Raw genomic sequence first — 85955 nt, forward strand, 5'->3', positions numbered from 1 at the left:
CGCCCGGTTACATTCCGAACCCGGAAGCTAAGCCTCACAGCGCCGATGGTACTGCAGGGGGGACCCTGTGGGAGAGTAGGACGCCGCCGAACAATCATTCCAAAAAGACCCCCTCCGGTTCAGGAGGGGGTCTTTTTGCGTTAACGTCTCCCCACTACGTCCGAGCTCGGTGGAGAGGCACGAACCGTTGCAGAACCTGACGCTTACCTGGCAGTCCGCCGGGGGTACCGCGGCCGTGCTCTACGGGGGCTCGTACGTGGCGGCCCGGGTGCGGCGGCCCGGTGTCTCGACGGTCCTGCGGGAGGCCGGCACCCTGCTCGCGCTGTTCGCGCTCTGGCAGCTGGTCGGACGCCTCTCGCTGATGAGCACCGAACACGCCCTGGACCGGGCCCGCTGGATCCACCGGACGGAACTGGCGGTCGGACTGCCCGACGAAGCCTCCTGGCAGGCCGCGGTGACGCCGTACCCGGTACTGGTGAAGCTGGCGAACTACTACTACGCGTCGATGCACTTCACCGTGATGATCGCGGTGCTGGTCTGGGTCTTCCTCAGACACCGGGAGCGGTACGCCTGGGTGCGGAACACGGTGGTGATCACGACGGCGGTCTGTCTGGCCGTCCAGTTCATCCCGGTGGCGCCGCCCCGGATGCTGCCGGAGAAGGGGTTCGTCGACGTCGCGGCGGAGTACGGGCAGTCGGTGTACGGCGGTGGGGTCGGCGGGCTGGTGCAGGCCGCGCAGCTGTCGGCGATGCCGTCCGTCCATGTGGCGTGGTGCGTGCTGGTGGCGGTCGCGGTGGTGCGGGTCTCGCGGAGTCCGCTGCGGTGGTTGATGGTGCTGCACCCGGTGCTGACCGTCGCGGTCGTGGTGGTGACGGCCAACCACTTCTGGGCGGACGGCCTGGTCGCGGTGGCGATCCTGCTGCTGGCGTACGCGGCGCAGAGCGGCTTCGTGCGGTGGCGGGCCCGGAACACGGCGGACGTCCGGTCGGAGGCCGGACGGGACCGGGTGGGTGCCCGCGGCTGAGCGGGCACGCGGCATGCCGGTGGGCCGGGCCCCGTGGGGGGAGGGTCCGGTCCACCGGTGCACCCGCCGTTACTTGACCGGCAGGGCGTCACGGCCCCACGCGCTGTTGGTCAGCGACGCGGTGGCCCAGTACCAGGCCGCCAGCCCGGAGGCCGCAGCGATCCAGCCGGCCGCCTTGGCGAGGCCGCCGGAGGTGTTGAAGGTGGCGATCGCGGAGAGGAACAGCGAGACCGTCAGCAGGCCGTAGATCGCGCGGCTGAACAGACCCGCGTTCCAGCTGGCCGCGGTCAGGGTGAGTGCGAGCAGGGCCCACAGCAGCAGGAACAGGCCGGCCGCGTTCTTGCCGGCGCCGGAGGCGGTGGACCAGGTGGCCCAGAAGGCACCGAGGCTGGTGAAGGCCGTCCCGGTGAAGCCCTCGCCGCCGCGGAGCTGCCAGAGGCCGGCGACGAACAGGGTGATGCCGCCGAGGATGTGGGCGAGATGGGCCGAGTTCGCCGCGGCTGTGCCGCTGAACAGGCCGGTCGAGAGAACGCCATAGGCGAGGAGGGTCAGGCCGAGTGCGAGGTAACCGAGGTTACCCGCGTCGGCACCGGTGGAGCGGGCGTTCAGTGCCCCGGTAGCTTCATTGCTCACCGGAGGCTCCTTTCACTCATGGGCGCGCGCAAGGGCGCAGTGAACGCGGGTGAGTTTCGATGAGATGAAGGCGCGTGACCGCGCCGGGCGCGCACGGCTGGAGCGTGCGACGGCTGCGGTCAGAAAGCTGGCCAGCGAAAGAGCCGCTGGTCACGTCCCCTCCGGGGGATTCCCCGGTGAGATCGGTGTACCCACAGTGAGCGGGCTTGTACCCTTGTGAATCGCACATTTTGTGTCGACGGCCCGTCGCGGATCGTTCAGGCTGCGACAGTCCCGTGCGGGGTCGGGCTCAGGTGGTCCGCTGGGTGGGCACCCGCAGGGTGAGGATGGCCATGTCGTCGGACGGCGGCTCGGGCGCGAAGCGTTCGACCGCCCGCTGCACGCGCAGTGCGACCGCCCCGGCGGTGAGGCCGGTGCAGCCGGTGAGCACCTCGGCGAGGCCGTCGTCGCCGAGCATCCGCCGGCCCTCGCGGCGCTCGGTGACGCCGTCGGTGACGCAGAGCAGGACCTCGCCGGGCTGGAGCACCAGGTGCTCGGCGGTGAGGTCCAGGTCGTCCATGACGCCGAGCAGCGGCTGCGGGGTGGCAGCCCGGTCGACCCGGCCGTCGGTGCGCAGCCGCAGGGGCAGCGGATGGCCGGCGCAGACCATGGAGAGTTCGGTGCTGCCGTCGGGGCGGGGGGTCAGCTCGCCGTAGAGCAGGGTGAGGAAGCGGCTGCGCGAACCCTCGTCCAGGATCGCGGTGTTGAGCCGGCTGAGGACCTGCGGGGCGTCCAGGCCCTCGCGGGCGAGCAGCCGCAGCGAGTGCCGGGCGAGGCCGGTCACCGAGGCGGCCTCGGGGCCGGTGCCGCAGACGTCGCCGATGGCGAAGCCGTAGGTGCCCTCGCGGATCGGGAAGAGGTCGTAGAAGTCGCCGCCGACCTCGTTGCCCTCGCCGGCGGCCTGGTAGTAGACGTCCACCTCGACGCCCGGGATGTCGGGCAGGTCCGGCGGCAGCAGGCTGCGCTGCAGGGCCTGGCTGGTGGCCGTGCGCTCGGAGTAGAGCCGGGAGTTGTCCAGGGCGAGGGCGGCCCGGCGGGAGAGGTCCTCGGCGAGTTCCAGGACCTCCTGGCGGAACCGGACGCCGGCCGGGGTGCCGAGGGCGAGCAGGCCGATCACCCGGTTGCGGGCGGTCAGCGGCAGGACGACGGTCTCGCCGAGGAGGCCGCCGAGGCCGGGTTCGTCGGCGAAGCCGCTGCCGTCGGCGGTCTCGGTGGGGCCGGCCCAGAAGCGGGCGCCGTGGGTGGGGCCGGTGTCCGGGGCGGTGGTCTTGTCGAGCAGGGCGCGCAGCGGGTCGATCCGGTCCTCGTCCTCGTGCAGGACGAAGGCCAGCGAGGCGGGGGCGCCGTGGTCGCCGTTGGTGTAGACGGCGCACCAGGAGGCGAGGGTGGGGACGGCCATCTGCGCCATCAGGGCCAGGGTCTGCTCGTGTTCGAGGGTGCCGGCCAGCAGGTCGGAGGCCTCGACCAGGAAGGACAGCGAGCCGCGGCGCAGCCGTTCGAGCTCGGTGAGCCGGGTGGACTCGACGGCGAGGGCGAGCCGGTCGGCGGCGGACTGCAGCCGCAGCGCGTCCTCGTTGTCGTAGCGGCCGGGGGCGGCGGTGGCGATGCCGAGCGAGCCGATCAGCCGGCCCTCGACCTTGAGCGGGACGGTGAGCAGGGAGCGCAGTGCGCTGTCGTCCAGGACGGTCGGGCCGGTGGGCCGGGCGGCGAGGTCCTCGTGCACCGAGGGGAGGCGGGGTGAGTCGTAGCGGTTGCCGGTGTCGACCGGGAAGCGGGTGTGCGGCCGGATCGAGGAGGGCAGTCCGGTGGTGGCGCGGAGCTCGAACTCGGTCTCGTCCTCGGTGGTGAGCAGCAGGTAGGCGGCGTCGGCGTCGAGCAGGTCGCGGGCGCGTTCGACGGTGTGCTGCAGCAGGGTGTCGAGGTCCTCGCCGCTGCCGAGGCCGGCCAGCAGGTCGAGCCGGGGCGCGGGTTCGGCGCGGTCGCCGGGCAGGGCGCGGGCGGGGGAGCGCAGGACGGCGCGCTCGTCGTCGAGGACCAGCAGGCAGAGCGTGGACGGGGTGCCGTCGGTGTCGCGGAGGCGGACCTGGACGCCGTAGACGTCGGCGGTGGTGCCGTCGGCGCGGCGCAGTGCGTAGCCGCCCTCCCAGCGGGCGAGCCGGAGGGTGGCGGCGAGGCCGAGGCCGGCCTCGGCGGGCTGCGGCCAGACGGCGAGGTCGGCCCAGGGGCGGCCGAGCACGGTGTCGGCGGGGTGCTGGAAGAGTGCCTCGGCGTCGGGGTTCCAGGCGAGCACCCGGCCGTCGTCGTCGAGCTGGACGACGGCGACGTGCACCGGGCCGCTGCTGCGGGGCAGTTCGCTGCCGGGGGTGGCGGGCAGTGCGTAGCGGGTGCCGGCGGTGTGCGCGGGCAGCGCGAGCCGGAACCAGACGGTCTTGCGGCCGGAGCCGTACTCGACGCCCCAGCGTTCGGCCAGGGCGGCGCACATCAGCAGGCCCCGGCCGCCCTCGCCGTCGGCGTCGGCGTAGTGGTCGGAGGCGGTGGTGGGGACGTCGGCGAAGGTGGGCAGGCCGCGTTCGGGGTGGTGGTCGGTGACCTCGATCCTGACCGTGCCGTCCTCGCGCAGGCAGCAGACCTCGGCGGCGGTGCCGGCGTGCACGACGGCGTTGGTGACGAGTTCGCTGACCAGGACCACCGCGTCGTCGACGACCTCGGGCAGGCCCCAGCCCAGCAGCGCGTCCCGCACGAAGGCGCGGGCGGCGGAGGCCGACCGGCCCACGGGTTCGAAGGTGGCGGCTGCGCGCGCGGTGACCACGTTGCCACGTCTCCTCTGCTCTGGCCCTGGCTGCCCGGGGGTTCGGCCACGACTCCCGGTGCGTGCCGACGGGTGGCGGCGACGCTGGGGCGGGTCGGTGGCCCGGTGCAGCGCTCCACCCTACTTTCCGCTTGGTTCCCCGTGGGGGCGGGGAGTCGAAACAGGCACCGGAGGGTGATTCTGCCCACCCGTTTCGGACCGGGCCGGTACCAACCGAGCGCAACCGGTCTTGTACCGGGCGCGAGTGCTGCCAGACTGGGGGGTCCGCGATGTCCGTTCGGAGCAGTACGGTCGTTGCGGGTTCCGGTGGACCCGAGTGGCCCGCCGGGACGTACACCGGGACGGTTCCCGGCGGCGGGCCCCGGTGGGGCGCGGCCGCGGGGGCCCGGACAGTTCACGATCTGGGAGGGGCCCGTTGAGTTCGGCCACCAAGGACGCAACCGGTACGACGCCGCCCGCTCAGCGTGGCGGGCGGTCCGGGGCCGCGCCGCGGAGCGCGGCCGGCCGGCGTGCCAACCACAACCGCGGCGCCGAGCCGGCCGAGCTGCGCAAGCTGCTGGCCGCGCTGACGGCGATGCGGGACGGAAACTTCCGGCGCCGGCTGACGGTGCCCGGGGACGGACCGCTGGCGGAGATCGCCGCGGTGTTCAACGAGGTGGCGGAGCGCAACCAGCACCTGACGGGCGAGCTGGCCCGGGTGCGCCGCGCGGTGGGCCGCGAGGGCCGGCTGAACGAGCGGCTGGAGACCGGGGCCGGCGAGGGCGCCTGGATGGCGGCGGTCGACAACTGCAACGCGCTGATCGACGACCTGGCGCGGCCGATGGCCGAGGTGGGCCGGGTGCTCAGCTCGATCGCCGAGGGCGACCTGGACCAGAAGATGGAGCTGCGCTCGCTGCACAGCAACGGGGTGAGCCACCCGCTGCGCGGCGAGTACCTGAAGATCGGCCGCACGGTCAACGGCCTGGTGGACCAGCTGTCGGAGTTCACCGACGAGGTGACCCGGGTGGCCCGTGAGGTCGGCACCGAGGGCAAGCTGGGCGGCCAGGCGAAGGTGCGCAGCGTCTCCGGCAGTTGGAAGGACCTCGCGGACTCGGTCAACACCATGGCCGGCCGGCTGACCGCGCAGGTGCGCAACATCGCGCAGGTGACCACCGCGGTGGCCAAGGGCGACCTGTCCCGCAAGGTGACGGTCGAGGTGGCCGGCGAGATGCTGGAGCTGAAGAACACCGTCAACACGATGGTGGACCAGCTGAACGGCTTCGCGGCCCAGGTGACCAGGGTGGCCCGGGACGTGGGGACCGAGGGCCGGCTGGGCGGGCAGGCGCAGGTGCCGGGTGTCGCCGGGGTCTGGCGGGACCTCACCGATTCGGTGAACTTCATGGCGGACAACCTGACGGGTCAGGTCCGGAGCATCGCCCAGGTGACCACGGCGGTGGCGCGCGGCGACCTCTCGCAGAAGATCGAGGTGGACGCGCGCGGGGAGATCCTGGAGCTGAAGAACACCATCAACACGATGGTGGACCAGCTCTCGGGCTTCGCCGAGCAGGTGACCCGGGTGGCCCGCCAGGTGGGTACCGAGGGGCGGCTGGGCGGCCAGGCGCAGGTGCCGTGGGCGGCCGGGGTCTGGCGGGACCTCACCGACAACGTCAACTTCATGGCGAACAACCTCACCGACCAGGTGCGGAACATCGCCCAGGTGACCACGGCCGTCGCCCGGGGCGACCTCTCGCAGAAGATCCAGGTGGATGCCCGCGGGGAGATCCTGGAGCTGAAGAACACCATCAACACCATGGTCGACCAGTTGTCCGCCTTCGCGGACGAGGTGACCAGGGTGGCCCGGGACGTCGGCACCGAGGGCATCCTCGGCGGTCAGGCGAGCGTGCCGGGGGTGTCCGGCACCTGGAAGGACCTCACCAACAGCGTCAACCTGATGGCCAACAACCTGACCAGCCAGGTCCGCAACATCGCCGAGGTGACCACCGCGGTGGCCCGCGGGGACGTCTCGAAGAAGATCACCGTCGATGCCCGGGGCGAGATCCTGGAGCTGGTCACCACCGTGAACACCATGGTGGACCAGCTGTCGGCGTTCGCCGACGAGGTCACCCGGGTGGCGCGCGAGGTGGGTACCGAGGGCAACCTCGGCGGCCAGGCCCGGGTGCGCGGGGTGTCGGGCATCTGGAAGGACCTGACCGACAACGTCAACTTCATGGCCTCGAACCTCACCAGCCAGGTGCGGAACATCGCCGAGGTGGCGACGGCGGTGGCCTCGGGGGACCTCTCCAAGAAGATCACCATCGAGGCGCAGGGCGAGGTCGCGGCGCTGGCCGGGACGCTCAACACCATGGTGGACCAGCTGTCCGCGTTCGCGGTGGAGGTCACCCGGGTGGCCCGCGAGGTGGGTACCGACGGCATCCTGGGCGGTCAGGCGGGGGTGCCGGGCGTGGCCGGCATCTGGAAGGACCTGACCGACAACGTCAACCTGATGGCCAACAACCTGACCGGTCAGGTGCGGAACATCGCGCTGGTGATCACGGCGGTGGCGCGCGGCGACCTCTCGCAGAAGATCGACGTCGACGCGCGCGGCGAGATCCTGGAGCTCAAGACCAGCATCAACACCATGGTGGACCAGCTGTCGGCGTTCGCCGACGAGGTCACCCGGGTCGCCCGCGAGGTGGGTACCGACGGGCGGCTCGGCGGCCAGGCCCGGGTGCCGGGGGTGGACGGCACCTGGCAGGACCTCACCGAGTCCGTCAACGAGCTGGCGAACAACCTCACCCGGCAGGTGCGCGCGATCGCGCAGGTCGCCACCGCGGTGACCCGGGGCGACCTGTCGCTGCGGATCGACGTGGACGCCGCCGGCGAGCTCGACGAGCTCAAGGACAACATCAACCAGATGATCGCCAACCTGCGCGAGACCACCCGCACCAACCAGGAGCAGGACTGGCTGAAGACCAACCTGGCCCGGATCTCCGGTCTGCTGCAGGGCCGGCGCGATCTGGAGGCGGTGGCCTCGCTGATCATGACCGAGCTCACCCCGGTGGTCTCGGCCCAGCACGGCGCCTTCTTCCTCGCCCAGCCGGCCGGCCGCACCGCCGAGCTGATCACGGAGGACGACGACGAGAACGACACCGTGCTGCGGCTGATCGGCAGCTACGGGTACCAGCGCCGGGCGATGCCGACCACCTTCCACCCCGGTGAGTCGCTGATCGGCCAGGCCGCGGTGGAGAAGCGGGCGATCATCCTCAAGGAGGCGCCGCCCGGGTACCTGAAGATCGCCTCCGGTCTGGGCGAGGCCTCGCCGGCCCACATCGTGGTGCTGCCGGTGCTGTTCGAGGGCCGGCTGCTCGGGGTGATCGAGCTGGCGACCTTCAGCTCCTTCACCACCGTCGCGCTGGACTTCCTGAACCAGATCGCCGACCTCATCGGCGTCACCGTCAACACCATCAGCGTCAACACCAAGACCGAGGGCCTGCTGCTGGAGTCCCAGCGGCTGACCGCCGAACTCTCGATGCGGTCGGCGGAGTTGGAGGCGCGCCAGGAGGAACTGGAGCGCACCAACGAGGAGTTGCAGGAGAAGGCCGAGCAACTCGCGCAGCAGAACCGCGACATCGAGATCAAGAACAGCGAGATCGAGGAGGCGCGGCAGGTTCTGGAGGAGCGCGCCGAACAGCTCGCGCTGGCCTCCCGGTACAAGAGCGAGTTCCTCGCCAACATGTCGCACGAGCTGCGCACCCCGCTGAACTCGCTGCTGATCCTGGCCAAGCTGCTCTCCGACAACAACGAGGGCAACCTCTCGCCCAAGCAGGTCGAGTTCGCCGACACCATCCACGGCGCCGGGTCCGACCTGCTCCAGCTGATCAACGACATCCTCGACCTGTCCAAGGTGGAGGCGGGCAAGATGGACGTCCGGCCGGCCCGGATCGCCCTGGTCCAGCTGGTCGACTACGTCGAGGCGACGTTCCAGCCGGTCGCGCTGGACAAGAACCTGGAGTTCGAGGTGCGGGTCTCGCCGGCCCTGCCGGTCACCCTGCACACCGACGAGCAGCGGCTCCAGCAGGTGCTGCGCAACCTCATCTCCAACGCGGTGAAGTTCACCGACACCGGGGCCGTGGACTTCTCGATCAGCCCGGCGGGCGGGGGCGTGCCGCAGCACGTGCGCGAGCAGCTGCTGGAGGCGGGCGCGATCGAGGGGCCGGACGATCCGCTGATCGCCTTCACCGTGTCGGACACCGGGATCGGCATCCCGGGCGACAAGCTGCGGGAGATCTTCGAGCCGTTCCGGCAGGCCGACGGCACCACCAGCCGCAAGTACGGCGGCACCGGTCTCGGGCTGTCGATCAGCCGGGAGATCGCCCGGCTGCTCGGCGGCGAGATCCACGCCGAGAGCGAGTTGGGCAAGGGCTCGACCTTCACCCTCTACCTGCCGCTGCGCACCGAGGCCCCGGGTTCCGGTGGCCAGGCTCCGAGCGCGCCCGCGCTGCGCGCCTCGGTCGGGGTGACCCCGGTCGGGACGCCGGTGCCGGTGGGGGAGAACCCGGCCGAGCACTGGGCGCAGGAGGTGCGCGAGCTGGTCGAGGTCCGCCGCCGGGGCGCGGTCGAGCGCCGCCGCGGCGCGGCCCTGGACGTGCCGTCCGCCGGGGGCCGGTCCACCCCGGCCCGGCCCGCCGGCCTCCGCCCGGCCGAGGGGCGGGCGGGCGAGGGGCGCACCCTGGAGACCGCTCCTGCGGTCCGGCCCGCCGGGCGCGGCGACATCCGGTTCGACGGCGAGCAGGTGCTGATCGTCGACGACGACGTGCGCAATGTGTTCGCCCTCACCAGCGTGCTGGAGCAGCACGGCCTGACCGTGCTGTACGCGGAGAACGGCCGTGAGGGCATCGAGATGCTGGAGCAGCACGAGAACGTGGCGCTGGTCCTGATGGACATCATGATGCCGGAGATGGACGGCTACGCGACCACCGAGGCGATCCGGCGGATGCCGCAGTTCGCGGGTCTGCCGATCATCGCGCTGACCGCCAAGGCGATGAAGGGCGACAAGGAGAAGTCCTTGGCGGCCGGTGCCACCGACCACATCACCAAGCCGGTGGAGACCGACCACCTGCTGTCGGTGATGCACGACTGGCTCACCCTCCGGAAGCCGTGACCGCCGGAAGTCCCGACCGCCGGAAGTCCTGAGTGGCGGAAGTCCCGACCGCGGGGTCTCCGGGGCCCACCGGGCCCCGGAGAAGGCCGAGTTCGGCCCGTTCGAATGGCGGGGGCGTGAATCCCGGAGTACGCTCCGGGGTTCACGCCGGTGGGTGGGCGGTTTGCTGGCGGGGAGGGTCGGGAACCGGGTAGGGTCACCGATCGTTGCGAACAGTGACCGAGTGACGACTCGCTGGTGAGCGTACGCCGGTGCACTGGCTGCGCACGCTCCGGATCCGGACGCGACGGAGCGGTGTGCCGGGCGAGGGGGTGCGGCTAGCATGACCGGGGTAGTGGTGGGCAGTACGCGGGTGCCTTCCCCAGGTAGGCAGGCGACAGGAGGGCGCGTCGTAATGCAGAAGGCGAAGATCCTCCTGGTCGACGACCGGCCGGAGAATCTCCTGGCACTGGAGGCGATCCTCTCGGCGCTGGACCAGACGCTGGTGCGGGCGGCCTCCGGCGAGGAGGCGCTCAAGGCGCTGCTCACCGACGATTTCGCGGTGATCCTGCTGGACGTCCAGATGCCGGGGATGGACGGTTTCGAGACCGCCGCCCACATCAAGCGCCGCGAGCGCACCCGGGACATCCCGATCATCTTCCTGACCGCGATCAACCACGGGCCGCACCACACCTTCCGCGGCTACGCGGCCGGCGCGGTCGACTACATCTCGAAGCCCTTCGACCCCTGGGTGCTGCGCGCCAAGGTCTCGGTCTTCGTCGATCTCTACATGAAGAACTGCCAGCTGAAGGAGCAGGCCGCGCTGCTGCGGCTGCAGCTGGAGGCGACCGGTGCCGAGCCCGCCATCGGCGGCGCGCTGCTCGGCGAGCTGTCGGCCCGGCTGGCCGCCGTCGAGGAGCAGGCCGAGTCGCTGACCAAGCAGCTGGACGGCACCGAGGACGGCGGGGTGGCGGCCACCGCGGCGCACCTGGAGCGCAAGCTGACCGGACTCCGGCGGGCGCTGGACGCCCTGCGCCCCGGTACCGACTGAGGCACGGCCGGCCCGGGCCCGAAGGTGGCCGGCCGGCCCCTCGGCGCTCGCCCGTCCGGGTGAACCGGACCGGTGTGACGGTGTGTCTGCGACACGTCCGGGCACCCCGGACGGACGACGTGGGCACAGCTCGCATGCCCCGGTAGGCTGCTGACCCATGGCCACACGCACGCCCGGAAGCGCGGCACGCAACCCGAGTCCGGGACCGTCCAAGAAGGCCGCGGCGAAGGCTCCGGCCAAGCCGCCAGCGAAGAAGGCGGCCGCCAAGAAGGCAGCCCCGGCGAAGAAGACGGCGGCCAAGCAGGCCCCGCCGCCGCCCCCGCCCCGGCCGATACTCTTCCGGGCCGTGCGCGCCGTCTGGCTCGGCGCGGCGCACAGCATCGGAGCGGTCTTCCGCGGCTTCGGCGACGGCGCGAAGAACCTCGACCCGGCGCACCGCAAGGACGGCATCGGCCTGCTGCTGTTCGCGCTGGCCCTGGTGACCGCCGCCGGCACCTGGTTCAGCCCGCAGGGCTGGCTGGGCGAGGCGGCCACCAACGTGGTCTCCGGCCTGTTCGGCCGGCTCGATGCGCTGGTGCCCTTCCTGCTGGCCGCGGTGGCGGTCCGGCTGCTGCGCCACCCCGAGCTGCCGGAGGCCAACGGGCGGATCATGATCGGCCTGAGCACCCTGCTGGTCGGGGTGCTCGGCCTGGTCCACATCGGCTGCGGCGCGCCCGTGATGGGCAGTGGCGCGACCCGGATAAGGACCGCCGGCGGGATCATCGGCTGGGCCGCGTCCACCCCGATGATGGCCGCCGCCGGGCCGGCCCTCGCGGTGCCGCTGCTCCTGCTGCTCGCCTTCTTCGGCCTGCTGGTCACCACCGCCACCCCGGTCAACCGGATCCCGGAGCGGATCCGCGCGGCCGGCGTCCGGCTCGGGGTGGTCGAGGCCGGTCCTCAGGACACCGGGGCCGAGGGGCGCACGCCGGAGCGCGAGCTCTCCCACGAGCCGCCGGAGGACGCCGATCCCTCGGCGCTGCCCTTCACCGTGGACACCGACGGTGACGACCCGACGGACGAGGTGGCCGCCCGCCGGCGCCGCCGCAGGCGCAGGCCGGAGCCGGCCGAGGTGCCCGCCGACGAGCCGGACATGTTCTCCAAGGAGGCCCTGGACCCGTACGCCACCCGGGACATCGCGGCAGGCGCCGCCGCCGACCTGGACGGCGCGCTGGTCTACGGCGTGCCCGCCTCCTCGGCGGTGGCGGACATGATGCACCAGGTGCAGGACCGCACCGCCCCGCCGGAGGAGCCCGCCGTCCCGGCCGCCAGGACCGGCGGCGCCGGCCCCGGCGCCCCCGAGGAGCACGGCCCGGCACCGGCCCGGATGGAGCAGCTCCAACTCTCCGAGAGCCTCGGCTACGCGCTGCCCTCGCTCGACCTGCTGGAGCGCGGCGGCCCGGCCAAGGCCCGCAGCGCCCTCAACGACGAGGTGGTGGCCCAGCTCACCGGGACCTTCGGCGAGTTCAAGGTGGACGCCAGGGTGACCGGCTTCACCCGCGGCCCGACGGTCACCCGCTACGAGGTCGAGCTCGGCCCGGCCGTCAAGGTCGAGCGGATCACCGCGCTGGCCAAGAACATCGCCTACGCGGTGGCCAGTCCGGACGTGCGGATCATCAGCCCGATCCCGGGCAAGTCCGCGGTCGGCATCGAGATCCCGAACCGGGACCGGGAGATGGTCAACCTCGGCGACCTGCTGCGCTCGCGCACCGCCGCCGAGGACACCCACCCGATGGTGGTCGGCATGGGCAAGGACGTCGAGGGCCACACCGTGATGGCCAACCTCGCCAAGATGCCGCACATCCTGGTGGCCGGCGCGACCGGCGCGGGCAAGTCGTCCTGCATCAACTGCCTGATCACCTCGATCCTCGCCCGGGCCACCCCGGACGAGGTGCGGATGGTGCTGGTCGACCCCAAGCGGGTCGAGCTGACCGCCTACGAGGGCATCCCGCACCTCATCACGCCGATCATCACCAATCCGAAGAAGGCCGCCGAGGCCCTCCAGTGGGTGGTCCGCGAGATGGACCTGCGCTACGACGACCTCGCCGCGTTCGGTTTCCGCCACGTGGACGACTTCAACGCGGCGGTCCGGGCCGGCACCGTCACCCCGCCGCTCGGCAGCGAGCGCGAGCTGACCCCGTACCCGTACCTGCTGGTGATCGTCGACGAGCTGGCCGACCTGATGATGGTCGCGCCGCGCGACGTCGAGGACTCGGTGGTCCGGATCACCCAGCTCGCCCGCGCGGCCGGCATCCACCTGGTGCTGGCCACCCAGCGGCCCTCGGTGGACGTGGTCACCGGCCTGATCAAGGCCAATGTGCCGTCCCGACTGGCCTTCGCCACCTCGGCGATGGCCGACTCCCGGGTCATCCTGGACCAGCCCGGCGCGGAGAAGCTGATCGGCAAGGGCGACGCGCTGTTCCTGCCGATGGGGGCGAGCAAGCCGATCCGGATGCAGGGCGCCTTCGTCACCGAGGCCGAGATCGCCGCGGTGGTGAAGCACTGCAAGGAGCAGTCCTCGGTCGCCTACCGCGCGGACGTGACGGTCGGCGGCGGGCCGAAGAAGGAGATCGACGAGGAGATCGGCGACGACCTGGAGCTGCTGATCCAGGCGGCCGAGCTGGTCGTCTCCACCCAGTTCGGCTCCACCTCGATGCTGCAGCGCAAGCTGCGGGTCGGTTTCGCCAAGGCCGGCCGGCTGATGGACCTGATGGAGTCGCGCGGCATCGTCGGGCCGAGCGAGGGCTCCAAGGCGCGCGACGTACTGGTGAAGCCGGACGAGCTGGACGGGGTGATCGTCTCCATCCGCGGCTGACGGCGCCGCGGCGGCCCGGGGGTGCGCCAGGGGATGCGCCCGGGGGTGTGATCGGGCCAGGGGGTGTGTTCACCCGTTCGGACCGGGGTAGGCGGCGGGTGCGGAACCGATCGGGTGCGGACGGCGTCCCACGGGCAACGGACGATGCGCCACCCCGGCACGGGGGTCCCGGAGACGGCGGCCCCCGTACCGACGGACAGTCAGTGCACGCCCGGCCCCCGGCGGGGGCGGGCGAGCGCATTCGGGCCTGTTCCGCTTGAGAAACGATCCGCTCGCGCCCCTAGACTGTTCCCCAGCAGGTGGCCAACCGCTCGAAAGGCGTGCACCGTGACCATCGGCAAGTCCCCCGACCGCGAGAACGCCCCGTCGTCCGCGCTGCCCTCCGGCACCGCGGAACAGGCGGCCGATGCGCCGAGCATCGGCCGGGTGCTGTCCGCCGCCCGGATCGACGCCGGGCTCACGGTGGATCAGGTGAGCAGTGCGACCCGCGTGCGGGTGCCGATCGTGCACGCCATCGAGGAGGACGACTTCGGTCGCTGCGGTGGTGACTTCTACGCCCGCGGCCACATCCGCGCGATCGCCCAGCTGGTCCGCGTCGACGGCGAGGCCCTGGTGGCCCGCTACGACGCCGCGCACGGCGGCTCCCCGGCCTCCAAGCGGCCCACCGAGCTGATCGAGAGCGGCCCGATCAAGGTCCCCGGCCGGGGCCGCCCGAACTGGACGGCGGCGATGGTCGCCGCGATCGTCGCGGTCGTCGGAGTGATCGGCTTCAACCTGGTGAGCGGCAAGTCCGGCACCGGCACCACCGGCTCCGCCAGCGCCCCGCTGCCCTCGGGCTCCGGCACCGGCTCGGTCGCCGCGGTGACCCCGGCGCCCACCCCGACGGTCCAGCCGCCCGCGCCGGCGCCCAGCGCCGCCGCGATCGCCGCCGCCCCGGCCGACAAGGTCACCGTGAAGCTGGTCGCCGAGAAGGACACCAGCTGGGTCTCGGCGGTGGACGGCACCGGGAAGTCGCTGTTCCAGAACAACATCGGTGAAGGTCAGGACCAGACCTTCACCGACCCCAAGCAGATCAAGCTGGTGATCGGCAACGCCGGCGCCGTGCACGTGTACGTCAACGGCAAGGACCTCGGTCCGGCGGGCAAGAACGGCCAGGTGGTGCACGTCACGTACACCCCCGGCGACCCGCAGGCGGGCTGATGGCGAGGGGCGTCCGACCGGTCGGGAACCCGGCCGGAGGTAACGCGTGGCCTCCGGGGCGAACGGCTTCGGCGGCCGCGCGTTAATCTTGGCCCTATGCCTGATCGCCGTACTGTCGCCCTTGTCACGCTCGGATGCGCCCGCAACGAGGTGGACTCCGAGGAACTCGCCGGGCGACTGGAGGCCGACGGCTGGTTGCTCGTGGACGACGCAGCCGAAGCCGACGTCGCCGTCGTCAACACCTGTGGCTTCGTCGAGGCCGCCAAGAAGGACTCCGTCGACGCCCTCCTGGAGGCCAACGACCTCAAGGGTCACGGCCGCACCCAGGCCGTCGTCGCGGTCGGCTGCATGGCCGAGCGCTACGGCAAGGAGCTGGCCGACGCGCTGCCCGAGGCCGACGGTGTGCTCGGCTTCGACGACTACTCGGACATCTCCGACCGTCTGCAGACCATCCTGTCCGGCGGCCACCACGCCCCGCACCTGCCGCGCGACCGCCGCAAGCTGCTCCCGCTGAGCCCCGTCGAGCGCCAGGCCGCCGCCGCCGAGGTGGCCGTGCCCGGTCACGGTGCCCCCGAGGACCTGCCGGACGGCCTCGCACCCGCCTCCGGTCCGCGCACCCTGCGCAAGCGCCTGGACGACAACCCGGTCGCCTCCGTCAAGCTCGCCTCCGGCTGCGACCGGCGCTGCTCGTTCTGCGCCATCCCGGCCTTCCGGGGCTCGTTCATCTCCCGCCGTCCCTCGGACGTGCTGCACGAGGCCCAGTGGCTCGCCGGGGAGGGCGTCCGCGAGGTCGTCCTGGTCAGCGAGAACAACACCTCGTACGGCAAGGACCTCGGCGACATCCGACTGCTGGAGACCCTGCTCGGCGAGGTCGCCTCGGTCGAGGGCGTGGAGCGGGTCCGGGTGTCCTACCTCCAGCCCGCCGAGATGCGTCCCGGGCTGATCGACGCCATGACCGGCACCGCGGACGTGGTGCCCTACTTCGACCTGTCGTTCCAGCACTCCGCGCCGGCCGTGCTGCGGCGGATGCGGCGCTTCGGCTCCACCGACCAGTTCCTGGAGCTGCTCGGCTCGATCCGCGGCAAGGCCCCGCAGGCCGGCGCCCGGTCCAACTTCATCGTCGGCTTCCCCGGCGAGACCGAGGCGGACTTCGCCGAGCTGGAGCGCTTCGTGACCCACGCCGGGCTGGACGCGATCGGCGTCTTCGGCTACTCGGACGAGGACGGCACCGAGGCGGCCGGCTACGACGGCAAGCTGCCGGAGGACGTGGTCGCCGACCGCCTGGCCCGGCTCACCCGGCTCGCCGAGGAGATGACCGCCCAGCGCGCCGAGCAGCGGATCGGCACCGAGGTCGAGGTGCTGGTCGAGTCGGTCGACGGGGACGTGGTCGAGGGCCGTGCCGCCCACCAGGCCCCCGAGACGGACGGCCTCACCACCCTGCTCGGGGTCGAGGACCCCGAGGTCGGGCAGTTCTACCGGGCCCGGGTCGTCGCCAGCGAGGGCGTCGACCTGGTCGCCGAGGCGCTGGAGCAGGTGCGGGTCCGCCGGGCGCCCGGAGTCGGGGCATGACCCAGGGGCCCGGCGCCCCGGCCGCGGCCCACCCGGGCAGACCGGCGGCCGTGGCGCCGCCGGCGCCGGGGATCTGGAACATCGCGAACGTGCTGACCATGGTCCGGCTGCTGCTGGTCCCGGTCTTCGTCACCCTGCTGTTCGCCGACGGCGGGCACGACCCCAAGTGGCGCTCGGTGGCCTGGGCCTCCTTCGCGGTCGCGATGATCACCGATCTGTTCGACGGCGAGCTGGCCCGGCGCAAGGGCCTGGTCACCGACTTCGGCAAGATCGCCGATCCGATCGCGGACAAGACGATCATGGGCGCGGCGCTGATCGGGCTCTCGGTGCTGGGGGACCTCCCCTGGTGGATCACCGTGGTGATCCTGGCCCGCGAGCTCGGCATCACGCTGATGCGGTTCTGGGTGATCCGCTTCGGCGTGATCCCGGCCAGCCGGGGCGGCAAGATCAAGACGCTCACCCAGGGCATCGCGGTCGGCATGTACGTGCTGGAGCTGGACGGCTGGCTGGCCACCGCCAGGGCCCTGCTGATGGGGGTCGCGGTACTGCTGACCGTCGGCACCGCACTGGACTACGTGGGGCAGGCACTGCGCCTGCGCCGGGAGGGTCTGGCCGCGCGGCGCACGACCGGGTGAACCCGGTCGCGAAGCGGCCCCCCGACGGTCCTCCGGGCCCACAATGGCGGGTACTCCGGGGTGGGCCCGGGGGAGTGCGAGGGAGGGACGTCGGGATGAGCGGCGGAGCCGGGGCGGCTGATTCCGGGCCGGGGGACTTCGGGCCGGCGGACTTCGGGCTGGCCGAGCGGGTGCATGCCGGGCTGCGGGCGGAGGGCGGCACGGTGGCCGTCGCGGAGTCGCTGACCGGCGGACTGCTGGCGGCCGCGCTGGTGGACGTCCCGGGGGCCTCCGCGACCTTCCGGGGCTCGGTGACCGCGTACGCGACCGAGCTGAAGGCCTCGGTGCTCGGGGTCGACGAGGGACTGCTGGCGGTCCACGGCCCGGTCCACCCGGTGGTGGCCCGACAGATGGCCGAAGGCGTGCGGAAGCTGCTCGGCGCCACCTACGGGCTCGCGACCACCGGAGTGGCCGGCCCGGAGCCCCAGGACGGGCAGCCGGTCGGCACGGTACACCTCGCGGTGGCCGGCCCGGGGGGAAGTCTGGTCAGTTCGCCACGGTTGTCGGGGGAGCGTGCCACAATCCGTCACAGGGCGGTGACCGCCGCTCTGGAGCTGCTCGTCGGGCGGCTCCCGTCCGGTACGTCCACGCACTGAGCGTCGTCCGCACTGTCGTCACCGTGCCTCCGACCGTCCACGCACCACCTCCGACCCGGCTCCCGCCGACGGCCGCTCGCAGGATCTCCACCGAACCGAGATCCGCCGAACTGGCGTGCGGGCATCGGACAACTGCAGGATCGTGTTACATCGGAGGCCCTGGTTGGGCAGAAACCAGGTGGCGAACGAGTGGCGCGGCGGTGACCCGGTGCCGCCCGGAGGGCACGACGGGGTGCCCATCGGCCCGGGCGCGACACCGAAACAGGGGAGGGGACAGCCTTGCAGCCCAGAGTGAACACGACCATGGTCCCCGCACGCGAAGCGGGCAAGGCGGTACGGTGGGGGCGTGACATCTCGATCCGCAGTCCGAGGAGGGAGGCACCGATGATCCTGCTCCGTCGCCTACTGGGCGATGTACTGCGTCGGCAGCGCCAGCGCCAGGGCCGCACACTCCGCGAGGTGTCGGCGGCAGCCAGGGTTTCGCTCGGATACCTCTCCGAGGTCGAGCGGGGACAGAAGGAGGCCTCCTCGGAGCTGCTCTCCGCCATCTGCGACGCACTCGACGTCCGGATGTCCGAGGTCATGCGCGAGGTCAGCGACGAACTGTCGCTCGCCGAACTTGCGGCGATGGCCACCCTCTCCGAAGGTGAACTGCTGAGGCCGGTGCTCGAACCGGTACCGCTGCCGGCCCCCGGTGCCGACCGGGCGAACATGTCGCCCAAGGCCGCCGCGATGGACGTGGTCGCCGCCTGACCCGGCCTCGGAGCGGGCCGTCTGCGGCCCGGGTCGAGCGAAGGAGGCGGTCGTGCGGAATGCGGCGGCGATGCGTGCCGGGGCCCGAATACGGCTCCGGTGGGTGCGGTCCAGGTGGGTCCCGGTGGTGCTGGCTCTCCTGACGGTCCTGGCCGTCGGGTCCGGCTGGTGGCTGTCGAGGGGCGCCGGACGGCTGCCCGACGGGGCGATGCTGGGACTGCTGGCGGCCGGAGGCTGGGGCCTCGGGCTGATCCCGGTCCATGCCGACCGGTGGTCCACCGGCCCCTCGCGGCGCCGGACGGCCGAGCCGATCGGACCAGTGGAGGCCGAGTCTCCGACCGGGTGAACAGAACGCGGACGAGGGCCGCGGGACTTCGAGTCCCGCGGCCCTCGTCGTATGTCCGTGAGTGTCCGTTGACCGGAGTCGGGCGTTCCCCGGCCTCGGGCCGGGTGCTTTTCGGCCGCTTCCGGATGTTTTCCGGCCCCCTTGCGCCGGTGCCGCAGGTACTCCGCTCAGGGGCGCAGCCGGAGACCGCGCGGGGTGGGGTGGAAGCCCGCCTCCTCCAGGGCGCCGCCGAGCGCGGAGCCGAGGGCGGGCTCGCCGTTGGCCCGCTCGACGGTCACGCTGCCCAGTGCCCCGGACCGGGCCGCCCCGGCCAGCGCGGCCGCCGCGGCGGCGAGTGTCGCTTCGTCCTCCGGCCAGGCCAGCAGGGACTTGCCGCCGCGCTCGACGTACAGGCACAGCTCGCCGTCGACCAGGACCACCAGGGCGCCGGCCTTACGGCCGGGCCGGTGCGCCTTGCCCGAGGTCTCGGCGGCCCCGGCGGGCGGCTCGGGCCAGGGCAGTGCGGCCCCGTAGGCGTTGGCCGGATCCGCGGCGGCCAGCACCAGCGCCTGCGGGGGCTCGGCGGCCGGGGCGGCCGGCCACTCCACGCCCCGGGCCCGCTCCAGCCGGCCGTTGACCGAGCGCAGCCGGTCGGCGGCGCCCTCCATGGCGAACTGGGCGCCGCCCAGCCCCTCGACGAAGTAGCCCCGGCGGGCCCGGCCGCGCTCCTCCATGGCGGAGAGCACCCGGTAGACCCCGGCGAAGCCGCCCGGGACCCGCTCGGCGACGACCGTGCCCCGGGTGAGCAGGCCGTGCCGGTCCAGCAGGCCCTGGGCCTGGGCGGTGGCCCGCAGGGTGGGGTCGGCGGTGAACGGGGGCAGCAGCGACCAGCGCCCGCCCACCGTCGGCGGGCCGCTGCGCAGGGCTCCGCCGAGTCTGCCCTGGGACCGGCCGGCGCCGCCGTAACGGCCGCGCGGGGTGGCCCGGGGCGCCCGGTGCGCGGTGGCGCCGGCCGTCCGCCCGGAGCCGAGCAGGGCCCGCAGCGGGGCCAGGGTGTCGTTGCTGACGTAGCCGGCCCAGACGAGGTCCCACAGGGCCTCGACGATCTCGGGCTCGGGCGTCTCCGGGAGGTGCGCGACCAGTTGGCGGAAGAACAGGCCGTAGCCGCCGGCCAGCGCCTCCAGCAGGGCGGTGTGCACCGGGGTGACGGTGGGCGGGACGGGCTCGGGCCGCAGCAGATGGGCGTTCTCGGCCAGGTGCAGGCTGATCCAGCCGTCCTTGCCGGGGAGCGCGCCCGCGCCGGCCCAGCCGATCTCGCCGGCCGCCGTCAGCTCGTCGAGCAGGCCGGGGGAGTAGTCGCTCAGCCGGGCCGGGAGGATCAGCTTCTCCAGCGCGGAGGCGGGCAGGGCGGCGCCCTGGAGCTGCTCGACCACCCGGAGCAGGCCGTCCGGTCCGCGCAGCCGGTGGCCGGCCAGGTGCTGCCACTGCGGCAGGAAGGCGGCCAGGGCGCGGGGCGGGACGGGCTCGACCTCCTGGCGCAGGGCCGCCAGCGAACGGCGGCGCAGTCGGCGCAGCACCTCGGCGTCGCACCACTCGACCGCGCCGGTGTGCCCGTCGGCAGGGGCGGCCCGCAGTGCTTCCGGAGCGGGGTGGTGGGCGACGGTCGGGCGGAACTCGCCCTGGACCAGGCGGCCGGCGGCGGTGAGCCGGTGCAGGGTGCCGGTGACCACGGCGCTGCCGAGGCCGAAGCGGGCGGCGGCCTCGGCGGCGGTGAACGGGCCGTGGGTGCGGGCGTGCCGGGCGAGCAGGTCGCCGAGCGGGTCCTTGACCGGTTCGGTGAAGGCCTCCGGCACACCGACCGGGAGCGGGGTGCCGACGGCGTCGCGCAGCCGGCCGGCGTCCTCGACGGCGGACCAGCGCAGCTCGCCGGCGATCCGGACCTGGATCACCCGGCGGGCGGCCTCGAGTTCGAGGGCCAGCAGGGGTTCGGCGCCGCGGGCGGTCAGCTCGGCCTCGCTCAGCGGGCCGAGCAGGCGCAGCGCGTCGGCGACCCCCTCGGCGTCCTTGATCCGGCGCTCGGGGGTGAGCCGCTGGAGTTCGGCCTCCAGCTCGGCGAGGACCTCCGGGTCGAGCAGCTCCCGCAGCTCGGCCTGGCCGAGGAGTTCGGACAGCAGCCGGGAGTCGAGCGAGAGGGCGGCGGCGCGGCGCTCGGCGAGCGGGGAGTCGCCCTCGTAGAGGAACTGCGCGACATAGCCGAAGAGCAGTGAGCGGGCGAACGGGGAGGGCTCGGGGGTGGTGACCTCGACCAGGCGGACGGCCCGGGATTCGAGGTCGCCCATCAGCTCGACCAGGCCGGGGACGTCGAAGACGTCCTGGAGGCACTCGCGGACGGCCTCCAGGACGATCGGGAAGGAGCCGTACTCGGCGGCGACCTCCAGCAGCTGGGCGGCGCGCCGGCGCTGCTGCCAGAGCGGGGTGCGCTTGCCGGGGCTGCGGCGGGGGAGCAGCAGGGCGCGGCCGGCGCACTCGCGGAAGCGGGAGGCGAACAGGGCGGAGCCGCCGACCTGGTCGGTGACCAGCTGCTCGATCTCCTGCGGGTCGAACAGGGTGGCGTCGGCGCCGACCGGGGCGTCGTCGGTGACCGGTCCGGCGGCGGAGCCCGGTGCGGCGGTGGGGCCGCCGAAGTCGAAGTCGGGCGAGAGCAGGTCGGCGTCGGGCAGCCGGAGCACGATGCCGTCGTCCGCGTGCATGACCTGCGGGTCGAGGCCGTGCTTCTCGCGCAGCCGGGCGGCCAGGGCGAGCGCCCAGGGGGCGTGCACCTGGGCGCCGAACGGGGAGTGGACGACGATCCGCCAGTCCCCCAGCTCGTCGCGGAAGCGCTCGACCACGATGGTGCGGTCGTCGGGGAGGTGGCCGCAGGCGGCGCGCTGCTCGGCGAGGTAGTCGAGCAGATTGGCGGCGGCCCAGTCGTCCAGACCGGCCCGCTTCAGCCGCTCGGTGGCGGCCGCCGGGTCGAGTGCGCCGAGCTCGCGGGTGAAGGCGCCGAGGGCGCGGCCGAGTTCGAGCGGGCGGCCGAGGGTGTCGCCCTTCCAGAACGGCAGCCGGCCGGGGATCCCGGGAGCGGGGGTGACCAGCACCTTGTCGTGGGTGATGTCCTCGATCCGCCAGGAGGTGGTGCCGAGGGTGAAGACGTCGCCGACCCGGGACTCGTAGACCATCTCCTCGTCGAGCTCGCCCACCCGGCGCCCGCCGGCGCCCTTCTTGTCGTCGGTGCCGGCGATGAAGACGCCGAACAGGCCCCGGTCGGGGATGGTGCCGCCGGAGGTGACGGCGAGCCGCTGGGCGCCGGGGCGGCCGGTGACGGTGCCGGCCACCCGGTCCCAGACCAGGCGGGGGCGCAGCTCGGCGAAGGCGTCGGAGGGGTAGCGGCCGGCCAGCATGTCGAGCACCGCGTCGAAGGCGGACTGCGGCAGGGTCGCGAACGGCGCGGCCCGGCGGACCAGGGCGAGCAGCTCGTCGACCTGCCAGGTGTCCATCCCGGTCATCGCGACCAGCTGCTGCGCGAGGACGTCGAGCGGGTTGCGCGGGATGCGCAGCGCCTCGATCCGGCCGGCCCGCATCCGCTCGGTGACCACGGCGGACTGGACGAGGTCGCCCCGGTACTTGGGGAAGACGACGCCGGTGGAGACGGCGCCGACCTGGTGGCCGGCCCGCCCGACCCGCTGGAGGCCGGAGGCGACCGAGGGCGGGGACTCGACCTGGACCACCAGCTCGACGGCGCCCATGTCGATGCCCAGCTCCAGGCTGGAGGTGGCGACCACGGCGGGCAGCCGCCCGGCCTTGAGCTCCTCCTCGACCAGGGCGCGCTGCTCCTTGGAGACCGAGCCGTGGTGGGCCCGGGCGATCACGGGCGGGGCGCCGCGGGCGGCGCCGGAGCCGCCCATCAGCAGGGCGGGGGAGTGCGCCTCCGGCGGCGGGGTGCCGCCGGCCCGCTCCAGGGCGATCTCGTTCAGCCGGTTGCAGAGCCGCTCGGCGAGGCGACGGGAGTTGGCGAAGACGATGGTCGAGCGGTGGGCCTGGACGAGGTCGACGATGCGCTCCTCGACGTGCGGCCAGATGGACGCCTTCCGCTGCGGGTCCTCGCCACCGGCGGCGCCGGTCGCGGGGGCGGCGGGCAGGTCGTCGAGATCGGGAACGGGGACCACCACGGAGAGGTCGAACTCCTTGGTGGCGGGCGGCTGGACCACCTCGGCGCCGCGCCCGGGGCTGAGGAAGCGGGCCACCTCCTCGACCGGGCGGACGGTGGCGGACAGGCCGATCCGCCGGGCCGGGCGGTCGAGCAGTTCGTCCAGCCGCTCCAGGGAGAGGGCGAGGTGGGCGCCGCGCTTGGTGCCGGCGACGGCGTGCACCTCGTCCAGGATCACCGTGTCCACGCCGCGCAGGGCCTCCCGGGCGGCGGAGGTGAGCAGCAGGAAGAGCGACTCGGGGGTGGTGATGAGGATGTCCGGCGGGTGGGTGGCGAAGCGCCGGCGGTCGGCGGCCGGGGTGTCGCCGGAGCGGATGCCGACCTGGACCTCCGGCTCGGGCAGGCCGAGCCGGACGGCGGCCTGGCGCAGGCCGGCCAGCGGGGCGCGGAGGTTGCGCTCGACGTCCACCGCGAGGGCCTTGAGCGGGGAGATGTAGAGGACCCGGCAGCGGCGGCCGGGCTCGGCCGGGGGCGGGGTGCTGCTGAGCCGGTCCAGCGCGGAGAGGAAGGCCGCGAGGGTCTTGCCGGAGCCGGTGGGGGCGACCACGAGCACGTCGGTGTCCCGGCCGATGGCGCGCCAGGCCTCGGCCTGGGCGGCGGTCGGCGCGGAGAAGGCGCCCGTGAACCAGGCCCGGGTGGCCGGGGCGAAGCCGGCCAGCGGGTCGGCCGGGGGCGGGGTCGGGTGCTCGGTCGCCATGCCCCCATGGTGCCGGGTGGCACTGACAACGCGGGCCGGGCGGTGGGCGGGCCGGTGGCCGTTCGGGGCAATCGGGAAGGCGAGTCGGACAAACGGACCATATGGTGATGATTCATACCACCGTGATGCTCCTGTGATGATCAGCCCTCCGGTGGCCGGCCGGCTCCGGCGCGGCCGCCGGGACCGACGAGCGGAGACCGTGCCATGGCGCAGGCGGACCCGTCCGGCCGCGGCGGTCCTCTCCCGGTCCCCGGTCCCCTCCCGGCCCCCGGCACCGGCCAGGCCTCCGGCGTCGGCCCGGTCCCCGTGCCCGTCCGGGCGGCCGGTTCCGGCGGGCCGGTCCGGCGCCGCTCCCGCGGGCCGCTCCGGGTCCTGCTCGCGATGCTGCTGACCGCGCTGGTCGTCGGCGGCGCCGTGCCCTACGTCGCCGGGCCGGGCCGTTCCTACCTCGGCTACCTGGTGCTCGCCGAGCGGGCCGATGCCGACGGGGCCGCGCACGCGGCCGCCGAGGCCAGGGCGGCCGGGGGGCAGGTGGTCCAGGAGTACCCGCAGATCGGGGTGGTGCTCGCGTACGCCGGCGGGGGCTTCGCGGAGAAGGTGCGGGGCCGGCCCGGGGTGGCCGCGGTCGGCGCCAGCCGCACCTCGCCGGTGCCCGGGCCGCCCCGCCCGCTGGACGGCGCCGGCGACTTCCGGGCCGGGACGGACCCGGCGGCCGGTGACCGGGCCGGCGGCGACCGGGTGCTGTCCGGACGCGCTGCCGACGGGAGCGGCCGCCGCGGCGTCCGCGGCGGCGGTGGGGACGGTGAGGACGGCGGGGACGATGCCACCGCCACCGTCCCGGACCCGGCCGAGCAGGACGCCTGGAACCTCGCGCTGCTCGGCGCCGCCCCCGCCGCCGCCACCGACGCCACCCCCAACCTGCTGCGCGGCACCGGCGCCCCGGCTGCCGACGCCCTGCGCAAGGTGCTGGTCGCCGTCCTCGACTCCGGCGTCGACGACACCCACCCCGATCTGCGCGCCGCCGTCGACCCGAGGAGCTCCGCCTCCTGCGCCGACGGCCGCCCCGATGCCAGGACCGGTTCCTGGCGCCCGGACGCCGGGGTCGGTGAGAGCGGCCACGGCACCCATGTCGCCGGGATCGTCGGCGCGGCCAGGGACGGCCGCGGCGTCAGCGGGGTCGCGCCCGGCGTGCGGATCGCCGCCGTCCGGCTGCTCGGTCCGCTCGGCCAGTACTACGCCGAGAACATCGTCTGCGGCATGCTCTGGGCCGCCGACCACGGTGCCAGGGCGATCAACAACAGCTACTTCGCCGACCCGTGGAAGTACAACTGCCCCGAGGACGCCGACCAGGCCGCGCTGACCGCCGCCGTCGGCCGGGCCGTCGAGTACGCCCGGGGGAAGGGCGCGGTGGTGGTCGCCTCGGCGGGCAACGACGCGCAGGACCTCGGCGCGCCCCGCACCGACGAGCGCAGCCCCAACGACCGCACGACCGGCCCGCCGCAGTCCCGCCACGTCGGCCCCGAGTGCGTCCGGCTGCCCGGTGAACTGCCCGGCGTGGTCACGGTGACCGCCGTCGACCGGGACGGCCGCCCGTCCGCGTACACCAACCACGGGCGCGGTCACGTCTCGCTGGCCGCCCCCGGCGGGGACCCGGACGGCGGCGCCCGGGGGGCGGTGGTCTCCGACTGGCCCGGCGGCCGGTACGCCGCCCTGGCCGGCACCTCGATGGCCGCCGCGCACGTCACCGGCGCGGTCGCGGTGGCCGCGGCGCTGCACCCGGACTGGGGCTCCGACCGGCTGGCCGCCCTGCTCGCCGTGGACGCGGCGGCCGCCTGCCCGCCCGGGCCGCACGTCTGCGGCGACCACGAGTACTACGGCGCCGGGGCCCTGGTGCTGCCGCACTGAGCCGCGGCCGAGCCACGGTGGTGCGGGGACGGAGGGCCGCGGAAAACCGGGTGACGGGGCGGGGGCGGCGGGTCGAGGATCGGGGGATGGACACCTTCCTCACCACCGAGCGGCTGGTGCTGCGCCGCTTCACCGCCGCCGACGCGGACGCCTTGGTGGAGCTGGACGCCGACCCGGAGGTGACCCGCTACCTCAGCGGCGGCCGGCCCACCCCGCGCGCGGTGGTCGAGGACACCCTGCTGCCGCTCTACTTCGACCACTACCGGCGTTTCGGGGACCTCGGCTGGTGGGCCGCCGAGGAGCGGGAGGGCGGGGCCTTCCTCGGCTGGTTCGAGTTCCGGCCGCCCGACGGCGACCGCGCCGAGGTCGAGCTGGGCTACCGGCTGCGCCGCGCGGCCTGGGGGCACGGCTACGCCACCGAGGGCTCCCGGGCGCTGATCCGCCGGGGCTTCACCGGGCTGGGCGTCGAGCGGGTGGTGGCTTGCACGATGGCGGTCAACAGCGGATCCCGGCGGGTGATGGAGAAGGCCGGGCTGTCGTACGTGCGCACCTTCCACGAGGACTATCCGGAGCCGATCGCGGGCAGTGAGCACGGCGAGGTCGAGTACGCCCTGACGGCCGCCGACTGGCGGCCCTGAGTGCCAGGACCGGTCCGTGGGCGGTCCGGGATACTGGGGGCATGAGGCTGACGGAGTTCTGGCGGCGAATGTACGAGCACTTCGGCGAGGCGTACGCGGAGTCCTTCGCGAGCGACCATGTGATGAGCGAGCTGGGCGGGCGGACCGTCCGGCAGGCGCTGGACGCGGGCCGTGAGGCCAAGGACGTCTGGCGGGTCGTCTGCGAGACCCAGGGCGTCTCCGGCGTGCTCCGCTGACCCCGGCCGCCGGGCCGGACCGGCCCCGACCCCGCTCCGCCGAACCCTTCGCCGATGCTCGAACGTTCGTCGGGCATGGGTCAAACTGTGCGGGTGGCAAGCAGTGCAGAACAGCAGAATTCGGACAGGTCGGCGCAGGTCGCCGACGAGGCCGCGGGCCCTCCGCCCGCCTCCCCGCCCGCCTCTCCGTCCGGCCCGCCGGACGGGCCGGCCGGGGCCCGGACCGCGGGTGACGGTCTCTGGGGTTCCGGGATGCCGCGCTGGCTGCCGCGGGCGATGGTGCTCGCCCTGGTCCTGGTCGGGCTGTTCCAGCTCGCCGACTGGGCCTTCCACCAGCTGATCGACCTCTTCGTGATGCTGCTGGTCTCGTTCTTCCTCTCGCTGGCGCTGGAGCCGGCGGTGGACCGGATGGCGGCCCGCGGCGTGCGCCGGGGCATCGGCACCTTCCTGGTCTTCGTCGCGGTGGCGATCGCCGTGGCGGGGTTCCTGACCGCGCTCGGCACCCTGCTGGTCGACCAGGTCGCGAAGATCGCCGGCGACCTGCCCCACCTGCTGGACAACCTGATCGACTGGGTCAACCGCACCTTCCAGCAGGACCTCTCGCTGGACGAGCTGCAGAAGAAGCTGCTCAAGGACTCCGGCGCGATCGAGACCTACGCCCAGCAGGCCGCGGACAACGTCTGGGGCGTCTCCTCGACCCTGATCGGCGGGCTCTTCCAGGCCTTCACCGTCGGCCTCTTCACCTTCTACTTCACCGCCGACGGGCCCCGGGTGCGGCGGACCGTCTGCTCGATGCTGCCGCCCGCCAAGCAGGCGGAGGTGCTGCGGGCCTGGGAGATCGCGCTCGCCAAGACCGGCGGTTACCTCTACTCGAGGGCCCTGCTCGCGGTGGTGTCGGCGCTCGCGCACTGGGTGATGTTCGCGCTGCTGGACCTGCCGTACGCGGCCGCGCTCGCGGTCTGGGTCGGCGTCATGTCGCAGTTCGTGCCGACCATCGGCACCTATATCGCCGGGGCGCTGCCGGTGCTGGTGGCGCTCACCACCTCGCAGCCGGTGGACGCGCTCTGGGTGCTGGCCTTCGTGGTGGTCTACCAGCAGATCGAGAACTACCTGCTGCACCCGCGGATCACCGCGCGGACGGTCGACGTGCACCCGGCGGTGGCGTTCGGCGCGGTGATCGCGGGTGCGGCGCTGCTGGGTGCGGTCGGCGCGCTGATCGCGATCCCGGCGGCGGCCACCCTGCAGGGCTTCGTCGGGACGTACGTGCGCCGCTACGAGGTGGCCACGGACCCGCGGATCGACCGCGGTGAGCAGCGCCGGCACCGCCGGGAGCTGCGGCGGGAGGCGGCCCGGCGGCTGCGGCGGATGGTCGGCGGGGACTCCGGGAAGAAGTAGTCCGAACGGCCCCGGCTTGATTCGAACACTTGTTCTTTGTACTCTCCGGCGCAGAGTTTTCCCCAGGCAGAGCCCGGTCGGGGCCGATTGTCAGTGGGAGGCGCTAGCGTCGAGGACGATGAAGCGCACAGCACAGAACCCGAGGGTGGAAGCCATGGCAGGTACGGACCGCGAGAAGGCCCTTGAGACGGCGCTCGCCCAGATCGAGCGACAGTTCGGCAAGGGCTCGGTGATGCGCCTCGGCGAGAAGGCGAACGAGCCGATCGAGGTGATCTCCACCGGTTCCACCGCCCTGGACGTCGCGCTCGGCGTCGGCGGCATTCCGCGCGGCCGGGTGGTCGAGATCTACGGTCCCGAGTCCTCCGGCAAGACCACGCTGACCCTGCACCTGGCGGCCAACGCCCAGCGGGCCGGCGGCACGGTCGCCTTCGTCGACGCGGAGCACGCGCTCGACCCGGAGTACGCCAAGAAGCTCGGCGTGGACACCGACGCCCTGCTGGTCAGCCAGCCGGACACCGGTGAGCAGGCGCTGGAGATCACGGACATGCTGATCCGCTCCGGCGCGGTCGACCTGGTGATCATCGACTCGGTGGCGGCGCTCGTGCCGCGCGCCGAGATCGAGGGCGAGATGGGCGACTCCCACGTCGGTCTGCAGGCCCGGCTGATGAGCCAGGCGCTGCGGAAGATCGCCGGCGCGCTGAACCAGTCGAACACCACCGCGGTCTTCATCAACCAGCTGCGCGAGAAGATCGGCGTCATGTTCGGCTCGCCGGAGACCACGACCGGTGGCCGGGCGCTGAAGTTCTACGCCTCGGTCCGGCTGGACATCCGCCGGATCGAGACCCTGAAGGACGGCACCGAGGCGGTCGGCAACCGCACCCGGGTCAAGGTCGTCAAGAACAAGGTCGCCGCGCCGTTCAAGCAGGCCGAGTTCGACATCCTCTACGGCGTGGGCATCAGCCGCGAGGGCGGCCTGATCGACATGGGCGTGGAGCACGGCTTCATCCGCAAGTCGGGCGCCTGGTACACCTACGAGGGCGACCAGCTCGGCCAGGGCAAGGAGAACGCCCGCAACTTCCTGCGGGACAACCCGCAGCTGGCCGACGAGATCGAGCGGAAGATCAAGAGCAAGCTGGGCATCGGCCCGAAGGTGGAGGAGCCGGCCGAGGGTGAGGCGGCGGGCGGCGCCGAGGGCGCGGCCAAGCCGGTCACCGCGACCGCCGCCAAGACGGCCGCGGCGAAGAAGACGACGGCGGCCGCCGCCAAGGCCTGAGCCGTTGACGCAGCACAGCGGGGCGGTCGGCCCCGAGGAGGACGACGACTACGGGCCGCCGGACTGGTTCGCGGCTGTCGCCGCGCCGCAGGCCGGGCCGCGGACCGAGCCGGAGACCTGGTCGGAATCGGCATGGCAGCCGGAGTGGGAGCCCGCGCCGGAGCGGGCCCGGACGGTGAAGCGCCCGGCGGCCCGCCCGGCGGACGTGGGTGAGCTGGGGCTGGTCCACGCCTCCGACCTGCCCGCGGGGCGGCGCCGGCGGCGCTCGGCGCTGGAGGCCGAGGGCGGCGCGGCCGTCGGGGGCGGCCGGGGCGAGGGAGCGGGGTCGGCCGGTCACGGGGGTGTGGCCGACCCTGCTCCGGCGTTCCCGGAGGAGCGCCCGAGGCGTCGGTCCGGCCGTACCCGGGCGGGCGGTGCCTCCCGGGACCGGGACCACGACGGCGACGAGGGCACGGACCGGGGTCCGGGCCGTCGCGGAGCGGGCCGCGGTGCCCGGACCGAGGAGCCGGCCGATCCCGAGAGCCGGGCGCGGGACATCTGCCTGCGCCTGCTCACGGGCGCGGCCAAGAGCCGCAAGCAGCTCGCCGACGCCCTGCGCAAGCGGGAGGTCCCGGACGAGGTGGCCGAGGAGGTGCTGACCCGGCTGGAGGAGGTCGGGCTGATCGACGACGCGGCCTTCGCCCGGGCCTGGGTGGAGTCCCGGCACAGCGTCCGCGGTCTGTCCCGGCGTGCGCTGGCGCAGGAGCTGCGGACCAAGGGCATCTCCGGCGAGCTCGCCGAACAGGCCCTGGCCCAGCTCGACCACGACGACGAGACCGAGGCGGCCCGGGCCCTGGTCGACCGGCGGCTCCGGGCCACCCGCGGCCTGGAGCGGCAGACCCGCACCCGCCGGCTGGTCGGGCTGCTCGCCCGGCGCGGCTACTCCGAGGGCCTGGCCTTCCGGGTGGTCCGCGACGCCTTGGACGCGGAGGGGTCCGCGGACGAGGACGAGTACGGCGACGAGGGCGACGGCTACGAGGACTGAGCCCCTCCCGGTCCTCCCGGCCGGCCCGGTCCGCCCGGACTGTTACCCGAGGGTTGGTCAACTACCTGGCCAGTCTTGACCGTTTCGTAACCCGCGCTTAGCCTCGCACTCAGTGCGGGAGCACGTCGATCGTCCCTCGGCCGCCCCCGGCCGTACGCCCGGCCATGCCTGTGACCGGGCGGTTCCGGGCGGCCGCGCGGTGGTCCCGGGCGGTGTGCCGCGGCGGGACGGGGAGTGGGCAGCATGAGGATCGCGGTGAGCGCCGGATCGGCCGCTTCCCTTGTGGCGGCCGTCCTGCTGGTGGTCCTGACGACAGCGTGGTTACTGGCCCGGCGGTCGAAGGCCGCTCGGCGCCGCGCCGCCGCGGTGGCCGAACGGGACCGGCGGCAGGCCGAGCAGCAGGCCGACCGGCTGCGGGCCGAACTCGACCGGCGCGAGGAGCGGCTGGCCGGGGAGTTCGACCGGCTGCGCACCCGCGAGGACGAACTCGCCGAGCGCTCGGCCGCATTGGCCCGGGCCGCGGCGGAGGCCGGGGAACTCCTCCGGCGTCGGGCGGCCGAGCTGGAGCGGACCGCCGGTCTCTCCGCCGCCGAGGCCCGCGCCGAACTCGTCCGGGAGGCCGAGTCGGAGGCCCGCCGGGAGGCCGCGGTCACCGTCCGGGAGATCGAGCGCGCCGCCCGCGAGGAGGGCGAGCAGCGGGCCCGGGGCATCCTGGCCGGGGCGATCCAGCGGCTGGCGGCCGATCAGACCGCCGAGACCGCGGTGTCGGTGTTCCGGCTGCCCAACGAGGAGATGAAGGGTCGGGTGATCGGACGCGAGGGCCGCAACATCCGGACCTTCGAGGCCGTCACCGGCGTCAATCTGATCATCGACGACACACCCTCGGTGGTGCAGCTCTCCTGCTTCGACCCGGTCCGCCGGGAGACCGCCCGGCTCACCCTGGAGCAGCTGGTGGAGGACGGCCGGATCCACCCGCTGCGGATCGAGCACGTGCACGAGCGCAGCCGGGCCGAGATCGAGCGCCGCTGCGTACGGGCCGGTGAGGACGCGCTGCTCGCCGTCCGGGTCGGCGCCATGGACCCGGAGCTGGTCCGTACCCTCGGCACCCTGCGCTACCGGGCCTCGTACGGGCAGAACGTGCTCGGCCACCTGGTCGAGTCGGCGCACCTGGCCGGGATGATGGCCGCCGAACTCGGGGTCGACCCGGAGCCGGTGCGGCGCGCGGCGCTGCTGCACGACATCGGCAAGGCGCTGACCCACGAGGTCGAGGGCAGCCATGCGGCGATCGGCGCCGACCTGGCCCGGCGGTTCGGCGAATCGGCGGACGTGGTGCACGCGATTGCCGCGCACCACGGCGAGGTGGAGCCCCGGACGGTGGAGGCGGTCCTCACCCAGGCCGCCGACGCCTGCTCGGGCGCGCGGCCGGGCGCGCGCAAGGAGTCGCTGGAGGCGTATGTGCGGCGGCTGGAGCGGTTGGAGGAGATCGCCCGGGCGCACGAGGGCGTGGCCACCGTCTACGCGATGCAGGCCGGCCGGGAGGTACGGGTGATGGTCCGGCCGGAGGTGGTGGACGACCTCGGCGCGCAGGTGATCGCCCGTGAGGTCGCCAAGCAGGTCGCCGAGGAGCTGACCTATCCGGGCCAGATCCGGGTCACCGTGGTCCGCGAGAGCCGGGCGACCGAGGTGGCCCGGTAGGTGGCCGGGCAGGCCCGGCGGCCGCCCCGTTCGGCCGCCGTCCGGTCAGCGCCCGGACGGGCGGACCGGCGGGGCCTGCTCGGTGGCCGGAGCGGCGGTGGCAGGAGCAGCGGTGACCGGGCCGGTGACGACCGGACCGGTGGCCGCGGCACCGGTGGACGCGGCACCGGGCGCGGCCGGTTCGGGGGCCGGCGCCTCCTGCTCCGGTCCGCCGGGGAGCGAGGCCGGGCCGCCCCTGGCCCCGTCGGCCAGTGCCTGGAGGTCCTCCGCCGCCGCGCCCTGGGTGACCCCGACCAGATGGCCGTCGGGCCGGATCAGCAGCACGGTGTGCGGACCGGCACCCGGGTAGGCCTCGGTGACCAGGACCTCGGCCGGGACCGGCAGCGCGGCGGCGACCTCGGCCAGCCGGGGCATCAGCCCGGCGCCCAGCCAGCGCTCCGCGGACCAGACGGCGGTGCCGGGCGCGACCAGCAGCAGCAGGAAGCCCGCGCCGAGCCGGGAGTGCAACCGGTCCGGGGTGCCGTCGGTGGCCAGCACCGGCAGGTCGGGGACGAGCACCCCGGGGGCGGTGGCGGGCAGCAGTTCGCTGAGCGAGGTGGTGCTGCGGGCGCCGCGCTGGACCGGGACCCGCCCGGGCACGCCGGAGGGCGCGGCCGGATAGGCGGGGGCGCCGCCGAACCGCCCGGTGCCGAGGTGCCCGTCGGCGAGCATCGGCGCGTGCTTGCGGAAGGAGCCGGTGAGCAGCGAGCGCCGGGTCTGGGCCCAGCCGCGCAGCGGGCGCAGCAGCGGCATGGCCTGGTCGACGGCGCGCAGCCGGGCGCCGACCGCCCCGCGGCGTTCGGCCTCGTAGCCGTCGAGCAGGGAGCCGCCGGGCTGGGGGCCGCCGGAGTGGAGGTGCCAGGCGAGGGCGAGCCGCCAGGCCAGGTTGTCGGCGTCGCGCAGGCCGTCGGTGAGGTTCTGCATGCCGAGCGCGCCGTGCAGATGCGCGGCGTCGCCGGCCAGGAAGCAGCGGCCGACCCGGAAGCGGGCGGCCAGTCGCTGCTGGGCGGTGTGGTCGGCGGCGGCGAGCAGGTCGAACTTCGGGAGTTCGCCGCACCAGCCGGTGAGGGTGGAGGAGACCCTGGTGAGCAGGGTGTCGCCGGTGACGATGCCGGGCCAGGTGGCGTGCGGGTCGACCGGTTCGGCGGGGGTGGGCCGGCCCGGGGGGAGCCGCCAGTCGAGCCGCCAGACGCCGTCCGGCAGCGGGCGGGCGGTGGCCTCGCGGTCGCCGCGCCACGGCGGCTCGCGGTGCAGCCGGGGTTCGGTGAACGGCAGGTCGACCCGGACGGTGGCGATCGCGCTGCGGTCGACGGCGGGCCGCCCGGGGAATCGGATCTTCAGCAGTTTGCGGACGGCCGAGCGGGCGCCGTCGCAGCCGACCAGGTGGCTGCCGCGCCACCAGGTCTCGGTGCCGTCCTGCGGGTTGCGGGTGAGCACGTTGACGCCGTCGCGGTCCTGTTCGAGCCGGGTGACCCGGTTCAGCGGGACCAGTTCGACCAGCGGGTTGCCGGTGAGGGCGTCGCGGAGGCCGCGCTGGAGGCGGTGCTGGGGCAGGTGCAGGACGGGGGTGTCGGCGAGGTCGATCCGGAGCACCTCCTGGCGGCGGCGCCAGACGGCGAAGGCGTCCCAGCGGGCGGCGTCGGAGGCGGCCCGGGTGTAGCCGATCCGGGTCAGGAAGGTGGCGGTGTCGGCGCCGAGCACGACGCTGCGCGGGCTCTCGGGGCAGAGTCCGGAGCCCTCGTCGAGGACGACGGTCGGCACCTCGTGCCGGGCCAGGGCGAGGGCCAGGGCCAGGCCGACCGGCCCGGCCCCGACCACGATCACCGGGTCCATGCCGGTCCCTCCGGGCCCGGGCGGGCGCCGTGGATCTCGGAGCACGGACCGGCCGTCAGCCTGCCGTCATATGCCGCGTGGATGCTCCCGGATGGTGTCACGAAGAGCAATGCAACAGTTCACCTGCGTGTCCGTCAAGCAGCAGCTGAAGTGCGCCGGTTCGCGCCGCGTCGGCCACGTGCCTCGATCCACCGGGCGAGCGCGGTGAGCAGGAGGCACATCGCGATGTAGACGGGGCCGATCACCAGGACCACGGGGATGTAGGGGAAGCCCGCGGAGTTGAGCGGCTGGGTGGCGATGGCCTTACCCACGAAGAGCAGCTCGTGGTAGGTGATGATGGCGCCCAGCGAGGTGTCCTTGAGGGTGACGACCAGCTGGCCGATCATCGTGGGCAGCATCGAGCGGACCGCCTGCGGGACCAGGATGCCGGTCATCACCTGGGTCTTGCGCATGCCGAGCGCGTAGGCCGCCTCGCCCTGGCCGCGCGGCACCGCGTTGACGCCGCTGCGGATGATCTCCGCCTGGACCGAGCCGTTGTAGAGGGTGAGGCCGAGCACCAGGGCCCACATCGGCTCCTTGGCGAAGAAGCCGTAGTAGAGCGCGACGATCAGGATCAGCAGCGGCATCGCCCGGAAGAACTGGACTACGGAGACGCAGACCCAGCGCACCGGCCGGTGGTCGGAGAGCTGTCCGGCGGCCAGCAGCGCGCCCAGCACCAGCGAGAGCACCGCCGCGAGCCCGAAGGCCTGGAGGGTGGCGACCAGGCCGTCGACGATCCGCTGCTGGATGGTCGTGTACTGGAACGCGTCCCAGAGCTCGGGGTCGAACTGGCCGTTGTCGTTCAGTGTGATGAAGGCGTACCAGAGCAGTCCGGCGATGCCGAGCAGCGAGAGCACACCGAAGATCCGGTTGCGGGCGCGCGCCTTCGGGCCGGGGGCGTCGAAGAGGACGCCGGCCGTCGTGGAGCGGGTGAGGAGCTTGCTCATCGGGCCACCGCCAGTCGGGACTCCAGGAAACGGAACAGCAGGGCGACGGCGGCACTGATCAGCAGGTAGGCGCAGGCCACCCAGAAGAAGATCGCGAAGATCGAGTAGCCGTCCCCGTCGGAGAAGCCCTGCTGGACGCTGTACAGCTCGCTGACGCTGAACGCGCCGGCGATCGCCGAGTTCCTCGGCAGCGCGATGAAGACGCTGCTCATCGGGGCCAGCACCGTCCTGGCCGCCTGCGGCAGGACGACCTGGGTCAGGGTCTGGCCGAAGGTCAGGCCGAGGCTGCGGGCCGCCTCGGCCTGACCTATCGGCACCGTGTTGATGCCGGAGCGCAGTACCTCGCAGACGAACGCCGCGGTGTAGCTGCCGAGCGCCAGCACCGCGAACACGAGGTGGCTGAAGTGCACGCCGAGCGGCGGAAGGCCGAAGGTCACGGCGAAGAACAGCACGGTCAGCGGGGTGTTGCGGAAGATCGTCACCCAGCCGGTGCCGAAGGCACGCAGCACGGGGACGGGGGAGACCCGGAAGGCCGCCAGCAGGGTGCCCAGCAGCAGGGCGAGCAGCGCACTGAGCGCGCTCAGCTCGATCGTCTGCAGGAAGCCGTCGCGGAACAGCGCGAAGTTGCCGTCCTCGAACAGGAAGCCCATCCGGCGGCCCTCCTCTCAGGGGTTCGTCGACTCGGGGGAGATCTGGGGAGATCCGTGGAGATCGGGTGGGACGGGTGGATCAGTAGCGGTCGAGCGCCGGCGGCTGCGGGGCGGCGGCGCCGGAGAGGCCGAGGGTGGCGTCGTAGGCCTTCTTCCAGTCGCCGTTGTCCTGGTGGGCCTTGAGCGCCTCGCTGATCGCGTCGCGCAGCGCCTTGTCGTCCTTGCCCAGGCCGACGCCGTAGTTCTCCTTGGTGAAGGGCTGGCCGACCACCTTGAGCTTGGGCGCGTACTTCGAGGCGTAGCCCTTGAGGATGGCGTCGTCCGTGGTGACCGCGTCCACCTCGCCCGACATCAGCTTCTCGACGCAGGCCGAGTAGGTGTCGAACTGGGTGATCTTCGGCGAGTACTTCTCGATGTTCTTGATCGAGGTGGAGCCGGTGGCGGTGCAGACGTTCTTGCCGTTGACCGAGTCCGGGCCGGTGATCGCGGTGTTGTCGGCCTTGACCAGCAGGTCCTGGCCGGCGACGTAGTACGGGCCGGCGAAGGAGACGGTCTTCTTGCGCTCGTCGTTGATGCTGTAGGTGCCGACGTAGAAGTCGATCTGGCCCTTGGAGATGGCCGGCTCGCGCTGCGAGGAGACCAGGGTCTGCCACTTGATCTGCTGCGGGGTGAAGCCGAGGTCCGCGGCGACCATCTTGGCGATCTCGATGTCGAAGCCGCTGCGGTCGCCGCTGGCGAGGTCTTCCCAACCGAGGAACGGCTGGTCGGACTTGGCGCCGATGATCAGCTGGCCGCGCTTCTTGGCCTCGGCCAGCACGGCCGAGTCGACCTTGACGTCGGTCTTCACGGTGTAGGTCGGCAGCGCGGGGGCCGCGGTGCCGCCGGACGAGGCGTTGCCGGTGCCGGGCGTGCCGTCCTTGCCGCAGGCGGCGGTGGCGGTGAGCGCGATGGCGCAGAGCGCGACGGCGAAGGTGCGACGAGTCCTCATGAGGGTAGTTCTCCTCGGGCTTGGCCACGGGTCGACCGGGCTCTGGCGAAGGGTGCGGTTCGGGTGGGGGCCCGGTGGGCGGGCGGGAGGGCGCGCGGTGGCGCCCCGCCGCCGTCGGCCGGGGGTCCGGACCGGGAAATCAGTGGTGCAGGATCTTGGAGAGGAAGTCCTTGGCGCGCTCGGAGCGCGGTGCGGTGAAGAACGCCTCGGGGGTGTTCTGCTCGACGATCCGGCCGTCCGCCATGAACAGCACCCGGTTGGCGGCGGAGCGGGCGAAGCCCATCTCGTGGGTGACGACGACCATCGTCATGCCGTCGGCGGCCAGCTGGCGCATGACCTCCAGCACCTCGTTGATCATCTCGGGGTCGAGCGCCGAGGTGGGCTCGTCGAAGAGCATCACCTTGGGGTTCATCGCCAGCGCCCGGGCGATCGCGACGCGCTGCTGCTGGCCGCCGGACAGCTGGGCGGGGTACTTCGACGCCTGGGCGCCGACGCCGACCCGCTCCAGCAGTTCCTTGGCGGTCCGCACGGCCTGGTCCTTGGCGATGCCGCGGACCTTCACCTGGCCGAGGACCACGTTCTCCAGCACGGTCTTGTGGGCGAACAGGTTGAAGCTCTGGAAGACCATGCCGACCTCGGCCCGCAGCCGGGCCAGCTCCCGGCCCTCGGCGGGCAGCGGGCGGCCGTCGATGGTGATCGTCCCGGAGTCGACGGTCTCCAGCCGGTTGATCGTCCGGCACAGAGTGGACTTGCCGGAGCCGGAGGGGCCGATCAGTACGACCACCTCGCCCTGCTTGATCTCCAGATCGATGTCCTGGAGGACGTGCAGAGCACCGAAGTGCTTGTTGACGTTGCGCAGGACCACCAGGGGAGCGGCGTCGGCGCGGGAGTCCTGGTCGAGGCTCGTGCTCATCGGGCCTGCTCCCTCGGGTCGGCCCGTGGGTGCGAACTCCCTTGGGCGGCAATGGTGGTAGGAATCCGAGGGTCGCAGCCGGCGGAGCCGCGACCCTCGGTGGGCCGACCATAGGAGCCCTGACGGCGCCACGTCAGCCGATCTGAGTGGAATTTGAGGATCACGATCCGGCCACACGCCGGACGAACGCTGTTCACAAAGGCCCGCCGAGGGCACAGTGACAGCGTCCGGAGGCCGCGGCGGGCGTGATCGCGGAGCCCCGGCGGCCGTGGGCGGCCGCCGGCCGAGCCTGGCGTCCGGGCGTCCGCTGGCCCATACTGCGCAGAACCGGGACCTGCCCGGCAGGGGCCGTGACGACCGCACGGCGACCGAGGGACACCCCCCGGGAAACCGTCCGGGAGAGGAGGAGAACCATGCGACTGCTGCTCGTCGAGGACGACGAACGCGTGGCCGCCGCGCTGGTCGCGGTCCTGGGCCGGCACGGCTTCCAGGTCCGGCACGCCCGCAGCGGCCACGAGGCCCTGGACGCCCTGGTGCCGGACGGCAACGAGCCGTACCGGGTGGTCCTGCTCGACCTCGGGCTGCCCGACCGGGACGGCTTCGAGGTCTGCAGCCGGATCCGGGCCGGCAGCGGCGTACCGGTGATCATGGTGACCGCGCGGGCCGACATACGCTCCCGGATCCACGGCCTCAACCTCGGCGCCGACGACTACGTCACCAAGCCCTACGACATGGGCGAGCTGCTCGCCCGGATCCACGCCGTCGCCCGCCGCGGCGCCGCGCCCGCCGCCGTCGCCGCACCCGCCCCGGACACCGTCCCGCGCCAGCGCGGCCCGCTGGAGTCCCGCGGCATCGTGATCGACCGCGAGCGCCGCCGGGTCAGCGTCGACGGCCGGGACGTGCCGCTCACCCGCAAGGAGTTCGACCTGCTGGCGCTGCTCGCCCAGAGCCCCGGCGTGGTCTACCGCCGCGAGCAGATCTTCAGCGAGGTCTGGCGCAGCGGCTGGGAGGGCAACGGCCGCACCCTGGAGGTGCACATCGGCTCGCTGCGCACCAAGCTCGCCCTGCCCGGCCTGGTCGAGGCCGTCCGGGGCGTGGGCTACCGGCTGATCCCGGAGTGCCCGGCGCCCGCCGGCAGCCCGCCCCCGGCCCGCGCGGAGCACTGACCGCACGTGCGCACCCGCCTCCTCGGCATCCTGATCGCGCTGATGCTCTGTGTGCTCGCCGCGCTCGGGATGCCGCTCGCCGCGGCGTTCGCCGCCGCCGAGCAGAGCCGGGTGGTGGTCGACCGCCTGGACGACGCCGCCCGGTTCGCCCAGGACCTGCCGACCTCCGGCGTCTCCGGCCTCGAATCGGCGCTCAAGGGCGACCCCCAGCCCGCCCCCGGCGACCTCAGCCGCCGCCACGCACTGGACGCCGAGGTGGTGCGCTACCACGAGCTGTACGGGGTGCGGATCGGCATCTTCCAGCGCGACGGCGTACCGATCGCGGTGGCCCCGGCCGACTGGCGGGTGCCCGCCAGCGGCTGGGCCGACCAGGCCTTCCAGGAGGCGCTCGACGGCCGGCGCAGCCACAACCCGCCGCAGGTCTGGCCGTGGACCCCGGACCGGACGCTCACCGTCGCCACCCCGGTGGTCCGCGACGGCGACGTGGTCGCGGTGGTGCTCAGCGACTCCCCGACCGGCGCGCTGCGCACCCGGGTGCTGCGCCAGTGGCTGGTGATCGGGGCCGGCGAGGCCGTCGCGATGATCGTCGCGGTGCTGCTCGCGGCCCGGCTGACCGAGTGGGTGCTGCGCCCGGTCCGCACCCTGGACCGGGCCACCCACGACATCGCCACCGGCCGGATGAACGCCCGGGTGGCGCCCGGCGGCGGACCGCCCGAGCTGCAGCGGCTGGCCCGCTCGTTCAACGAGATGGCCGACCACGTGGTGCTCGCCCTGGACCAGCAGAAGGCCTTCGTCGCCGACGCCTCGCACCAGCTGCGCAACCCGCTGGCGGCGCTGCTGCTGCGGGTCGAGGTGCTGGGCCTGGAGCTGCCCGAGGGCCACGACGAGGAGCTCGGCGGGGTCCGTGAGGAGGGTGTCAGGCTGGCCCGGGTGCTGGACGACCTGCTCGGACTGGCCACCGCCGAGCACGCCCGCCCCGAGCCCGAGCCCACCGACCTGGCCGTGCTCACCCTGGCCCGGGTGGACGCCTGGCGTCCGCTGGCCGGTCAGCGCGGGATCGAGCTGGTCTGGGAGGGCCCGGCGCTGGCGCTCGGCCTGGCCGACCCGATCGGCTTCGGCAGCGCGCTGGACGCGGTGGTCGACAACGCGCTGAAGTTCGGCCCGCCCGGCAGCCGGGTGCGGGTGCTGGTCGCGGTGCGCCGCGAGGAGGTCGCGGTGACCGTCTCGGACCAGGGCCCCGGCCTCACCGAGGAGGAGCTGGCCCGGGCCGGCGACCGCTTCTGGCGCAGCACCCGGCACCAGAACGTGGACGGCTCGGGACTCGGCCTGTCGATCGCCACCACCCTGCTCCAGGCCGCCGGCGGCTCCCTCACCTTCGGCACCGCCGTCCCGCACGGCCTCGCCGTCACCCTGGCCGTCCCCCGCGCCGCCGACAAGCGCCGCTGAGGGTGTCAGGGCACGGACCCGAGGGTCAGGGCTTGACCGAGCGGTAGTAGCGGGCGGCGCCCTCGTGCAGGGGGAGCGGGTCGGTGTAGACGGCGGTGCGGAGGTCGACCAGCTGGGCGGCGTGGACCTGGGCGCCGATCTGGTCGCGGCTGTCGATCACGGCGCGGGTGATGCCCTGGACCAGGTCGTCGTCCACGTCGGCGCGGGTGATCAGCAGGTTGGGCACGGCCACGGTGGCGACCGCGTCCTGGGGCTCGGCGTTGGGGTAGGTGCCCTTGGGCATGGTGGCCGCCCGGTAGGCGTCGGTGCCGCCACCCTCGATCTTGTGGACCGCCTCGGCGAGGTCGCCCAGCGGCACGATCCGGATCCGGACGTGCTCGGACAGGTCGGTGAGCGCGCTGGTCGGCAGGCCGCCGGACCAGAAGAAGGCGTCCAGTTCGCCGCGCCGCAGCCCGTCGGCGGCGTCGCCGATGCCCAGCGGGGCCGGGGTGATGTCGTGCTTCGGGTCCAGTCCGGCCGCGGCCAGCAGCCGCCGGGTCACCAGGTTGACGCCCGAGAGCGGCTGGCCGACGCCGACCCGCAGGCCCTTGAGGTCGGAGGCCCGGTGCACCGGGGAGCCGGCCGGCACGATCAGCTGGAGGTAGTCGTCGTAGAGCCGGGCGATGGCCCGCAGCTTCTCCCGGCCGGGGCCGGTGTACTGGGCCACGGCGTCCGCGGTGGCTATCGCGAAGTCGTCCCGGCCGGAGGTGACCCGGCGGAGGTTGTCGATCGAGCCCTCGGAGTTGTCGAGCTCCAGCCGGACCCCGGGCATCGCCCTGGCCAGGTGGGCGTCCAGCAGCTGCCCGTACCGGTCGTAGACCCCGCGTTGGACGCCGGTGGCCAGCCGGGTCTCGCCGCGCGGGTAGCCGGGGGTGCGGTTCTCCGACAGCCACCAGCCGCCGAGCCCGGCCAGCACCAGGACGAGCGCCGCCACGATCCGCCACAGCGGTCGGCGGGCCGCGGTGCGGAGTCGGGAGGAGGTGCTGGAGGCCATGGAGGGATAGTGCCAGGCGCCTGCGGCGAACGGGAGGGGGAAGGAGGGCGGAAGGACCGGGGGAGCTGCCCGTACCCTGGTCGGGTGAGCGGTGACAGCGGATCGAAGAGCTACAAGGTCGTCACGTACGGCTGCCAGATGAACGTCCACGACTCGGAGCGGCTCTCCGGGTTGCTGGAGGACGCCGGGTACGTCAAGGCGGGCCAGGAGGGTGACCCCGACCTGGTGGTCTTCAACACCTGCGCGGTGCGGGAGAACGCGGACAACAAGCTGTACGGCAACCTCGGACAGCTGGCCCCGGTCAAGACCCGTCACAAGGGCATGCAGATCGCCGTCGGCGGCTGCCTGGCCCAGAAGGACCGCGACACCATCGTCGCCAAGGCCCCCTGGGTCGACGTGGTGTTCGGCACCCACAACATCGGCCACCTGCCGGCCCTGCTGGAGCGGGCCGCGGTCGAGCGCAAGGCCCAGGTCGAGATCCTGGAGTCGCTGGAGACCTTCCCCTCCACCCTGCCCACCCGCCGGGAGTCCGCGTACGCCGCCTGGGTCGCGATCTCGGTCGGCTGCAACAACACCTGCACCTTCTGCATCGTCCCCGCGCTGCGCGGCAAGGAGGAGGACCGCCGGCCCGGCGACGTCCTCGCCGAGATCGAGGCGCTGGTCGGCGAGGGTGTCATCGAGGTGACCCTGCTCGGCCAGAACGTCAACGCCTACGGCTCCGACCTGGGCGACCGCGAGGCGTTCTCCAAGCTGCTGCGCGCCGCCGGGCAGATCGAGGGCCTGGAGCGGATCCGCTTCACCTCGCCGCACCCGCGCGACTTCACGGACGACGTGATCGCCGCGATGGCCGAGACCCCGAACGTGATGCACCAGCTGCACATGCCGCTGCAGTCCGGCTCGGACCGGGTCCTCAAGGCGATGCGCCGCTCCTACCGGCAGGACCGCTTCCTGGGCATCATCCGCAAGGTGCGGGAGGCGATGCCGGACGCGGCCATCTCCACCGACATCATCGTGGGCTTCCCCGGCGAGACCGAGGAGGACTTCGAGGAGACCATGAAGGTCGTCCGCGAGGCCCGCTTCACCAACGCCTTCACCTTCCAGTACTCCAAGCGCCCGGGCACCCCGGCCGCCGAGATGGACGAGCAGGTCCCGAAGGCGGTCGTCCAGGCCCGCTACGACCGGCTGATCGCGCTCCAGGAGGAGATCTCCTGGGACGAGAACAAGAAGCAGGTCGGCCGCACCCTGGAGGTCCTGGTCGCCGAGGGCGAGGGCAAGAAGGACGACCGGACCGACCGGCTCTCCGGCCGTGCCCCGGACAACCGGCTGGTGCACTTCACCCGGCCCGCCGAGCCGGTCCGCCCGGGCGACACGGTCACCGTGGAGATCACCTACGCCGCCCCGCACCACCTGCTGGCCGAGGGGCCGACGCTCGCGGTGCGGCGCACCCGGGCCGGCGACGCCTGGGAGAAGCGCAAGGGCGTGGCCGCGGCCAAGCCGGCCGGCGTGATGCTGGGGCTGCCGTCGATCGGCGCCCCGAAGGCGCTGCCGCTCGCCGCCCCGGCCGGGGGCGCCTGCTGCGGGGACTGACCCGGCACTGACCCCGGCACCGGCCCGACCGGAGGGTCGTCGGGCCTTTGCCCGGTCTTCGAACGGCCCGGGGGGACCGCACGGTCCCCCCGGGCCGTTCGGCGTTCTTGGCTAGAGTGATCCACATGCTGGTTGCCGCCGCCGTGTGTCCCTGTCCGCCGCTGCTGGTCCCCGAGGTCGCCGCCGGGGCCTCGGCCGAGCTGGATCCGCTGCGCGCGGCCTGCGACGAGGCGCTCGGGGCGGTGCTCGCCGCCGGTCCCGACCTGCTCGTGGTCGTCGGCACCGGGCCGGAGGCCGAGGTCTGGACCGAGGGCGGGGCCGGGTCCTTCCACCGGTACGGCGTGCCGCTGGTGGCCGCGCTGCCGGGCGGCCGGGCCGAGGGCCCCGAGCTGTCGCCCGCGCTGACCGTCGGCGCCTGGCTGCTCGGCCGGGCCGGGGCGACCCTGCCGACGCACGCCTGCGCGGTGCCCGCCGACGCGCCCGCCGACCGGATGCTCGGGCTGGGCCAGGGCCTGGCCGGGCTGGCCGACCGGGTCGGGCTGCTGGTGATGGGCGACGGCAGCGCCTGCCGCTCGCTGAAGGCGCCCGGCTACCTGGACGAGCGGGCCGAGGGCTACGACGCGGCGCTCGCCCGGGCGCTGGGTACCGCCGACACGGCCGCGCTGGCGGCGCTGGACCCGGGCCTGGCGGCCGAGCTGAAGGCCGAGGGCCGGGCGCCCTGGCAGGTGCTGGCCGGCGCCGCCGAGGGCGCCGGCCTCACCGCGCGGCTGGGCTACCAGGACGCGCCGTACGGGGTCGGGTACCTGGTCGCTTCCTGGAGCTGAGCCCCGGCAGGGCCCGGCCGGCCGGTCGGGTGGTCAGCCGGTCGGGCCGGGCGTGCCGCCGGTCGGGCCGGGGCCGGGTGCGCCGCCGGCCGGGCCGCCCGGGGTGGTGTCGGGGCCCCCGGCACCTCCGGCGCCCCCCGTGCCCTCGGGCTTGTGGGCGAAGTCGTCCACGGCGGTCCTGGCCTTGCTGGTGCCGTGCTCGATCTTCTCGCTGTACTTGCCCTTGGTGGCCTTGTCGATCGCGCCGCCCGCCTTGTCCACCGCGCTCCCGATCTGGTCGCTGTGCTTGCCGGCGAACTCGCTGGCCTTCTCCTTGAGCTCCCCGGCCTTGCCCTTGAGGTTGTCCATCAGACCCATGGCGCCTCACCCTTCTGTCGCTTTCTCTCTCACAACGTCCGTCACGCCCGAACCGTTCGCAACGGGACGAGAAGGCAGAAAACGGACGTGAACGGGGGGCGGGCCGGTCGGCCGCCGTTCTTTGGCAGACTTGTCCGGTGAGCAGCTCCACTACTGTCCGGCCCAGCCGCCCCCGTGTCGTCTCGGTCGTCGGCGCGACCGCCGCCGGCAAGTCCGACCTGGCCGTGGCCCTGGCCCGCGCCCTCGACGGCGAAGTGATCAACACCGACTCCATGCAGCTCTACCGGGGCATGGACATCGGCACCGCCAAGCTCACCGCGGCGGAGCGCGGTGGGATCCCGCACCGTCTGATGGACATCTGGGACGTCACCGAGGCCGCCAGCGTCGCCGAGTACCAGCGGCTGGCCCGGGCCGAGATCGACCGGCTGCTCGCGGCCGGCCGCACCCCCGTCCTGGTGGGCGGCTCCGGCCTCTACGTGCGGGCGGCGATCGACGAGATGGAGTTCCCGGGCACCGACCCGGAGGTCCGGGCCCGGCTGGAGGCGGAACTGGAGCAGTTCGGCCCGTACGCGCTGCACGGCCGGCTGGCCGCGCTGGACCCGGCGGCGGCCGAGGCGATCCTCACCGGCAACGGCCGGCGGATCGTCCGGGCGCTGGAGGTCATCGAGATCACCGGGCAGCCGTTCACCGCGAACCTGCCGAGCAACACCGCCGTGTACGACGCGGTGCAGATCGGTGTCGCGGTGCCGCGTCCCGAGCTGGACGAGCGGATCACCCTGCGGGTGGACCGGATGTGGCGGGACGGGCTGCTGGACGAGGTGCGGACCCTGGAGGGGCTCGGGCTGCGCGAGGGGCGGACGGCCTCCCGGGCACTCGGCTACCAGCAGGTGCTGGACCACTTCGCCGGGACCTGCACCGAGGACGAGGCGCGGGCCGAGACCGTCCGGGCGACCAAGCGGTTCGCCCGCCGGCAGGAGTCCTGGTTCCGCCGGGACGACCGGATCCACTGGCTCTCCCGACCGGCCGGCACCGACCCGGCCGAGCTGCTCGACCGTTCGCTGGGGCTGATCGATCGTCAGGAAACGGCCGCCCGATAGGCGGTTTCCGGCCATCCGGCGGTGCAGTTGCGCGGGCAGAGGGCCGTGCAGCACAGCCCGGCGGTCACGACCGGATCACGTGATGGCCACGGATCACCCGACGACCCCGGTCAGGCCCGGAACGCCACCCTGGACATGCCATCATCGAGGTCATAAGGGTCGGCCCGGGCGGGCCGATCGGGCCAGGCCGCGAGTCGCACTCGTGTCGAACTGTCAGGGGAGGCCGCGTGTCCACGGGTACCGGCCCCGAAACCGGCCAGAGCGCCGGACGTTCCGTGAACGGCGGGACCGTCGGCGGCAGTGCCACGGCGCAGACCGCCGACCTCGACTCCTCGACGCTGCCGGACCTGCCGGTGCTGGCCGGACTGGACATGCCCACCTCGTACGCCCTCGCGCTGCCGGCGCTCGACACCAGCGCCCCCGCCGGCGCGGTGCACGAGCGGGAGATCCGGCCGCGCCGCCGGCTCCGCTGGTGGCAGACCCTGCCGATAGCCCTGCTGGCCACCGCCGGGTCGCTGATGTTCGCCTTCCCGCTGGCCTTCGGCTCGGCCGGGGCCGGCTCGGCGATGATCGGGATGCTCGGTCTGCTGCTGACCGCCGCCTCGCTCGGCTGGGGGGCGATGGCCGCCCGGCACGCCGGTTACAAGTGGCCCGGCCTGCCGCGCCGCGGCACCGGCGAGCGGGCCGGGTGGCGGGCGATCGTGATCTACACGCTGATCGTGCTGGCCGCCTGCGCGCTGGCCCTGTGGCGGGTCGTCCGGCTCTCCGGACGCTAGGCGGCACGCGGTCCGCGGGGTGGAACCGGAGGGCAGGGGTCCGGAGCGCCTCGGTACCATCGGAAGGGTGACCGCAACCTCCGCGCAGCCCGTCGGCCTCCCCTTCCTCAAGGGGCACGGCACCCAGAACGACTTCGTCATCGTCCCCGACCCGGACGGCCGGCTGACCATTGGTCCCGAGGCCGTCGCCGCGCTGTGCGACCGCCGCGCCGGCATCGGCGGGGACGGGCTGCTGCGCGTGGTGCGCTCCGCCGCCGACCCGGCCGCCGCCGACCAGGCCGACCGCGCCGAGTGGTTCATGGACTACCGCAACGCGGACGGTTCGATCGGCGAGATGTGCGGCAACGGCGTCCGGGTCTTCGCCCGCTACCTGGTCGAGGCCGGGCTCGCCGAGCCGGGCGAGCTGCCGGTGGCCACCCGGGCCGGGCTGCGGACCGTGCGGGTCGCGGCGGACGCCGCCGACGGCACGCCCGGGGAGATCACCGTGGACATGGGCCGGGCCGCACTGCCCGGACCGGACGGCATCGCGGTGGCGGTCGGCGGGCGCAGCTGGCCGGCCCTGAACGTCAACATGGGCAATCCGCACGCGGTCGCCTTCGTCGAGAGCCTGGACCACGCCGGCGAGCTGCGGACGGCGCCGGCGACCAGTCCCGAGGGCGCGTACCCGGAGGGCGTCAACGTCGAGTTCGTGGTGGACCGGGGGCCCCGGCACGTCGCGATGCGGGTGTACGAGCGCGGCTCCGGCGAGACCCTCTCCTGCGGTACCGGCGCCTGCGCCGTCGCGGTGGCCGCCGCCCGGCGGGACGGCCTGGACCCGGCGGTCACCGGTGCGGCCGTGACCTACGCGGTCGACGTGCTGGGCGGCCGGCTGACGATCACCGAGCACCCGGACGGCCGGGTGGAGAAGACCGGCCCGGCGGTCATCGTCGCCCGCGGCGAACTGGACCCGTCCTGGACGGCGCTGCTCGGCGGCGTCTGACCGTCCCTCACGAGCGGTGCGCGCGGCCCGGGGAGCGTTCTCCGGGCCGCCCTTTCGTCGACGATCGCGTTTGCCCAATTCGTATGGGATCGAATCCCCCCGTTCGAGTGACAGGTATGACGGACGGGAAGCGGGGCATCGCGGAACGTGCTCTGCTCGGTAGCATGGACCACCGGGTCGGCCCACGCCCCCGGTACCGCTGCCGGAGGTGCCGATGACCATCGAAGCCGGGCAGCCCCTGGCGGGGCAGCCGACGTCCGCACGGCAAGCCGGGCCCAGACGGCCGCTCGGCGGACTGGGCCGGGCCGCGCTCGGACGCGCCGGGCGCGCCGCGCTGCTGGCCACCGGCCGCCCGCCGGTGCCCGACGCCCTCGAACCGCTGGTGCAGGCCCACCGGCGGCACCATCCGCAGGCCGACCTCGGCCTCCTCGGCCGTGCCTACCGGCTGGCGGAGGAGAGCCACCGGGGCCAGAAGCGGAAGAGCGGCGAGCCGTACATCACCCATCCGCTGGCCGTCACCATGATCCTGGCCCAACTCGGCGCCGGCACCACCACCTTGGTCGCCTCGCTGCTCCACGACACGGTGGAGGACACCGAGTTGACGCTGGGCCAGGTCGCCGAGGGGTTCGGCCCCGAAGTCGCCTACCTGGTCGACGGGGTGACCAAACTGGAGAAGGTCGACTTCGGGGCGGCGGCGGAGGCGGAGACCTTCCGCAAGATGCTGGTCGCCACCGGGGACGACGTCCGGGTGATGGTGATCAAGCTCGCCGACCGGCTGCACAACATGCGGACCATCCGGCACATGAAGCCGGCCAGCCAGGTGCGGATCGCCAAGGTCACCCGGGACGTGCTGATCCCGCTCGCCGAGCGGCTCGGCATCCAGGTGCTGAAGGCGGAGCTGGAGGACATCGTCTTCGCCACCCTGCACCCGGAGGAGCACGCCCGCACCCGTGCCCTGCTGGCCCGGCACGAGGACGGCCCCGACACCCTGCTGACGCCGTTCGCCGGGGTGCTGGGCCGTCAGCTCGCCGAGGCCGGGGTCGCCGCCGAGGTGACCGTCCGGCCCCGGCACTGCGTCTCGCTGCACCGGGTGCTGCTCAAGCGGGACGCCGCCCCGGGGCGGGACGGCCGGCCGCAGGAGCCGCAGCCGGCCGACTTCGGGCGGCTGCTGGTGGTGGTCGAGGAGAACGCCGACTGCTACGCCGTGCTCGGCGAGCTGCACACCTGCTGGACGCCGCTGCCGGGCGAGTTCAAGGACTTCGTGGCCGCGCCCAAGTTCAACCTCTACCAGTCGCTGCACACCGCGGTGGCGCTGGCGGGCGGCGAGGTGGTCGAGGTGCTGGTGCGCACCCGCCGGATGCACGAGGTCGCCGAGACCGGGGTGGTGGCGCTCGGCGACCCCCGGCAGCCCGCGCGCGGCGGCGAGCAGGCCCCGGACGAGCTGGACCGCACCGACCCGGCCCGGCCGGGCTGGCTCTCCCGGCTGCTGGAGTGGCAGCAGGAGACCCCGGACCCGGACGCCTTCTGGTCCGCCCTCACCGCCGACCTCGCCGGTGACCGCGAGATCACCGCGGTCACCGAGCTCGGCGAAACGCTTCAGCTCCGGGCCGGGGCGACCTGCGTGGACGCCGCCTATCTACTGGGCGAGGAGACCGGGCACCGATGTATCGGGGCGCGGGTGAACGGACGGCTGGTGGCGCTCTCCACCGTGCTCCAGGACGGCGACCGGGTGGCCATCCTCACCGACGGCTCGGACGCGCCCGACGGCTCCCACGGCTCCGACTGGTCGGACGGCCCCGACGGCCCCGACGGCCCCGGGGACGCCGGGCGCGCCGCCGCCCCGGCCGGCCGGCGCCGGTCCGAGCCCTCCGGCCCCGCCCCCGAATGGCTCGCGCACGCCCGCACCCCGGCCGCCAGGATCGCCATCGAACGCTGGCTGGCCGACCACCCGCCCCGCCGCCCGGTGGTCCGCACCGGCCCCTCGCCGAGCCAGCCCGCGCCGCCCGTCCACCCCGTCGCCGCCGGCCGGCCCGCCGTCCCGGTCACCGCGGCCGGGCGCCCGGGCGCGCCCGTCCGGCTGGCCCGCTGCTGCACCCCGGTGCCGCCGGACGAGATCGTCGGCTACCCGATCCGCGGCGGCGCGATCGCCGTGCACCGGGCCGGCTGTCCGGCGGGGGAGCGGATGCGGGCCGACGGGCGCGGCGCGCTGGACGTCGACTGGCGCCCCGGCGGTGCCCCGCCGGCCGGCTACCGGGCGACCCTGCGGGCCGAGGCGCTGAACCGGCCCCGGCTGCTCGCCGACCTCACCGCCGCGATCTCGGGGGAGGGCGTCGGCATCGTCTCGGCCGAGGTCGAACCGCCGCAGGAGCTGCGGGTCCGGCACACCTACACCGTCGAGCTGCCGGACCCGGCCGCGCTGGCCGCGGTGCTGCGGGCCATGCTGCGGGTCTCCGGGGTGTACGACGTCGAGCGGCCGCACGCCCCGCCCGGCGGCGGTCCCGGCCGGGCCCCGGCCGCCACGCCCGGCGCGGCGGTCCGCCCGGCGGCGCCGGAGGGAAATGCGGATGACCCGCCCGCGCCCGGCGTGCGACCATCATGGGGAATTCACGGCCGGACCGCGGCGTTCTCGGGGCAGAGGAGTCCCAGTCCGAACCGCGGCCCCGAGGGGTAGCTCGCACCTCGCCCGAGTGGTAGTCGGGGCGGCAGCTGGGCAGACTCCGGGCACGACCGTCCGTACGGTCGCGCACAGGCCACCCGTTCCAGCAGCCGAAGGACAGAATGACCTCCACGTTCGACACCCGCGACCAGACCGACGCCACGCGCCGCATCGACGGTCTGCGGGCGGAAGCCCTCATGGACGAGGACCTCGCGGCCATCGACGAGGACCACGGCCACCACTACGACGGCGACCAGTACGACCGCAGCGAGCGCGCCGCGCTCCGTCGTGTCGCCGGCCTCTCCACCGAGCTCGAGGACGTCACCGAGGTCGAGTACCGCCAGCTCCGCCTGGAGCGCGTGGTGCTCGTCGGGGTCTGGACCGACGGCACCCTGGAGGAGGCGGAGAACTCGATGGCCGAGCTCGCCGCGCTGGCCGAGACGGCCGGCTCCGAGGTGCTGGACGGCGTGATCCAGCGCCGTGACAAGCCTGACGCGGCCACCTACATCGGCTCCGGCAAGGCCAAGGACCTGCGCGACATCGTCGCCGCCAGCGGCGCCGACACCGTGGTCTGCGACGGTGAGCTCACCCCGGGCCAGCTGATCCACCTGGAGGACGTGGTCAAGGTCAAGGTCGTCGACCGGACGGCCCTGATCCTGGACATCTTCGCCCAGCACGCCAAGTCCCGCGAGGGCAAGGCGCAGGTCTCGCTCGCGCAGATGCAGTACATGCTGCCGCGACTGCGCGGCTGGGGCCAGTCGCTCTCCCGGCAGATGGGTGGTGGCGGCTCCGGCTCGTCCGGCGGCGGCATGGCCACCCGTGGTCCCGGTGAGACCAAGATCGAGACCGACCGGCGCCGGATCCGGGAGAAGATGTCGAAGCTCCGCAAGGAGATCGCCGACATGAAGAAGGGCCGCGACACCAAGCGCCAGGAGCGCAAGCGCCACCAGGTGCCGTCCGTGGCCATCGCCGGCTACACCAACGCCGGCAAGTCCTCGCTGCTCAACCGGCTCACCGGTGCGGGCGTACTGGTGGAGAACTCGCTGTTCGCCACCCTCGACCCGACCGTGCGCCGGGCGCAGACGCCGAGCGGCCGGGTCTACACCCTGGCCGACACCGTCGGCTTCGTCCGGCACCTGCCGCACCACCTGGTCGAGGCGTTCCGCTCCACCATGGAGGAGGTCGCCGACGCCGACCTCATCCTGCACGTGGTGGACGGCTCGCACCCCGAGCCGGAGACGCAGCTGGCCGCCGTCCGCGAGGTGGTCGTCTCGGTCGACGCGCAGAACGTGCCGGAGATCGTGGTGATCAACAAGGCCGACGCGGCCGACCCGCTGGTGCTGCAGCGGCTGCTGCGCCGCGAGCCGCACGCCATCGTGGTGTCGGCCCGCACCGGCGTCGGCATCGAGGAGCTGCTCGCGCTCATCGACGACGAGCTGCCGCGGCCGGCGGTCGAGGTGCACGCGCTCGTCCCGTACACCCAGGGCGCGCTGGTGTCCCGGGTGCACGCCGAGGGCGAGCTGCTCGGCGCCGAGCACACCGGCGAGGGCACCCTGCTGCACGCCAAGGTGCCGGCCGAGCTGGCCGCCGAGCTGGAGCCCTTCGCGGTGGCGCTGACGCCGCAGGGCTGATCCGGACCGCGCGAACGGCCCCGGTCCCTCCTCACGGGAGGGACCGGGGCCGTCGGCGTGTCCGGCTACTTCTTCTTGGCGATCCAGTCCAGCGCCTGCTTGGCGACCGTCTCCAGGTACGGCCCGCTGAGCGAGGTGTGGTCCTGGGTGCCGATCGAGGTGTTGGAGACCAGCGCGAGCTTGCCGTCCGGCATCGGCGCGAACCAGCCGCCGCCGCTGGAGCCCTGGGTCATGTTGCAGCCGATGGTGAGCATCGACGGGCGCTTCGGGTCGAAGGAGAGCCGGGTCGGCTTCCCGCCCTCGCACTTGTACAGCTCCTGGCCGTCGAACGGCTTGTACAGCGGGTAGCCGACGGCGGTGGCGGTGACCTTGTCGCGCGGGGCGTCGAACCAGACCGGGACGGCCCCGCCGACCGTCTCCTCCAGCGACTTTCCGCTGTCGTTCTGGTTGCTCACCCGCATGATCGCGAAGTCGTACTGGTTCGCCGCGTCACCGGTGCCGCCGCCCTCGACCAGCCACTGCGGCGAGGTCACCACGTCCTTGGCCCACCAGGTGCCGAGCGGGGCCAGTTCGGCCAGCGGGGCCTTCTTGCCACCGCTGGAGGCGCCCGAGTTGTTGTAGGCGGGGACGAACACCAGGTCCTTGAAGTAGTTGCCGCCCTTGCCCGGGTGGACGCAGTGGCCGGCCGTCCAGACCAGGTTGCTCTTGCCCGGGTGCGCCGGGTCCTGGACCACGGTGGCCGAGCAGTTGCCCCGGCCGCCCTCGGCGGAGAAGAAGACCTTCCCGGACGGCTGCTTGGTGTACGGACGCGGCACCGGCACGGCCTTGACCACCGCGGGCTCCGGGTCGGTGACCCCGTCGTCGGCGGCGGGCTTGGCGGTGGGCGGCGCCGGGTCGGCCGGCTTGGAGTCGCCCATCTTGTCCGGGTTCCAGAAGTCCTTGACGATCGGGTTGTTGAAGACGTGCTTGGACGCCCAGTTGTCCCAGTCCTCGAACTTCCACCGGGTCAGGTCGTCCCAGCTCTTCGGCAGCCCCTCCAGCAGGCTGGTCGGGATGCCGGTGGGCAGGGTGATGCCGCCGATCGCGCCACTGCCGCCCCCCGCGGCGGTGGCGGAGGCGGTGGTGCCCGGCGAGGGCGGCGGGGCGGCGGTTCCCCCGCCGCCCGAAGGCCCGTCGGGGCCGCAGGCGGTGACGGCGAACAGGGTCCCCGCGGCGAGGACCGCGGCTGCGGCTGACCGGTGGATCGCTGGCATGAGTGCTGTCCCCCTGGTGGTTCGGTGTGGGCGGCGGGCCGCCGTCCTGGAGTCTGCCACTGGCCACCAGGACGGCCCCGGGCGGCCCCCGGTTGCGGCCCCGGGCGGCGGTCACCGATCTGTGACGCGGGAGCCGCCGGCTCGTTGGCACTGGGGGCCCAGCTCCCTGCCGAAAGGTGAACCTTCACCGGTCTTCACCCGGACGAGTGAAGCGCCCTTGTGATCAACCGTCAGGGATAGGTAACCCTTACCTGACGCGACGGTGCGAGCGCCCGCCGGATTTCTCTCCACCCCACGCGCGTCGGCACTCCACGCGCACCAAGGAGCAGCATTGAGCACCGCCCTCACCGGAGCCCCGCCCGACATCCAGGCCGGCCGTCCCGGCCCCGCGGCCCCCGCCGCCACCGGCACCGCCGCCACCGTTCCCACCGCCGCCGCCCCGGTCCCGTCCGACCGGCTGCTCCACCCGGATCCGGCCGTCGCCGCCGAACAGGCCGCCGTGGAAGCCCTGTTGCGCTGCTGGGCCCGCGAGACCGGCGCCGCGCCCGGCCCGGACGGACACCTGCGGATCGCCGTCCTCGGCGGCGCCGCCCGGCTCTCCGCCCCCGTCCGGCACTGGTCGCCGGCCGGCTGGCACCGGTTCGGCCCGCCCACCCTCGGGGCCGGCCCGGACCTCCACGAGGCCCCGGTGGACGCCGTCACCGCCGCCGCCCTGCTCGCCGCCGCGGCCGCCGACCGGCCCGACCCCGGGCAGATCGCCGACCTCGCCGCCCGGGTCGCCGACTCGGTGGTCCGCACCGCCGACATCCTGGCCCACCACCGCTCCGGCACCGCCCCGGCGCCCGGCGGGCCCGAGCGCTCCGAGTTCCTCGCCACCGAGCAGTCCCTGCTGCTCGGCCACCCGCTGCACCCCACCCCCAAGAGCCGCGACGGCCTCGGCCCCGCCCAGAGCGCCGCCTACTCGCCCGAACTGCACGGCTCCTTCCAACTGCACTGGTACGCCGTCGACCGCGAGCTGCTCGCCGCCGGCTCCGCCCTCACCGAGGGCGCCGACCGGATCACCGCCCAGCTCCTCGGCGACCCAGCCCTGCTGCCGCCCGGCACCGCCGCCCTGCCGCTGCACCCCTGGCAGGCCCGCGAACTGGCCCACCGCCCGGCCGTCGCCGCCCTGCTCGCCGAGGGCCGGCTGCACGACCTCGGCCCGTCCGGCGCCGCCTGGTACCCGACCTCCTCGGTGCGCACCGTCTACCGGCCCGGCACCCCCTGGATGCTGAAGCTCTCGCTCGGCCTGCGGATCACCAACTCCCGCCGGGAGAACCTCCGCAAGGAGCTCCACCGGGGCCTGGAGATGCACCGGCTGCTGGAGAGCGGCCTCGGCGCCGAGTGGCGGGCCGCCCACCCCGGCTTCGACATCGTCCGCGACCCCGCCTGGATCGGCGTCGACCACCCCGGCCTCGGCGACCCCGGCGGCCTGGACACCGTGCTGCGCGCCCAGCCGTTCGCCCCCGGCGACCGCGCCCACTGCGTGGCCGGGCTGGTCGCCGAGCGGCCGCACCCGGCGGGGGCCGGCGAGGAGGCCGGCCGCGTCACGTCCCGGCTCGGCGACCTGCTGCGGACGCTCGCGGCCCGCACCGGCCGACCGCTGCCCACCGTGGCCGCCGAATGGTTCCTGCGCTACCTGGACGCCGTCGTCCTGCCCGTGCTCTGGCTGGACGGACAGGCCGGCATCGCGCTGGAGGCCCACCAGCAGAACAGCCTCGTCCTGCTCGACGCCGACGGCTGGCCGAACGGCGGCCGCTACCGCGACAACCAGGGCTACTACTACCGGCACAGCGCCACCGACCGGCTCACCGCCCGGCTGCCCGGCCTCGGCGCGCGCAGCGACACCTTCCTCGACGATCCGGTGATCGACCACCACTTCGCCTACTACCTGGGCATCAACCACGTCCTCGGCCTGGTCGGCGCCATCGGCTCGCAGCGGCTCGCCGACGAGACCGTGCTGCTCGCCGCGCTCCGGCGTTTCCTGGCCGGGCCCGCCGCCCGGGCCACCGGCTCCGCGCTGCCGGGTCTGCTGCTCGACGCCCCGACCCTGCCCTGCAAGGCCAATCTGCTCACCCGGATCCAGGGCCTGGACGAGCTGGTGGGGCCGGTCGCCACCCAGTCCGTCTACATCGAGCTGCCCAACCCGGTGGCGGGCGCGTGAGCGGGCCGGTGGACCGGCTGTCGGACGGTGGCCCCGGCGTCGGCGGTCCGACGGACGATCCGGCGGGGTGGGGCACGATGGCCACCGCCGCCGGGGAGTTCCGGCTCCGCCCGGTCCGGCTCCCCGCCGACCTCGGCCTGCTCACCCGCTGGATGAACGACCCCGAAGTGGCCGCGTTCTGGGAACTCGCCGGCCCGTCCGCCGTCACCGAAGGGCACCTGCGCCGCCAGCTCGACGGCGACGGCCGCAGCCTGCCCTGCCTCGGACTGCTCGACGACACCCCGATGAGCTACTGGGAGGTCTACCGCGCCGACCTCGACCCGCTCGCCGCGCACTACCCGGCCCGGTCGCACGACGCCGGACTGCACCTGCTGCTCGGGCCCGCCGCCAGCCGCGGCCGGGGCCTCGGCACCGCCCTGCTCGCGGCCCTGACCGACCGCCTGCTGCGGGAGCGCCCGCACTGCGAACGGGTGGTCGCCGAGCCGGACGTCCGCAACCGGCGCTCCGTCCGCGCCTTCCGGCGGGCCGGCTTCCGACTCGCCGCCGAACTCGACCTGCCCGACAAGCGGGCCGCCCTGATGGTCCGCGACCGCACCCCGCACCCCGCCTAGGACAGCACCCGCCTCATGGACACCCCAGCCCCCCCGCCCGGACCGTACGACCTGCTCGGCATCGGCATCGGCCCGTTCAACCTCTCGCTCGCCGCGCTCGCCGAGCCCGTCCCCGGGCTGCGCACCCTCTTCTGCGACCGGCGACCGGAGTTCCGCTGGCACCCCGGGATGCTCGTCGAGGGCGCGCGGATGCAGGTGCCGTTCCTCGCCGACCTGGTGTCCCTGGTCGACCCGACCAGCCCCTGGTCCTTCCTCAACCACCTGCGGGAGGAGGACCGGCTGTTCCCGTTCTACTTCACCGAGCGCTTCCAGCTCACCCGCCGCGAGTACGACCACTACTGCCGCTGGGCCGCCGAACGGCTCGCCAACTGCCGCTTCGGCACCGAGGTCACCGCCCTGCACTGGACCGGCGACCGCTACCGCGCCGAGCTGCGCGAACCCGCCACCGGACGGGAGTGCACCGTCGAGGCGCGCAACGTCGTGCTCGGCGTCGGCACCCTGCCCGTCCGCCCCGCGGCCTTCGCCGCGCTCGACGGCCACCCGGCGGTCTTCCACTCCGCCGACTACCTCGACCGGCGCGACGGGCTGGCCGGCGCCCGGGACATCACCGTGGTCGGCAGCGGGCAGTCCGGCGCCGAGATCTTCCTCGACCTGCTGCGCCGCCACGACGGCGACGGCGTGCGACTGCGCTGGCTCACCCGGACCCGGGCGCTCGCGCCGATGGAGTACTCCAAACTCGGCCTGGAGCACTTCACCCCCGACTACACCCGGTACTTCCACGGCCTGCCCGAGGCCGTCCGCGACCGCCTGGTCGAGGCCCAGTGGCAGCTGCACAAGGCCGCCTCCGCCGAGACCCTCGCCGAGATCCACGACCAGCTGTACGAACGCACCGTCGGCCGGCCGGTCGGCGCGGCACCGGTCGAGATCACGCCCGGCACCGCCGTCACCGAGGCCCGGCCCGGCCCCTGCGGCGGGCTCGAACTCGACTGCCGGCACACCGACTCCGGCAGCGCGCACCTGCTGCGCACCGACGCCGTGGTGCTCGCCACCGGCTACCGGGCGGCCGGCCCGGCCGCCCTGGAACCGCTCGCCCATCTGATCGACCGCGACCCGGCCGGCCGCTACCGGGTCGACCTCGACCACCGGGTGGCCACCCGGCCGGAGCTCACCGGCGGGCTGTACGTGCAGAACGGCGAGCTGCACACCCACGGGGTGGGCACCCCCGATCTGGGACTCGGCGCCCACCGGGCCGCGGTGATCCTCAACGCCGTCACCGGGCGGACCGTGCACCGGCTGCCCCGGCGCACCGCCTGGACCGGCTTCGCGCCGCCCGCCCCGGTCTCGGCGCCGCCCGCCCCGGCGACCCCGCTCCCCGCCCCGGCGACCGCCCCGGCCCCCGAGGCCGCCGCCACGACCACCTCCTCCTCCGTTCCCGCTTCCAGCCTCCCCCGACCCCAGGAGCCGACCCGTGCCGCAACCGCCGGCCGCTGAACCGCCGCTGTACCTGCCGCCGCAGCTCACCGCCGGCCATTGGCAGCGGGCCGGCCGCGCGCTGCTCGCCAAGATGCTCGGCGAGTTCGCCTACGAGGAACTCCTCGCCCCGACCGGGACCGGGGCACCGGACGGCTGGACGCTCGCCCTGCCCGGGGCCGAGTACCGCTTCACCGCCCGGCGCGGCGCCTACGAGAGCTGGCTCGTCGACCCCGGCTCCGTCCACTGCGACGACCCCGAGGGCCTCGACCCGCTGCGCTTCCTGGTCCACGCCCGGCACGCCCTCGGGCTGCGCGGCGACACCACCGGCCACCTGCTGCGCGAGCTCACCGCGACCCTGATCGCCGACGCCCACCTGCTGGCCACCGGCCTCACCGCCGCCGAACTCGCCGACCTCGGCCACACCGAACTGGAGGGCCGGCAGGGCGGCCACCCGTGGATCGTCCCCAACAAGGGCCGGATCGGCTTCTCCGCCGCCGACGCCGCGCGCTGGGCCCCCGAGGCCCGCACCCCGCGCCCGCTGCCCTGGATCGCCGTGCACCGCCGGCTCGCCGAGTACCGGGGCGTGGCCGGCCTCACCGACCCCGAGCGGCTGTACCGCCGGGAGCTCGACGACCCGGCCGCGCTCCGCGCCCCGCTCGGCGCCGCCGCCGACGACTACCTGCTGCTGCCGGTGCACCCGTGGCAGTGGGACGAGACCGTGGTGCCGCTGTTCGCCCCGTGGATCGCCTCCGGCGAGATCGTGCCGCTCGGCACCGACGGCGACCTCCGGCTGCCCCAGCAGTCGATCCGCTCGTTCTTCAACGAGAGCCGCCCCGAGCGCTGCACGGTCAAACTGCCGCTGGCCGTCCTCAACACCCTGGTCTGGCGCGGCCTGCCCACCGAACGCACCCTGGCCGCGCCCGCCGTCACCGCCTGGATCCACGGGCTGCGCGACGCCGACCCCTTCCTCCGCGAGGAGTGCCGGGTGGTGCTGCTCGGCGAGATCGCCTCGGTCACCGTCGACCACCCGGTCTACCGCGACCTGCCGGAGGCCCCCTACCAGTACAAGGAGCTGCTCGGCGCGATCTGGCGGGAGCCGCTCGGCCCGGCGCTGGCGCCCGGCGAGCGCGGCCGCACCCTGGCCGCCCTGCTCCAGACCGGACGCGACGGACGGCCGCTGGCCGCCGAGCTGATCGCCCGCTCCGGGCTCGCCCCCGCCGAGTGGACCGGCCGGCTGTTCGCCGCGATGCTTCCGCCGCTGCTGCACTTCCTCTACCGGTACGGGCTGGTGTTCTCCCCGCACGGCGAGAACGCCGTCCTGGTCTTCGACGAGCGGGACGTACCGGTCCGGCTGGCGGTCAAGGACTTCGTCGACGACGTCAACCTCAGCGACCAGGACCTGCCGGAACTGCGCGACCTGCCCGCCGAGGTGGACGCGGTGCTGCTGCGCGAGGACCCGCAGGGCCTGTGCCAGTTCCTGCACTCCGGGCTGTTCATCGGCGTGTACCGCTATCTGGCACCGCTGCTGGAGAGCGGGACCGGCCTCGCCGAGGAGGAGTTCTGGGCGCTGCTGCGCGCCGAGATCCACCGCTACCAGGCGCGGTTCCCGGAACTGGCCGAGCGGTTCGCGCTGTTCGACCTGTTCCGGCCGCGGATCGACCGGCTCTGCCTGAACCGCAACCGGCTGCTGCTGGACGGCTACGGCGACCGCCCGCACCGCCCGCACGCGGCCCGGCACGGCACCGTGCCCAACCCGCTCGCCGCGGACGGTACGGGCCGGGTGCCCCGTCGGCGGGACCGGATTGTCACCCCTGCCCCGTAGGCTGGGAGGGTCATGACGAACGACTCCGAATCCCAGCTCCCCGCCGAGGACGCCGACGAGGCCGGGAGCGTCGCGGACGCCCCGGCGGAGGCCGTCCCCCGCTCCCGTGTCCCCGAGCTGCTGCACGCCGCGGTGGCCTCCGTCGGCGGCGTCGAGCGCCCCGGACAGCTCCGGATGGCCGAGGCCGTCGCGGACGCCGTCGACCACGGCGAGCACCTGTTGGTGCAGGCCGGCACCGGCACCGGCAAGTCCCTCGCCTACCTGGTGCCGGCGCTCGCCCACGGGGACCGCGTGGTGGTCGCCACCGCGACCCTGGCGCTCCAGCGCCAGCTGGTCGAGCGGGACCTGCCGCGCACCGTGGAGGCGCTGCACCCGGTGCTGCGGCGCCGTCCGCTGTTCGCGATGCTCAAGGGCCGCTCCAACTACCTGTGCCTGCACCGGGCCAACGAGGGCACCCCGAGCGACGAGGGCGAGGGTCTGTTCGACCCGGTCGAGGCGCTGGGCGGGCCCGCCGGCAAGCTCGGCAAGGAGGTGCTCCGGCTGCGCGACTGGGCGGACGAGACGGAGACCGGCGACCGGGACGACATGACCCCCGGCGTCTCCGACCGGGCCTGGGCCCAGCTCGCGGTCACCTCCAAGGAGTGCCTGGGCGCGACCCGCTGCGCGTACGGCCAGGAGTGCTTCGCGGAGAAGGCACGGGAGCGGGCCAAGCTCGCCGACGTCGTCGTCACCAACCACGCGATGCTCGCGATCGACGCGATCGAGGGCGCGCCGGTGCTGCCCGAGCACGGGCTGCTGATCATCGACGAGGCGCACGAGCTGGTCAACCGGGTCACCGGGGCGGCCACCGCCGAGCTGACCGTCGGCGCGGTGAACCGGACGGTCAAGCGGGCCGCCCGGCTCGCCAACGAGAAGGCCGTGGACGCGCTGCAGGCCGCCGCCGAGAACTACCACGGCCTGATGGAGACCGCCCAGCCCGGCCGGGTGGAGGAGCTGCCCGAGTACCTCGCCTACGCCGTGACGGCGATCCGGGACGCCTCCCGGCAGGTGATCAGCTCGCTCGGCGAGACCAGGGACAAGGGGCTCAGCGACGAGGACGCCGTGCGCAAGCAGGCGATGGCCGCCGCCGAGTCCCTGCACGAGACCGCCGACCGGCTGCTCCAGGACTCCGAGTACGACGTGGTCTGGATCGAGCGCAGCGACCGCTACGGGCTCGGCACCGCCTCGCTGCGGGTCGCCCCGCTGAGCGTCTCCGGGCTGCTGCGGGAGGGGTTGTACAAGGAGCGCGCGGTGGTGCTCACCTCGGCCACCCTCAAGCTCGGCGGGGACTTCAACGGTGTGGCCGCCTCGGTGGGCCTGCCGTCCGACGCCCGGCTGCCGGACGTCCGCACGCCCGGCGACAACCCGGAGGCGGTGGGGGAGGGCATGGGCGACGAGCCGGTGCCGCACTGGCGGGGGATCGACGTCGGTTCGCCGTTCAAGTACCCCAAGCAGGGCATCCTCTACGTCGCCAGGCATCTGGCCGATCCCGGGCGCGATCCCGAACGGCCGGACATGCTCGACGAGTTGGCCGATCTGATCGGTGCGGCCGGCGGGCGGACGCTGGGGCTGTTCTCCTCGATGCGCGGGGCGCAGACGGCCGCCGAGGCGATGCGGGAGCGGCTGGACCAGCGGATCCTGCTCCAGGGCGAGGACACCCTGGGCGAGTTGATCCGCGAGTTCGCCTCGGACGCGACCACCTGCCTGTTCGGCACCCTGTCGCTCTGGCAGGGCGTGGACGTGCCCGGCTCGGCCTGCCAGCTGGTGGTGATGGACCGGATCCCGTTCCCGCGGCCGGACGACCCGCTGATGAGTGCCCGGCAGAAGGACGTCGAACAGCGCGGCGGGAACGGCTTCATGGCCGTCGCGGCGACCCATGCGGCGTTGCTGATGGCGCAGGGGGCGGGCCGGCTGGTGCGTGCGGCGGAGGACCGGGGCGTGGTGGCGGTGCTCGACCCGCGGGTGGAGACCAAGCGCTACGGCGGCTTCTTCCGGTCCTCGATGCCGGAGTTCTGGTACACCACGGACCGCAACCAGGTGCGCCGCTCGCTGGCGGCGATCGACGACTCGGCGGCGCCGGTCCGGCCGGTGCCGAAGCGGGGCTGAGGCAGGGCCGGGACAGGCCGGAGGGGCTCCACGCGGTTGTGCGGGGAGCCCCTTCCTGTGGGTCCGGCGGGGGTGACGGCTCCTGCCTGCCGGGTGCTTCCGGCCTCCGGCACGGGCGGAGCCGGTGCGGTCAGAGCCGGCGGAGGACGGCCACGACCTTGCCCAGGATGGTCGCGTTGTCGCCGTTGATCGGCTCGTACGCGGGGTTGTGCGGCATCAGCCAGATCCGGCCGTCCTCGCGCTTGAGGCGCTTGACGGTGGCTTCGCCGTCGATCATCGCGGCGACGATGTCGCCGTTCTCGGCGACCGGCTGGCGGCGGACGGTGACCCAGTCGCCGTCGCAGATGGCCGCCTCGATCATCGAGTCACCGCGCACGGTGAGCGCGAACAGCTCGCCCTCGCCGACCAGCTGCCGGGGCAGCGGGAAGACGTCCTCCACGGTCTGCTCGGCCAGGATCGGACCGCCTGCGGCGATCCGGCCGACCAGCGGCACGTAGGAGGTGGACGGGCGGCCGGCGGTCTCGGCGGTGTTCGGCCGGGCCACCTCGACGCCGCGGACCTCGTAGGCGCGCGGACGGTGCGGGTCCCGCCGCAGGAAGCCCTTGCGCTCCAGGGCCATCAACTGGTGGGCCACCGAGGACGTGCTGGACAGGCCGACGGCCTGGCCGATCTCGCGCATCGACGGCGGGTAGCCCCGGCGCTGCACGGAGTCCCGGATGACCTCGATCACCCGGCGCTGGCGCTCGGTGAGGCCCGCCTCGTCGGTCCGGATCCCGGGCGGGCGGCCCGGCGCGGAACGGGTCGGCGCCGGGTGGGCGTCGTCCAGGGCGGGGGAGTGTTCGATGGGCTGGTCCGGAACACGCCCGACCCCGGAAATGCCCGGGCCCAGGGGGCGATGATCCTCGCTGCGGTCCATGCTGATGTCCACACTCTGCTGATTCGTGGTGCGCTGCCCCACCTTGAGCTGGGAGTGTTCCTGCACCGGGATGGTGTTGCTTTCAACGGCGTTCACGGCTGCCCCTCTCGACGGCTGTCCTCTCCTTTTTCCAGCCCAACGCACCTCGTATCGAAAGGTTGCGCCAAACACACGTTCGAGTGAATTATTCGGGAGTTGGCTGACTCGATCAAGGCTTTGTTGTACATCGATTAAATGTTCGATCGAAAATCGGCTCCGAGGGTATCGCCCGCGCCGACACGCCAGCGCCCCTCCTTCCCTCCGAAACCTAGATGTAGTGGCTACAGTCCTCCCCGTGGCCCAGTACTTGTGGTCGAGGCCTCAAGATCGGGTTGCTCGCAGGGCCCCGGGATCGCATAGACTCGACCAAGTCCGCACGTCCTGCCAAGGAGGGATCCTCAGGTGCACTGCCCCTTCTGCCGGCACTCCGACAGCCGCGTCGTCGACAGCCGGACCACCGAGGACGGCAGCTGCATCCGCCGCCGCCGGCAGTGCCCGGACTGCGGTCGCCGATTCACCACGGTGGAGACGGCCGCCCTGATGGTCATCAAGCGCAGCGGCGTCACCGAGCCGTTCTCCCGGGAGAAGGTCATCTCCGGAGTCCGCAAGGCCTGCCAGGGCCGCCCGGTCACCGAGGACGCCCTCGCCCAGCTCGGCCAGCGGGTCGAGGAGTGCGTGCGGGCCACCGGCAACGCCGAGCTCACCACCCATGACGTCGGGCTTGCCATACTCGGCCCGCTCAAGGAACTCGACGTCGTCGCCTTCCTGCGCTTCGCCAGCGTCTACCAGGCGTACGACGGACTGGAAGACTTCGAGGCTGCCATCGCGGAACTCCGCGCCGAGCAGCCCGCCACCGAGGCCGACGGCGCCTGCGTGCCCGTCGCCGCCGCCGCGCCCTAACCGGCCCGGCCCCTCCACCGGCCCCTTCCCGGGGTCGGCGCAACCCCTTCGGTCCCCCGGGGCCGACGTGTGCCCGAAAACGGCGCACAGACCATGACAAAACGTGCGCGGTGGGTGAGTATCCCTGCCTGCCGCACACCGGAAGAGCGAACCAGCCGTGCCCGGACTTTACGGGGCACTTCGGGCGTTTGCCCAACCAGGAGGAGGAACAGAAGTGACAGACACCACGAGCGGTTCCGCACGCGGGTCGAAGTCCGACAAGGCCGCGGGCAAGGGTGCCGGCAAGGCCCCCAAGGGCGGCCTGCGGATCGAGCGCATCTACACCACCCCTGGCGTGCACCCGTACGACAAGGTCCGCTGGGAGCGGCGCGACGTCGTCATGACCAACTGGCGTGACGGCTCGATCAACTTCGAGCAGCACGGTGTCGAGTTCCCCGACTTCTGGTCGGTGAACGCGGTCAACATCGTCACCTCCAAGTACTTCCGCGGCGCCCTCGGTACCCCGCAGCGCGAGTGGAGCCTCAAGCAGATCATCGACCGCGTGGTGCTCACCTACCGCGCCGCCGGCGAGAAGAACGGCTACTTCGCCACCCCGGACGACGCCGAGGTGTTCGAGCACGAGCTGACCCACGCCCTCCTCCACCAGGTGTTCAGCTTCAACTCGCCGGTGTGGTTCAACGTCGGCACCAAGCAGCCCCAGCAGGTCTCCGCCTGCTTCATCCTGTCCGTCGACGACTCCATGGAGTCGATCCTCGACTGGTACAAGGAAGAGGGCATGATCTTCAAGGGCGGCTCCGGCGCCGGCCTCAACCTCTCCCGGATCCGGTCCTCCAAGGAGCTGCTCTCCTCCGGCGGCAACGCCTCCGGCCCGGTCTCCTTCATGCGCGGCGCCGACGCCTCCGCCGGCACCATCAAGTCCGGCGGCGCCACCCGCCGCGCGGCCAAGATGGTCGTCCTGGACGTCGACCACCCGGACGTCGAGGCCTTCATCGAGACCAAGGTGAAGGAGGAGGAGAAGATCCGCGCCCTGCGCGACGCGGGCTTCGACATGGACCTCGGCGGGGACGACATCGCCTCCGTCCAGTACCAGAACGCCAACAACTCCGTCCGCGTCAACGACGAATTCATGACCGCCGTCGAGAACGGTACCGAATTCGGCCTGCGCGCCCGGATGACCGGCGAGGTCATCGAGACCGTCGACGCGAAGAAGCTCTTCCGCAAGATGGCCGAGGCCGCCTGGGCCTGCGCCGACCCCGGCATCCAGTACGACTCCACCATCAACCAGTGGCACACCTGCCCGGAGTCCGGCCGGATCAACGCGTCCAACCCCTGCTCCGAGTACATGCACCTGGACAACTCCAGCTGCAACCTCGCCTCGCTCAACCTGATGAAGTTCCTCCGCGACGACGACTCGTTCGACGCCGAGAGCTTCGCCAAGGTCGTCGAGCTGGTCATCACCGCGATGGACATCTCCATCTGCTTCGCCGACTTCCCCACCGAGAAGATCGGCGAGACTACCCGCGCCTACCGCCAGCTCGGCATCGGCTACGCCAACCTCGGCGCCCTGCTGATGGCCACCGGCCACGCCTACGACAGCGAGGGCGGCCGCGCCCTGGCCGGCGCCATCACCTCCCTGATGACCGGCACCGCCTACCGCCGCGGCGCCGAACTCGCCGGTGTCGTCGGCCCGTACGACGGCTACGCCCGCAACGCGGCCCCGCACCAGCGGGTCATGAAGCAGCACGCGGACGCCTCGAAGGCCGGCGTGTCCTTCGACGAGCTGGACGCCCCGATCTGGACCGCCGCCACCGCGACCTGGGACGAGGTCCTGCGGATCGGCGCGCAGAACGGCTTCCGCAACGCCCAGGCCTCGGTGCTCGCCCCGACCGGCACCATCGGCCTGATGATGGACTGCGACACCACCGGCGTGGAGCCCGACCTCGCGCTGGTCAAGTTCAAGAAGCTCGTCGGCGGCGGCTCGATGCAGATCGTCAACGGCACCGTCCCGCGCGCCCTCAAGCGCCTCGGCTACCAGGACGAGCAGATCGAGGCGGTCGTCGCCCACATCGCCGAGCACGGCAACGTGGTGGACGCGCCGGGTCTGCGGAGCGAGCACTACGAGGTGTTCGACTGCGCGATGGGTGAGCGCTCCATCTCCCCGATGGGCCACGTCCGGATGATGGCCGCGATCCAGCCGTGGATCTCGGGCGCCATCTCGAAGACGGTCAACATGCCGGTCTCCGCGACCGTCGAGGACGTCGAGGAGATCTACTTCGAGGCGTGGAAGCTGGGCGTCAAGGCGCTCGCCATCTACCGCGAAAACTCGAAGGTCGGCCAGCCGCTCTCGGCCAAGAAGAAGGACGAGGAGAAGGCCACCGCCGAGGCCCCGGCCCCGGTCGAGAAGGTCGTCGAGTACCGTCCGGTCCGCAAGCGCCTGCCCAAGGGCCGCCCGGGCATCACCACCTCCTTCACGGTCGGTGGCGCCGAGGGCTACATGACCGCCAACTCCTACCCGGACGACGGCCTCGGCGAGGTCTTCCTGAAGATGTCCAAGCAGGGCTCGACCCTCGCGGGCATGATGGACGCCTTCTCCATCGCCGTCTCGGTGGGCCTGCAGTACGGCGTCCCGCTGGAGACCTACGTCTCGAAGTTCACCAACATGCGCTTCGAGCCGGCCGGTCTGACCGACGACCCGGACCTGCGGATGGCGCAGTCGATCGTCGACTACATCTTCCGCCGCCTCGCGCTGGACTTCTTGCCGTTCGAGACCCGCTCGGCGCTCGGCATCCACTCGGTCGAGGAGCGCCAGCGCCACCTGGAGACCGGTTCCTACGAGCCGCTGGAGGCGGAGGAGGAGCTGGACACCGAGACGCTCGCCCAGTCCGCCCCGGTCGTTCCGGTCGCCGCGAAGCCGGCCGCCGTCCCGGCCCCGGCCCCGGTCGCCGCCCCGGCGCCCAAGGCCACCGCCCAGGCCCACAACTCCACCGAGCTGATGGAGATCCAGCTGGGCATGAACGCCGACGCGCCGCTCTGCTTCTCCTGCGGCACCAAGATGCGCCGCGCGGGCAGCTGCTACCTCTGCGAGGGCTGCGGCTCCACCAGCGGCTGCAGCTGACACAGGAACGCAGTCGGCTTCACTCGATTGAGTGAAGCCCTCGGGCGGGGCGAGGACGAGAGTCCTCGCCCCGCCTTTTCTGTCGGTGAGGGCTGCTTGGCTTCGGATGTGACCGATCCCTCAAGGCGCCGCAGTCGGCGCCGACCTCCGGCAGCAGAGATCACATCGATGACACCGATCTGGTGTCCGGCATGTCAGGAGACACACCCGGCATCCGAGTTCCCGAGGAATGCAAGCAGGCCGAGCGGGCTCCAGAGTGAGTGCAAGCGAGCTGTCCGGGCCAGGGCGCGAGCAGCGGAGGCGAGGGCTGCAACAAATGCGGCCCGTCGGGAGAAGTGGAAGCGACCCGAGGCCAAGGCAGCTGCGCTGGAGCGGCAGCGGGCCCGTCGGGCCAGGCTTGGATCCACGCACGACCTGAGCCGATCGCGGGAGAGACTTCGGGCCGTCGTGACCGAGTGGAAACGGACGGGATGTGTCGACTGCGGCTACTCCGACGTCCGGGCACTCGACCCGGACCATCGGGATCCAGATGAGAAGACCGGAACCGTCTCCCGAATGGTGCAACTGTGCGTGGGCAAGGACCGGCTCTTGGCCGAGTTGGCCAAGTGCGAGGTGCGATGCGCCCGCTGTCATCGTGCGCGCACGATGCGGCAACGGCCCCGGAACGGAGGCAGGCGTCTGCCGCCGTCCTGGCAGGCGGTGGTGGATGCCCAGGGGAGGAACGATGCGATCAAGCTCCGCGCCGGCTGCACCGACTGTGGGTGGAACGGGTGGGCTCGGGGCCTGGACTGGGATCACGTCCGTGGGGCGAAGCGGGCGAATGTTTCGCAGCTGATAGCTGAGCGGCAGCCCTGGTCGGAGGTCGAGCGGGAGATCGCCAAGTGTGAGGTGGTCTGCGCGAACTGTCACCGCATCCGCACATTGGTGCGACGTGCGGTCGAGGTGGCGATGGGGTGAGGGGATGGAGATGGAGTGGTATACGGAGCGTGGCAGAAGGAGACTGACCGTCAACTTACCGGTTGAGCACATCGTCTGAATGGATATGATCGGCCGACTGCGTGAACCGAAACACCGCCCGGAGACGTTCCACGACGTCGGCCGGGCGGTCGCGCATTCGCCCGACTTCTGCCGAGGACACCGCACCGATGACAGAAACCATCAGCCCCGACGGTGGGCCCAGCCGTCGATCCGACGTGCGTACCAGGGCCGTTGTGGCGGCCGCCGCCCTGCTGGCGGCGGTGGCCGGGCCGGTCGGGGTGATGCGGGCCTTCGACGCCGACCGCCCGCTCACCGCGGCCGCCGTGGCGGCGGTCACCGTGCTCTGGCTGATCGCCGTCCGGCAGGCCGGCAGCGCCACCGAACGGTCCCGCCGGCTGGAGCTGGAACTGGGCCGGTGGGAGGGCGAGTCGATGACGGCCCTCGTGGTCGCCGGCGCGGCCAGGCAGAGCGAGACCGCCGCCAAGGCGCGCGCCGCCGCCGCCGAGGCCGAGCGGGACGAGGCCAGGGCCGCGCTCGCCCGGGCCGAGGAGGAGACCGCCGCCGCCCGCGCGGAGGTGGCCGGGGCCCGGGCGCAGGCCGAGGCGGAGCGCGCCGAACGGGCCGCCGTGGACCGGATCGCCGACGAGGTGCTGCCCGTACTCGTGGAGCGGCTGCGGAGCGGAGCGACCGTGGACGCCGCCCTGGCCCCGTACCGGGACCACCCCCAGCGCCCGCTGCTGCGTGCCGTGGCGGAGGAGGTCGGCCGCGGCGAGCGCCTGCGGGCCGCCGCCCTGGCGGTCTGCGCCACCGCGGCCGGCCGGGTGCAGGCCCTGGCCACGAGCATGCACGCGGAACTGCGCGAGATGCAGCACCGGCACGACGAGGAGGTCCTCGGCGACCTGCTGCGGCTGGACCACTCGACCGCCCAGGCGGGCCGGATGGCCGACAGCATCGCGGTGCTGACCGGTGCCCGCTCGGGCCGTCGCTGGGGCCGGCCGATCCCGGTGGAGTCGGTGCTGCGCGGCGCGCTCGGCCGGATCGGCGCCTACCAGCGGGTCAGGCTGCACAACGCGAGCACGGCCGCGGTGGCCGGGTTCGCCGCCGAGGGCGTGATGCACGCGCTCGCCGAACTGCTGGACAACGCCACCACCTTCTCCGCGCCGCCGGCCGAGGTGCACGTCTACGTCGAGGAGGTGCCGGCCGGCCTGGTCGTCACCGTCGAGGACAGCGGCCTGGGCCTGAGCGACAGTTGGCTGCGCCGCGCCGAACGGGCCGTCTCCGCCGAGTCGCTGGACCTCACCACGCTGTCGGCGGGCACCCGGATCGGCCTCGCGGTGGTCGGCGTGCTGGCCCGCAAGCACGGGCTGCAGATCTCCTTCCGGCCGTCGGCGCGCGGCGGCACCGGGGTGGTGGTGCTGATTCCGCAGCAGCTGGTCACGCACCCCGCGACGGTGCCGGCCCCGCTGCCCGCGCCGGCGGAGCGCGCGGTCGAGCGGGCGGTCGGTACGGGCCCGCGCCCCGCGCTCACCCCCGCCCGCCCGGCGCCCGCCGTCCCGGTGGCCGGTCCGCCGGCCGACCCGGTGCCCGTTGCGCCCGCCGTCACCGACAGCGGTCTGCCGCAGCGCCGTCGTGGCCGGACCATGACCGCCGCCTCCCCGGCTGCGGCGCCCGCCGAGCGGCCCGCCCGTCCCGACGGGGCGACTGCCGCCGCCAGGCTGGGCGCCTTCCGCCGGGCCGCCCTGCCCGCTGCCGCTGCCCTGCCCGCCGCCGCTGCCGCTGCCGTGCCCGCCGCCGCCGGGGAGCCGGTCGCTGACGCCCTGAACGCCGAGCCCGCCGCCGGCACCCAGAACTCCGCGCCCGCCGGTGTCCCCGCACCGGCCGAGGGCGCCGTACCGGTCCAGGACACCCCGGGCGCGCGGTCCGCCGCGGACCCCGCGTCCGACGCTTCCCTCGTCACCGAGAAGGACTTCCGATGAGCAGTGCCACCGATCGCGACCTCGACTGGCTGCTGGAAAACCTGCTGACCAACACCCCCGGCACCCGGCACGCCCTGGTGCTCTCCGCCGACGGCCTCAAGCTCTGCCACACCTCCGGCCTCGGCAACGACCGGGCCGACCAGCTCGCCGCCATCGCCTCCGGTCTGCAGAGCCTGGCGCACGGCGCGTCGATCGAGTTCGGCGACGGCACCGGCGGTGTGCGGCAGTCGATGACCGAGTTCCACGGCGGAGTGCTGTGCATCGTGGCCGCCGGTGAGGGCGCCCACCTCGCCGTGGTCACCGACGAGGACGCCGACGTGGGTGTGGTCGGCCACAACATGCACGGGCTGATCGAGCAGATCGGCGTCCGTCTCAGCGCACCGGCCCGGGAGGGCGTGGTCGGGACGGACGGCCCGGTGACCGACGGGAGCGCCCGGGCATGAGCGGGCGCGGGGGGAACACCGACGGGCGGCCGGTCCGGCCGGGCCGGGACGACGACCCGGACCGCCTGTACACCATCACCCGGGGCCGCAGCCGGGCCCCGGAGAACGCGTTCGACCTGGTCACGCTGATCGTCGCCGAGCTGGAGCCGGCGCCGGGCATGCAGTCGGAGCACGCGCGCATCCTGCGGATGTGCGAGGCGCCGACCGCCGTGGTGGAGGTCGCCGCGGAGCTGGCGCTGCCGGTGTCGGTGGTGAAGATCCTCCTCGGCGACCTGCTGGAGGGCGGTTCGATCACCGCCCGCCACCCCCGGTTCGCCCCCAACAAGGCCCGGCTGCCCGATCTCGACACGCTGAAGCAGGTACTGCATGGACTCCAACAGCTCTGAGGGCCGGGACCCTCGGCCGAGCGGGCGGACACCGCTGCGCCGCACCGCCGACAACGCGCTGAAGATCGTCGTGGTCGGCGGCTTCGGCGTGGGAAAGACCACCCTGGTCGGCGCGGTCAGCGAGATCCGTCCGCTGAACACCGAGGAGACCCTGACCAGGGCCGGGGAGGGGATCGACGATCCCACCGGTGCCTGGGGCAAGCGCTCGACCACGGTCGCCTTCGACTTCGGCCGGATCACCCTCTCCGCGAGCCAGGTGCTGTACCTGTTCGGCGCGCCGGGGCAGGAGCGGTTCTGGTTCCTCTGGGACCGGCTGTTCTCCGGTGCCCTGGGGGCCGTCGTGCTGGTGGACACCCGGCGGCTGGCGGACTCCTGGTACGCCATCGACCGCTTGGAGCACCACGGCACGCCCTTCGTCGTCGCCCGCAACAACTTCGGCGACCCGACCCACACCCTGGACCAGGTCCGGGAGGCGCTCGACCTGCCGCCCGAGGTGCCGTTGCTGGACTGCGACGCCCGGGACCGGGAGTCCGGCAAGCAGGTGCTGATCGAGCTGGTCCGCCACCTGACCGCCCGGGTCGAGGCCGAGACGGCGGGCACCCCCGCCGCCGCTGCCGCCCCCGTCCTTGAGGAGAGCACCCCGTGACCGAGCCCGCCGCCACCCCGCCGCCGGGCTGCCCGGCCCACGCCGGCGCCACCCCGCTGTACGGGCCGCGCTTCCAGACCGACCCCTCCCAGGTCTACCGGGAGATGCGGGCCGGGCACGGCCCGGTCGCGCCGGTCGAACTGGCCGGCGGGGTGCCGGCCTGGCTGGTGATCGGCTACCGCGAGCTCCAGCTGGTCACCGGTCAGCCGCAGCTGTTCGGCCGGGACTCCACCCGCTGGACCGGCTGGGCGACCGTCGCCGAGGACTGGCCGCTCAAGCCGATGATGGCGCCGGTGCCGTCGATCCTCTACGCCGAGGGCGAGGAGCACGTCCGGCGCTCACGGGCGGTGACCGACGCGCTGGCCGCCGTCGACCCGTACGAGCTGCGCAAGCACTGCGAGGAGCTGGCGGACCGGCTGATCGACGACTTCGCCGGGCGCGGCGAGGCGGACCTGGTCGCCGAGTACGCCCACCGGCTGCCGCTGCTGGTGCTCTGCCGGGTGCTCGGGCTGAGCGAGGAGCAGGCGCCGGTGCTCATCGAGGGCCTGCTGACCATGCTGGACGGCGGCCCCGACGCGCCGGCCGGTGCGCAGCGGCTGCTCGCCGTGATGCTGGAGCTGGTCGAGGAGAAGGCGGCGAACCCGGGCGACGACGTCGCCTCCCGGATGCTGGCGCACCCGGCGGGTCTCAACCACGACGAGATCATGCGGGACCTGCGGGTGATGCTGATCGCCGGTCACCAGCCGACCTCGTACTGGATGTCCAACGCGCTGCGGCTGATGCTCACCGACGAGCGGTTCGCCGCCTCGCTGTCGGGCGGGCGGCGGAGCATCAGCCAGGCGCTGAACGAGGCGCTCTGGGAGGACACCCCGACCCAGATCTTCGCGGGCCGCTGGGCGACCAGGGACACCCAGCTGGGCGGGCAGCGGATCGCCGCCGGGGACATGCTGCTGCTGGGCTTCGCGGGGGCCAACGCGGACCCGTCGGTGCGGCAGCCGGACGGGCGGCCGGCCGAGGGCAACCGGGCGTACCTGAGCTACTCGTACGGCGAGCACGGCTGCCCGTTCCCGGCGCAGGAGGCGGCCGAGGTGATCGCGACGACGGCGGTCGAGGTGCTGCTGGACCGGCTGCCGGACCTGCGGCTGGCGGTGGCCGAGCACGCGCTGGTGTGGCGGCCGTCGGCCTGGGTGCGGGGGCTGGTGGCGCTGCCGGTGTCGTTCGCCCCGGGATACGCGGGCTGAGCCCGGCAGGTGCGGGCTGAGCCCGGCGGGTGCGGGCCGAGCCCCGCCCCGGATCCCGGATCCCGGAGCCCCGGCGGTGCCGGGGTCGCTGTACCGCTTCACCAGAACCGAAGGAGTGCTGTACCCGATGACCGCCCCCGCCCCGTTCGTCCTCGATCCGCTGGCCCGCGACAACGCTGCCGAGGGCGCTCTGCTGCGCGCCGCCGGCCCGGTGGTGCCGGTGGAGCTGCCCGGTGGCGTCGCCGCCTGGGCCGTGACCCGGCACGCGCCCGCCCGTGAGCTGCTGACCGATGCCCGGCTGGTGAAGGACGCCCGGCACTGGGCGGCGTTCCAGCGCGGTGAGGTGCCGAAGACCTGGCCGCTGATCGGTCTGGCGGTGCCCGGCCCGAGCATGGTGACCACCGACGGCGCGGAGCACCGGCGGCTGCGGGCGCTGGTGGCGCACGCGTTCACCCCGCGCCAGGTGGAGCTGATGCGCCCGCGGGTGGAGGCGATCACCCGGGACCTGCTGGACACCCTGGCGGCGGGGGACCCGGTGGTGGACCTGAAGTCCGCCTTCGCGTTCCCGCTGCCGATGACGGTGATCTGCTCGCTGCTCGGCGTACCGGAGTCGGAGCACGCGCTCCTGCGCGACCTCTACGAGCGGTTCTTCGGCGCCCGCCCGAACCCGGAGGGCATCCAGGCGACCATCGCCGGGCTGAACGCCTTCGTCAACGGTGTGGTGGCGCAGCGCCGTTCGGTCCCCGGCGAGGACCTGGCGAGCGTGCTGCTGCAGGCCGACGCCGAGGGCGGGGCGCTGACCGACGCGGAGGCGGCGGCCACCCTTCGGGTGATCATCGCGGCGGGTCACGAGACCACGGTGAACCTCATCGGCAACGCGGTGCGGGCGCTGCTGGCCCATCCGGACCAGCTGGAGCTGGTGCGGGCGGGCAAGGTCGGCTGGGACGCGGTGGTGGAGGAGTCGCTCCGCTGGACGCCGCCGACCAGCAACTTCCTGTTCCGGTTCACCACCGAGGACGTGGCGGTGGGCGACACGGTGATTCCGGCCGGGGAGCCGGTGCTGGTCTCCTACAACGCGATCGGCCGGGACCCGGCGCAGCACGGGGTGACGGCCGAGGTGTTCGACGTGACCCGGGACCCGATCCGGCACCTGTCGTTCGGGCACGGCCCGCACGTCTGCCCGGGCTCGCCGCTGGCCCGGCTGGAGGCGGGGATCGCGCTGCCGGCCCTGTTCGAGCGCTTCCCGGGACTGTCGACGGCAGTGCCGGACGAGGAGCTGCGGCCGAGCGGCTCGCTGGTGGTGAACGCGTTGAAGGAGCTGCCGGTCCGGCTGTTCTGACGGCCGGGGCGGTCGGGGTGGTCGGGGTGGTTCCGGGTGTCGCGGGCGCCCGGCGGTGGGTCCGTCGGGGCTCGCGGGCGCCCGGCGCTCAGGGTCACAACTGGGGCACGCGGTGACGAAGGGCGTGCCCGGACCTTGGCGGCACGTCGCGGCTGCGTTACCGTCGTCGGATCGGCCGGCCGCCGCGTCCATGTCGAACGTCGAACTCCGGTACAGCGCAATGCCGTTCTGTCGTACAGCCGAGCGTTCACGCCCCGGCGAGGAGGACCGCGTTGACTCCCACCCCGACCGTGCCGTCCACGACCGCGCCGCCCCCGTCCCCTGCCCGCCGCCGTCGCCGCCCGCTCGCGGCGGTGGCCCTGCTGGCCGTCGCGGCCCTGACCGCGGCCTGCTCCAACAGCACCGACAGCTCCGGAGGTTCGGGCGGGGGCGGCAACCAGACCCTGTCCGGCGACTGCGCCCGCTACCAGCCCTACGCCGGCCACGGGGGCACCACGGTGACGGTGTTCGCGTCGATCCTCAGCCCCGAGTCGGACAACCTGGAGAAGTCCTGGGCCGACTTCAGCCGGTGCACCGGCATCCGGATCAGTTACGAGGGCAGCAACGACTTCGAGTCCCAGCTGCCGGTGCGGGTGAGCGGCGGCAACGCCCCGGACTTCGCGATCGTCCCGCAGCCCGGCCTGCTCGCGCAGATGGTCAAGAGCGGCAAGGTGGTCAAGCCGCCGCAGCAGACCGTGGCGAACCAGGAGAAGTGGAGCCCGGTCTGGAAGTCCTACGGATCGGTCAACGGCACCTTCTACGCGGCGCCGATGAGCGCCAACATGAAGTCCCTGGTCTGGTACTCGCCCAAGACCTTCAAGCAGGCCGGCTACGAGGTCCCGAAGACCTGGGCCGACCTGATGGCGCTCAGCGACCGGATCGCCAAGGCGGGCGGCGGCGGCAAGCCGTGGTGCGGCGGCATCTCCTCCGGTACGGCCACCGGCTGGCCGGCCACCGACTGGCTGGAGGAGGTGGTCCTCGGCACGTACGGCGGCGAGGTCTACGACCAGTGGGTGAACCACCAGGTGAAGTTCTCCGATCCGAAGATCGCCGCGGCGATGAAGACGGTCGCCGACTGGATGCAGAACCCGGCCTGGGTCAACGGCGGCTACGGTGACGTGAAGTCGATCGCCACCACGACCTTCCAGGACGCGGGCGCGCCGATCCTCACCGGCAAGTGCCTGATGCTCCAGCAGGCTTCGTTCTACAAGGCGCAGTGGCCCAAGGACACGAAGATCGGGCCGGACGGCGACATCTTCGCCTTCCACCTGCCCGCGGTGAACCCCTCGGTGCCCAATCCGGTCGAGGGCGGTGGGGAGTTCCTCACCGCGTTCGCGAGCCGGCCCGAGGTGCAGGCGGTGCAGAACTACCTGTCCAGCGCCGACTGGGCGAGCAGCCGGGTGCGGACCGCGACCGGCTGGGTTTCGGCCAATCAGGGTGTGGACAAGAGCCTCTACACCGATCCGATCGACCGGATCTCCGCCGATGCGCTGACCGACCCGGCGGCGACCTTCCGGTTCGACGGTTCGGACCTCATGCCGGCCGCGGTCGGCGCCGGGCAGGAGTGGAAGTCGCTCACCGCCTGGTTCGCCGAGGGGCAGTCGATCCAGAAGACCGCCGCGGACATCGACGCCGCCTGGCCGCAGTAGCGGCGCGCGTCGCAGGACCACCTGCCGAAGGGCGGTGCGGGGCCACCCACCCGCACCGCCCGCCCCTCCGGTCCCTGCTTCCTCCACTCCCCGTTTCCTCCGGTCCCGCCCGGTTCCTGGTTCCCGGTGCCCCTGGTTCCCGGTGCCCCCGGTTCCCGGTACCCCCGTTCCGCCTCCCGTTGGGAAAGGACGTGACGCCATGTCCCTCGCCGCCGGTGCCTGGGGCGACGCGATGGTCAAGTTCGGCAACGGCCTCGGTGCGATCGCCGGCTTCGTCGGCATCCTGTTGCTGGTCTTCCTGGTCGCCGGCCGCGCCTCCGGCCGGATCGCCCGCCCGCTGGCCGTGCTGGTGCTGCTCGGGCCGGCGCTGGTCCTGCTGCTGCTCGGCCTGGTCGCGCCGCTGGTCCGTACCGTCTACCTGAGCCTCTACAGCGACGACAGCAGCCGCTTCGTCGGCGGTGAGAACTTCGGCTGGGCCTTCACCACCGGCTCGGTGCGCGAGGTACTGGTCAACACCCTGCTCTGGCTGGTGATCGCGCCGCTGGTGGCGACCGGGCTGGGGCTGGTACTGGCCCTGCTGGTGGACCGGATGCGAGGCCAGGCGGTCTACAAGTCGCTGATCTTCATGCCGATGGCGATCTCCCTGGTCGGCGCCTCGATCATCTTCAAGTTCGTCTACGAGTCGCGCGACCACTCGCAGCGGCAGATCGGTCTGCTCAGTCAGCTGGCGATCTGGCTGGGCTGGGACGACCCGCCGAACTGGATGCTCACCCAGCCGCTCAACACCTTCCTGCTGATGGCCGTCATGGTGTGGGTGCAGACCGGCTTCGCCATGGTCGTGCTGTCGGCGGCGATCAAGGCGATCCCGGACGAGGTCACCGAGGCGGCCCGGCTGGACGGCGCCCAGGGGCTGCGGCTGTTCCGGCACGTCACCGTGCCGATGATCCGCACCACGGTGGTGGTGGTGCTGACCACGGTGATGATCACCACGCTGAAGGCCTTCGACATCGTCCGCACCATGACCGGCGGCAACTTCGGCACCCAGGTGCTGGCCAACGAGATGTACTCGCAGTCCTTCGTCCAGTTCAACACCGGACGGGGCAGCGCGCTGGCGGTGATCCTCTTCCTCGCGGTGCTGCCACTGGTGGCCTACAACATCCTCCAGCTGCGCAAGGAGCGTGCGGTCCGATGAGCGTACGGCGGGACGGCGGCGCCGTCCGGAAGGCCTTCTCCTCACCGCTGGCCTCGATCTTCGTGATCGTGGTGACGGTGCTGTGGACCGTCCCCACCCTCGGGCTGCTGGTCACCTCGCTGCGCCCCAAACGGGACGTCACCGCGGACGGCTGGTGGAACGCCCTGCTCCACCCGGACCTCGGGCTGGACAACTACCACACGGTGCTGTTCGAGGGCGGCTCCGGCGTCTCCACCGGCCTGATGCCCTTCCTGGTGAACTCGCTGGCGATCAGCGTCCCGGCCACGCTCTTCCCGCTGGCGCTGGCGGCGATGGCCGCCTACGCGCTGGCCTGGGTGCGGTTCCGGGGCAGCGACACCCTGTTCTTCGTGGTCTTCGCGCTCCAGGTGGTGCCGCTGCAGATGGCGCTGATCCCGCTGCTCCAACTGTTCTCGGGCGGTGCGCACCTGGGCTCGCTGACGCTGCTGCCGGCGCTGGACCTCAAGGGCACCTACGCGCCGGTGTGGCTGGCGCACACCATGTTCGCGCTGCCGCTGGCGATCTTCCTGCTGCACAACTTCATCGCCCAGCTGCCCCGGGACCTGATGGAGGCGGCGGTGGTGGACGGCGCCTCGCACTTCAAGATCTTCCGCTCGATCGTGCTGCCGCTCTGCACGCCCGCGCTGGCCTCGTTCGCGATCTTCCAGTTCCTCTGGGTCTGGAACGACCTGCTGGTGGCGCTCACCTTCGCCGGCGGGACCCCGGAGGTGGCACCGATGACGGTCCGGCTGGCCCAGCTGTCCGGCTCCTTCGGCGGGCGGTGGGAGCTGCTGACGGCGGGGGCGTTCCTGTCGATCGTGATTCCGCTGGCGGTGTTCTTCGCGCTCCAGCGCTACTTCGTGCGCGGGCTGCTGGCCGGTTCGGTGAAGGGCTGACGGCGGTCCGGTCGAGCGCCGGCGCCGGCGCGCCCAACGGCTGCCTCCGGTCCGCCCGTTCGGCCCGTTCGGCCCGTTCGGCCCGTTCGGCCCGTTCGGCCCGTTCGGCCCGTTCGGCCCGGGGGAACGTCAGGGTTCAGGCCGTTCCAGGGTGAATGTGGCGGTTTCGTGGACACGGTCGGCGGGTTACCGGTACACCGTTAGGGGCTGGTCGGCCGAGATGACACAGGGGGGCGGTCATGGCAGACAGGGGCACACGCCTGGGCGGGCGTAGCGACAGACGCGGTGACGATCGGGGCGGCGGCGGGCGTGCGGGAGGGCGGTGGTGGCGGCGGGCCGGAGTCCTGCTGGCGGTCCTGACCACGGCGGCGGCGCTGGTGTCCGGGCCGGGCGCGCCCCCGGCGGCGGCCGTCACGGCGACGCTCGGCACCACGGCGGTCGGCAGCGCCACCGATACGGCCGACTCCAACTACCTCAACGCCTCGCGGTACGTGACCGGTTCGGCCGGCGGCACGGTCAGCAGCGTCTCGGTGTACGTGGACGGCGTGGACGCCGCGCCCAACAACCGCTTCCAGGCCGCGATCTACCAGGACAACGGCGGCAGCCCGGGTGCCCTGCTGGCGAGCAGTGCCACCGCCGCCCTCACCGGGTCGGGCTGGAACACCGTCCCGCTGACGGCCACCCTGACCGCCAACACGCCGTACTGGCTGGCCTACAACAGCAACGGCTCCGGTCCGACGGTCAACAACCTGCGGTACAGCCCGGGCGGCACCAGCGTGTACGGCAACGGCGGCCTGCCGTTCGGCAGCTGGCCGGCCACCGCGGGCGCGGTCACCAGCAGCGGGCTGAGCTTCTCGATCTACGCCACGTACACCACCGAGGCGGCCCCGCCGCCCCCGTCGCCCGGCGCGGGGCCGGGCACCGAGGGCCCGATCCTGCTGGTCACCAGCCAGGCCAATCCGTACACCCGGTACCTGGCCGAGATCCTCAAGGCGGAGGGCCTGAACGCCTACCGCCAGGTGGACATCTCGGCCGTGACCGCCTCGGTGCTCGCCTCCGCCGAGGTGGTGCTGCTCGGCGAGATGCCGCTCACCGCCGCCCAGGCCGCACTGTTCACCACCTGGACCAACGGCGGCGGCGAACTGGTCGCGATGCGCCCGGACCGGCAGCTGGCGCCACTGTTCGGACTCACCCCGGCCACCGGAACCCGCGCCGACGCCTACCTCAAGGTCAACACCGGCGCCGCGCCCGGCGCCGGGATCACCGGCGACACCATGGGCTACCACGGCCCCGCCGACCTCTACACGCTGAACGGCGCCACCGCGGTCGCCACGCTGTACAGCGACGCCGCGACCGCGACCGCCAACCCGGCGGTCAGCCTGCGCACGACCGGCAGCGGCCGCGCCGCCGCGTTCAGCTACGACCTCGCCAGGTCGGTGGTGCAGACCCGGCAGGGCAACGCCGCCTGGGCCGGCCAGCAGCGCGACGGCGTCGACGGCTACGAGGCCAGCGAGATGTTCTTCGGCACCGGCGGCCAGCCCGACTGGAACGACCTGGACAAGGCGCTGATCCCGATCGCCGACGAGCAGCAGCGGCTGCTCGCCAACCTGCTCACCCAGCTCGCCTCCACCGCGCAGCCGTTGCCGCGGTTCTGGTACTTCCCGCGCGACGTCAAGGCCGTCGTGGTGATGACCGGGGACGACCACGGCGTGGGCGGCACGGCCGGCCGCTGGGACGGCTACATCGCGCAGAGCCCGCCCGGCTGCTCGGTCGCGAACTGGGAGTGCGTCCGCGGCTCCTCCTACATCTACACGGACGACCCGCTCACCCCGGCCCAGGCGAAGGCGTACAGCGACCAGGGCTTCGAGGTCGGCGTGCACATCAGCACCAACTGCCGCCCCTGGGGCAGCACCTCGGTCCTCCAGGGCTACTACCGGGACCAGCTGGCGGCGTGGCGGGCCAAGTACCCGAACCTGCCGAACCCGTCGAGCAGCCGCACCCACTGCGTGGAGTGGGACGACTGGGCCACCCAGGCGAGGACCAAGCTCGCCAACGGGATCCGGCTGGACACCGACTACTACTTCTACCCCTCGAACTTCACCCAGGACCGGCCCGGCTACTTCAACGGCACGGCACAGATCATGCGCTTCGCCGACACCGACGGCAGCGTGATCGACGAGTACCAGGCCACCACCCAGCTCACCGACGAGTCCGGCCAGTCCTACCCGGGCACCGTCAACACCCTGCTCGACGCGGCGTACGGCGCCAAGGGCTACTACGCGGCCCTGACCGCCAACATCCACACCGACTTCGCCGCCTCCGCCGCCTCGGACGCGGTCGTCGCCGCCGCCAAGGCCCACGGCGCCCCGGTGGTGTCCGGCCGGCAGATGCTCACCTGGCTGGACGGGCGCAACGCCTCGGCCTTCACCGGGCTGTCCTGGAACGGGAGCGCGCTGACCTTCGGCATCACCGGCGGCGCCAACGGACTGCGCGCCATGCTGCCGGTCGACGCGGCCGCGGGCACGCTGACCGGGATCACCTCGGGCGGCCATCCGGTGCCGTACCGGGTCGAGACGGTCAAGGGCATCGCCTACGCGTTCTTCGACGGCGCGGTCGGCTCCTACAGTGCGAGCTACGGGCAGGACACCACCGCGCCCACGGTGATCGGCACCACCCCGGCCGGCGGCGCCGACGGGGTCGCCCCGGGCACGGCGGTGCGGTTCTCCTTCAACGAGCCGCTGGACCCGGCGAGCGTCACCGGCGGGTCCGTCACCCTGCGGGCCACGGCCGGCGGCGCGGCGGTCGCGGGGTCGGTGGCCCACGACGCGGCGGCGAACGGCGTGGTGTTCACGCCGGCCGCCCCGCTGGCACTCACGACCGGGTGGACCGCGACCGTCCAGGGCGTCCGGGACCGGTCCGGGAACGTCCTGGCCGCCCCGTACACGTTCTCCTTCACCACCGGGGGAGCGGAGCCGCGGACGATCGGGAACACGGCGGTGGGCTCGCTGATCGACGACACCGACTCCAACCACCTGAACGGCAGCCGGGTGACCACCGGCGCCGATCCGGCGGCGCTCACCGCGCTGAGCGTGCACGTCGGACCGATCGCCGCGGCGCCCAACAACCGGTACCAGCTGGCCGTCTACACCGACGCGGGCGGCTCGCCGGGCACGCTGGTGGCCGCCACGGGCTCGGGCACGCTGACTGCCAACGCGTGGAACTCGCTGCCGGTGAACCTCACCCTGAGCGCCAACACCTCGTACTGGTTCGTCTACAACACCAACGGCACGAGCACCACGGTGAACAACATGAACTACTCGACCGGCACGGCCGGGCAGGGGGCGTACAGCAACACGGTGGTGCCGTTCGGGACGTGGCCGGCGGACTTCGGGCCGGCGGTGAAGGACGCCTTCCGGTACTCGCTCTACGGGACGTACTGACGCGGGTCCACGTCCTCCTCGGCTTCGGGCCGGGCTCTGTCACAGGGGTGTGACAGAGCCCGGCCCGGTGTTTTTGAACCTGTTCAGAATGGTCTACAGTCGGCTTCGGCCGTGGTGCCCGGTGTCCTCACCGGTGTGGTTCCGCGTGCTCGTCGGCGGACCGCCCAGAGGGTGGATTCCGCGTTCCCACCCGACCATTGAGGGGGATCCCATGTCCGGATTCAGTATGCCCGCCGCGGGCGGAGTGCCGCCCCGGCCCGGTGCCGGCGGTACTGGTGCCGGGGCGGACGCGGGGGTGGGTGCCGGTGCCGGTGGCGGTGTGCCGGTGGCCGGGCCCACCGGGGCCTTCGGCCCGGCCGGCGGTCGCGGTTCCGGTGGTCACGGCCCCGATGGCCACGGCCCCGGTGGTGCTCCCGGCGCCGACCCGTACCGGGCGCCCGGCACCCCCGCGCCGCAGCCGTTCCAGTGGCTGCGGCCCAGTGACCCGGAGCGGAAGGCCCCGGCCACCGGCCGGACGGTGCTGGCGGCGGTGCTCGCCGGTCTGCTCAGCTCCTGGCTGCTGATCGACGGACTCGGCGTCAACCTGCTGCTCTGCGCCGCGGTCGTCACCGTGGGCGCCGGCGCCGCCGCCCGGGCCGCCGGTCGCCGGCCGAGGGTCTGGACCGTGCTGTGGAGCGCGCTCGCGCTCGCCCTGCTCGCCGTCCCGGCGCTGTACGAGGCGGGCTGGCCGGTGCTGCTGAGCACCGTCTGGGCGGTGGGCCTGGCCTCGCTGGCGCTGCACGGCGGACGGCGCTGGAGCGGCGTCCTGCTCGCGCTGCCGGGTCTGCTCTGGCAGCTGGTGCCCGGACTGGTGTGGGCCGGCCGGGCCCTGCGCGGCCGCCGCGCGGGCGACCGGGGCCAGCTGGTGCCGGTGCTCAAGGGCGTCCTGGTGGCGGTGGTGCTGCTGACCGTCTTCGGCGCCCTGTTCGCCGGTGCGGACGCGGCCATGGCGAACGTTCTGGAGAGCCTCGTCCCCAGCCTTGACCTCGGTGAACTCCCGGCCCGTGCGGCCCTGTTCGCGCTCGGCCTGGCAGTTGCGCTGGGCTTTGCCCACATCGCGGCGGGCCCGCGGCGCTGGGACCGCACCGTGGTCCGGCCGGGCCGTGCCCGGGGCCGGCTGGAGTGGGCCCTGCCGCTGGCCGCGCTGAACCTCATGTTCGGCGCCTTCGTGGTGCTCCAGGCGGTGGTGGTGCTCGGCGGCGCCGAGGCGATCCTGGAGCGCACCGGGATGAGCCGTTCCGAGTACGCCCGGCAGGGTTTCTGGCAGCTGCTGGTGGTCACCGTGCTGACCCTGGTGGTCGTCGCGCTCGCCAAGCGCTGGGCGCCGCGCGGGACGGAGGCCGACCGCCGGCTGGTGCGGCTGCTGCTCGGCGCGCTCTGCCTGCTGACCCTGGTGGTGGTGGCCGCGGCGCTCGGGCGGATGTGGTTCTACGTGGACGCCTCCGGTCTGACCACCCTGCGGCTCTGGGTGCTGGCGGTCGAGATCTGGCTGGGCGTGGTGTTCGTGCTGCTGATCGTGGCGGGCCTGACCCCGTCGGCCGGCTGGCTGCCGCGTGCGGCGGTGCTCAGCGCGGTGGCGGCCGCCGCCGTCTACGGGCTGATGGGGCCGGACGCGATGGTCGCGGAGCACAACGTGGCCCGCTTCGAGCGGACCGGGCAGATCGATCTGCGCAACGTCCGCTACCTCTCGGTGGACGCCGTGCCGGCCCTGGACCGGCTGCCCGGCGACTACCGGACGTGTGCGCTGGGCCTGGTGGCGTACAACCTGCGGGCGGAGGGCTCCACGCCCTGGTACGCCACCAGCCTGGCGGCGTCGCGGGCCCGGGGGATCCTCGCCGAACGGCCCATGCCGGACCACTATTCGTACGCGGAGGACGCCTGCGACCGGGTGGGGATGAGCCGCGACTACGCCTTCGAGGGCTGAGCGTCGGCGCCGGCCCCGGTGGCTGCGAGCCTCCGGGGAATGCGCGACGGGCCGGTCGGGAGCGTTACTGCTCCCGACCGGCCCTGTGTCGTGCTGTGGTGCGTCGTGCTGTGGTGCGCGGTGGCGCGTCGTGCCGTGTTGCGCGGTGTCGCGTCCGGTGCGGCCCACCGAGGCGGGCGACCGGGTCAGTGCACGGCGACGCCGGCGGTGTCCGACGGCAGGTCGGAGGCCTTCGCCTTGATGGCGACGACCGCGATCACGAAGGCCAGGCCCGCCATCACGGCGCCGACGATGAAGCCGTGCGAGATGCCCTGCGCGAGCACCTCGTTGGCCGCGCCGGTGCCCTTCGGGAACTCCTGCTTCTCCAGCAGCCAGGCCTTCTGCTCCGGGGTGGCCGTGGCCATGAAGCCGGGCAGCTGGACCTTGGCCTCGGCGGTCGCGTAGTGCGCGAACACCGTGGTCAGGATCGACAGGCCGAGCGAGCCGCCGATCTGCTGCATCGAGTTCAGCAGGCCGGAGGCGGCGCCGGTCTCCTGGCCGGAGACGCCCGCGACGGCGAGCAGCATGACCGGGACGAAGACCAGGCCCATGCCGAAGCCGAAGACCACGGTGGGGCCGAGGATGCCGTCCACGTAGCCGCTGTCGGCGTTCATGAAGGTCAGCCAGGTGAGCCCGACGGTGACGAGCAGTGCTCCGCCCGCCATGAACGGCTTCGGGCCGTACTTGGCCTGGAAGGTGGAGGCCAGCTGGGCGGCCACGATGATCGAGGCGCTGATCGGCATGAAGGCGAAGCCGGCCTTGAGCGGGCTGTAGTCCAGCGGACCCTGCACGAAGAGCGTGATGTAGAAGAAGATGCCGAACATGGCGGCGGCCAGGCAGAGCATCATCACCAGACCGCCGGTGCGGTTCCGGTTCGCGAACAGCTTCAGCGGGGTGATCGGCTGCGCGGTGCGGGTCTCGATGACCACGAACGCGGCCACCAGCACGACGCCGCCGGCGAAGGAGCCGAGCGTCACCGGGTCCGTCCAGCCGTCGGACGCGGCGCGGATGAAGCCGTACACCAGGCCGACCAGGCCGAGCGTCGAGGTGAGTGCGCCCGGCAGGTCGAACTTGCCCGGGTGGCGCTCCGACTCGGCGATGTAGCGCGGCGCGGCGAAGGCGATCAGGACGGCGATCGGCACGTTGACGAAGAAGACCCAGCGCCAGTCGAGGTACTCGGTGAGCAGGCCGCCGGCCAGCAGGCCGATCGCGGCGCCCGAACCGGCCACCGCGGAGAACACGCCGAAGGCCCGGTTGCGTTCGGGCCCCTCGTCGAAGTTGGTGGCGATCAGGGCGAAGGCCGTCGGCGAGCAGATCGCGCCGCCGATGCCCTGGAGCGCGCGGGCGGCCAGCAGCATGCCGCCGTCCTGCGCGAAGCCGCCGAGCAGCGAGGCCAGCCCGAACAGCAGCGTGCCGGCGATGAAGACCCGTCGCCGGCCGAGGATGTCGCCCGCGCGTCCGCCGAGCAGCAGCAGGCCGCCGAAGGTGAGCGTGTAGGCGTTGATCACCCACGAGAGGTTGGTGGTGGAGAAGTCCAGCGCGTCCCTGATCTGCGGCAGGGCGATGTTCACGATGGTGGCGTCGAGCACCACCATCAGCTGCGTGGCCGCGATCACGGCGAGGGTGATGCCCTTGTTCGGGCCGTGCCCGCTCCGCGCCGGAGAGTTCTTGCTGAGTGTGTCGGAGATAGCCAAGTTGATGCCCCCTGCTGGCTACTGCTTCGTATGCTGCGGACCCTGGGGTCCGGCTCGGCCCGACGGCGTCCCGCAGGCTATGAAGGAACGGTATCGTTCACTACTGTGGACGATAGCGTCGGCGAGATTATGAACGCAAGCGTTCCTTAGGGTTGGTGATGATGGATCAGTTGGTGCGGCGCCAGGCGAAGGACCGCTCGGCCGGCCGGCAGACCCCCCGGGTCGAGGCGGAACGCGCGCCCGAGCCCACGCGGGGCCCCTGCCCCGTCCAGGCCGTGGCCGAGGCGCTGACCAGGCCGGCGCGGCGGCGCGGGCGGGAGCTGGAGGCGGCGATCTTCGAAGCGACGCTCGATCAGCTCACCTCCGGCGGGTTCGCGCGGCTGACGATGGAAGGGGTCGCCGGTGCCGCGCGCACCGGAAAGGCCGCGCTGTACCGGCGGTGGGCGTCCAAGGTGGAACTGGTCATCGACGCCCTGGACTCCACTCTCCCACGCCCTACCGACACCCCGGACTTCGGGTCCGCCCGTGAGGAACTGCGGTACCTGGTCGAGAGTTTCGCCTCGGTGACGCGCTCCCGGGCGGGCGGCGCCGTGACCGCGGTGATGGCCGAGCTGGACCACGAACAGGCGCAGCTGTTCAAGGACTTCATCGCCCAGCGGATGATCGAGCCCACCAAGGGCGTGATCCTGGAGATCCTCCGCCGGGGCGCCGAGCGCGGCGACGTCCGGCCGGACGCCGCCACCCCGCTGGTAGCCGACGTCGTCCCGGCGATGCTGCTGTACCGGGTGAAGGTCTGCGGCCGCCAGGTCGGGCCCGAGTTCGTCGACCAGTTGGTGGACGAGGTCCTCGTTCCGCTGATCCGGATGTGAGGGGGCCGCCCGGTCTCCGGTCCGGCTTCCCGTCTGCCTTTCCGCTGGCTTTCCCGCTCGGCTTTCCGCCCGGCCTCCCGTCCGGTGGGGCCCGGGGCGGGGCCGGGTCGGGGCCGGGTCGGGGGTGCGGGCGGGTGGCTTAGGCTGGAGTCCGACCAGCTGAACGGACCCCCTCATGCCCATCGTCCCGCCGACGCACTCCGTCGAGCGTTCGCTGCGCCGGGCCGGCGCCAAGATCGTGGTCGGCCTGGACGAGGTCGGGCGTGGTGCCTGGGCCGGTCCGGTCACCGTGGGCGCGGCCGTCACCGGCCTGCGCCGGCCCCCCGAGGGGCTGACCGACTCCAAGCTGCTCACCCAGCTCCGCCGTGAGGCACTCGCACCCGTCCTCGCCGACTGGGTCACCGCGTACGCCCTCGGCCACGCCTCCGCCACGGAGTGCGACGAGCTCGGGATGACGGCTGCGCTGCGGCTGGCCGCCGTCCGTGCACTGGAGGCGCTGCCGGTGGAGCCGGACGCGGTGATCCTGGACGGCAAGCACGACTACCTCGGCGGCCCCTGGCGGGTGCGCACGGTGATCAAGGGCGACCAGTCGTGCATCTGCGTGGCCGCCGCCTCCGTGCTCGCCAAGGTCCACCGCGACGGCATGATGGCCGAACTCGGCGAGGAGCACCCCGAGTACGCCTTCGCCGACAACGCCGGCTACCCCTCCCCGGTCCACCGGGCCGCACTGGAGGAACTCGGGCCGACCGAGCACCACCGCCTCTCCTGGTCCTATCTGGACGCGCTGCCCAAGTGGCGTCATCTGAAGCGGATCCGGGTGGTGCCCGGCCCCGCCGGGACGGTCTCCGCGGAGTCCTCCGGGGAGCAGCTCGCGCTCGGTTTCTGACACTACGTCGGGATATTTCGACCGCGGACCGTAGGGCTCGCGGTGCCCAATGGGTGGGGCGCCCGTGCGCGTTCGACCGGCATTTGATAGATATCCGGGTATGCCTGTCTTCCCCGAGGAGCCGGAGATCAACGAGAGCCTCCCGGGCCCCGGCGTTCCCAGTCCCCGCGAGTCGGACGCACAAGCCCTCCACGCGCCAGCCACCGGCGGCGCGACCCCCGTCGTACCGCCGGCCGCCGGCCCCGCGCCGGTCCAGGTGCCGGGGCCCCGCCCCGCACCGCCGCGGGCGGCGCGGCCGCGTTCGACGAGCGCGCGTGCGGACCGTCCGGGGCCGTCGCCGCGGCCGAGCCCGATTCCCAAGCCCGGTCCCCGACCGGCGCCGCAGCCGGCACCGCAAGCAGCGCCGGTCGAGGTGCGGCACGTCCCCGCCAGCCGGGCGGCAGCATTGGAGCGCGCCGACGAGACCGTCGATCTGCTGCTGGACGCCGGCCGCGAGCCCGGCGCCGTCCTGGTGCTGACCGTCGGCGGGGCGCACCCGTGGCAGCAGCACGAACTCTCCTTCGGCGAGGAGCGCTACTGGGCGCAACTCACCGAGGGCGGCGACGTCTTCTACGCCGACGCGGAGCTGACCCGCCCGGTCCGCCGCCCGGTGGTCGTACTGGTCGTCAACGGCGGTTCGGCCGAGCGCGCCGCGGCGGCGTACGCCAAGGCGCTGCGGCACGCGGAGGAACTGCTGGTGGTCTGCGGCGGCGCCGACCCGGCGGTCGCCGGTACGCCGCTCGCCGCCGCCGGCGCACCCGCTCCGCGCGTTCTGCCCGCCTGAGACCCGCATCCGGATCCGCGACCCGCGGGGGCCCTCCGGCCCTCGCGGGACCGGCCTTCCGGCCCGGTCGACGGTCTGGTCGACGACCTGTGCGTTGATTCTGTCCAGTCCTGTTCGGTCCCCTTCTCCCCGTCCTGTTCCGTCCCGGCCCGGTGCCCCATGGGTGCCGGGCTTCGGCATGTCCGGGGCCGGGGACGGCGCGGACGCTGTGGCGGGGCGGGGTGGACGGCTAGGGGCAGGGGCAGGGG

Annotated in this window: 60 protein-coding genes and 1 rRNA gene; 48 read left to right on the forward strand and 13 right to left on the reverse strand. The window is 73.5% G+C overall.

What is annotated here, in order from left to right; genetic code table 11:
* Together rrf and ADK60_RS11420 are read left to right on the forward strand one after the other, a co-directional pair.
* Positions 1–92: ribosomal RNA gene (rrf, locus tag ADK60_RS11415) — 5S ribosomal RNA — on the forward strand; the annotation flags it as partial.
* A gap of 95 nt (positions 93–187) precedes the next feature.
* On the forward strand, positions 188–1024 hold the full coding sequence (locus tag ADK60_RS11420) for a phosphatase PAP2 family protein (protein ID WP_079008254.1): 837 nt from the start codon (positions 188–190) through the stop codon (positions 1022–1024).
* A 69-nt stretch (positions 1025–1093) separates the two neighbouring features.
* On the opposite strand, the gene ADK60_RS11425 is transcribed toward ADK60_RS11420, so the two are convergent.
* The gene (locus ADK60_RS11425; protein ID WP_079008255.1) at positions 1094–1657 is read right to left on the reverse strand and encodes an acetate uptake transporter; all 564 of its coding nucleotides are present in this window, start codon (positions 1655–1657) and stop codon (positions 1094–1096) included.
* Between the two features lie 289 nt (positions 1658–1946).
* Positions 1947–4505, reverse strand: coding sequence for a SpoIIE family protein phosphatase (locus tag ADK60_RS11430; RefSeq protein ID WP_053645378.1), 2559 nt, complete (start codon positions 4503–4505; stop codon positions 1947–1949).
* Positions 4506–5049: 544 nt separating this feature from the next.
* Here ADK60_RS11430 and ADK60_RS11435 point away from each other — a divergent pair.
* The 9 genes from ADK60_RS11435 to ADK60_RS11475 all read left to right on the forward strand — a co-directional run bounded on the left by ADK60_RS11435 (position 5050) and on the right by ADK60_RS11475 (position 18664).
* Complete coding sequence (locus tag ADK60_RS11435) at positions 5050–9645, forward strand: HAMP domain-containing protein (protein WP_286185272.1); 4596 nt, start codon at positions 5050–5052, stop codon at positions 9643–9645.
* A gap of 394 nt (positions 9646–10039) precedes the next feature.
* A complete protein-coding gene (locus ADK60_RS11440) occupies positions 10040–10675 on the forward strand; it encodes a response regulator (protein WP_030396687.1) in 636 nt (211 codons plus the stop codon).
* A gap of 157 nt (positions 10676–10832) precedes the next feature.
* The gene (locus ADK60_RS11445; RefSeq protein WP_053645380.1) at positions 10833–13526 is read left to right on the forward strand and encodes an FtsK/SpoIIIE family DNA translocase; all 2694 of its coding nucleotides are present in this window, start codon (positions 10833–10835) and stop codon (positions 13524–13526) included.
* 327 nt (positions 13527–13853) lie between these two features.
* Positions 13854–14726, forward strand: coding sequence for a helix-turn-helix domain-containing protein (locus ADK60_RS11450; RefSeq protein ID WP_078896523.1), 873 nt, complete (start codon positions 13854–13856; stop codon positions 14724–14726).
* Between the two features lie 96 nt (positions 14727–14822).
* Positions 14823–16295, forward strand: a complete 1473-nt coding sequence (gene rimO / locus ADK60_RS11455; protein WP_045940220.1) for a 30S ribosomal protein S12 methylthiotransferase RimO — start codon at positions 14823–14825, stop codon at positions 16293–16295.
* The gene (gene pgsA / locus ADK60_RS11460; protein ID WP_030396683.1) at positions 16292–16930 is read left to right on the forward strand and encodes a CDP-diacylglycerol--glycerol-3-phosphate 3-phosphatidyltransferase; all 639 of its coding nucleotides are present in this window, start codon (positions 16292–16294) and stop codon (positions 16928–16930) included. The genes rimO and pgsA overlap by 4 nt, the downstream gene beginning before the upstream one ends.
* A gap of 95 nt (positions 16931–17025) precedes the next feature.
* Entirely contained in the window at positions 17026–17565 is a 540-nt protein-coding gene (locus tag ADK60_RS11465; protein ID WP_079008256.1) for a CinA family protein, read from the forward strand.
* Positions 17566–17949: 384 nt separating this feature from the next.
* A complete protein-coding gene (locus ADK60_RS11470) occupies positions 17950–18318 on the forward strand; it encodes a helix-turn-helix domain-containing protein (RefSeq protein ID WP_045940221.1) in 369 nt (122 codons plus the stop codon).
* Between the two features lie 124 nt (positions 18319–18442).
* Positions 18443–18664: a hypothetical protein gene (locus ADK60_RS11475; protein ID WP_053645382.1), complete on the forward strand. Its 222-nt coding sequence runs from the start codon at positions 18443–18445 to the stop codon at positions 18662–18664.
* Between the two features lie 167 nt (positions 18665–18831).
* Here the strand turns inward: ADK60_RS11475 and ADK60_RS11480 are convergent, their stop codons facing one another.
* The gene (locus tag ADK60_RS11480) at positions 18832–23586 is read right to left on the reverse strand and encodes an Lhr family ATP-dependent helicase (RefSeq protein ID WP_053645384.1); all 4755 of its coding nucleotides are present in this window, start codon (positions 23584–23586) and stop codon (positions 18832–18834) included.
* Between the two features lie 204 nt (positions 23587–23790).
* Here ADK60_RS11480 and ADK60_RS11485 point away from each other — a divergent pair, with 204 nt between their 5' ends.
* The 7 genes from ADK60_RS11485 to rny all read left to right on the forward strand — a co-directional run bounded on the left by ADK60_RS11485 (position 23791) and on the right by rny (position 31752).
* Positions 23791–25491, forward strand: coding sequence for a S8 family peptidase (locus ADK60_RS11485; RefSeq protein ID WP_234371039.1), 1701 nt, complete (start codon positions 23791–23793; stop codon positions 25489–25491).
* 86 nt (positions 25492–25577) lie between these two features.
* Positions 25578–26129 carry a GNAT family N-acetyltransferase gene (locus ADK60_RS11490; protein ID WP_053645386.1) on the forward strand — a complete coding sequence of 184 codons (552 nt, stop codon included), beginning with the start codon at positions 25578–25580 and terminating at the stop codon, positions 26127–26129.
* Positions 26130–26170: 41 nt separating this feature from the next.
* Positions 26171–26365 (forward strand): DUF3046 domain-containing protein, encoded by a 195-nt coding sequence (locus ADK60_RS11495; protein WP_045940225.1) that lies wholly within the window; start codon positions 26171–26173, stop codon positions 26363–26365.
* Positions 26366–26617: 252 nt separating this feature from the next.
* A complete protein-coding gene (locus ADK60_RS11500) occupies positions 26618–27760 on the forward strand; it encodes an AI-2E family transporter (RefSeq protein WP_286185271.1) in 1143 nt (380 codons plus the stop codon).
* 154 nt (positions 27761–27914) lie between these two features.
* Positions 27915–29033: a recombinase RecA gene (gene recA / locus ADK60_RS11505; RefSeq protein WP_053645388.1), complete on the forward strand. Its 1119-nt coding sequence runs from the start codon at positions 27915–27917 to the stop codon at positions 29031–29033.
* Between the two features lie 4 nt (positions 29034–29037).
* Positions 29038–30057, forward strand: coding sequence for a regulatory protein RecX (locus tag ADK60_RS11510; protein WP_053645389.1), 1020 nt, complete (start codon positions 29038–29040; stop codon positions 30055–30057).
* A 243-nt stretch (positions 30058–30300) separates the two neighbouring features.
* Entirely contained in the window at positions 30301–31752 is a 1452-nt protein-coding gene (gene rny / locus ADK60_RS11515) for a ribonuclease Y (RefSeq protein WP_053645391.1), read from the forward strand.
* Positions 31753–31797: 45 nt separating this feature from the next.
* Here rny and ADK60_RS47580 read toward each other — a convergent pair whose 3' ends face one another.
* The 5 genes from ADK60_RS47580 to ADK60_RS11540 all read right to left on the reverse strand — a co-directional run bounded on the left by ADK60_RS47580 (position 31798) and on the right by ADK60_RS11540 (position 37161).
* Positions 31798–33624, reverse strand: coding sequence for an FAD-dependent monooxygenase (locus ADK60_RS47580; protein WP_063783119.1), 1827 nt, complete (start codon positions 33622–33624; stop codon positions 31798–31800).
* Between the two features lie 134 nt (positions 33625–33758).
* Positions 33759–34610, reverse strand: coding sequence for an amino acid ABC transporter permease (locus ADK60_RS11525; protein ID WP_053645393.1), 852 nt, complete (start codon positions 34608–34610; stop codon positions 33759–33761).
* The gene (locus ADK60_RS11530) at positions 34607–35260 is read right to left on the reverse strand and encodes an amino acid ABC transporter permease (RefSeq protein WP_045940230.1); all 654 of its coding nucleotides are present in this window, start codon (positions 35258–35260) and stop codon (positions 34607–34609) included. Before ADK60_RS11530 ends, ADK60_RS11525 begins: the two co-directional genes overlap by 4 nt.
* 79 nt (positions 35261–35339) lie before the next feature.
* Positions 35340–36248, reverse strand: coding sequence for a glutamate ABC transporter substrate-binding protein (locus ADK60_RS11535; protein ID WP_045940231.1), 909 nt, complete (start codon positions 36246–36248; stop codon positions 35340–35342).
* A 139-nt stretch (positions 36249–36387) separates the two neighbouring features.
* A complete protein-coding gene (locus ADK60_RS11540) occupies positions 36388–37161 on the reverse strand; it encodes an amino acid ABC transporter ATP-binding protein (RefSeq protein ID WP_045940539.1) in 774 nt (257 codons plus the stop codon).
* A gap of 413 nt (positions 37162–37574) precedes the next feature.
* On the opposite strand from ADK60_RS11540, the gene ADK60_RS11545 reads away from it, so the two are divergent.
* Positions 37575–38327: a response regulator transcription factor gene (locus ADK60_RS11545; RefSeq protein WP_053645396.1), complete on the forward strand. Its 753-nt coding sequence runs from the start codon at positions 37575–37577 to the stop codon at positions 38325–38327.
* 6 nt (positions 38328–38333) lie between these two features.
* The gene (locus ADK60_RS11550) at positions 38334–39773 is read left to right on the forward strand and encodes a sensor histidine kinase (protein WP_045940537.1); all 1440 of its coding nucleotides are present in this window, start codon (positions 38334–38336) and stop codon (positions 39771–39773) included.
* Positions 39774–39798: 25 nt separating this feature from the next.
* Here ADK60_RS11550 and ADK60_RS11555 read toward each other — a convergent pair whose 3' ends face one another.
* Complete coding sequence (locus ADK60_RS11555) at positions 39799–40806, reverse strand: TAXI family TRAP transporter solute-binding subunit (protein WP_079008258.1); 1008 nt, start codon at positions 40804–40806, stop codon at positions 39799–39801.
* Positions 40807–40890: 84 nt separating this feature from the next.
* Between ADK60_RS11555 and miaB the strand changes: the two genes are divergently transcribed.
* Complete coding sequence (gene miaB, locus ADK60_RS11560) at positions 40891–42393, forward strand: tRNA (N6-isopentenyl adenosine(37)-C2)-methylthiotransferase MiaB (protein ID WP_078896578.1); 1503 nt, start codon at positions 40891–40893, stop codon at positions 42391–42393.
* A 125-nt stretch (positions 42394–42518) separates the two neighbouring features.
* Positions 42519–43217, forward strand: a complete 699-nt coding sequence (locus tag ADK60_RS11565) for a class III extradiol dioxygenase subunit B-like domain-containing protein (protein ID WP_053645398.1) — start codon at positions 42519–42521, stop codon at positions 43215–43217.
* A gap of 33 nt (positions 43218–43250) precedes the next feature.
* Here the strand turns inward: ADK60_RS11565 and ADK60_RS11570 are convergent, their stop codons facing one another.
* Positions 43251–43574, reverse strand: coding sequence for an antitoxin (locus ADK60_RS11570; RefSeq protein WP_053645400.1), 324 nt, complete (start codon positions 43572–43574; stop codon positions 43251–43253).
* Positions 43575–43711: 137 nt separating this feature from the next.
* Here ADK60_RS11570 and miaA point away from each other — a divergent pair, with 137 nt between their 5' ends.
* From miaA to hflX, 5 genes are all read left to right on the forward strand, one after another.
* Positions 43712–44671 carry a tRNA (adenosine(37)-N6)-dimethylallyltransferase MiaA gene (miaA, locus tag ADK60_RS11575; RefSeq protein ID WP_053645402.1) on the forward strand — a complete coding sequence of 320 codons (960 nt, stop codon included), beginning with the start codon at positions 43712–43714 and terminating at the stop codon, positions 44669–44671.
* Between the two features lie 227 nt (positions 44672–44898).
* Positions 44899–45447, forward strand: coding sequence for a hypothetical protein (locus tag ADK60_RS11580; protein WP_053645404.1), 549 nt, complete (start codon positions 44899–44901; stop codon positions 45445–45447).
* Between the two features lie 67 nt (positions 45448–45514).
* The gene (gene dapF / locus ADK60_RS11585) at positions 45515–46426 is read left to right on the forward strand and encodes a diaminopimelate epimerase (protein WP_053645406.1); all 912 of its coding nucleotides are present in this window, start codon (positions 45515–45517) and stop codon (positions 46424–46426) included.
* Positions 46427–46640: 214 nt separating this feature from the next.
* The gene (locus tag ADK60_RS11590) at positions 46641–49097 is read left to right on the forward strand and encodes a RelA/SpoT family protein (RefSeq protein ID WP_079008260.1); all 2457 of its coding nucleotides are present in this window, start codon (positions 46641–46643) and stop codon (positions 49095–49097) included.
* Between the two features lie 107 nt (positions 49098–49204).
* Positions 49205–50713 (forward strand): GTPase HflX, encoded by a 1509-nt coding sequence (gene hflX, locus ADK60_RS11595; protein WP_045940533.1) that lies wholly within the window; start codon positions 49205–49207, stop codon positions 50711–50713.
* Between the two features lie 65 nt (positions 50714–50778).
* Here hflX and ADK60_RS11600 read toward each other — a convergent pair whose 3' ends face one another.
* The gene (locus tag ADK60_RS11600; RefSeq protein ID WP_053645408.1) at positions 50779–51966 is read right to left on the reverse strand and encodes a trypsin-like serine peptidase; all 1188 of its coding nucleotides are present in this window, start codon (positions 51964–51966) and stop codon (positions 50779–50781) included.
* A gap of 331 nt (positions 51967–52297) precedes the next feature.
* Between ADK60_RS11600 and ADK60_RS46395 the strand changes: the two genes are divergently transcribed.
* Genes ADK60_RS46395 through ADK60_RS11625 form a run of 5 tightly spaced genes read left to right on the forward strand, consistent with a single transcriptional unit; the run spans position 52298 to position 60220 of the window.
* Positions 52298–54169, forward strand: coding sequence for an IucA/IucC family protein (locus ADK60_RS46395; RefSeq protein WP_107094582.1), 1872 nt, complete (start codon positions 52298–52300; stop codon positions 54167–54169).
* Complete coding sequence (locus ADK60_RS46400; RefSeq protein WP_053645410.1) at positions 54166–54780, forward strand: GNAT family N-acetyltransferase; 615 nt, start codon at positions 54166–54168, stop codon at positions 54778–54780. Before ADK60_RS46395 ends, ADK60_RS46400 begins: the two co-directional genes overlap by 4 nt.
* Positions 54781–54795: 15 nt before the next feature.
* A complete protein-coding gene (locus ADK60_RS11615; RefSeq protein WP_079008262.1) occupies positions 54796–56271 on the forward strand; it encodes a lysine N(6)-hydroxylase/L-ornithine N(5)-oxygenase family protein in 1476 nt (491 codons plus the stop codon).
* Positions 56249–58075, forward strand: coding sequence for an IucA/IucC family protein (locus ADK60_RS11620; RefSeq protein WP_045940529.1), 1827 nt, complete (start codon positions 56249–56251; stop codon positions 58073–58075). Before ADK60_RS11615 ends, ADK60_RS11620 begins: the two co-directional genes overlap by 23 nt.
* A 12-nt stretch (positions 58076–58087) precedes the next feature.
* On the forward strand, positions 58088–60220 hold the full coding sequence (locus ADK60_RS11625) for an ATP-dependent DNA helicase (protein WP_079008263.1): 2133 nt from the start codon (positions 58088–58090) through the stop codon (positions 60218–60220).
* A gap of 130 nt (positions 60221–60350) precedes the next feature.
* On the opposite strand, the gene lexA is transcribed toward ADK60_RS11625, so the two are convergent.
* The gene (lexA, locus tag ADK60_RS11630; RefSeq protein ID WP_478332120.1) at positions 60351–61232 is read right to left on the reverse strand and encodes a transcriptional repressor LexA; all 882 of its coding nucleotides are present in this window, start codon (positions 61230–61232) and stop codon (positions 60351–60353) included.
* Positions 61233–61577: 345 nt separating this feature from the next.
* Between lexA and nrdR the strand changes: the two genes are divergently transcribed.
* The 13 genes from nrdR (at position 61578) to ADK60_RS11700 (ending at position 81396) form a co-directional block, all read left to right on the forward strand.
* Entirely contained in the window at positions 61578–62075 is a 498-nt protein-coding gene (gene nrdR / locus ADK60_RS11635) for a transcriptional regulator NrdR (RefSeq protein WP_030396649.1), read from the forward strand.
* Between the two features lie 214 nt (positions 62076–62289).
* Positions 62290–65190, forward strand: coding sequence for a vitamin B12-dependent ribonucleotide reductase (locus ADK60_RS11640; RefSeq protein ID WP_053645412.1), 2901 nt, complete (start codon positions 62290–62292; stop codon positions 65188–65190).
* 1145 nt (positions 65191–66335) lie between these two features.
* Positions 66336–68144, forward strand: a complete 1809-nt coding sequence (locus ADK60_RS11650; protein WP_234371040.1) for a sensor histidine kinase — start codon at positions 66336–66338, stop codon at positions 68142–68144.
* Positions 68141–68587, forward strand: coding sequence for a roadblock/LC7 domain-containing protein (locus ADK60_RS11655; protein ID WP_053645418.1), 447 nt, complete (start codon positions 68141–68143; stop codon positions 68585–68587). Before ADK60_RS11650 ends, ADK60_RS11655 begins: the two co-directional genes overlap by 4 nt.
* On the forward strand, positions 68584–68973 hold the full coding sequence (locus tag ADK60_RS11660; protein WP_053645420.1) for a DUF742 domain-containing protein: 390 nt from the start codon (positions 68584–68586) through the stop codon (positions 68971–68973). Before ADK60_RS11655 ends, ADK60_RS11660 begins: the two co-directional genes overlap by 4 nt.
* Positions 68954–69619: a GTP-binding protein gene (locus ADK60_RS11665; protein ID WP_045940514.1), complete on the forward strand. Its 666-nt coding sequence runs from the start codon at positions 68954–68956 to the stop codon at positions 69617–69619. The genes ADK60_RS11660 and ADK60_RS11665 overlap by 20 nt, the downstream gene beginning before the upstream one ends.
* Positions 69616–70860: a cytochrome P450 gene (locus ADK60_RS11670; protein ID WP_045940513.1), complete on the forward strand. Its 1245-nt coding sequence runs from the start codon at positions 69616–69618 to the stop codon at positions 70858–70860. The genes ADK60_RS11665 and ADK60_RS11670 overlap by 4 nt, the downstream gene beginning before the upstream one ends.
* Before the next feature lie 127 nt (positions 70861–70987).
* Positions 70988–72199, forward strand: a complete 1212-nt coding sequence (locus tag ADK60_RS11675) for a cytochrome P450 family protein (protein ID WP_053645422.1) — start codon at positions 70988–70990, stop codon at positions 72197–72199.
* A 272-nt stretch (positions 72200–72471) separates the two neighbouring features.
* The gene (locus ADK60_RS11680; RefSeq protein ID WP_079008264.1) at positions 72472–73887 is read left to right on the forward strand and encodes an ABC transporter substrate-binding protein; all 1416 of its coding nucleotides are present in this window, start codon (positions 72472–72474) and stop codon (positions 73885–73887) included.
* 199 nt (positions 73888–74086) lie between these two features.
* A complete protein-coding gene (locus ADK60_RS11685; RefSeq protein WP_052709141.1) occupies positions 74087–75079 on the forward strand; it encodes a carbohydrate ABC transporter permease in 993 nt (330 codons plus the stop codon).
* The gene (locus ADK60_RS11690) at positions 75076–75993 is read left to right on the forward strand and encodes a carbohydrate ABC transporter permease (protein ID WP_053645424.1); all 918 of its coding nucleotides are present in this window, start codon (positions 75076–75078) and stop codon (positions 75991–75993) included. The genes ADK60_RS11685 and ADK60_RS11690 overlap by 4 nt, the downstream gene beginning before the upstream one ends.
* A gap of 239 nt (positions 75994–76232) precedes the next feature.
* Complete coding sequence (locus ADK60_RS11695) at positions 76233–79433, forward strand: Ig-like domain-containing domain (protein WP_159400396.1); 3201 nt, start codon at positions 76233–76235, stop codon at positions 79431–79433.
* Between the two features lie 211 nt (positions 79434–79644).
* Positions 79645–81396, forward strand: a complete 1752-nt coding sequence (locus ADK60_RS11700; RefSeq protein ID WP_159400397.1) for a DUF4153 domain-containing protein — start codon at positions 79645–79647, stop codon at positions 81394–81396.
* Between the two features lie 185 nt (positions 81397–81581).
* On the opposite strand, the gene ADK60_RS11705 is transcribed toward ADK60_RS11700, so the two are convergent.
* Positions 81582–83129 carry an MFS transporter gene (locus ADK60_RS11705; protein ID WP_478332127.1) on the reverse strand — a complete coding sequence of 516 codons (1548 nt, stop codon included), beginning with the start codon at positions 83127–83129 and terminating at the stop codon, positions 81582–81584.
* 158 nt (positions 83130–83287) lie between these two features.
* Between ADK60_RS11705 and ADK60_RS11710 the strand changes: the two genes are divergently transcribed.
* From ADK60_RS11710 to ADK60_RS48070, 3 genes are all read left to right on the forward strand, one after another.
* Complete coding sequence (locus tag ADK60_RS11710) at positions 83288–83998, forward strand: TetR/AcrR family transcriptional regulator (protein WP_079008266.1); 711 nt, start codon at positions 83288–83290, stop codon at positions 83996–83998.
* Between the two features lie 175 nt (positions 83999–84173).
* A complete protein-coding gene (rnhB, locus tag ADK60_RS11715; RefSeq protein ID WP_053645429.1) occupies positions 84174–84884 on the forward strand; it encodes a ribonuclease HII in 711 nt (236 codons plus the stop codon).
* A 412-nt stretch (positions 84885–85296) separates the two neighbouring features.
* On the forward strand, positions 85297–85707 hold the full coding sequence (locus tag ADK60_RS48070) for a hypothetical protein (RefSeq protein WP_063783120.1): 411 nt from the start codon (positions 85297–85299) through the stop codon (positions 85705–85707).
* The last annotated feature ends 248 nt before the right edge of the window (positions 85708–85955 follow it).

It is taken from the genome of Streptomyces sp. XY431 (assembly GCF_001279805.1).
In the GTDB taxonomy this organism is placed as follows: domain Bacteria; phylum Actinomycetota; class Actinomycetes; order Streptomycetales; family Streptomycetaceae; genus Kitasatospora; species Kitasatospora purpeofusca.

Coding starts and splice junctions, on each gene's coding strand:
- ADK60_RS11440 (WP_030396687.1), top strand. CDS start 10,040: ATGCAGAAGGCGAAGATCCTCCTGGTCGACGACCGGCCGGAGAATCTC.
- ADK60_RS11445 (WP_053645380.1), top strand. CDS start 10,833: ATGGCCACACGCACGCCCGGAAGCGCGGCACGCAACCCGAGTCCGGGA.
- rimO (WP_045940220.1), top strand. CDS start 14,823: ATGCCTGATCGCCGTACTGTCGCCCTTGTCACGCTCGGATGCGCCCGC.
- pgsA (WP_030396683.1), top strand. CDS start 16,292: ATGACCCAGGGGCCCGGCGCCCCGGCCGCGGCCCACCCGGGCAGACCG.
- ADK60_RS11465 (WP_079008256.1), top strand. CDS start 17,026: ATGAGCGGCGGAGCCGGGGCGGCTGATTCCGGGCCGGGGGACTTCGGG.
- ADK60_RS11470 (WP_045940221.1), top strand. CDS start 17,950: ATGATCCTGCTCCGTCGCCTACTGGGCGATGTACTGCGTCGGCAGCGC.
- ADK60_RS11480 (WP_053645384.1), bottom strand. CDS start 23,586: ATGGCGACCGAGCACCCGACCCCGCCCCCGGCCGACCCGCTGGCCGGC.
- ADK60_RS11485 (WP_234371039.1), top strand. CDS start 23,791: ATGGCGCAGGCGGACCCGTCCGGCCGCGGCGGTCCTCTCCCGGTCCCC.
- ADK60_RS11490 (WP_053645386.1), top strand. CDS start 25,578: ATGGACACCTTCCTCACCACCGAGCGGCTGGTGCTGCGCCGCTTCACC.
- ADK60_RS11495 (WP_045940225.1), top strand. CDS start 26,171: ATGAGGCTGACGGAGTTCTGGCGGCGAATGTACGAGCACTTCGGCGAG.
- ADK60_RS11500 (WP_286185271.1), top strand. CDS start 26,618: ATGCCGCGCTGGCTGCCGCGGGCGATGGTGCTCGCCCTGGTCCTGGTC.
- recA (WP_053645388.1), top strand. CDS start 27,915: ATGGCAGGTACGGACCGCGAGAAGGCCCTTGAGACGGCGCTCGCCCAG.
- rny (WP_053645391.1), top strand. CDS start 30,301: ATGAGGATCGCGGTGAGCGCCGGATCGGCCGCTTCCCTTGTGGCGGCC.
- ADK60_RS47580 (WP_063783119.1), bottom strand. CDS start 33,624: ATGGACCCGGTGATCGTGGTCGGGGCCGGGCCGGTCGGCCTGGCCCTG.
- ADK60_RS11525 (WP_053645393.1), bottom strand. CDS start 34,610: ATGAGCAAGCTCCTCACCCGCTCCACGACGGCCGGCGTCCTCTTCGAC.
- ADK60_RS11530 (WP_045940230.1), bottom strand. CDS start 35,260: ATGGGCTTCCTGTTCGAGGACGGCAACTTCGCGCTGTTCCGCGACGGC.
- ADK60_RS11535 (WP_045940231.1), bottom strand. CDS start 36,248: ATGAGGACTCGTCGCACCTTCGCCGTCGCGCTCTGCGCCATCGCGCTC.
- ADK60_RS11540 (WP_045940539.1), bottom strand. CDS start 37,161: ATGAGCACGAGCCTCGACCAGGACTCCCGCGCCGACGCCGCTCCCCTG.
- ADK60_RS11545 (WP_053645396.1), top strand. CDS start 37,575: ATGCGACTGCTGCTCGTCGAGGACGACGAACGCGTGGCCGCCGCGCTG.
- ADK60_RS11555 (WP_079008258.1), bottom strand. CDS start 40,806: ATGGCCTCCAGCACCTCCTCCCGACTCCGCACCGCGGCCCGCCGACCG.
- ADK60_RS11565 (WP_053645398.1), top strand. CDS start 42,519: ATGCTGGTTGCCGCCGCCGTGTGTCCCTGTCCGCCGCTGCTGGTCCCC.
- ADK60_RS11570 (WP_053645400.1), bottom strand. CDS start 43,574: ATGGGTCTGATGGACAACCTCAAGGGCAAGGCCGGGGAGCTCAAGGAG.
- ADK60_RS11590 (WP_079008260.1), top strand. CDS start 46,641: ATGACCATCGAAGCCGGGCAGCCCCTGGCGGGGCAGCCGACGTCCGCA.
- hflX (WP_045940533.1), top strand. CDS start 49,205: ATGACCTCCACGTTCGACACCCGCGACCAGACCGACGCCACGCGCCGC.
- ADK60_RS11600 (WP_053645408.1), bottom strand. CDS start 51,966: ATGCCAGCGATCCACCGGTCAGCCGCAGCCGCGGTCCTCGCCGCGGGG.
- ADK60_RS11615 (WP_079008262.1), top strand. CDS start 54,796: ATGGACACCCCAGCCCCCCCGCCCGGACCGTACGACCTGCTCGGCATC.
- ADK60_RS11625 (WP_079008263.1), top strand. CDS start 58,088: ATGACGAACGACTCCGAATCCCAGCTCCCCGCCGAGGACGCCGACGAG.
- ADK60_RS11650 (WP_234371040.1), top strand. CDS start 66,336: ATGACAGAAACCATCAGCCCCGACGGTGGGCCCAGCCGTCGATCCGAC.
- ADK60_RS11655 (WP_053645418.1), top strand. CDS start 68,141: ATGAGCAGTGCCACCGATCGCGACCTCGACTGGCTGCTGGAAAACCTG.
- ADK60_RS11660 (WP_053645420.1), top strand. CDS start 68,584: ATGAGCGGGCGCGGGGGGAACACCGACGGGCGGCCGGTCCGGCCGGGC.
- ADK60_RS11665 (WP_045940514.1), top strand. CDS start 68,954: ATGGACTCCAACAGCTCTGAGGGCCGGGACCCTCGGCCGAGCGGGCGG.
- ADK60_RS11675 (WP_053645422.1), top strand. CDS start 70,988: ATGACCGCCCCCGCCCCGTTCGTCCTCGATCCGCTGGCCCGCGACAAC.
- ADK60_RS11685 (WP_052709141.1), top strand. CDS start 74,087: ATGTCCCTCGCCGCCGGTGCCTGGGGCGACGCGATGGTCAAGTTCGGC.
- ADK60_RS11690 (WP_053645424.1), top strand. CDS start 75,076: ATGAGCGTACGGCGGGACGGCGGCGCCGTCCGGAAGGCCTTCTCCTCA.
- ADK60_RS11695 (WP_159400396.1), top strand. CDS start 76,233: ATGGCAGACAGGGGCACACGCCTGGGCGGGCGTAGCGACAGACGCGGT.
- ADK60_RS11700 (WP_159400397.1), top strand. CDS start 79,645: ATGTCCGGATTCAGTATGCCCGCCGCGGGCGGAGTGCCGCCCCGGCCC.
- ADK60_RS11710 (WP_079008266.1), top strand. CDS start 83,288: ATGATGGATCAGTTGGTGCGGCGCCAGGCGAAGGACCGCTCGGCCGGC.
- rnhB (WP_053645429.1), top strand. CDS start 84,174: ATGCCCATCGTCCCGCCGACGCACTCCGTCGAGCGTTCGCTGCGCCGG.